This window comes from Vibrio sp. Y29_XK_CS5, from assembly GCF_024181835.1.
Taxonomy (GTDB): Bacteria; Pseudomonadota; Gammaproteobacteria; order Enterobacterales; family Vibrionaceae; genus Vibrio; species Vibrio harveyi.
This window is the reverse complement of the sequence record NZ_JAMZAM010000002.1, coordinates 445,900-561,242: the sequence shown is the minus strand read 5'-3', so window position 1 is coordinate 561,242 and position 115,343 is coordinate 445,900. Positions and strand designations below refer to the sequence as shown.

General features: G+C 45.0%; 100 protein-coding genes, 2 pseudogenes, 1 riboswitch and 1 other annotated feature (1 of these 104 running past the window's edge). Of the genes and pseudogenes, 35 read left to right on the top strand and 67 right to left on the bottom strand.

Translation table 11 applies throughout. The features are described 5' to 3' along the window. From NL647_RS12780 to torE, 10 genes are all read right to left on the bottom strand, one after another. Positions 1–264 carry the 5' portion of a DUF2750 domain-containing protein gene (locus NL647_RS12780; protein ID WP_005437260.1) on the bottom strand. 126 nt of this gene lie to the left of the window's left edge, so only the first 264 of its 390 coding nucleotides appear in the window; its start codon is at positions 262–264; its stop codon lies off the left edge, out of view. Between the two features lie 75 nt (positions 265–339). Continuing rightward, the gene (locus NL647_RS12775) at positions 340–1,245 is read right to left on the bottom strand and encodes a manganese-dependent inorganic pyrophosphatase (protein WP_253650232.1); all 906 of its coding nucleotides are present in this window, start codon (positions 1,243–1,245) and stop codon (positions 340–342) included. Between the two features lie 558 nt (positions 1,246–1,803). Beyond that, positions 1,804–2,658: a metal ABC transporter permease gene (locus NL647_RS12770; RefSeq protein ID WP_005450714.1), complete on the bottom strand. Its 855-nt coding sequence runs from the start codon at positions 2,656–2,658 to the stop codon at positions 1,804–1,806. Further along, complete coding sequence (locus NL647_RS12765) at positions 2,651–3,559, bottom strand: metal ABC transporter permease (RefSeq protein WP_017819516.1); 909 nt, start codon at positions 3,557–3,559, stop codon at positions 2,651–2,653. The genes NL647_RS12770 and NL647_RS12765 overlap by 8 nt, the downstream gene beginning before the upstream one ends. A 13-nt stretch (positions 3,560–3,572) precedes the next feature. After that, positions 3,573–4,427, bottom strand: a complete 855-nt coding sequence (locus NL647_RS12760) for a manganese/iron ABC transporter ATP-binding protein (protein ID WP_005450718.1) — start codon at positions 4,425–4,427, stop codon at positions 3,573–3,575. Further along, positions 4,427–5,335 carry a metal ABC transporter substrate-binding protein gene (locus NL647_RS12755; RefSeq protein ID WP_005450720.1) on the bottom strand — a complete coding sequence of 303 codons (909 nt, stop codon included), beginning with the start codon at positions 5,333–5,335 and terminating at the stop codon, positions 4,427–4,429. The genes NL647_RS12760 and NL647_RS12755 overlap by 1 nt, the downstream gene beginning before the upstream one ends. A gap of 148 nt (positions 5,336–5,483) precedes the next feature. Then, entirely contained in the window at positions 5,484–7,226 is a 1,743-nt protein-coding gene (locus NL647_RS12750; RefSeq protein ID WP_061065793.1) for a glycoside hydrolase family 36 protein, read from the bottom strand. 198 nt (positions 7,227–7,424) lie between these two features. After that, positions 7,425–9,887 (bottom strand): trimethylamine-N-oxide reductase TorA, encoded by a 2,463-nt coding sequence (torA, locus tag NL647_RS12745; RefSeq protein ID WP_029789468.1) that lies wholly within the window; start codon positions 9,885–9,887, stop codon positions 7,425–7,427. Positions 9,888–9,912: 25 nt separating this feature from the next. Then, complete coding sequence (gene torC / locus NL647_RS12740; protein ID WP_005450726.1) at positions 9,913–11,097, bottom strand: pentaheme c-type cytochrome TorC; 1,185 nt, start codon at positions 11,095–11,097, stop codon at positions 9,913–9,915. Positions 11,098–11,147: 50 nt separating this feature from the next. Beyond that, the gene (gene torE / locus NL647_RS12735) at positions 11,148–11,327 is read right to left on the bottom strand and encodes a trimethylamine N-oxide reductase system protein TorE (protein ID WP_005450728.1); all 180 of its coding nucleotides are present in this window, start codon (positions 11,325–11,327) and stop codon (positions 11,148–11,150) included. Positions 11,328–11,791: 464 nt separating this feature from the next. On the opposite strand from torE, the gene NL647_RS12730 reads away from it, so the two are divergent. Continuing rightward, positions 11,792–12,592, top strand: coding sequence for an ABC transporter permease (locus NL647_RS12730; RefSeq protein ID WP_005450730.1), 801 nt, complete (start codon positions 11,792–11,794; stop codon positions 12,590–12,592). A gap of 249 nt (positions 12,593–12,841) precedes the next feature. Then, complete coding sequence (locus NL647_RS12725) at positions 12,842–12,979, top strand: hypothetical protein (protein ID WP_005450732.1); 138 nt, start codon at positions 12,842–12,844, stop codon at positions 12,977–12,979. A 63-nt stretch (positions 12,980–13,042) separates the two neighbouring features. Here the strand turns inward: NL647_RS12725 and focA are convergent, their stop codons facing one another. Beyond that, entirely contained in the window at positions 13,043–13,903 is an 861-nt protein-coding gene (focA, locus tag NL647_RS12720) for a formate transporter FocA (protein WP_253650231.1), read from the bottom strand. 299 nt (positions 13,904–14,202) lie between these two features. On the opposite strand from focA, the gene NL647_RS12715 reads away from it, so the two are divergent. Continuing rightward, the gene (locus NL647_RS12715; protein WP_005430269.1) at positions 14,203–14,439 is read left to right on the top strand and encodes a TIGR02647 family protein; all 237 of its coding nucleotides are present in this window, start codon (positions 14,203–14,205) and stop codon (positions 14,437–14,439) included. 87 nt (positions 14,440–14,526) lie between these two features. Here the strand turns inward: NL647_RS12715 and NL647_RS12710 are convergent, their stop codons facing one another. Further along, positions 14,527–14,949, bottom strand: a complete 423-nt coding sequence (locus NL647_RS12710; RefSeq protein WP_005450737.1) for a PACE efflux transporter — start codon at positions 14,947–14,949, stop codon at positions 14,527–14,529. A gap of 89 nt (positions 14,950–15,038) precedes the next feature. Here NL647_RS12710 and NL647_RS12705 point away from each other — a divergent pair, with 89 nt between their 5' ends. Genes NL647_RS12705 through NL647_RS12695 form a run of 3 tightly spaced genes read left to right on the top strand, consistent with a single transcriptional unit; the run spans position 15,039 to position 17,403 of the window. Continuing rightward, the gene (locus NL647_RS12705; RefSeq protein ID WP_005450739.1) at positions 15,039–15,911 is read left to right on the top strand and encodes a LysR family transcriptional regulator; all 873 of its coding nucleotides are present in this window, start codon (positions 15,039–15,041) and stop codon (positions 15,909–15,911) included. Positions 15,912–15,940: 29 nt separating this feature from the next. Next, positions 15,941–16,768 (top strand): NAD(P)H-binding protein, encoded by an 828-nt coding sequence (locus NL647_RS12700; protein WP_253650230.1) that lies wholly within the window; start codon positions 15,941–15,943, stop codon positions 16,766–16,768. After that, positions 16,765–17,403, top strand: coding sequence for a YdcF family protein (locus NL647_RS12695; RefSeq protein ID WP_047513523.1), 639 nt, complete (start codon positions 16,765–16,767; stop codon positions 17,401–17,403). Before NL647_RS12700 ends, NL647_RS12695 begins: the two co-directional genes overlap by 4 nt. A gap of 85 nt (positions 17,404–17,488) precedes the next feature. Here the strand turns inward: NL647_RS12695 and NL647_RS12690 are convergent, their stop codons facing one another. After that, positions 17,489–18,067, bottom strand: coding sequence for a thymidine kinase (locus NL647_RS12690; RefSeq protein WP_253650229.1), 579 nt, complete (start codon positions 18,065–18,067; stop codon positions 17,489–17,491). A gap of 84 nt (positions 18,068–18,151) precedes the next feature. After that, positions 18,152–19,534, bottom strand: a complete 1,383-nt coding sequence (cysS, locus tag NL647_RS12685; RefSeq protein ID WP_005437232.1) for a cysteine--tRNA ligase — start codon at positions 19,532–19,534, stop codon at positions 18,152–18,154. A gap of 204 nt (positions 19,535–19,738) precedes the next feature. On the opposite strand from cysS, the gene NL647_RS12680 reads away from it, so the two are divergent. The 4 genes from NL647_RS12680 to NL647_RS12665 all read left to right on the top strand — a co-directional run bounded on the left by NL647_RS12680 (position 19,739) and on the right by NL647_RS12665 (position 22,995). Beyond that, positions 19,739–20,233, top strand: a complete 495-nt coding sequence (locus NL647_RS12680) for a peptidylprolyl isomerase (RefSeq protein WP_005437228.1) — start codon at positions 19,739–19,741, stop codon at positions 20,231–20,233. 60 nt (positions 20,234–20,293) lie between these two features. Beyond that, complete coding sequence (lpxH, locus tag NL647_RS12675; protein ID WP_026000110.1) at positions 20,294–21,031, top strand: UDP-2,3-diacylglucosamine diphosphatase; 738 nt, start codon at positions 20,294–20,296, stop codon at positions 21,029–21,031. A gap of 99 nt (positions 21,032–21,130) precedes the next feature. Continuing rightward, entirely contained in the window at positions 21,131–22,345 is a 1,215-nt protein-coding gene (locus tag NL647_RS12670) for an EAL and HDOD domain-containing protein (protein WP_009698175.1), read from the top strand. A 137-nt stretch (positions 22,346–22,482) separates the two neighbouring features. Further along, positions 22,483–22,995: a YchJ family protein gene (locus NL647_RS12665; RefSeq protein WP_253650228.1), complete on the top strand. Its 513-nt coding sequence runs from the start codon at positions 22,483–22,485 to the stop codon at positions 22,993–22,995. Between the two features lie 280 nt (positions 22,996–23,275). Here NL647_RS12665 and hisIE read toward each other — a convergent pair whose 3' ends face one another. From hisIE to tet(35), 9 genes are all read right to left on the bottom strand, one after another. Next, the gene (gene hisIE / locus NL647_RS12660; protein WP_005450749.1) at positions 23,276–23,911 is read right to left on the bottom strand and encodes a bifunctional phosphoribosyl-AMP cyclohydrolase/phosphoribosyl-ATP diphosphatase HisIE; all 636 of its coding nucleotides are present in this window, start codon (positions 23,909–23,911) and stop codon (positions 23,276–23,278) included. Then, positions 23,908–24,681: an imidazole glycerol phosphate synthase subunit HisF gene (gene hisF, locus NL647_RS12655; RefSeq protein ID WP_004749837.1), complete on the bottom strand. Its 774-nt coding sequence runs from the start codon at positions 24,679–24,681 to the stop codon at positions 23,908–23,910. The genes hisIE and hisF overlap by 4 nt, the downstream gene beginning before the upstream one ends. Continuing rightward, positions 24,663–25,400: a 1-(5-phosphoribosyl)-5-[(5-phosphoribosylamino)methylideneamino]imidazole-4-carboxamide isomerase gene (gene hisA, locus NL647_RS12650; RefSeq protein WP_009698177.1), complete on the bottom strand. Its 738-nt coding sequence runs from the start codon at positions 25,398–25,400 to the stop codon at positions 24,663–24,665. Before hisA ends, hisF begins: the two co-directional genes overlap by 19 nt. A gap of 12 nt (positions 25,401–25,412) precedes the next feature. Beyond that, positions 25,413–26,027: an imidazole glycerol phosphate synthase subunit HisH gene (gene hisH / locus NL647_RS12645; RefSeq protein WP_017819522.1), complete on the bottom strand. Its 615-nt coding sequence runs from the start codon at positions 26,025–26,027 to the stop codon at positions 25,413–25,415. Positions 26,028–26,053: 26 nt separating this feature from the next. Further along, complete coding sequence (gene hisB / locus NL647_RS12640) at positions 26,054–27,127, bottom strand: bifunctional histidinol-phosphatase/imidazoleglycerol-phosphate dehydratase HisB (RefSeq protein ID WP_253650227.1); 1,074 nt, start codon at positions 27,125–27,127, stop codon at positions 26,054–26,056. Positions 27,128–27,198: 71 nt separating this feature from the next. After that, positions 27,199–28,239, bottom strand: a complete 1,041-nt coding sequence (hisC, locus tag NL647_RS12635; protein WP_253650226.1) for a histidinol-phosphate transaminase — start codon at positions 28,237–28,239, stop codon at positions 27,199–27,201. 12 nt (positions 28,240–28,251) lie between these two features. Next, the gene (gene hisD, locus NL647_RS12630) at positions 28,252–29,544 is read right to left on the bottom strand and encodes a histidinol dehydrogenase (RefSeq protein ID WP_253650225.1); all 1,293 of its coding nucleotides are present in this window, start codon (positions 29,542–29,544) and stop codon (positions 28,252–28,254) included. 5 nt (positions 29,545–29,549) lie between these two features. After that, positions 29,550–30,446, bottom strand: a complete 897-nt coding sequence (gene hisG, locus NL647_RS12625) for an ATP phosphoribosyltransferase (RefSeq protein ID WP_005450765.1) — start codon at positions 30,444–30,446, stop codon at positions 29,550–29,552. A gap of 55 nt (positions 30,447–30,501) precedes the next feature. Further along, positions 30,502–30,639, bottom strand: a sequence feature (His leader region). Between the two features lie 179 nt (positions 30,640–30,818). Continuing rightward, complete coding sequence (tet(35), locus tag NL647_RS12620) at positions 30,819–32,420, bottom strand: tetracycline efflux Na+/H+ antiporter family transporter Tet(35) (RefSeq protein WP_029789480.1); 1,602 nt, start codon at positions 32,418–32,420, stop codon at positions 30,819–30,821. A 109-nt stretch (positions 32,421–32,529) separates the two neighbouring features. After that, a riboswitch (Lysine riboswitch) is annotated at positions 32,530–32,711 on the bottom strand. A gap of 600 nt (positions 32,712–33,311) precedes the next feature. Between tet(35) and NL647_RS12615 the strand changes: the two genes are divergently transcribed. Then, the gene (locus tag NL647_RS12615; protein WP_005450770.1) at positions 33,312–33,719 is read left to right on the top strand and encodes an H-NS family nucleoid-associated regulatory protein; all 408 of its coding nucleotides are present in this window, start codon (positions 33,312–33,314) and stop codon (positions 33,717–33,719) included. Between the two features lie 136 nt (positions 33,720–33,855). On the opposite strand, the gene NL647_RS12610 is transcribed toward NL647_RS12615, so the two are convergent. Both NL647_RS12610 and NL647_RS12605 read right to left on the bottom strand, forming a co-directional pair. Next, complete coding sequence (locus NL647_RS12610; RefSeq protein ID WP_005450773.1) at positions 33,856–35,160, bottom strand: inosine/guanosine kinase; 1,305 nt, start codon at positions 35,158–35,160, stop codon at positions 33,856–33,858. Between the two features lie 117 nt (positions 35,161–35,277). Then, entirely contained in the window at positions 35,278–35,547 is a 270-nt protein-coding gene (locus NL647_RS12605) for a hypothetical protein (RefSeq protein WP_005450775.1), read from the bottom strand. 190 nt (positions 35,548–35,737) lie between these two features. Here NL647_RS12605 and mnmA point away from each other — a divergent pair, with 190 nt between their 5' ends. The 3 genes from mnmA to purB all read left to right on the top strand — a co-directional run bounded on the left by mnmA (position 35,738) and on the right by purB (position 39,032). Beyond that, positions 35,738–36,880 (top strand): tRNA 2-thiouridine(34) synthase MnmA, encoded by a 1,143-nt coding sequence (gene mnmA, locus NL647_RS12600; RefSeq protein ID WP_005450776.1) that lies wholly within the window; start codon positions 35,738–35,740, stop codon positions 36,878–36,880. 10 nt (positions 36,881–36,890) lie between these two features. After that, a complete protein-coding gene (gene hflD, locus NL647_RS12595) occupies positions 36,891–37,508 on the top strand; it encodes a high frequency lysogenization protein HflD (RefSeq protein ID WP_253650224.1) in 618 nt (205 codons plus the stop codon). A 153-nt stretch (positions 37,509–37,661) separates the two neighbouring features. Continuing rightward, on the top strand, positions 37,662–39,032 hold the full coding sequence (purB, locus tag NL647_RS12590; RefSeq protein WP_005378198.1) for an adenylosuccinate lyase: 1,371 nt from the start codon (positions 37,662–37,664) through the stop codon (positions 39,030–39,032). Between the two features lie 172 nt (positions 39,033–39,204). Here the strand turns inward: purB and NL647_RS12585 are convergent, their stop codons facing one another. The 9 genes from NL647_RS12585 to htpX all read right to left on the bottom strand — a co-directional run bounded on the left by NL647_RS12585 (position 39,205) and on the right by htpX (position 46,445). Further along, the gene (locus tag NL647_RS12585; protein ID WP_005450780.1) at positions 39,205–39,723 is read right to left on the bottom strand and encodes a DUF3833 domain-containing protein; all 519 of its coding nucleotides are present in this window, start codon (positions 39,721–39,723) and stop codon (positions 39,205–39,207) included. A gap of 14 nt (positions 39,724–39,737) precedes the next feature. Then, positions 39,738–40,331: a chalcone isomerase family protein gene (locus NL647_RS12580; RefSeq protein WP_017188200.1), complete on the bottom strand. Its 594-nt coding sequence runs from the start codon at positions 40,329–40,331 to the stop codon at positions 39,738–39,740. Further along, entirely contained in the window at positions 40,291–40,803 is a 513-nt protein-coding gene (locus NL647_RS12575; RefSeq protein ID WP_050941209.1) for a DUF2878 domain-containing protein, read from the bottom strand. Before NL647_RS12575 ends, NL647_RS12580 begins: the two co-directional genes overlap by 41 nt. A 6-nt stretch (positions 40,804–40,809) precedes the next feature. After that, a complete protein-coding gene (locus tag NL647_RS12570; protein ID WP_253650223.1) occupies positions 40,810–42,066 on the bottom strand; it encodes a cyclopropane-fatty-acyl-phospholipid synthase family protein in 1,257 nt (418 codons plus the stop codon). After that, positions 42,060–42,881: a DUF1365 domain-containing protein gene (locus NL647_RS12565; RefSeq protein WP_253650222.1), complete on the bottom strand. Its 822-nt coding sequence runs from the start codon at positions 42,879–42,881 to the stop codon at positions 42,060–42,062. Before NL647_RS12565 ends, NL647_RS12570 begins: the two co-directional genes overlap by 7 nt. 1 nt (position 42,882) lies before the next feature. Beyond that, the gene (locus NL647_RS12560) at positions 42,883–44,193 is read right to left on the bottom strand and encodes an NAD(P)/FAD-dependent oxidoreductase (protein ID WP_253650221.1); all 1,311 of its coding nucleotides are present in this window, start codon (positions 44,191–44,193) and stop codon (positions 42,883–42,885) included. Between the two features lie 12 nt (positions 44,194–44,205). Continuing rightward, positions 44,206–44,931, bottom strand: a complete 726-nt coding sequence (locus NL647_RS12555; RefSeq protein ID WP_017819149.1) for an SDR family oxidoreductase — start codon at positions 44,929–44,931, stop codon at positions 44,206–44,208. Then, entirely contained in the window at positions 44,928–45,347 is a 420-nt protein-coding gene (locus NL647_RS12550) for a nuclear transport factor 2 family protein (RefSeq protein WP_005450787.1), read from the bottom strand. The genes NL647_RS12555 and NL647_RS12550 overlap by 4 nt, the downstream gene beginning before the upstream one ends. 228 nt (positions 45,348–45,575) lie before the next feature. After that, complete coding sequence (gene htpX / locus NL647_RS12545) at positions 45,576–46,445, bottom strand: protease HtpX (RefSeq protein WP_005450788.1); 870 nt, start codon at positions 46,443–46,445, stop codon at positions 45,576–45,578. A gap of 637 nt (positions 46,446–47,082) precedes the next feature. Between htpX and NL647_RS12540 the strand changes: the two genes are divergently transcribed. Further along, positions 47,083–47,250: a hypothetical protein gene (locus NL647_RS12540; protein WP_005450789.1), complete on the top strand. Its 168-nt coding sequence runs from the start codon at positions 47,083–47,085 to the stop codon at positions 47,248–47,250. Between the two features lie 94 nt (positions 47,251–47,344). Here NL647_RS12540 and bioD read toward each other — a convergent pair whose 3' ends face one another. The 4 genes from bioD to bioB are packed head-to-tail and all read right to left on the bottom strand — an operon-like array spanning position 47,345 to position 51,036. Then, on the bottom strand, positions 47,345–48,028 hold the full coding sequence (bioD, locus tag NL647_RS12535) for a dethiobiotin synthase (RefSeq protein ID WP_009698190.1): 684 nt from the start codon (positions 48,026–48,028) through the stop codon (positions 47,345–47,347). Further along, complete coding sequence (gene bioC / locus NL647_RS12530) at positions 48,025–48,846, bottom strand: malonyl-ACP O-methyltransferase BioC (RefSeq protein WP_005450793.1); 822 nt, start codon at positions 48,844–48,846, stop codon at positions 48,025–48,027. The genes bioD and bioC overlap by 4 nt, the downstream gene beginning before the upstream one ends. Then, positions 48,846–49,997, bottom strand: a complete 1,152-nt coding sequence (gene bioF, locus NL647_RS12525; RefSeq protein WP_253650220.1) for an 8-amino-7-oxononanoate synthase — start codon at positions 49,995–49,997, stop codon at positions 48,846–48,848. The genes bioC and bioF overlap by 1 nt, the downstream gene beginning before the upstream one ends. Next, positions 49,984–51,036, bottom strand: a complete 1,053-nt coding sequence (gene bioB / locus NL647_RS12520; protein WP_005450797.1) for a biotin synthase BioB — start codon at positions 51,034–51,036, stop codon at positions 49,984–49,986. Before bioB ends, bioF begins: the two co-directional genes overlap by 14 nt. 130 nt (positions 51,037–51,166) lie before the next feature. Here bioB and bioA point away from each other — a divergent pair, with 130 nt between their 5' ends. After that, positions 51,167–52,444: an adenosylmethionine--8-amino-7-oxononanoate transaminase gene (bioA, locus tag NL647_RS12515; protein ID WP_009698192.1), complete on the top strand. Its 1,278-nt coding sequence runs from the start codon at positions 51,167–51,169 to the stop codon at positions 52,442–52,444. Positions 52,445–52,542: 98 nt separating this feature from the next. Here bioA and NL647_RS12510 read toward each other — a convergent pair whose 3' ends face one another. The 8 genes from NL647_RS12510 to lrp form a co-directional block, all read right to left on the bottom strand. After that, positions 52,543–52,809 (bottom strand): DksA/TraR family C4-type zinc finger protein, encoded by a 267-nt coding sequence (locus NL647_RS12510; RefSeq protein WP_005437185.1) that lies wholly within the window; start codon positions 52,807–52,809, stop codon positions 52,543–52,545. 137 nt (positions 52,810–52,946) lie between these two features. Then, the gene (locus NL647_RS12505) at positions 52,947–53,387 is read right to left on the bottom strand and encodes a hypothetical protein (RefSeq protein ID WP_253650219.1); all 441 of its coding nucleotides are present in this window, start codon (positions 53,385–53,387) and stop codon (positions 52,947–52,949) included. Next, positions 53,381–53,953 (bottom strand): ATPase, encoded by a 573-nt coding sequence (locus NL647_RS12500; RefSeq protein WP_230842072.1) that lies wholly within the window; start codon positions 53,951–53,953, stop codon positions 53,381–53,383. Before NL647_RS12500 ends, NL647_RS12505 begins: the two co-directional genes overlap by 7 nt. A 364-nt stretch (positions 53,954–54,317) precedes the next feature. Beyond that, the gene (serS, locus tag NL647_RS12495; protein WP_005450806.1) at positions 54,318–55,625 is read right to left on the bottom strand and encodes a serine--tRNA ligase; all 1,308 of its coding nucleotides are present in this window, start codon (positions 55,623–55,625) and stop codon (positions 54,318–54,320) included. Positions 55,626–55,717: 92 nt separating this feature from the next. Further along, entirely contained in the window at positions 55,718–57,073 is a 1,356-nt protein-coding gene (locus NL647_RS12490) for a replication-associated recombination protein A (protein WP_274886129.1), read from the bottom strand. Beyond that, positions 57,074–57,700 carry an outer membrane lipoprotein chaperone LolA gene (gene lolA / locus NL647_RS12485; RefSeq protein ID WP_253650218.1) on the bottom strand — a complete coding sequence of 209 codons (627 nt, stop codon included), beginning with the start codon at positions 57,698–57,700 and terminating at the stop codon, positions 57,074–57,076. Between the two features lie 61 nt (positions 57,701–57,761). Next, positions 57,762–61,037, bottom strand: a complete 3,276-nt coding sequence (locus NL647_RS12480) for a DNA translocase FtsK 4TM domain-containing protein (RefSeq protein WP_253650217.1) — start codon at positions 61,035–61,037, stop codon at positions 57,762–57,764. Positions 61,038–61,189: 152 nt separating this feature from the next. After that, on the bottom strand, positions 61,190–61,684 hold the full coding sequence (gene lrp / locus NL647_RS12475) for a leucine-responsive transcriptional regulator Lrp (protein WP_005437169.1): 495 nt from the start codon (positions 61,682–61,684) through the stop codon (positions 61,190–61,192). Positions 61,685–61,840: 156 nt separating this feature from the next. Between lrp and ald the strand changes: the two genes are divergently transcribed. Then, a complete protein-coding gene (gene ald / locus NL647_RS12470) occupies positions 61,841–62,965 on the top strand; it encodes an alanine dehydrogenase (RefSeq protein ID WP_253650216.1) in 1,125 nt (374 codons plus the stop codon). Positions 62,966–63,058: 93 nt separating this feature from the next. Here ald and NL647_RS12465 read toward each other — a convergent pair whose 3' ends face one another. Then, positions 63,059–64,255: a methyltransferase gene (locus NL647_RS12465; protein ID WP_009702434.1), complete on the bottom strand. Its 1,197-nt coding sequence runs from the start codon at positions 64,253–64,255 to the stop codon at positions 63,059–63,061. Positions 64,256–64,308: 53 nt separating this feature from the next. Next, positions 64,309–65,283 (bottom strand): HTH-type transcriptional regulator CysB, encoded by a 975-nt coding sequence (gene cysB, locus NL647_RS12460; protein ID WP_005450814.1) that lies wholly within the window; start codon positions 65,281–65,283, stop codon positions 64,309–64,311. 339 nt (positions 65,284–65,622) lie between these two features. On the opposite strand from cysB, the gene NL647_RS12455 reads away from it, so the two are divergent. Together NL647_RS12455 and NL647_RS12450 are read left to right on the top strand one after the other, a co-directional pair. Then, complete coding sequence (locus tag NL647_RS12455) at positions 65,623–66,387, top strand: hypothetical protein (RefSeq protein ID WP_005450816.1); 765 nt, start codon at positions 65,623–65,625, stop codon at positions 66,385–66,387. A 126-nt stretch (positions 66,388–66,513) separates the two neighbouring features. Further along, the gene (locus NL647_RS12450; RefSeq protein WP_009698199.1) at positions 66,514–67,293 is read left to right on the top strand and encodes a tRNA isopentenyl-2-thiomethyl-A-37 hydroxylase MiaE; all 780 of its coding nucleotides are present in this window, start codon (positions 66,514–66,516) and stop codon (positions 67,291–67,293) included. Between the two features lie 213 nt (positions 67,294–67,506). On the opposite strand, the gene NL647_RS12445 is transcribed toward NL647_RS12450, so the two are convergent. The 4 genes from NL647_RS12445 to NL647_RS12430 form a co-directional block, all read right to left on the bottom strand. Then, the gene (locus NL647_RS12445) at positions 67,507–68,535 is read right to left on the bottom strand and encodes a metal-dependent hydrolase (RefSeq protein ID WP_050924170.1); all 1,029 of its coding nucleotides are present in this window, start codon (positions 68,533–68,535) and stop codon (positions 67,507–67,509) included. 428 nt (positions 68,536–68,963) lie between these two features. After that, on the bottom strand, positions 68,964–69,215 hold the full coding sequence (locus tag NL647_RS12440; RefSeq protein WP_005450822.1) for a hypothetical protein: 252 nt from the start codon (positions 69,213–69,215) through the stop codon (positions 68,964–68,966). Positions 69,216–69,658: 443 nt separating this feature from the next. Continuing rightward, positions 69,659–72,097 (bottom strand): M9 family metallopeptidase, encoded by a 2,439-nt coding sequence (locus NL647_RS12435; protein ID WP_253650215.1) that lies wholly within the window; start codon positions 72,095–72,097, stop codon positions 69,659–69,661. A 209-nt stretch (positions 72,098–72,306) separates the two neighbouring features. Next, on the bottom strand, positions 72,307–73,947 hold the full coding sequence (locus NL647_RS12430; protein WP_005450826.1) for a methyl-accepting chemotaxis protein: 1,641 nt from the start codon (positions 73,945–73,947) through the stop codon (positions 72,307–72,309). A 508-nt stretch (positions 73,948–74,455) separates the two neighbouring features. Between NL647_RS12430 and NL647_RS12425 the strand changes: the two genes are divergently transcribed. Together NL647_RS12425 and NL647_RS12420 are read left to right on the top strand one after the other, a co-directional pair. Continuing rightward, a complete protein-coding gene (locus NL647_RS12425) occupies positions 74,456–75,784 on the top strand; it encodes a sphingomyelin phosphodiesterase (protein ID WP_050908628.1) in 1,329 nt (442 codons plus the stop codon). Beyond that, entirely contained in the window at positions 75,781–76,740 is a 960-nt protein-coding gene (locus NL647_RS12420; RefSeq protein WP_253650214.1) for a chromosome partitioning protein ParA, read from the top strand. Before NL647_RS12425 ends, NL647_RS12420 begins: the two co-directional genes overlap by 4 nt. A 185-nt stretch (positions 76,741–76,925) precedes the next feature. Here NL647_RS12420 and NL647_RS12415 read toward each other — a convergent pair whose 3' ends face one another. Both NL647_RS12415 and trpS read right to left on the bottom strand, forming a co-directional pair. Beyond that, the gene (locus tag NL647_RS12415) at positions 76,926–77,480 is read right to left on the bottom strand and encodes a hypothetical protein (protein WP_009699822.1); all 555 of its coding nucleotides are present in this window, start codon (positions 77,478–77,480) and stop codon (positions 76,926–76,928) included. Positions 77,481–77,674: 194 nt separating this feature from the next. Further along, positions 77,675–78,697: a tryptophan--tRNA ligase gene (gene trpS / locus NL647_RS12410; protein ID WP_253650213.1), complete on the bottom strand. Its 1,023-nt coding sequence runs from the start codon at positions 78,695–78,697 to the stop codon at positions 77,675–77,677. A gap of 796 nt (positions 78,698–79,493) precedes the next feature. Here trpS and katG point away from each other — a divergent pair. From katG to NL647_RS12395, 3 genes and pseudogenes are all read left to right on the top strand, one after another. After that, complete coding sequence (gene katG / locus NL647_RS12405; protein WP_047513424.1) at positions 79,494–81,674, top strand: catalase/peroxidase HPI; 2,181 nt, start codon at positions 79,494–79,496, stop codon at positions 81,672–81,674. Between the two features lie 428 nt (positions 81,675–82,102). Next, entirely contained in the window at positions 82,103–82,981 is an 879-nt protein-coding gene (locus NL647_RS12400; RefSeq protein WP_045488142.1) for an NAD(P)-dependent oxidoreductase, read from the top strand. 619 nt (positions 82,982–83,600) lie between these two features. Then, positions 83,601–83,731: pseudogene (locus NL647_RS12395) on the top strand (alpha/beta hydrolase); the annotation flags it as partial. A gap of 191 nt (positions 83,732–83,922) precedes the next feature. Here the strand turns inward: NL647_RS12395 and NL647_RS12390 are convergent. The 4 genes from NL647_RS12390 to NL647_RS12375 all read right to left on the bottom strand — a co-directional run bounded on the left by NL647_RS12390 (position 83,923) and on the right by NL647_RS12375 (position 88,302). Further along, on the bottom strand, positions 83,923–85,680 hold the full coding sequence (locus NL647_RS12390; RefSeq protein WP_253650212.1) for a transporter: 1,758 nt from the start codon (positions 85,678–85,680) through the stop codon (positions 83,923–83,925). Positions 85,681–86,297: 617 nt separating this feature from the next. Beyond that, positions 86,298–86,921 (bottom strand): bifunctional 4-hydroxy-2-oxoglutarate aldolase/2-dehydro-3-deoxy-phosphogluconate aldolase, encoded by a 624-nt coding sequence (locus NL647_RS12385; RefSeq protein ID WP_005388506.1) that lies wholly within the window; start codon positions 86,919–86,921, stop codon positions 86,298–86,300. Between the two features lie 78 nt (positions 86,922–86,999). Continuing rightward, positions 87,000–87,932 carry a sugar kinase gene (locus NL647_RS12380; RefSeq protein ID WP_199480093.1) on the bottom strand — a complete coding sequence of 311 codons (933 nt, stop codon included), beginning with the start codon at positions 87,930–87,932 and terminating at the stop codon, positions 87,000–87,002. A gap of 34 nt (positions 87,933–87,966) precedes the next feature. After that, positions 87,967–88,302, bottom strand: a complete 336-nt coding sequence (locus tag NL647_RS12375; protein ID WP_005450851.1) for a cupin domain-containing protein — start codon at positions 88,300–88,302, stop codon at positions 87,967–87,969. Between the two features lie 421 nt (positions 88,303–88,723). Here NL647_RS12375 and NL647_RS12370 point away from each other — a divergent pair, with 421 nt between their 5' ends. Together NL647_RS12370 and NL647_RS12365 are read left to right on the top strand one after the other, a co-directional pair. Beyond that, complete coding sequence (locus NL647_RS12370) at positions 88,724–90,889, top strand: heparinase II/III family protein (RefSeq protein ID WP_253650211.1); 2,166 nt, start codon at positions 88,724–88,726, stop codon at positions 90,887–90,889. Between the two features lie 2 nt (positions 90,890–90,891). Continuing rightward, positions 90,892–93,057, top strand: coding sequence for a heparinase II/III family protein (locus NL647_RS12365; protein WP_253650210.1), 2,166 nt, complete (start codon positions 90,892–90,894; stop codon positions 93,055–93,057). Between the two features lie 477 nt (positions 93,058–93,534). Here the strand turns inward: NL647_RS12365 and NL647_RS12360 are convergent, their stop codons facing one another. From NL647_RS12360 to NL647_RS12350, 3 genes are all read right to left on the bottom strand, one after another. Next, a complete protein-coding gene (locus tag NL647_RS12360; RefSeq protein WP_074050304.1) occupies positions 93,535–94,893 on the bottom strand; it encodes an MATE family efflux transporter in 1,359 nt (452 codons plus the stop codon). A 118-nt stretch (positions 94,894–95,011) separates the two neighbouring features. Further along, entirely contained in the window at positions 95,012–95,728 is a 717-nt protein-coding gene (locus NL647_RS12355; protein WP_069219293.1) for a FadR/GntR family transcriptional regulator, read from the bottom strand. A gap of 119 nt (positions 95,729–95,847) precedes the next feature. Then, on the bottom strand, positions 95,848–96,624 hold the full coding sequence (locus tag NL647_RS12350; protein ID WP_017188223.1) for an SDR family NAD(P)-dependent oxidoreductase: 777 nt from the start codon (positions 96,622–96,624) through the stop codon (positions 95,848–95,850). A 368-nt stretch (positions 96,625–96,992) separates the two neighbouring features. On the opposite strand from NL647_RS12350, the gene NL647_RS12345 reads away from it, so the two are divergent. The 4 genes and pseudogenes from NL647_RS12345 to NL647_RS12330 all read left to right on the top strand — a co-directional run. After that, on the top strand, positions 96,993–97,712 hold the full coding sequence (locus NL647_RS12345) for a FadR/GntR family transcriptional regulator (protein WP_005450857.1): 720 nt from the start codon (positions 96,993–96,995) through the stop codon (positions 97,710–97,712). A gap of 176 nt (positions 97,713–97,888) precedes the next feature. Then, entirely contained in the window at positions 97,889–99,751 is a 1,863-nt protein-coding gene (locus tag NL647_RS12340) for a putative nucleotidyltransferase substrate binding domain-containing protein (protein WP_005450858.1), read from the top strand. Beyond that, positions 99,751–100,467, top strand: coding sequence for a 3'-5' exonuclease (locus tag NL647_RS12335; RefSeq protein ID WP_253650209.1), 717 nt, complete (start codon positions 99,751–99,753; stop codon positions 100,465–100,467). The genes NL647_RS12340 and NL647_RS12335 overlap by 1 nt, the downstream gene beginning before the upstream one ends. Before the next feature lie 18 nt (positions 100,468–100,485). Then, positions 100,486–100,596 (top strand): annotated as a pseudogene (locus NL647_RS12330) (EamA family transporter); the annotation flags it as partial. A 185-nt stretch (positions 100,597–100,781) separates the two neighbouring features. Here NL647_RS12330 and NL647_RS12325 read toward each other — a convergent pair. Both NL647_RS12325 and NL647_RS12320 read right to left on the bottom strand, forming a co-directional pair. After that, positions 100,782–101,498: an oligogalacturonate-specific porin KdgM family protein gene (locus NL647_RS12325; RefSeq protein WP_005450860.1), complete on the bottom strand. Its 717-nt coding sequence runs from the start codon at positions 101,496–101,498 to the stop codon at positions 100,782–100,784. Between the two features lie 69 nt (positions 101,499–101,567). Beyond that, positions 101,568–102,827, bottom strand: a complete 1,260-nt coding sequence (locus NL647_RS12320) for an alginate lyase family protein (protein WP_253650208.1) — start codon at positions 102,825–102,827, stop codon at positions 101,568–101,570. Positions 102,828–104,235: 1,408 nt separating this feature from the next. Here NL647_RS12320 and NL647_RS12315 point away from each other — a divergent pair. The 4 genes from NL647_RS12315 (at position 104,236) to NL647_RS12300 (ending at position 109,729) form a co-directional block, all read left to right on the top strand. Next, complete coding sequence (locus tag NL647_RS12315) at positions 104,236–106,014, top strand: sodium:solute symporter family protein (protein ID WP_005450862.1); 1,779 nt, start codon at positions 104,236–104,238, stop codon at positions 106,012–106,014. Positions 106,015–106,079: 65 nt separating this feature from the next. Beyond that, the gene (locus tag NL647_RS12310) at positions 106,080–107,696 is read left to right on the top strand and encodes a polysaccharide lyase 6 family protein (protein ID WP_050937845.1); all 1,617 of its coding nucleotides are present in this window, start codon (positions 106,080–106,082) and stop codon (positions 107,694–107,696) included. A gap of 179 nt (positions 107,697–107,875) precedes the next feature. Continuing rightward, a complete protein-coding gene (locus tag NL647_RS12305) occupies positions 107,876–108,832 on the top strand; it encodes an AEC family transporter (RefSeq protein WP_009698219.1) in 957 nt (318 codons plus the stop codon). An 87-nt stretch (positions 108,833–108,919) separates the two neighbouring features. Next, positions 108,920–109,729: a fumarylacetoacetate hydrolase family protein gene (locus tag NL647_RS12300; RefSeq protein ID WP_114092858.1), complete on the top strand. Its 810-nt coding sequence runs from the start codon at positions 108,920–108,922 to the stop codon at positions 109,727–109,729. Between the two features lie 64 nt (positions 109,730–109,793). Here the strand turns inward: NL647_RS12300 and NL647_RS12295 are convergent, their stop codons facing one another. From NL647_RS12295 to NL647_RS12285, 3 genes are all read right to left on the bottom strand, one after another. Then, the gene (locus NL647_RS12295) at positions 109,794–110,495 is read right to left on the bottom strand and encodes a DUF1028 domain-containing protein (RefSeq protein ID WP_017819113.1); all 702 of its coding nucleotides are present in this window, start codon (positions 110,493–110,495) and stop codon (positions 109,794–109,796) included. A gap of 22 nt (positions 110,496–110,517) precedes the next feature. Further along, a complete protein-coding gene (locus NL647_RS12290; RefSeq protein ID WP_017188230.1) occupies positions 110,518–111,909 on the bottom strand; it encodes a YfcC family protein in 1,392 nt (463 codons plus the stop codon). 133 nt (positions 111,910–112,042) lie between these two features. Beyond that, positions 112,043–113,290 carry a M20 family metallo-hydrolase gene (locus NL647_RS12285; RefSeq protein ID WP_253650207.1) on the bottom strand — a complete coding sequence of 416 codons (1,248 nt, stop codon included), beginning with the start codon at positions 113,288–113,290 and terminating at the stop codon, positions 112,043–112,045. Positions 113,291–113,807: 517 nt separating this feature from the next. On the opposite strand from NL647_RS12285, the gene NL647_RS12280 reads away from it, so the two are divergent. Then, positions 113,808–114,554, top strand: coding sequence for a FadR/GntR family transcriptional regulator (locus NL647_RS12280; RefSeq protein ID WP_050935199.1), 747 nt, complete (start codon positions 113,808–113,810; stop codon positions 114,552–114,554). Between the two features lie 28 nt (positions 114,555–114,582). Here the strand turns inward: NL647_RS12280 and NL647_RS12275 are convergent, their stop codons facing one another. Continuing rightward, a complete protein-coding gene (locus NL647_RS12275) occupies positions 114,583–115,035 on the bottom strand; it encodes a MarR family winged helix-turn-helix transcriptional regulator (protein WP_005446725.1) in 453 nt (150 codons plus the stop codon). Positions 115,036–115,343: the final 308 nt, after the last annotated feature.

The following is a 115,343-nucleotide window of genomic DNA, read 5'->3' as shown; positions in this document are numbered from 1 at the left end:
GCGACTGTGCCACTTGTTCAATGAAATAGCTTCCGGCTCACATTCTTCCCAGTCACCCGTTGCCCATTGCTGTGCAAACTCTTCGTTTGGCCAAACTGGTACACAATCGTCATCTTCTGTGTTTAGCATGACACAACCGTGTTCGTCTTTCAGAATCCACACTTTGCGGTTCGCTACGATTTCTTTTACGCAGTATTTCAAACGCTGCTCTTCATTGTAGCGGTTAATGGTGTCCATCTGCTCTTGGGTTAATGCTTCAGACATAGTCGTCTCCTATTTCCCATAGAAAAATGCCCACCGAAGGGCGGGCATCTAAAGTATAAACTGGTAACAATGAAATTACGCAAGCTCAGTTTGAAGCCAAGGCCAACCTTGCTTCTTACGGCTTAGCGTGTTTTCCATCATTAGCATGCCATCTTTCTCATGCTTAACAAGCTTCTCAGCCCACTCACCTTTGTATAGAAGACGAGTTTGAGCAGTAGTGATGTCTGTTAGCATCACTGCCGCGAATGCTAGGTTGTCGTTTGCACAACGCGCCTCTAGCTCAGCTTCTAGCGCATCGATCATGCCATCCACTTGCTCAAGAGTTGCAAGCTCAACCTGACCTACAACTACGTCACGACCGTTGAATGGGTAACCTTTCAGGTCTTTTTCAACAAGCTCAGCAGCAGATAGACCTTCGATGTTTGTCTTAGCAATTAGAAGATCTTTAGTGAATGCGTCAACATCTTGCACGTCTGCGATTGCCGCTAATTCAGCAACAGCGTCTTTGTCTTTTTGAGTACAAGTTGGAGAAGCAAAACCAACAGTGTCAGATAGAATAGCTGACATCATTAGCTTAGCGATTTGAGGTGTGATCTCGTGACCTTCAATCTTGAACATGTTGAATAGTACTGTGTTAGTACAACCAACAGGCCAGATCCATGCTTCCATTGGGTTTACTGTCATCACATCACCTAGACGGTGATGGTCAACGATACCCGCGATTTCAGCTTCAGCGATGTCGTCTGGTGCTTGCGCTAGATCTGAGTAATCTACTAGCCAAACTGTTTCACCCGCAACTGAAGTACGTAGCTCAGGAACTTCTGCGCCAGCTACTTCTAAGATGTGCTGAGTTTCACGGTTAATTTCGCCCTGACGAATTGGCATTGCTTCAACACCACGCGCCTTTAGAAGTTCAGTTGCAACTAGTGCACTACAAATACTGTCACTGTCTGGGTTCTTATGACCTACAACTAGAATCATGTCTCTTCCTATTCAAGTCAATTTGATGGCTTCCTAACGGGGTGAATTACGTAACGAATTGCACCAAGGAAGCGAGTTTGCTCACAAAGGCGGTTACTTTACCTGAAATTTTGCTTTTGTCCTAATTTCAAAACGTAAAAAAGACTCAATAAATTCCCCCGACAAGCACAACACACAGGATTCATTCAATAGAGGTCGTTTATACCCAAGTGACTTCAAGATGCAGGACTCAGAGCGTTGTCATTGATTCGAGAGCAAGGAAAACAACGCAGTGTAATAGCCAGCTCTTTCCAAGTTGTTTGACGCAGCCATTTGTTTGACTAAAAAAGCGAGTCAAAGACACGCTCCCAAAGGGCGCTCCTTGCAAATATAAGAGCCTTGGCTTGTATACTTTGTTGCCGATTCTTGATTTAGACCCACAAAACCTTTAAATCGCCGCCGCGTCTACAAACCAAGTCAGTCTCGCTGAACCTAGCATCTCGAGGTTACTTGGGTATAGTAGTGACAACGAAAAAAGCCCAAGCAATTCAATACTTGGGCTTTGATGAAAAGTCTGGTTTAAAACTGTTCTATCGTGTCGCCAGATTTAAACTCCACTTTCCTATTTTTATAACTGGTGTAGCAGAAGACAATAATAAACTTCAGCGTCATGATGAGAATGATGGTAGGCGCTGGTGCACTGTCAATGAAAAAGCTCAAGTACACACCAAGAAAAGCACTCAGCAGTGACATACATAAGGCAAGCAACACCATGCTGTGGAAACGGCGCGTTAGTAAGAATGCAGTTGCCCCGGGAGCAATCAGCATCGCGATAACTAAGATCATCCCAACAGCCTTAAGTGCAGCGACAATGGCTAACGATAGTAACGAAAGCAAACCATAATGGAGAAACTTAACAGGCAGACCAATTGCTTGCGCGTGTTGGTAATCAAATACGAAAACTAACAAATCTTTTCCTTTGAACACCGCAAAAAGCACAACAAGTAAAGCGACGATTGCGGCTTCAATGATGTCCGCCCAACTCACACCTAGTGCATCACCAAACAAGATATGATCTAGGTGGACGCCTACTTCGATTTTGGTCATCAATACGAGACCAAGCGCGAACATGGCAGAAAAGACTACGCCCATAATGGTGTCTTCTTTGATACGGCTATTTTCTTTTAAGTAGCCTGTTGAAAGCGCACAAAATATACCCGCAGCAAACGCGCCAACGGTGTAAGGGATAGCAAGGATATAGGCAATCACCACACCAGGAAGAATCGAGTGCGCGATGGCGTCCCCCATCAACGACCAACCTTTCAATACAAGGAAGCAAGACAATAAAGCCGTTGGAATTGAAACAAGCAAAACAATCAAGAATGCTTGCTGCATGAATGTGAAGGTAAAAGGCATAAGGAGTGTATCAAGCATTTTTGTGCTCCTTATTCATCATAGGCATTGAAGACGCTGATTCACGATTCTTTTTTGCGATTTGTTGTTTGCTTTTACGTCTAATCGCAATTTGACCATGCTTAGGTGCGAAAACAAATGCCATCAAGAAACAAGCTGTTTGCAGTAAAACGATGATCCCGCCAGTCGCGCCATCAATGTAGTAACTGACGTAGGCACCAACGAATGAACTTAGAGACCCAATTGCAACAGCGTAAACAATCACGCGTGAAAATCGGTCAGTCATTAAATACGCTGTAGCCCCTGGAATAACAACCATCGCAATAACCAAAAAAGCACCAACGGTCTGCAACGCTGCGACAGTACATGCACTTAGAAGCGTAAAAAACAACACTTTCAATCGGGTCGGGTTCAGTCCGACACTCTTGGCATGGTTCTCATCGAAAAAGACCACCATTAGGTCTTTCCATTTGACGAGCATAACGGCAAGCGAGATACCACCAATAATAACTAACTGGAATGTATCGGTCGGCGTGATGGCGAGCACATTACCTAATACAATAGTTTGAATATTCACTGCGGCAGGGAAAAGTGAAACTAAAAATAACCCCAGACCAAAAAAAGACGTAAATATCAAACCAATGATGGCATCTTCTTTTAATTTGCTTCTTTGGCTCAAGAACAACATTCCAGCGGCAGCAAGACCACCAGACAAAAACGCTCCAAAGGCAAAAGGTAAGCCGAGCATATATGCACCAGCAACCCCAGGAACGATCGAGTGAGAAAGTGCATCACCAATGAGTGACCAGCCTTTCAACATTAGGTAAGTCGACAGAAAGCCGCAGACACCGCCAATCAATGCACTCACCCACATGGCATTCACCATGTAGCCATAGTGAAAAGGTTCGAGTAAATAATCCATAAAAATGAACTCCTTACTTGTCTGGACGCGAAACCGGAACAGCTTGCTGCTCACCATACATAACAACTGGACGTTCGTGGTCAGACAATACTGTCAACTTACGCTCATCATCATCTTCATGAAGATCTTTACCGCCAAGGATGAAGTGTCGAAGGACGCCACCAAACGCAAGTTCGAGGTTTTCAGGAGTGAAGATTTCGCTAGTCATCCCGGAAGCAAGCACAGTTCGATTGATCAATACGGTGCGGTCACAAAAATCTGGCACACTACCTAAATTGTGCGTGGATACCAGCATGACTTTGCCCTCATCACGTAAGTCACGCAGCAACGCCATGATTTGTTCTTCCGTTTGAACGTCGACACCAGTAAAAGGTTCATCCAACAAAATAACGTCACTCTCTTGCGCCAATGCTCGCGCAAGAAAAACACGTTTCTTTTGTCCGCCAGAAAGTTCACCTATTTGGCGTTTTCTAAACGCGGTCATGTTCACGCGATCAAGTGCAGCCGTCACCATGTCATGATCGGTTTGCTTTGGAATGCGGAGTAATCCCATATGACCATAGCGCCCCATCATGACAACATCTTCAACCAGAACAGGAAAGTTCCAATCGATTTCTTCGCTTTGCGGTACGTACGCGACAACATTCTGTTTTAGAGCTTTTTTTGCCGGCATACCAAGGATCTCAACCGATCCTTGGCTAACCGGTACAAACCCCATAATGGATTTGAATAACGTCGACTTACCGCTGCCATTCACACCAACAAGAGCCGTAATTGATCCTTTTGGAAGAGAAAAACTTGCATCATATAGCGCGGTATGACCGTTGCGATAAGTGACACTAATGTCTGATACTTTAATTCCTGCCATTACTGTTCTAGACCCTCTGCGATTGTGTTTGAAGTCACTTTCAGTAAGTCTAAGAAGGTTGGCACTGGACCGTTTTTACTGCTCAATGAATCCACGTACAAGACACCTGCATATTTAGCCCCTGTTTCACGCGCAACCTGCTGTGCTGGCTTTGCCGATACCGTGCTTTCACTGAATACCGCAGAGATCTGATTTGCACGAACTTCATCAATAACGCGTTTAACTTGTTGTGGCGTACCTTGCGAGTCTGCATTGATTGGCCATAGGTAGAGTTCTTTAAGACCGAAGTCTCGAGCCAAATAGCTGAATGCCCCTTCACTTGTTACCAACCAACGTTTGTCTTCTGGGATTTGAGCCACTTTTTCACGAATAGGCTGAACCATATCCATGATCTGCTTTTTGTATGCTTCAGCATTCTTTTGGTAAGTCTTTGCATTAACACTGTCGTATTTCACTAGTGCATCACGAATATTATCGACGTATATCAGAGCATCACTTGGAGACATCCAAGCATGGGGATTAGGTTTGCCACTGTAAGGACCTTGAGCGATGCTCATCGGCTGCACACCCTCGGTCACAATCACACTTGGCACATCATGAAGATTTTTGAAGAACTTTTTGAACCACAGTTCTAGGTTCAAACCATTGTACAGAATAAGATCCGCGCCTTGAGCGCGTCGAATATCACCAGGGGTCGCTTGATAGTTGTGAATCTCAGCGTCAGGTTTAGTAATCGACTCAACAACAGCCGCATCACCAGCTACGTTTTGAGCCATATCCGCGATAATGGTGAAAGTTGTCACTACTTTAAATTTCTCGGCTGCCATTGCTGCCGTGCTTAATCCAAGTGACATCATAGACAAAAGTACAACCGCAGGTTTGGCAAAAGAGCCAATTTTTAATCTCATCCCTGTTTTCTCCAGAAGGCAAATAGTTACTTTGAAAAGATAGAAGGATTCTACCTTTCATTAGTATTACTGTAAATGATAATAGTTATCATTTACAGTAATTTTAGCCTTTATTTCTGAAAAGGGCGAGATTGGCTCACTTTTCCAATTACATTGCTGTCACGACAGCCTTAGCATTTAACCCTTTATCTAAGCTGACTAGCAATAACTGACATGGCTCTTGATTGAGCTTCTCCCCGGTCCAGTAATCATACCAATCTGTTGGTTGGTCTGCGGTAAGCGTAAATTCTGTCGCATCATCGTTCGCGTAGTTAAACAAACAGTGCAGATCATTCTTAGATGTTAGTGGCAGAAAAGCATGGTTCAAACCTAATGCGGTAAACTTAGCCGATTCTTGATTACGGCGTTGACGCAGCATCAGTTTCGCTAGCGTCTTACTCGCAAATGGGGTGATTTCTGGTAGAGGGTCACCGGAAAGTAGTAGACCGCCACACGCTAGCAGCACGTTACGATGGAATTGATAATCTTCACGCGAGGCTGCTTGGTTAGGTAATGAAGTGAACGTTGCGCAATCTGGGTCGATTTGCCATAACTTGCGATGCTGCCAACTGCGGAAGAAGGTCTCTTTAGCAATTTGCTCAAAGCGATGGCTATGGCGCTCTACATCGTCAGACACACGCATGGCATCGACTAAGCCCAAAGAAGGCCACATTGGTGCGTTACAACCCAATAGCCATGCATCTCCTGCCCCTTTAGCGATCGCTTCCATACCCATACGGTAGGCTTCTACACCGGTTACGCCCGATTGACTGCGCTTACCTTTTAAAGTGCCCCAATAGTTTGCGTCTAATTTGAATAGCTCAACACCCCACTCTTCGCGCATGACAGATACTACGTGAGTTAAGTGATCTTGAACTTCAGGGTTTGAAGTATCGAGAATGTACCAAGGTGTACAACGCCAACCACCATAGGTGACATCTTCAGCTTTCAGAAGCTCTCCGTCTTCGTGACGCACAAACCAATCGGGATGCTTTTTGAAGATTTCTGATTCTGGCTGGGCAATGAATGGTGCCATCCAAATGGCTGGTTTTTTGCCTTTTGCTCGAATGTTATGAATCAGCTCTTTTACACCACCAGAGAACTTATCCGAAGGCGTTAGCCAATCTCCCATAAATGCTTGGTAGCCATCATCTAGCAGTACCCATTCGAGCTCAGCTAGGTTGTCTTGCATACATTCCACGTTTTCCAAAACGTTGCCTTCGGTCACGTCCGCGTAGTAGGCATACCAAGAGCACCAACCAACCGGAGCGTCTTGCATTACTCCGTTACGTGCAGGGTGATGTTCTGCAATCATCTCACTGTATTCTTGATACAGCTCAGATAACGAACTCCCACGTAACACAACAACCGATTCAAGATGGTTATGTTCCCAGTCTGCAACTTGCGTTCTTTCACCATCGATTGCTGCTGAAAGTACCCAATGTTCACCATGTTGCTTCACCTCAAAGTAACCAGCAAAGCGACGGCAAGTAGTGAAACCAAATAAGGTGTAACCTGCAGAGTCTTCTACGACTAAATAGTTGTAGTAACGCTTTGGTGCGCTCTCAGGGTAAATACGGTAGGAATTGTTGTTATCGGGGCAACGACCAATGTCGATAGGTTGAGAAATGGTACCGCTGGTCTGTGCCAACATTTGGAAGCCATCACCGATAACGGTTGCACCTTGCTCATAGAGAAAAGACATTTGAAACAAGACTTCACGGTCAGTAAAGGTTTTATTGTGTATCCCGGCAAAAGAAAAGTGAATTTGGTTGCCGACGATTTCGAATTGAAGATCGTTATCACTTACTGAGATCTCAGTGTGATTGGCCAATTGAATGGTCTGAGCCATAGAAAATCTACTCACTTGATTATTATTGTTTAGTTTGGCTCATTATCCTCCGCTTCTGCTGCTCAATTCGTTATCGACATCACGAATCTGTTGCTCTTGAGCAAGCCCAAACTCGGTATTGAGAGAATGCTCACTGAAATTTGGTCAAAAAAATACCAGCCCGAAGGCTGGTATTTTATTTATAGCTTAGTGCTCTGATTAAGCAACTTCGATTGGACCACCGAATGAAGTAACTGGTGGAACTTTACCAGTGAACTTCTCGAAGTTTACGATACATGTATTCGCAGAAGTCGCCTGTGCTAGCTCAGAAGAACCGATATCTTGAGTTAGTGTGTTAGGGTCACCGTAAGTACAGATTGCACCTACTTTCTCATTTAGAGGACCGTACCACGCACCTTCTTCGATACGGATAACACCACGTGGGTAGCTGTCAGTAAGTACAGCACCAGCAAGAAGCTGACCACGATCGTTAAATACGCGTACCAAGTCACCGTCTTTGATGCCTTTCGCTTTTGCATCAGCCGGGTTGATGTATACAGGCTCACGACCTTGAACAGCGTAAGTTGCACGGAAGTCTTCAGATTCACACATCTGAGAGTGCAGACGCTTGTCTGGGTGGCAAGACTGTAGCCAGTACGGGTGTTTGTCAGAGCCAGGACCACCGTGTGAACGTTCTGATTTCTCGAACCACATAGGGTGTTCTTGACAGTGTTCGTAACCGTAACGACCGATCTTACGAGAAGTGATCTCGATGAAACCAGAAGGTGTACCCAGTGGGTTGATTTCTGGATCTTGACGGAAGTCAGCGTGACGAACCCAAGGCTTACCTTGACCGAAGTCTAGTACGCTCTTCTCCCAGAACTCTTCAAATTCTGGCATTTCGAACTTACCGTCGTTCGCTTTCTTACAATCATTGTACAGGCTGCGGATCCATTCCATCTCGCTCATACCACGAGTGTACTCGTCGCGACGACCAAAGCGTTGAGTCAGTTCACTCATGATTTGGAAGTCTGGCTTAGATTGGAACAATGGGTCCACTAGACGATGCATAGCAATCAGACCTTTGTTCGAGTAAGAACCGTACACGTCGATGTCGTTACGTTCCCACTGAGTACATGCTGGAAGCACGATATCAGAGAAACGACACGTTGCAGTCCAAGCGAACTCAACCGTTACTACTGTTTGTAGCTTCTGGAACGCTTGCTTCATGCGGTTACGATCTTGGTGGTGGTGCCATGGGTTACAACCCGAGATCACCATCATCTTGAAGTCTGGAAGTTTAACTTTACCACCGTTGTAGTTGATCTCTTTGCCTGGTTCTAGCAGACAGTCGATCCAACGAGCAACAGGGATAGTACGGCTGTAACCGTTAAAGTCGTTGTTGTCCCACTTCGGCTTCATACCAGTATCTAGGTTACGAGGGAAACCACCAGGACCCGCGAAACCAGTTGAAGGTACACCGATGCTTGAGTAGTGGTGACCGTAAGAGATACCACCGCCAGGCAGACCAATTTGACCAACCATTGCTGCAACTACTGCTGCTGCCCAGTATGGTTGCTCACCGTGCTCTTGACGTTGGATACACCAACCCATAAGGATTTGTGTACGACCGTTCACTAGCATGCGTGCGAATTCACGAATCTTGTCCGCTTTCACGCCACAGATAGGAGCAGCCCACTCAGGTGTCTTAACAACTTTATCTTTCGTTTCACCTTGAACGTACTTGATGAAATCTTCGAAACCTAGACAGTAAGTTTCAATAAACTTCTTGTCGTATAGGTCTTCGTTGTACAGTACGTGCGCAACAGCAAGCATGAATGCTACGTCTGTTAGCGGGTTAATGTATAGGTGATCGTTCTCTAGGTAACGTTGAGTCTTGTTCTTAACTGGGTCTACAGAAAGAACATTGATCTCGCCTTTCGCTACTTTTTCCTTCAACTGCGCTAGGTAGTTGAAAGATTCGTGCGTTTCACAGTTCCAACCTACTTGCAGGTTTTTCACTGGGTCATTTGCCCAAAGAATGATGTTGTCTGAGTTCTCTAGAATTTCAGACCAAGACGTACCTTGTGCATAAACTTCTGTTGAACCAAGTACGTAAGGCATGATGGTTTGACCTGCACCAGTCGAGTAGTCACCTACTTTAGTGATGAAGTTACCGTGCATACCTACAGCACGTTGCATGTGTGCCGTACAGTTGTTGAACGCACCAGTTTGGTTCCAACCAGTTTGACCTGCGTGTAGAGCCCATGGACCGTATTCTTTCTGAACACGTTCTAGCTCACGGTAGAACAGATCTAGAGCTTCGTCCCAAGTTACACGGATGAAACGGTTGTTACCGCGCGTCTCAGCGCTATATTTGTGCTTCTTCAGCCAATCTAGACGAACCATTGGGTAACGAACACGTGATGGGCTGTAGATGATGCCCTTGATGCCGTTCAACATTTCTGTTGGGTTCTGGTCTAGTTCTAGCGGTTTGATCTCTTGAACTTTACCCGCGTAGATGTGGGCGCGGAACGCGCCCCAGTGTGAACCTGTTACTTTCCAAGTACCAGTAGTCTCAGCTGCGTTTGCAGATGCTGAAGCCAATAAGCTTGGACCGATAACTGACGCTGCACTTGTGGTTGCTACACCTTTAAGAAAACTTCTTCGTGTAATAGCCATTTAATTTACTCCAATCCGACGCTTATTAGTGGTGACCTTCAGCATAATCTGAAGAGTGCTTCTGTAGGTACTTCAAGATCAGTGCTTCACTGTCTGTATCTAGGTTAACGAACGCTAGCATACCGTCGAACATACCTGGCCATGTGTTCGCATCGAAGTGCGCTTCAGCAGGTTGTGTGTGACATACAGAACAGTTAGTTTTGTAAGCTTCTTTTGATTTTTCCCATACAGGGTTGATGTCGTTCAGCATAGATTCTTTCTTGATCCATACTTTCGCAGCTACTTTCTCCCAAGGAAGACCTGTTAGCTCATCAACTTTCTTCTCACCAGCAGTCACAACGTTAGCGTCTGTTGATGCTTCTTTTAGTAGTGATGCTACTGCGATGTTCTTACCGAAGTCTTCTTGAATTACACGACCGAAGCCTTTCGCTTTACGCCAGCCATCGATTTCAACTTCAACGTAGTCGCCTTTCTCTTCAAGAACTTTAACAGTCGATGCTGGGTTTAGAAGACCTGCTTCTTTAGCACCTTTATCGTCGAAGTAGATTGGTAGGTGACGAACACTTACAAGTTGTTGACCTACACCGTAGTCAGTGTTTGAAGTCATACCTTCAAGGTCACCTACGATACCACCAATGCTATCCATACCTGCTGGTAGGTTGTGTGCGATACCTTTGTGACAGTCAACACAGCTTTGGTCTTTCTCAGCTGCTTGTTTCATTTGGATACGAGCCGTTGGAGACATTTGCTCGAAGTCCATAGAATCGTAGTTGTGACAGTTTTTACACTCTAGAGATTTGTTTGCAGAGAAACGATCCCATTCGTGTTTAGCAAGTTCGATACGGCGCTCTTCGAAAACACCCGGTTCGTCGTAGTTGCCAAATACTTGTGCAAATACTTCTTTAGATGCTTGCATTTTACGAGCGATCTTATCTGTCCAGTTGTGTGGAACGTGACAGTCAGGACATGTAGCACGAACACCAGAGTGGTTTTTCCAGTGAACCGTGTCTTGCAGTTCAACGTATACGTTGTCACGCATAGTGTGACAGCTAATACAGAATTCTTCTGTGTTGGTTGCTTCTAGTGCGGTGTTAAAACCACCCCAGAAAATAACACCAGCGATGAAACCGCCCATAGTCAGCACGCCAAGGCTGATATGAACTGCCGGGCGCGTCATCGTACGCCACAGTTTAATGATTAATGATTTCATTATTTGCTCTCTTAAAATCTTTTCAAAAGTGTGGTTGTGAGCTCACTGGCTTACATGCCGTGTGCGCCTGGAGGACCAAAGAAGAACACTTGTAGTGCCCAAACGATAAATCCGTAGCCACCTACGAAAGCCACACTCAGAATTGGGAAGAGAACAACTGCAATGAAGAGGAAAGACTTCCACTCCAGGGAGCGTTTTTCACCACTCTCAATTTTGTTAACATCACTCATACATTTGCCTATTTTGTATCTAGTGTTATTGAAAAGCCTGCGTTACCAAGCTTAAGTTTTTTACAATCTCTATTGGAAAATGTTAGACCATACTAATAGTAAGGTTCAATCAAATCTGACGCTCCAGCCCTTGTTATCCAACACTTTTTTGAGCTCATCCAGAGATGTGTTTGATTGATATTCTTTGTGAAAGAATATTAATAGATGTGAAAAAATAAGTCTTTTGCAAACATGTTAAGAATACAACATGAGATTAACTTTGTTTACATTTTTATGGATTTTTTCGTGCTACTAAATCGCTATTTTTTCGACTAAAGACAATACTTTGTGATCTTTATGTTAAGAAAACTTCACGAAGTCTTAGCGATCATTTTGTCGATGAGATTGCGAAAAAACAGAGCTTAGCAATTCATAAACCTATGCCACTTCGTTAGAATCAAAGCATTGATTTTGGGAGAAGGTTTATGAATCAAGTTGTCGATATAAATTGGTTTGAGCTTGCACTTTTTAGTTTGATTCTTATTGTTCCACTCACCATCAATGCTCGCTATAAATTAGGAATTGCGAAAGATACAGCGATGAGTGTTGCGCGAATGACAGTGCAACTCATTTTGGTTGGTGTGTATCTGGAATACCTTTTTAAGCTAAATAGCTTACTCGTAAATTTACTGTGGCTATCCATTATGGTTGTCGTCGGAGCAAGCTCAATTGTGGGCAAAGCTAATCTTCCGAAGAAACCACTCATGCTCCCACTGATTACTGGCTTGTCTTGCAGTCTAGTCCCTCTTCTTGCCGCTATCACTTTAGGTCTCGTAAAGCCAGAACCATTCTACAATGCCCAATACATGATTCCGTTAGCAGGCATGCTGTTAGGCAATAGCTTAAGCAGCAATATTGTCGCGTTGCAGAACTTATTCACCGCTTTCGAACAACGCAAGTCAGAGTACGAGGCAGCCATCTCATTGGGAGCCGCTCCTAGGTATGCCTCCTTCCCTTTTCTTCAAGAAGCCCTTCGCAAATCCCTTGCGCCAATTCTTGCTTCTATGGCGACAACAGGCTTGGTGACGCTCCCTGGTATGATGACAGGTCAGATCTTAGGTGGTGCTAGCCCGATGGTCGCTATCAAGTATCAATTGGTTATTATGCTGGCGATTTTTGTCATGCTCAGTGTGTCTGTAGCGATCACTTTAGAGATGACACTAAGTTGTGTACAAACCAAAGAAGGACGTATTAAAGTGAAGTTTATCAACAAGGAAAAAACATAAAACCGGTCACTTCGTCATCACATAAGCGTCTCATTTTATGAATTTTTCTCGATCAAAAAAGATACTCACGATCTTTGAGACAGGTTATCCACAGAAAATGTGGATAAACCCCGAAAACCCATAAGCAACCAGAAACATAAGCGCAACTTTGAGACCACTGTACACTGCGAAATTTAATGGTCACTGATTGGTCATTGAACCGTCATCTTACTCTTCTAAAGTGCAATTAAACGACATAGGGAGAGCACCATGGATAGGTTAGCCGTACGAGAAAACTTCGATGAGTTGCAGTCAGATTCGCCCGTTGATTGGCTGACTCAGGAACCGGTAGAAATGACGTCTCATTGGATTCCAAACGAATATGGCATCAACGAAGAACTGGTTTAAACATCGGTTGAGCGAAGTTTAGATAAAAGAAAGGCAAGCCATTTAGCTTGCCTTTTTTAAAAGTTATTTCAGATGCTTGTCTTCATCACGTAGATAAATCATCCAATACCACATGCCAACAAAGACACCACCACCGATGATATTACCGATTGTCACAGGGATTAGGTTGTTCACTAAGAATCCCATCATGTTTAGATCCGCGTAATCTGCAATGTTTGCACCTGTCATTTGCCAAAACGATTCAGGTGCGAAGTATTTAATACCGATCGCCATTGGTACTTGGAACATGTTAGCGATACAGTGCTCAAAGCCAGCAGAAACGAACATAGCTACCGGCAAGATCATTACGGCGATTTTATCAGTCAATGTGCGACCACTGAACGTCATCCAAACTGCGATACATACCAAAACGTTACACATGATGCCCAGCGCGACAGCTTGGAAAAAGCCATGATGCAGTTTGTGCTGCGAAATGGCCATCGCATTCAAGCCCACTTGACCACCGTCGAACATGTACTGTTTGGTGATCAGCATACACACAACAAGCAAAACCGCACCAACCATGTTACCGAAGTACACAACCAGCCAGTTTTTCATTAAGGCTTTCCATGAAATCTTGCCGCTTGCACGTGCCACCAGCGTAAGAACTGAGCTAGTAAAAAGCTCGCCACCGGTTACTACCACTAAGATCAGACCAAGACTGAATACCAAACCACCAATAAGACGTGTAATGCCCCATGGAAGATCACCAGCACCTGTGGTTACGGTTGTATAAAAAATAAAAGCGATACCAATGTGAAGACCTGCTGAAATTGCCAACAGGAAAGATTTCATTGGAGCTTTAGTTGCTTTGCCAACACCTACTTCGGCGGCACGTTCAGCAGCCTGAGGTGGTAATAATGAGTCAAACTGATTGAAGTTCATGGAAGTGTAACATTTAGAAACAATTAACGAGGCGCGGATAATCGCTCCATTTCCAGACTTTTTCAAGGGCTATTTTTCATGTTTACCAAATTTGTTGTTGTTGAGAGAGAAATCGATAAAATTCAACTATGAGTTATTGTCCTAACCATTATTAATATTTGGGTCAAATGTTTACCGTAGAATAAAATTTCCGCGTTATATCAGAGCTATAGCGCTACACTTAACATTTCTAAGGGTTTTCTATTGCTCAACCTTAGTTTTCAGACTAGCTTGGATAAAAAAGTACGAAGGAATTACCTATGAAATATTCAGCTGACCATATCGCCGAACTGAACCTACTTCTTCAATTCGATTTAAGCAGCGCAGCAACAGGCATCAAAGTCCACAAAGAAGCTTCTGAAGAAATGCAGGCAGCCGTTGCTCGTCTGTACGAAAAACAACTATGTACACAACCTGATGGCGGTTATCTAACTGACGAAGGTATCGAAGTTGCAGAACACGCAGATAAAATTCTTCGAGTCCTTTCTGCTGAATAACGATATTTAAATAAACCAGTATCGGAATTAAAAAAGCCACCGCAACGGTGGCTTTTTTGATAATTAAATTTATCTAGACTCACTATATTAAGCAATGAGCTTTCTCATTTTTCCAAATGGTTGAATTTTATCATACGCCCAGTTAAAGCCCGTTGCATAAAATAAGAAGAAAATTAAGAAGCCCGCTTCTAACGCTAATGCCTGTAGCAGAGTGATTTCCAAAAACCACGCGATCACCGGAATAGACAAGAAGATTAATCCACCTTCAAACCCCAAAGTGTGACCAATTCGCATCGCTAGACTGCGCTCTTCGCGGTTTGGACCAAACCACTTGTCAAAGTACAAGTTATAAATGTAGTTCCAAACTACGGTGTAAAGACTCAGACCAATACCCACCACTGCTAAGTCACTGGATCCCTTCCCTGTTATTAAAGAAGCCGCAGGAATAATGATCGCCAATGCAATCATTTCAAATAGTACAGCGTGAAAGATACGTTCGTTACGAGTCATGATGTTTTACCTAAATAGTTCTACTCAATGACTGGCATTTTATCTATCATTAAGATAAGTAAAAGTTAGGTACCATCGGTAAAAACGATATGTTTACTATTGAACAACTACAAGCTTTCGCCACTACATCAGAAGCTGGTTCTTTCTCCGCAGCAGCCCGTAAGCTTGGACGAGCACAATCGGTGATCAGTCAGCACATCATGAACATGGAACTTGATTGCGGCGTGGACCTTTTTGATCGAACTGGTCGTTATCCAAAATTGACGGAGAAAGGTCATGAGTTAATGCCTTACGCACTTGCAACGCTTAGCCAACTTGACCGACTGAATAATAAAGCGTCTCAACTTTTTTCCAGCCCTGCAACCAAGCTTGTCCTTGCTGTTGACGAAGGGATTCCGCTCACCCGCCTCCCGATTGCATTGAAAAATTTAGAAAAAAAGTTCCCAAGTCTACAGGTGGAATGCTTGACCGCATCCAGCCCTGACATTATTGAACTAATTAAATCAGAACGTGCGACAACGGGCATCATCTTAAGTGACTTACAAATGCCTAAGAATGTTGATTTATCTAACCTAGGGCATATTGGTTTTGATGTGTTTGTCTCATCACAACACCCTTTAGCAATACAGCCAATCCGAAACATCGACGAGCTAAAGCAACATCGTCAACTGGTAATCCGTTCAAAGAATGAAGACGTGAGCGGTCTTAATCAGGCGTTTAGCCCAGATATCTGGTACGCTGATGATTACTACATATTATTAGAACTGGCGAACAAGGGATTTGGCTGGTGCTTTCTTCCTGAACATTTGGTGTCTTACGCACCAAATACCTTAGTGAAACTTGGCGAAGAATTCACAAAACTGGCATGGCAAGTCAACATTGATTTGATACAACATCAGAAATGGCATTCCGATCCCCTGCATCAACAAGCCAGATTAGAGTTACAAACCCTGTTTGAGTAGTCATCAGGGCATACCGTAGGAACATACAGATGGCAAATATATTGATCGTGGGCGCAGGCTGGCTAGGAGCGCCACTTGCACAAACTTTAGCTGACCAAGGACACCATGTTACGGTTACCCGTCGTAGCCAATCTAGGCTAGATGAACTTCCAATCACTTCCGTACGAACGGCTCAACTTGACCTTAGCGAGCCAAGAGCTCAACAGAAAATTGTCGAACTGATCAAACAAGAACAAATAGAACGCATTGTCGGATCGTTTCCTCCAGGTTTTCGCAAAGGAAACGGACAAGAATATGCACAGCAATGGCAACGATTAGTTGAAGCCGCAAAAGTAAGTGGTGTGGAAAAGCTTTTGATGGTCAGTTCAACGACGGTCTATCCAAATTTGCCCGTCGATATGAGAGAGGAAGACGCCACATTCGCTTTAGCGCAAGACAATCCGCATTTCTCTGATAATGCACGTATTATGCTGCAAGCCGAGCAATACGTGATGGACTCCGGTATTGACTACGCTATCGTTCGCTGTAGTGGTTTGATTGGTGCCGACCGACACCCGTCTCGCTTTGCGTTGCGATTAAAACAGGTCAGTCGCAAAGCGCCAGCGAATATGGTGCATCAAAACGATGCTGTTGCGGCAACGGCTTTCGCGCTCAATCGAATTGAAAATGAGGTAGTTAATGCGACCACGCCAAATACCGTCAGCAAAGCTGAGTTTTATCAAGCCGCCATTACGCAAAGTGATTTAGACATTGCCCTTCCGCCAGTCACCGAAACCGCCGATAAGCGAATCCTTGCAGACAAACTTATCTCGCTTGGTTACCAGTTCCAATTCACCTCAACGCTGGACGCACTATGAAACTCTATCAACACATTGAAACCTTGTGGGAGTACATGCAACTCAAGCATAAGCTAAAGCCTGCTGACTGCCTATTTGTAATGTGCAGTAATGACTTACGCGTAGCCGAACACGCCGCTAAGCTTTACCATCAAAAATTTGCGCCACTCATTGTATTTTCTGGTGGCGAAGGGCGTTTTACGGATGGTTTATTTGAGAGAAGTGAAGCTGAGACTTTTGCAGATATCGCCAAGCTTGCAGGTGTACCGAGCGAAGCAATATTGCTCGAAACAAAGTCGAGTAACAGTGGCGAGAACGTTCGCTTCACTGAGCTGTTATTGAAAGAAAAAGGGATTAGTTGTGACTCTCTGATTTTGGTTCAAAAGCCATTTATGGAAAGACGCGCCATTGCAACCTTTGAAAAACAGTGGCAATCGCCTTATTCACAGCTTCAAGTCACGTCCACAGCGCACCCTTTCTTTGAATATATCAACGAAGAAATGCCACTAATGATGGTGCTTGAAGCGCTCATGGAAGATTTTTCTCGTGTGAAAACCTACCCAGAGAAAGGCTTTCAAACAAAACAAGAGATTCCTGCCCACGTTGAGTCTTCTTATCAAGCACTTCGAGAAAAGTTTGAGTTTGGTCTCGCGTAATCCTTCACTTACGGACCAACAGCTAGACAGTAAAAAGCCACCGAATTCGGTGGCTTTTTCTTATCTAACTCTTATCTAGACTGGCTTACTTACCAAGTGCTTCTTTATAATGCTGGCGACAAACGGATACGTAACGATCGTTACCACCGATTGCGACTTGATCACCTTCTTTGATTGCAACACCGTGCTCATCAGTACGGATAACCATGTTTGCCTTGCGACCACAGTGACAAATCGTTTTGAGTTCCACCAACTTGTCTGCCCAAGATAGCAGGTACTTGCTGCCTTCAAAAAGTTCGCCTAGAAAATCGGTACGAAGACCATAGCAGAGTACAGGAATATGCAGCTTATCAACCACTTCTGTTAGTTGGTAAACCTGTTCTTTCGACAAAAACTGACACTCATCAATTAGGATACAGTGACGTTTTTCAATTTCATGCAGTGCCGCGATCTCTTGGTAAAGGTTGGTATCTGGACGGAACAAATGCGCGTCTGATTGCAAACCAATACGAGAGCTCACTTTACCTACGCCGTAGCGATCATCTAACGCTGCTGTGAAAATCACAGGCGTCATGCCACGTTCTTGGTAGTTAAATGAAGATTGAAGAAGAGTTGTCGATTTACCCGCGTTCATTGCCGAGTAATAGAAATACATCTGAGCCACAGAGCACTACCTTCGTTAAAGTTTAGAATTTATAAAAGCTTGTAAAGAAAAGGGCTGAATCATCAGCCCTTTTAAAAGATTCAATTACTTACGTCGCCACGTTGTGCCTTCTGGACCATCTTCCAGAACAATGCCCATTTCCGTCAGCTTGTCACGAGCCATATCTGCGTTAGCCCAATCTTTTGCTGCACGAGAATCGTTACGTAGCTTAATTAGTGCTTCGATTTCAGCCACTTCATCGTCGTCGCCTGCATCACCTTTTAAGAATGCTTCTGGATCTTGGTGAAGAATACCGATCACGTCAGCCAGCTCACGCATTAGCGCACCTAGCTCGCTCGCTTTCTCTAGGTTTTCTGTCTTCAGACGGTTTACTTCACGCGCCATGTCAAACAGTACTGAGTAAGCTTCTGGTGTGTTGAAGTCATCGTTCATCGCTGCTGTAAAGCGAGTTACGTATTCTTCACCACCCGCTGGCGCAGCATTTAGATCCAGACCACGTAGAGATGTGTATAGACGCTCAAGAGACGCGCGTGCTTGGTTTAGGTTATCTTCGCTGTAGTTTAGCTGGCTACGGTAGTGACCAGACATTAGGAAGTAACGAACGGTCTCAGCATCGTAGTGACCTAGAACATCACGGATAGTAAAGAAGTTACCTAGAGACTTTGACATCTTCTCACGGTCTACCATTACCATGCCGCTGTGCATCCATGTGTTCACGTACTGAGTGTCGTGTGCACAGCATGATTGCGCGATTTCGTTCTCGTGGTGTGGGAACTGAAGATCAGAACCGCCGCCATGAATGTCGAAGTGGTTGCCTAGGATTGACGAGTTCATAGCAGAACACTCAATGTGCCAACCTGGACGACCTGGACCCCATGGTGATTCCCATGTTGGTTCTCCCGGTTTAGACATCTTCCAAAGTACGAAGTCTAGCGGGCTACGTTTTGCTGTTTCGATATCGACACGAGCACCAGCTTGAAGCTGATCAAGATCTTGCTTAGACAGTTTTCCGTATTCGTTGAACTTACCCACTTCGAACATTACGTCGCCGTTGTCTGCAACGTAAGCAAAACCACGCTCGATTAGCTTTTCAACCAATTCGATGATTTCAGCAATGAACTGAGTCGCACGAGGCTCAACGTCAGGACGTTTCATGTTTAGTGCATCAAAGTCAGCGTGCATTTCACCGATCAAACGTTCAGTGAGTGAATCACAAGACTCGCCGTTTTCTGCCGCGCGTTTGATGATTTTGTCGTCGATATCAGTGATGTTGCGTACAAACGTTAGATCGTAACCAAGGTAACGTAGGTAACGAGAAACAACATCAAAAGAAACGAAAGTACGACCGTGACCAATATGACAGAGATCGTAGATGGTAACTCCACAGACATACATGCCAACTTTGCCGGCTGTAATTGGTTTGAATTCCTCTTTCTGTCTTGTGAGTGTGTTATATATCTTTAACATGATCTCTATCTATGATTGTGAATGAATAACAAGAACGCCGAGTATAACAACTCAGACCTTATTAGGTAATAGCAATTAACCGATAAAACGATAATCGGCTAAACTTCAAGCACAAAACTATGAATTTGTTCTTCCTGAGTTTTTAAAGCGTAATAACTTAGGCTAGAATCGCAGTTTCAATACAACACAGTAAAGGAAAGTAGCATGATCACCCTTCACACTAATTTTGGTGACATCAAGATTCAACTAAACGAAGAGAAAGCGCCAGAAACAAGCGCAAACTTCCTTCAGTACTGCCGCGACGGTTTCTACGACAACACTCTTTTCCACCGTGTTATTGACGGCTTCATGATCCAAGGTGGTGGTATGGAGTCTGGTCTACGTGAAAAAGCTACACGTGCACCTATCAAGAACGAAGCAAACAACGGTCTTAGCAACAAAGTGGGTACACTTGCTATGGCACGTACTATGGAGCCGCATTCAGCAAGCTCTCAGTTCTTCATCAACGTAAACAACAACACGTTCCTAGATTTCCGTAGCGAAAGCCTAGATGGTTGGGGTTACTGTGTATTCGGTGAAGTAATCGAAGGCATGGACATCGTAAACAAGATCAAAGGCGTTAGCACTGGTTCTTACGGCATGCACCAAGACGTACCTCTAGAAGATGTAATGATTACTGGTACTACAATCGAAGAGTAATTCTTTAAAATTGCCACCAAGAGATAAGTTTGTGGGGAGGCTTCGCCTCCCCTTATTTCTATGACGACATTATTTATATCTGATCTTCATCTTACCCCATCACGTCCGGACATCACGGAGTGCTTTGTTACGTTCATGCGTACAGAGGCGATCCATGCAGATACTTTGTATGTGCTCGGTGATTTGTTCGAGTTTTGGATTGGTGACGATGATAACACCCCTTTCGCAGACCAGATCCGCGCTGAATTTAAAGCGCTGACGGATTCTGGTGTCCCTGTTTTCTTCATCCAAGGCAACCGAGACTTCCTCCTAGGTAAACGCTTTTGCAAAGAAACCGGTATGACGTTGCTCGACGACGTTTGTACGATTGACCTCTATGGTCAAAAAGCCGTTATCTTACATGGCGATACACTTTGCATTGATGATGTGAAATACCAAGAGTTTCGTAAAACCGTTCATAAACCATGGCTTCAATGGTTGTTTAATCGAATTCCTTGGTTCGTTAAGAAAAGAATTGTCACCAAGGTTCAATCAGACATTCGAGATGATAAAAAAACCAAGTCTCTCGATATCATGGATGTAAACCAAGGCGAAGTTGAACGTGTTATGTCTCAAAACTGCGTCAACTTGATGATTCACGGTCATACACATCGTCCAAATACACATTTTTTTGAACTTAATGGTGCTAAAAACACCCGCATCGTTTTAGGTGATTGGTATACCCAAGGCTCAGTTTTACAAGTAAATTCTGACGGTTTTGACTTACAAACACGACCGTTTGACACAGAATTGAAGTAAAGCTTGTCGAGCGTGTAGAAGATTGACGCGTAAAGCATAGAAATTTTACAAAAAATCGCTATCATCGTAATACTAAGTTAAACAGAACAAAGTACCGCATTGAAGTATTCATACGTAGCTCGTCAACCGATACTAGACAGAGAAAAGCGTACCATTGGGTACGAGCTTCTCTTTCGTGACGGTCCGAAAAACACCTTTCCAGAAGTAGAACCAGAGATGGCGACTAGCCGACTTTTGTCTGATCACTTCTTGACGACTCACTACAGCACACTAGGTGATAAACTTGGCTTTGTTAATTTTCCATACCAAAGCTTAGTCAACCTAGTTCCTACTCTATTTCCTAATGAGTCGTTAGTTGTAGAGGTGCTGGAAGATTGCGAACCGACAGATGAGCTACTTCATGCGATAAAACATCTGCACGCATCTGGTTATCGTGTCGCATTAGATGACTTCGTTCCGACCAAGGCTTGGAAGCGCTTCTTACCATACGTCGCTATCATTAAGTTTGATATCCGTTTGGTGCCTATAGATAAAGCTGCAATCTATATTCGTTCTCTCGGACATTTTGGTATCGACTTCTTAGCAGAAAAAGTCGAAACCTATGAAGAGTTTGAGCAAGCGATGGATGCTGGGTTTAACTACTTCCAAGGATACTTTTTCAGTAAGCCAGAGATGATTCAGAAAAAACGCCTCAACCCAGCGTTTTTGACGGTTATACAACTGTGCAAAGAAATTGCAGATAAACCTATCGATTTCAATGAGGTAGAACGTCTGTTTTCTATTGATGTGACTTTGTCTTATAAGCTGTTGACTTACGTAAACTCAGGTTACACGCTCACAACTAAGATTAAGTCTTTCCGTCAAGCTCTGGTTTACCTTGGTGAAGAGCGCTTAAGACGCTTTATTTCTCTTGTGGCGATTGCCTCTGTGCACGAGGATAAACCTGACTCTCTCTATTCGTTAGCGATTCAACGCGCACGTATGTGTGAGATTTTGTTGAGCCAGATGAAAACCAAGTATGATCCGGGGCAAGCATTCCTGACAGGTATGTTTTCACTGCTGGACTCACTACTCGATCAGCCACTATCCGATGTAATCAGCGACATTCCAGTCGATGAGGAAATCAAACAAGCACTCACCAGTCGAAAAGGTGTATTAGGCTACCTACTTTCAATGATCATTGCTTACGAGAAAGCCGATTGGGAAACGACGGAAAAGTACTGTAACGCGCTCAAACTGAATGAACCACAATTAGCGAAGGCGTTCAGTCAATCCACTGCGTGGGCCCAAGAACTGCTGTCTCAAACGCCCTAAATCGCTATAATGCCCCAAAAGAATACCTCCAGCCTCACTGATATGCCCAAGTAACCTCGCGATGCTACGTTCAGCGAGAATAAGTTGGGTGTATAAGGTTGTTTGTTTTACCGCTTTATTAATCGAGATTTCATTTTATGGCTTCTTCTTGTCCTTGCGGGTCTAACCGCACCTACTCACAGTGTTGTGAAATCGCCCACAATAACCATGCTGACGTCATCACACCAGAGCAGTTGATGCGTTCTCGCTATAGTGCACATGTGTTGGGTCTAGTGGATTACGTGGTAAAAACATATCACCCAAGCTGTAACGCAGAAGGTCAACGTGAAGGCATTGCCCAGTCCATCGATAGCGATTGGTGCAAGCTTGAGGTAGTCAAAACTGAAGCGGGTAGCAACAAGAATGAAGGTTTTGTTGAGTTCAATGCGTACTTTAATGAAGACGGCAAACGCTACTACATGACAGAGCGTTCTCGCTTTGTAAAAGAAGACGGACTTTGGTACTACATTGACGGCACATTTCCTGAAGAGCCAGAAGACGAACTAGAGCAAGATCCACGCTTAAGCCAGCCAGTAAGTAGCCTAAAAGTAGGTCGCAATGACCCGTGTATCTGTGGAAGTGGTAAGAAATTTAAGAAGTGTTGTGGGTAAAGCATCCATACCTAGCTTATTAAACTCGATTTAATTGGATTCTTGACATCGCTTAGGCTTGTCGAAATGACGTGAATATATGTACCTGTTTGAAGTAGATAACTCTACTGCAAGCACCATTAGAAAATATACCGTCATTCTGAACAGCGAGGGACGAGCGTGATTCAGAATCCAATCGCCACTCGCACTGTCGCCGAGGTTTACCCCGAACCAAGAACACTAAATTAAAAAAGCCCCTAGACTCCCGAGTCATAGGGGCTTTCATTTATCTATAGCAGGCTTATTTATGACGCTCTTTCAGTTTATTCACCACGTCATTCATCGATAGACCTTGGTCCTGAAGCAATACCAGCAAGTGGTAAATCAAGTCTGCTGATTCACACACTAACTCCGCCTTATCGCCCGACGTCGCCGCAAGCGCGACTTCAACGCCTTCTTCGCCCACTTTTTGCGAAATACGCTTGGTGCCACGGGCATAAAGACTGGCAGTATAAGAGGAATCTGGGTCGGCACTCTTGCGGGCAGCCAATAGCTGCTCAAGTTGATGAAGCCACACCATTTGTGACTCCTCTTGAGGGTCCACATCCCAGCAAGTTGTGTTACCCAAGTGACACGTAGGACCAATGGGATTCACTTTCACCAGTAGCGTATCGTTGTCGCAATCGAGCTGAATGTTCACCAATTGCAATACGTTGCCAGAGGTCTCACCTTTCGTCCAAAGACGTTGCTTGGTACGAGAGAAAAACGTCACTTGACCTGTTTCGCCCGTTTTTGCCAACGCATCTTGGTTCATGTAACCCATCATCAGCACTTGGCTTGATTGGAAATCTTGTACGATGGCAGGTACCAGACCATCCACCTTTTCCCAGTTGATTCGCTCAGCTAGCGAACTTACTTCGGCGGCTTTCACACTCATAGTCGTACCTCAATGCCTTGTTGTTTCAAATACTGCTTTAGTTCACCAATATTGATGACTTGCTTGTGGAATACCGATGCGGCAAGCGCGCCATCCACATTTGCTTTTTGGTAGGCTTCTGCGAAATGCTCCATGGCACCTGCACCACCCGATGCAATCAATGGCACGTTACACACTTCACGCACCATATTCAGTTGTTCGATGTCGTAGCCGTTACGTACACCGTCTTGGTTCATCATGTTCAGCACGATTTCACCAGCGCCGCGCTTTTGTACTTCTTGCACCCAATCACGCGTTTCCCATTGGGTCGCTTTGGTGCGTTCTTCATCACCAGTAAACTGGTAAACCTGATACTTGCCCGTCTCTTTGTCGTAGTATGAATCGATACCAACGACGATACATTGCACACCAAACTTATCAGCAAGGTCAGTAATCAACTGAGGGTTTGCCAAAGCAGGAGAGTTAATCGATACCTTATCTGCACCAAACTCAAGAATGCGCGCCGCGTCTTCTGCTGATTTAATACCACCCGCCACACAGAACGGGATATCAATCACTTCTGCAACGCGAGCGACCCAACTTTTATCGACGACACGACCATCACTTGAAGCGGTAATATCGTAGAACACAAGCTCGTCAGCGCCTTCTTCAGCATAACGCTGCGCCAGAGGAACGATGTCGCCAATAATTTCGTGGTTGCGAAACTGGACGCCCTTCACCACTTGTCCATCACGAACATCAAGACATGGAATTATTCGCTTTGCCAACATGCAAACGCCTCCTCTGCTGTGAACTTACCATCTAACAATGCACGACCAACAATCACGCCAGCAACACCGCTGCCTTTTAGTGCTTCGATATCCGCTAATGAACCGATGCCACCTGAAGATTGGAACTGCACTTGCGGGTACTGTTTACATAAGTCAACGTAAAGCTCTACGTTTGAGCCTTCTAGCGTACCGTCACGAGAAATGTCCGTGCAAAGCACATGCTGTAGACCTACCGTCAGATAATCGTTGACCAAAGCTTCGATAGTCACACCTGAATCTTCTTGCCAACCAGAAATCGCTACTTTACGCGTGCCGTCTTGATCGATGTTGATGTCTAGCGCAAGAACGATTTTCTCTGCACCGTATTTTTCCATCCAACCTTTCACAAGCTCTGGCTGTTTTACCGCTGTAGAGCCAACTACAACGCGCTGCGCACCGGCTTCTAACAGATCAATCACGTCCTGCTCTGTACGCACTCCACCACCGATTTGGATGTTCGCTGGCGTACTTGCTAATAGCTTTGCAATCAAATCAAGTTGACGTGCTGTCGTGTCTTTCGCGCCAGTTAAATCCACTAAGTGTAGCCAGTTAGCACCTGCTTGGTGGTACAAATTAAACTGCTCTGCTGGGTCGACTTTGTACTCGGTAACTTGACCGTAATCACCTTGATAAAGGCGAACCACCTGTCCTTCAATTAAATCAAGAGCTGGAATAATCACACTAAATCCCTTTTATAATTCTAAGAAGTTTTGAATAAGCTTCGCGCCCGCTTTTGAAGAACGCTCAGGGTGGAATTGCACACCGTAGTAGTTACCGCTTTGTACTGCTGCTGTGAACGGGTTGCCGTATTCACACTCAGCAATCGTGTACTCCCCGACAGGCATTGCAAAGCTGTGTACAAAGTAGAAGTACTCACCTTCTTCAATGCCTTTGAACAATGGGTTACCTGCTTTTGCAGACACTGTGTTCCACCCCATATGCGGCAGCGGTAAATCGCCGGTTTGTAGCAACTTCACTTCGCCATCACAAAGTCCAAGACACTCAACCAACTCATCTGCTTTCTGCCCTTTCTCTTGAGACACTTTGCCCAATAGTTGCATGCCTAAACAGATACCTAGCAATGGCTTTTCTACCTGTTTTACCAAGCTGATAAGATCGCGCTCTTCTAGGTTCTTCATCGCTTCACTGGCAGTCCCCACTCCCGGTAGAAATAACTTGTCAGCTGCCAATACAACTTGTGGATCTTTTGAAATAGTTACGTCATAACCTAGGCGTTCGATGGCAAACTTCACCGAAGAAACGTTGGCACAGCCAGTATCGATAATGACAACTTTCTGTTCTGTCACTGTTTTTCTCCTTGCTAACGTGAGCCTTAAAGCACGCCTTTACTACTTGGTAGCTCAGTGCCTTCTACTTTGATTGCTTGACGTAAAGTACGACCAAACGCTTTAAACAAGCTTTCAATGATGTGGTGGTCATTATTGCCCGCAGAAGACAGGTGCAGCGTACACGCTAGGGTGTCAGTCAGAGAACGGAAGAAGTGAACCACCATCTCTGTTGAAAGATCCCCCACTTGCTCACGGCTAAACTGCGCGTCGAACTTAAGGTAGGGACGACCTGATAGGTCTAGCGCACATTGTGCTAAACACTCATCCATTGGCAGGCTGAAACCAAAGCGACCAATACCACGCTTGTCACCCAGCGCTTCTTTCAACGCCTGACCCAAGGCAAGAGCGGTATCTTCTACTGTGTGGTGATCATCAATGTGAAGGTCTCCTTCCACTTTGCACACCATTTGGAATCCACCGTGCGTCGCAATTTGATCCAACATGTGGTCGAAGAAACCAAGACCCGTTGAGATGTCATTACCGCCTTGCTCATCAAGATTAACCGCAACTTTGATATCCGTTTCTTTCGTGGTACGAGTCACTTCAGCAACACGAGCTTTCACCGTCAGATCTTTCAGGATCTGTTTCCAACCCATGGTTTCTGGGTTGTATTGAATACCACGAATTGCCATATTTTCTGCAAGTTGAAGATCGGTTTGACGATCACCAATCACAACAGAGTTTTGAAAATCAACTTTGCCACCTTGTAGATACTCTTTTACCAAGCCCAATTTAGGCTTACGGCAAGAGCAGTTATCTTCATCAAAGTGAGGACAAATCAGCACGTCATCAAACTTCACACCTTGAGACTCAAAGATCTCCATCATCATGTTGTGTGGTGCGTCGAAATCTTCTTGTGGGTAGCTGTCGGTACCTAGACCATCTTGGTTCGTTACCATCACTAGGCGGTATCCGGCATCCTGCAACGACAACAGGCTTGGGATAACAAATGGCTCTAGTTTAAGCTTATCTAAACGGTCTACTTGAAAATCAACCGGCGGCTCAACAATTAAGGTGCCATCACGGTCGATAAAAAGGATTTTTTGTTGTTTGCTCACTCGAACTTCCTTATTGCTATATCTTTTTGGCGCTCCCGCTATTGAGCGAGAGCGATAAATACTTTTTCTACTTATGAGTAGTAGTTTCTGATAAATCCGAGTGTTTTTTCGCACTCGTCGCGGTTACCCACACTGATACGTACACAGTTCTCGATTGGTGAGTTACGTAAAATAATGCCCGTATCCCAAGCGGCTTTGAAAAGATCATCGCCATCTGGGAACTTCACCAATAGGTAATTCCCCCATCCTTCAAAGACTTCCAATCCCGGAATCATTGACAAACCAACTTGTAAGTAAGCTCGGTTTGCATTCAAGTCGAGAACTTGGAACTTCGCTCGCGCTAGACCTGCTTCAGACAGCGCTTGAGTAGCAATTTCTGCCACTGGAACCGGTACTGGATATGGTGCGATAACTTTAAGAAGTACATTAATCAGCTCTTCGTTCGCAAGCGTAAATCCACAACGCAGACCAGCAAGCGCGAAAGCTTTCGACAGAGTACGCAGAATTGCTAGGTTCGGATATTGCGCCAGCAAATTTACCGTTGACGCTTCTGGACAAAAATCAATGTACGCTTCATCCATTACAACGATTGCTCGGTCTTTTGTCATCTCAAGCAGAGACACAATGTCTTCACGCTTAACCAAGTTACCTGTTGGGTTGTTTGGCGAACATACGAAAACCAGTTTCACGTTATCCAGATTGGCTTCGATGCCTGCAAGGTCTAGTTGCCAATCTGACGTCAGTGGTACGGTTTTGCGCTCAACACCGATGGTTTCGGCACTGATAGCGTACATACCGTAAGTCGGTGGACAGTAAAGAATCGCATCTTCACCCGGCTCACAGAAAGCACGAATCAGTAGCTCAATGCCTTCATCTGCACCGCGAGAAGTCAGCGTTTGTTCTGGTTTCACACCCGCATACGCCGCGTAAGCGGAAATTAGTTCTTTCGGTTGGCATTCGCTGTAACGATTAAGACGAGCAAAGTCTGTTTTGTATTCATTGTTAAATGGTGATTCGTTGGCATTTAGCCATACGTCACCAGTACCGCCAATTCGGCGAGCCGATAAATAAGGGGTAAGTTTTTGGACTTGTTTACGCGCTAGCTTTTCCATCTCAATATCCTCTTACTTCGCTGCCAATTTTTCTACACGGATAGTCACTGCACGTTTGTGTGCATCTAAGCCTTCTGCTTCAGCCATAGTGACCACTGTAGGGGCAAGGTTCTTTAGGCCATCAGCAGATAGCTCTTGAATCGTCATACGCTTAGAGAAGTCCGCCAAGCCTAAGCTTGAATAAGTACGTGTGTAACCGTAAGTAGGAAGAACGTGGTTAGTACCCGATGCGTAGTCACCTGCTGATTCAGGCGACCAATCACCAAGAAAAATAGAACCTGCGTTGTCTAATAGAGGTAGAAGCTCGCGTGGGTTCTTAGTCTGAACAATTAAGTGCTCAGGACCGTAGTAATTTGCGATTGAAACCGATTGAGTCAGAGACTCAGCAATAATAATCAAACTTGAAGCTAATGCTTGCTCGGCAATGTCCGCACGAGACAACTCTTTAAGCTGACGTTGAACAGCATCCGTCACTTGATCTGCAAGCACAGGAGAAGGAGTCACAAGAACCACTTGAGAGTCAGGACCGTGCTCTGCTTGGCTTAACAAATCCGCTGCAATGAAATCTGGGTCTGCCGTTTCATCAGCAATCACTAGCACTTCTGATGGGCCCGCTGGCATATCAATCGCTGCACCACGGAAATCATTACTTACCTGACGTTTTGCTTCTGTCACGTAAGCGTTACCTGGACCAAAGATCTTATCAACTTTAGATACGGTTTCTGTTCCGTAAGCCATTGCTGCGACGGCTTGACCACCGCCGACATTGTACACTTCGTCAATGCCACACAGTTTTGCTACATAAAGGATCTCGTCAGCAATTGGGGGTGGAGAACAAAGCACCACTTTACGACAGCCTGCAATTTTTGCAGGAACCCCAAGCATCAAAACAGTCGATGGCAATGGCGCACTGCCACCGGGAATGTACAAACCCACTTTTTGAATTGGGCGCGTTACCTGTTCACAGACTACACCCGGTTGAGTTTCTACTTTGATTGGTTGTGGCTTCTGCGCTTTGTGAAACTTAGCAATGTTTTCATACGCTTGCTCCAGTGCGTTCTTCATTTTTTCAGAAAGACGCGCTGATGCCTCATCGATTTCTTGAGTTGATACACGGATAGATTCCGGCTGCACTCGGTCAAACTTCTCAGTTAGCTCCAATAATGCAGCATCGCCTTCTTTGCGAACTTTTGCGATTACTTCAGAAACCGCGGCAGTGATATTCGCACCTTCTGTAATTGCAGGACGTTCTAGGATTGAGTCTTGCTGCGTTTCACTTAGCGATTGCCATACGACTGTTCTCATTGCGATTACTCCATCATTTTTTCAATTGGTAGTACTAGAATTGAGCTGGCACCCAGTTCTTTTAGCTGTTCCATGGTTTCCCAGAACAGGTTTTCAGTACTTACCAAGTGAACCGCAACTTTTTGCTTGTCAGCAGATAGAGGCAATACCGTTGGGTCTTCAGCACCAGGAAGTAGAGCTTTGATTTGGTCTAGCTTCTCTGCAGGTGCGTGTAACATGATGTACTTAGACTCTTTCGCTTGCTGTACGCCTTGCATTCGGGTAAGAAGTTTTTCGATTAGCGCCACTTTGTCTGCATCGAATTCGCCAGTACGTTGAATCAGTGTCGCTTTTGATTTGAAGATAATTTCAGCTTCTTTAAGACCGTTCGCTTCCAGTGTTGCACCTGTAGAGACCAAGTCAGCGATGGCATCAGCAAGACCAGCGCGAGGAGCAACTTCTACTGAGCCTGTCAACATACATGTTGAGAATGGAACACCCGCTTCATCCATATAAGCTTTTAACAGTTGCGGGTAAGTTGTAGCGATACGTTTTCCAGCTAAGTCTTGAGGACCGTTGTACTCTTCGTCTTTATCAATCGCGATAGATAAACGGCAACCACCGAAATCAAGTCGACGAAGTTGAACAAATTCAGACGGTTCACCCAGTGCTTTGCGATCAAGACGAACTTCTTCTAATTCGTTTTCACCAATAAAGCCCAAGTCAACCACGCCATCCATAATTAGACCTGGAATATCGTCGTCACGAACCAAAAGCAAATCAATTGGCATATTTTCAGAATGAACAACTAAACGCTCACCCATTACATTGAACTTCACGCCACATTTTTTAAGTAGAGCTTGGCTCTCTTTGCTTAGACGACCTTTTTTCTGAATTGCAATTCTTAAGCGTTGTGTTTGCATTGCTTTATCCCTGTGCCAGATTCGGTAATTAAAATATTTTATAAACCAGTAAAACTAAAAAAACCCTCGAGAGATGTTGGTCTCCCGAGGGTTTGAAATCTGTTTTCACTTTGATTTTCACCTCCGGGAGTTTCCTATCTCCCGGGTATGCGTGCATCTCCCGAAAGACTAGGCTGGGTGATGATGGTGATGAATGTTCATTACAAAATTACGCATACTTATTTAAGGCTCGATTGTGTTGCTTCGTTAACAACCACACTAACTAAGCTGCTAACTTTTTTCAACCTTTAATTTTAAAAAAATACGAATTGTATAATACAAATAAAAAAGGAGGCCGAAGCCCCCTGTTATTTTAACATTTAATTCAACGACTTATGCACTCTGACAAGATGCCATTTTTGACTTCGAAAGCCATGACAAAATCGCACAAACGATAATGAATGTAATCGATGCTGCGATGAAAGAGAACGCAATTGAAGCCGTCATACCAAGAGCAATAAAGCCCACGCATGAAACAAGCGCGACTGATAATGCATAAGGTAACTGAGTTGATACGTGATCGATATGGTTACAACGTGCACCAGTCGATGACAAGATAGTCGTATCTGAGATTGGAGAACAGTGGTCACCGAATACCGCACCAGCAAGAACCGCACTTAGCATTGGTAGCATAAGCGCTACATCTGTTGCGCCAGCCATATCGCCCGCGATTGGTAGCATGATACCGAACGTACCCCATGAAGTACCTGTCGAGAACGCCATTAGACCAGACAGCAAGAATAGGATAACTGGCAGCCAGTGTGGGTTGATGTTGCCTTGTGCCATTGTAGATAGGTAAGAACCTGTCTTCATGTCACCGATAACAGAACCGATAGTCCAAGCAAACACTAGGATTAGGATTGCACCAAACATTGATTTAGCACCAATCCAAAGCGTACGTGCAATCTCAACCATTGGTAGACCTTGCTTCAGCACCGTAAATAGCGCGACAGCAAGACCAAGTAAGCTACCGTAAATTAGAGAAGTACCAACATCAGTATTCTCAAACGCACCTAACAAAGCAAATTCTTTGCCATCTGCTGCTAGTGCTTGACCACCGGTGTAAAGCATTGAAGCAATCGTTGCCACAATAAGCGTAACGATTGGAAGAACTAGGTCAGAAACCTTACCCTTCTCACTTTCACGGATATCTAGCTCTTCATTTAGCTCATGCGCTTCTTGAGTATCATTTTCTTTATCTTTATCGAAACCACGGCCTTGAGACGCCGCGATTTCGTGATCACGCATCTTACCAATATCTAAACCAAACCACGCCACTGCGAATACCATTAGCAGAGCAAACACAGCGTAGAAGTTCATTGGGATAAGGCGAACATAAGCGCCTAGTGCAGAATATTCTGTGATGCCATGTGACACCAAGATACCACCGATAATAGTAATGATGTATGCACCCCAGCTTGATGCTGGCATGATCACACACATAGGTGCTGCTGTGGAGTCTAAGATGTACGCTAGCTTAGCGCGAGAGACGTAAAAGCGGTCAGTTACTGGACGAGAGATAGCACCAACGGCAAGACTGTTAAAGTAATCGTCGACAAAAATGAATACGCCAAGGAAAGCTGCAAGAAGTTTAGAGCCACGTTTACTTTTTACGCGTGTTTGCGCCCATTCAGCGAAAGCACGAGTACCACCAGAAAGTGTTAACAACGCTGTTGTCATACCTAAAAGAATAAGGAAGCCAACAATACTCATGTTCCAAGTATTGATACCACCGTCTTCAATAAAGACAGAAGAAACTTGAGAACTAACATAACCTACCGTATTACCGATAGACCAATCGTTAAGAAGTACCGCACCCAGCACGATACCAACACCAAGAGAAACTAAAACACGTCGAGTTAGAATCGCCAGCGTCAGCGCGACAATAGGCGGTAATAACGAAACAGGAGAATGTGCAAAATCTATTAAATTCATGATCTTCAAAAACCAAAGTTTGGCTAGAGATCTACTGCAGACAAGTCACGTAGCATACGGTACGTGCTCATGTTGAACTTAGCGACAGGGAAGCGAACACTTCACCCAACCCTACAGTAGCGCTCCATAGTTTAATGTAAATATACTATGGCAGTGTTGTTCCTTTCAGAGACAACCCCAGCAAGTGGTTTCGATAGCCCCACTTACTTCGGCAATCTTCGCCTTCCACTATTATTCATTGGCATCACCCCAATAATAGCTACTCTTCGAGACTGCACCTCTACGGCAATAACAAACAATTAACCGTTAATCGTACAAATTAACAACAATTTATCTGCAATATTGCATCAGGTGGTTGTCATTGTACCTATGAAGCCTCCCATTGCAACACATCAAACTAAATTAAATGAATAAATAATCGCGATTTCGATTTATAAATGAAATGTGACCAAATCATACATTGCGCAACTGCAATCACTTCAACCTTGTCCATTATGAAACTTTATTACTACTATTAAATACGCCATAGTTTTACGTGCATCAATAAATGAATGAAATATGACAGTGATAGCATTTGCCATCTAATCCTTTTCTGTCAGAAAAAGGGAAATTTAATTCAAGCTATAAATAAACATGATAGCGATCGAGAAAAAGACCGTATCTATTAAGTAAAAATTGTCTGAAGTGGCTAATTAAATTTCAAATTGATTAATTAATATTGTTAGAACCCGAAAAAACTAAAGAAATTTAATCTAAATCATGAATTAGCATTTGCACATATCAGAAAGATAAAGTTAAATATAAGGACTCTATGTTTATTTCTAGATTCACATTTAATTTATCTTATCGATAAGCGATGTAGAATCTTTTAACCTATTAATAGGAATCGTCATGTCAGAGCTGACTAAAACACTTCTAAATATCCGTAGCCTTCGTGCATTTTCTCGTGAGCTGACTCTAGAACAATTGGAAGAAGCTCTAGATAAACTAACTATCGTTGTTCAAGAGCGTCAAGAAGCAGAAGAAGCAGACCGCGCAGCACAAGCTGAGCAAGAAGCTAAGCTGGCTGCTATCGCTGAGCAAATCGCTCAAGACGGTATCGATGTTGAAGCGCTAATTAGTGCACTTGCTGGTGAAACAAAAACTAAAGCAAAAACTAAACGTGCCCCTCGCCCTGCTAAATACAAATACACTGACGTAAGCGGTGAAGAGAAAACTTGGACAGGTCAAGGTCGTACACCTTCTGCAATCCAAGAGCAACTAGATGCAGGTAAATCTCTAGATGATTTCCTAATCTAAGAATAGATTTATGAAATTTTAAAAAGGTTCCCTATGGGAGCCTTTTTTATTTGTCTGTAAATAGATACAAAAATGGCGCATTTTGAATGCGCCATTTTTTGCGTATGTGAGAAGTTGGTTAATTCAACAGAATCTATTAACGTTCCCAGTATGCTTCTTCTAAACTATCTTCGCGCTCAGGAAGACCACGAGAAAGACGTGGTGAATGCTGCACTAACACTTCGTAACTCGCGCGGTTTGCGTATTTACAAACTTGAGAGAATGAAGAGTAAGTTAAATACTCATTGCTGTGCTTGCTAGAGTTAGGCACATTTTCTTTGTGGTATTTATTTGCAGCCATATCGTGAAGTACTGCTGACAATGCTGCATCACCTGCGCCATTAGTATTTTTAATTTTTTCTGGGCCACCCATGTATGGGGAGATATGTGAATATACTTTGATTGCATTTTCACATGAGTCTTTCTTTGCAGGCCGGCTAAATTCAAAACGGTTGAATTCGGCAATAGAACCAGGAAGCAGCGGCAACGACGTTTCACGCTTCGCGCTTTCTTCTGTATAACCCGCCATAAATAGACCAACAGGACCTGCTGTACATAACACAAGGTCAGCCCACTCAAGCGTCTTATCCGACGCCGCTAGCGGATCAGATTCGCCCGTTAGCGCTTCCGCTTCGTCTTCATTCATTGCAACAACGGATACATTGTCGCGAATAAATTCTTGCCAGAATGTTGGGTCATCTTGAATAACAAATTTAGTTCCTAGTGTTAGTACCACAGGAACATCATGTTTCTTCGCGTATTCAATTGCACGCATCGTTGCTTCCGGCATTGGGTCGCCTTCTTTACAACGAACTAGGTAAGCAGTCAGTACTAACGCAGACGCGCTCTTGAAGATTTTCTCAGGGATGTTGTCTGGGTGAAGTTGGTTCATTTGACCTTCACTGATTGCGAAAGTACGTTCACCATCTTCTGTAATCAGAGCGAAACAGCGACCGATGGCACCTTCAACACCTTGTAGGTAGTTCAGGTCCATACGGCTAGAAGTGTTACATAGGTAGCGGTAACCGTAGCTACCAATTTTGATGTCCTGACTCATTACACCCAAAAGCGTTGAACGGTCATCCGCTAACACAGAATAGTTGTGTAGCGTGTTACCGATTGTGCCACCAGCATACTCATTGGTAATTAAGCATTCTTCTTTTAGCTGTTGGTATAGCGCTTCTGCAGTCGCGTCATCAATTACCAACGAGTGTCCTTTACTCAAACCGTACTTTTCAATCACATCCGTTGTAACTTTCGCTTCAATATCAACCAGCGTTTGGTCAATGCCGATGATGTGAGTGCGCGTCATCTTTTTGCTTTCTTGTGCTTGGCTCACCAATGGGTCACGAGCATGAACAGGAAAATAGTGCTTCGATTTGCGTTGTCCAGGAAATTTCATATTGTTAGTCTGAGTAAGGGGATGAAAAGGAGAACGGATTCTATACCGCCGTCATTAAAGCAGCAATAAAGGCAATTATAGCAAACGTTTGCAGTCCGCTTTTTTCTTTCAATCGCCCTATTCGCCTTCCATGAAACCAAGATCTGGCAGTTGTTCGAGGTGTTCACTGTAACGCTTAAGGTCGAACTCCCCACCGTTCTTCATTACGTCAAAAATCTCAATAGACATAGCACACGCCATCATCGCCACCGCATCTTCACGTGGTGTGCCTGTCATCATTAGACGCATCAGCGTTTCTTTCACCTTAAGTGGATTACCATCTTCAAGTTGATTTTCAACAATTTCAATCAACTCTGCTTCTTGCATAAATTGGTTTTCTTCAGTCATTTGATTTTTCCTCTTGGATTTTTGCCAACTATGCCATATATAACCCTTCTATACTTATCGAATTTAATACTCACGTTCGCATTTGGATAAATTTAAGCCAAAATCGAAGTGTGATTTCGATCTCGGATCTGTCACCGGTCAGTGGATTCTGGTAGAATCTGCGTCCCGTTAATTTTAGTGGTGTTTAGTAATGTCTGATAACAGCCAAAAGAAAGTCATCGTCGGTATGTCCGGCGGCGTTGATTCATCTGTTTCTGCGTATCTTCTAAAGCAACAAGGCTACCAAGTAGAAGGCCTGTTCATGAAGAACTGGGAAGAAGATGACAACGAAGAATATTGTACAGCAGCAGAAGATCTTGCTGATGCGCAGGCAGTATGTGACAAGCTAGGCATCCACCTACACACTATCAACTTTGCTGCTGAATACTGGGATAATGTATTTGAATACTTCCTTGCGGAATACAAAGCAGGTCGTACACCAAACCCAGACATTCTTTGTAACAAAGAAATCAAATTCAAAGCATTTCTAGAATTTGCGGATGAAGTGCTTGATGCAGATTACATCGCAATGGGTCACTACGTACGCCGCTCTTTCCCAGAAGACGCTTTACCTGGTGAAGAACAGGAAAAACCGCAAATGTTACGTGGTCTAGATGGCAACAAAGACCAGAGCTACTTCCTATACACATTAAGCCACGAGCAGATTGCACGTAGCCTATTCCCTGTTGGTGATTTAGAGAAGCCAGAAGTGCGCCGTATCGCAGAAGAGCAAGACCTGATCACAGCGAAGAAGAAAGATTCTACCGGTATCTGTTTCATCGGTGAACGTAAGTTTACGGAATTCCTAGGTCGTTACCTTCCTGCTCAACCGGGTAATATCGAAACGCCAGAAGGCGAAGTGATCGGTCAGCATCAAGGTTTGATGTACCACACATTAGGTCAACGCAAAGGTCTTCATATCGGTGGTCGTAAAGGCGGTGGCGGTAACGAAGACCCATGGTTTGTTGGTGAGAAAGATCTAGAACGTAACGTTTTGATTGCGGTTCAAGGTAAAGACCACCCAATGCTGAAATCAGAAGGTCTACTTGCATCACAACTTCACTGGGTAGATCGTGAGCCAATTCGCGATGTTATGAAGTGCACAGTGAAAACTCGTTACCGTCAGGAAGATATTCCTTGTACAATCATCCCTATCGATGATGAAAACATTAAAGTGATCTTTGACGAGCCACAAATTGCTGTAACGCCAGGTCAATCAGCCGTGTTCTATAAAGATGACGTGTGCCTTGGTGGCGGCATCATCGAGCAACGCATTAAATATTCTCAAGCTTAGGAGTCGTTACGTGGCGAATACACTTTATGACCGTACTATCGCTTTTGCAGGTATCTGCCAAGCTGTTGCTTTGGTTCAACAGGTAGCGAGAGACGGACATTGTGATCAAGATGCCTTTGAAACGTCAATTAACGCCATTTTGAATACTAGCCCAGCCAACACCATCGGTGTTTTCGGTCGCGAAGCCGACCTTAAGCTGGGTCTTGAATGCTTGGTGAAAGGGATTGATAGCACCCCATCTGGAAGTGAAGTCACTCGCTACATCATCAGCCTAATGGCATTAGAGCGCAAGCTATCGGGTCGTAACGATGCAATGTCACAACTTGGTGACCGCATTCAAATGGCTCAGCGTCAAACGGAACATTTTGAATTGCTAGATGATCAAATGATCAGCAACCTAGCGAGCATTTACTTGGATGTAGTCAGCCCTATTGGTCCTCGTATTCAAGTAACTGGTACTCCATCTGTACTGCAACAAACCGCTAACCAGCACAAAGTTCGTGCGTTGTTGTTATCGGGTATTCGTAGCGCAGTACTCTGGCGTCAAGTTGGCGGTAAACGTCGCCACCTGATCTTCGGACGCAAGAAGATGATAGAGCAAGCACAAATCCTTCTTGCTCGAATGTAATAAGGTATCAAGTAAGCAGCTCGCGTTTATCGCGAGCTCATTTTTTTCGATCAAAACAAATCTCGCGCAAACGTTTGCGCAATATTCGTGACAATTGCCACAGTTATTGGTATAAAGCTCACGAAATTTAGAAACCCAATTCAGGAGAACATCATGGAACTGTCAGCATTGACTGCTGTTTCACCAGTAGACGGCCGTTACGGAAGCAAGACAATTGCGTTACGCGAAATTTTCAGTGAATACGGTCTACTAAAGTACCGTACTATCGTTGAAATCCGCTGGCTACAAAAGCTTGCTGCTACTGCTGAAATTGCAGAAGTGCCAGCGTTTAGCGCAGAAGCAAACCAATTCCTAGACGACCTTGCTGCAAACTTCTCTGAAGAAGATGCACGCCGAATCAAAGAGATCGAGCGTACAACTAACCACGACGTTAAAGCGGTTGAGTACTTCCTAAAAGAGAAAGTAGCAGATGTTCCTGAACTGCACGCAGTAAACGAGTTCTTCCACTTTGCATGTACTTCTGAAGACATCAACAACACTTCACATGCTCTTATGCTTAAAGAAGCGCGTGAGAACGTGATTCTTCCAGAAATCCGTAACCTAATCGACGCTATCAAAGCGCTAGCAGTGGAATACCGCGACATTCCTCTTCTATCTCGTACACACGGTCAGCCAGCTTCTCCATCAACAATGGGTAAAGAAATGGCAAACGTGGCGTACCGTATGGAGCGTCAATTCAAGCAAATCGAAAACGTTGAGATCCTAGCGAAAATCAACGGTGCAGTAGGTAACTACAACGCACACCTTTCTGCTTACCCAGAGCTAGATTGGCACAAGTTCTCTGAAGAGTTCATCACAGAGTCTCTAGGCGTAACTTGGAACCCTTACACAACTCAGATCGAACCTCACGATTACATCGCTGAACTGTTCGACGCTATCGCTCGTTTCAACACTATCCTGATTGACTTCGACCGTGACGTTTGGGGTTACATCGCACTAGGTCACTTCAAGCAAAAAACCATTGCTGGTGAGATTGGTTCTTCAACAATGCCTCACAAAGTTAACCCAATCGACTTTGAAAACTCAGAAGGTAACCTAGGCCTTGCGAACGCTGTATTCGGTCACCTAGCACAGAAACTACCTATCTCTCGTTGGCAACGTGACCTAACTGACTCAACAGTTCTACGTAACCTTGGTGTTGGTGTTGGCTACGCAATTATCGCTTACACTTCTACGCTTAAAGGCATCAGCAAGCTAGAAGTAAACCGCGAAGCACTTCTTGCTGAACTAGACAAGAACTGGGAAGTACTGGCAGAACCAGTACAAACAGTAATGCGTCGTTACGGCATCGAGAAGCCTTACGAGAAACTAAAAGAACTGACTCGTGGTAAGCGTGTAGATGGTGAAGCAATGCGTAACTTCATCGACGGTCTTGAGCTTCCTGAACACGAGAAAGCGCGACTTAAAGAGATGACACCAGCGAACTACATCGGTCAAGCAATTGAGTTGACAGACAAGCTGTAAGAGAATCGAATAATAAAGAGGGTTGACGTGAAAGCGTCAACCCTTTCTTTATTCTAGGGGGAACGAACTGCAACCTATGCAGCGCAGTGATTCGGAATAATGGATAAGGCTCTATTCATGAAGCGAAGCGTTCTCGAATCTCGAATCTCGAAGACCAGCATTACCAGCAATTTTATTGCCTCTGAAAAAACAGAGTAATCGTCCCTACTTCGATCCCAAACTTCTTGATCTTAGTAAGATTAAACACGTGCATTTCGTCTTGGCGGTAGAGCCAGTCATCAAATGAAACCGTGATAGTTGAATCATCCATTTTTAGCTCAAAATCGTACTGCCATTGGAGAGCGTTTCCTACCTCTTTGCCCGTAGCGACACCAATAATATCATCCGCTTTCCCCTGATAAGTACCGTCTGCAAGTTTGGTAATGACCCAGATTCGCTGGTCAAGTTCACCATCGTCAAAGACAAAGTCTTCCACCAGCGTCAACTCATTGCCTTCAACCGTTCCAACAATATCGACTTCAAAGCGGCGAGTTTGCTTCTCGGTGTAATCTTGAACCATCCCCCACGCTTTGACATCGCCTTCAAAGTAGCCAAATAAATCAAAAGCCGGTGAGGACGCCTGGTAATTATCTATGTCAGCCGAACATGCGCCGAGTAACGTTGCAGCAGCGACAACCGATGTTTTGATCATTCGTTTTATTATTTTCACTGCCTCACCTGCCCGATCAGTTGTTTACGAAGTTTGGGGAATTCCGTCTGTGGTGATAACCAAATTGAAAGAAAGGCATCATTGAGGCGCTCATCATTCACATAACCAACCGTCTGGTAAGGTTTACTGCCTGCTTGACGATAAATCAGTTGACCATTTTTACCATCGGTAAGGTAGGTAAGCTCATCGCCTTTCTTGATGTCAGGAAACATAGTGTTCAATTCAGAAATCCACTGCTGGCGATAAGCCTGAGTAAAACCCAGCTTTTGCCATTGTTCGTCGGTCACATCAAGTAGCTGGTCTCTACTGATATCGCGCTGATAGTTAATCTCGAGTGCAAATGGATGGGGAGAAATATCACCGGACACCATATATATGCCCTCAGGCGCTTTTAAGCGAGATTTATAGATATCAAACACGAACCAAGTGAGCTGCGCTTCACCGACAGTTTGCCATTGCTGCCAATCGCTATTTGTTACTCCGTTTGTACTCGTCACACTTTGCGCTTGCAAAGGCACCGCACAGAATAAGGAGGCGACTATTACACTGCTAGTCAGTTTCCGTTTCCAATTTATCTTCCAACTTTTCATTTCCGTACACCTTGAGTATCAATAGCATCATCAAACACCATTCAACGAACAAAATCGCTAGTGTCGCGCTAACGCTGAAACCAAACTCGACAGCCTCAAGCTTATAACCGGCAAAGTAGCTGGCTGTGCCTCCGAGACCACCTACTATTGATACGTAAATTTTGGGGAAACGGTACAAAATTGACTTAAGTTGATAAGCGTACCAAGAGAACAGAACCCACAAACAGGTGAGCCATAAGGGTAACCACGTGGTCGGAAATATAAAGACAGAAAATTGCTTATTGAGTGTGTCTAGCACCAAACCCACAAAGACAACCATGGTGATACGTTTGAGAGCAAAGGGCTCCGCTCTCCAACAATGTACTATCGTCAGCAATGTAAGTATTAAGGTCAGCGACTGCCACTGATAGGTTCCAAGTACAGCTAAAAACCAGCATAGTTGGAACCAAGTTGACGCTAAAAACACTTTCATGACGAACTACGGACGCTGAAACGTCATATGAACCGCACTGATCGTGCGAGCTAGAAACCCACCTTCACAGTAACTTAGATAGTATCGCCACATACGTACAAAGCGATCATCGTAACCAAACGCACGCACGTCATGCTCTGATTGATTAAAGCGGTGGTGCCATTCGTTAAGCGTCTTGGCGTAATCCAACCCAATATCAAACAAGTCTCGCGTCACCAGGTCACTGTGTTTAGTTGTTGCTTGGGTGAGTGACGTTACCGAAGGTAAAAAACCGCCGGGGAAAATGTACTTCTGAATGAAGTCGACATTGTTGCTGTAGTAATCGTAACGCTGATCGGCAATAGTAATCGCTTGGATAGCCATCAAACCACCCGGCTTTAGCAGGGACTCACACTTCTTGATATAAGAAGGTAAAAATTGCTTACCCACGGCTTCTATCATCTCAATAGAAACAAGCTTGTCATAAGACCCCGTTAAGTTTCGGTAATCTTCTTTGAGCAAGGTAATTTTGTCGGTCAAACCACGCTCATTTATCTTCTGTTCTGCGTAGGCATGCTGTTCTTCAGAAATGGTTGTCGTGGTCACTCGACAGCCATACTGCTCAGCCATATAAATCGCCATTGCGCCCCAACCGGTACCAATTTCAATGACATGGTCGCTAGGTTTAAGCTCAAGTTGTTGACACAGGCGTTCCATCTTATTGATTTGCGCCTGCTCTAATGAGTCATCCACTTGGTTGTACAGGGCCGACGAGTACAGCATATTCGTATCAAGAAATGCTTCATACAAATTGTTGCCTAAATCGTAATGAGCGTGAATGTTTTTGCGCGAATTTTCTTGCGAATTGCGATTGGTCCAATGACTGACCTTATATAACAGCCTCGTTATCCAGCTGCCCTGCTCTTCAAGCTTATCCAGCGCTCGCATGTTAAGCGCCATTAGCTTCATCAATGCTGTCAGATCTGGACTATCCCACCACCCATCCATATAGGCTTCACCCGCAGCGATACTGCCGCCCTGTAGAATTCGGGAGTAGAACCCCGGATGCTTAACTTCAATAGTTGCAGCAACGGGGTCTCCGTTATGCTCACCATTGGGCGTCGAAAAACGCTCGCTACGCTCAGTCGTTTCTGTTTTGAAGCTCTCAATGACCGTTAAGCATCCAATCTCCATCTTTTGCAGACACTGGAAAAGAACTCCACGGGCCGCTTTTTGCGTTGTTGTTAATTCACGCGGCATTGCGATAGAAGTTGTATTTAACATGCAGAGTTCTCCTTATGCTTATCATTTTTCTTGTCTTCACCCACATGGTTTGCTTCGCCCTTACTGGATTGAGCGTATTTTGGATGTGAGTAAAAAGGTGCGCCTTTAATCCACAATTTCAGCGCGTGCCAATAAATACCAACCATTACTTTTACCGTTTGAATCGGCGTAACGATCAAGCATTTCAACAAGGTATTACTTGAAAAGGGCTTGGCTTTCATAGCCATAGTCGCATCAAAATGTTTTTCGTCTTTATGGCATTCCAAATGAATATTCAGCTTGTCTGTTAAAGGTTTTATTTTCCATCGGTACAGTTGGTCGATTGGATTGAAAGGAGAAACATGAAATGCTTTGTTCTGCTCCCACCCAAACTCTTCATCTTGCTCGTCCGCTGCTACCGCATAATAATGACGTTCATTCCAAGGTGTGTTGCTCACCTCTGCGAGGAGGTACTTCCATTCCCCTTCTTTGTTATAAACGTAGTAGAAATTGACCGGACTGAAATAGAGTCCTAGATAACGTAAGTGACAAACCGCTATCACTTTACCGGTCAAACGAACACCAGCTAGCGCTTCCAGTTTGTCTTGAACCGCAGATTTTACGCACCCTTTTCCACCAATATAATCACTGCGCTTAAAACGTGCCCAATGCCACCATCGCGAACCAAAGCCCCATACTTTTTTCTCTAACGCTTCGAGCTCGTCCACGTCGATGGCTGGCATAAATAGTGAGTAATTCAACTCATGCTTTATAGGCGTAAAGCGACGGTGACGGACGTTGCCTATAAATAATCTGCTGTTCATCTGACTATCCATATCATGCCGCGCCTTTTTCAAAAGGAACCACATTTTGCTCGCGGTACTTTTCTTCTAGCCCTTGAACAACATCTAGTGCGCTACGGACACCATCTTCATGGAAACCGTTGTACCAATAAGCACCGCAGAACCATGTGCCTTGTATACCTTGAACTTCGTCTTTACGTTGCTGCGCAGCGATAGACTCCATCGTAAATACAGGGTGATGATAAGTGAATGAGCGTAGGATTTTGCTTGGGTCGATTTGTTCCGTACTGTTCAAAGTGACACAGAAAGTATGCTCAGACTGGACATGCTGAAGGATATTCATGTTGTAAGTAAGCGAAGGAAGTCGTTGCTGCTCATCTTCACTGCCTTCTAGCAGATAATTCCATGACGCCCACGCTGCCTTACGTTTTGGCAGTAAACGGGTGTCTGTATGCAGTACAACCTCGTTTGCTTGATAGGTCATATCCCCTAGAATTTCCTGCTCGGTTTGGCTGATATCTCCTAGCATTCTCATTGCTTGATCACTGTGACAAGCGAAGATAACGTCATCAAACCAATGTGTTTCTCCATGAACCTGAACACCTACGCCATTTTCAGTTCGGATAACTTTCTCTACAGGGCTGTTTAGACGAATATCATTGGCATAGCCTTTCGTTAGAGGCGCAATGTAAGAGCGAGAGCCACCTTTAACCACGTACCATTGTGGGCGATTTGTAATATCCAACAAACCGTGGTTGAGGAAGAAGCGTAAGAAAAACATAAGCGGGAATGCACGCATATCCGCTAGTGTCGACGACCAAATTGCAGCGCCCATCGGCAAGATGTAGTTGTCGGTAAAGAAAGCACTGAATTTGTGCTCATCCAGAAACGCTCCCAACGTTTGGTTATTAGTTAACTGTTCATTGGCAAAGCTTTTAGCCAGTTTGTTGAAGCGAAGGATTTCAAAAATAAAACGATAGAACTTTGGATTTGCCCAATTTCGTTTTTGAGCAAACAATGTCGATACAGTGTGTCCGTTGTACTCCAATCCATTACCATCGTTTCTGACGCTGAAGCTCATCTGAGTAGGAATGCCTTCAACGCCAATCTCATCCATCATTTCTATGAAGTTTGGGTATGTACGATCGTTGTATACGATAAACCCAGTGTCGATTGCATACTCTTTACCATCAAGACTGACATCAACAGTCGCCGTATGACCACCAACGTAATCATTCGCTTCAAACAACGTCACGTCATGTTCTTTATGTAAGTAATAGCCACATGTGAGACCAGATATCCCTGTACCTACGATGGCGATTTTTTTTCTTCCTGCCGTATTCATGATTCTTCCTTCTTATGATGCGAGTTTTGAGGTAAGCCGAGCTTGCCAGCTATACGGAAGCAACGAGATAAAACGCAGAACACCTGTGAATCTCGCCGGGAAATAAATATGGCTTTTGTTGGCATCCAACTGTTTTCGAATCGCAGCTGAAGCCTGATTGACAGAAACAATCATCGGCATGTCAAACGTGTTTTTGTCAGTAAGTGGCGTTTCGACAAAGCCAGGGAACACCGTCACCACTTTGATACCTTTCTTCTTCAAATCGACGGCTAGCGTACGTGCAAAGTAACTGACGGCTGCTTTTGAAGCGCCGTAGGCTTCAGCACGAGGCAATGCGACCTCTGACGCGATTGACCCGACAATTACGACACGATGCCCACGTTCAAATTGCCCCTGACACGCTTCGACACAATTGGCCACACCAACGACGTTAACGTTCATAACACGCGCCATGAGTTGCGCATCAACAATGCCATCATCCATGTATTCACAGTCACCGGCATTGAAAATCCAAGTTTCAGGGATAAACGGCAGTTGAGAGAGAGCTTGAATTGTTTCGTCGTACTGAGTCACGTCGAAGCGTAAAGTCGACATGTTGGTTGAACCTTTTTCTAGCTCAGCCAATACAGCTTCGTTACGACCACATGCAATCACTTTCCAACCTTCATTGGCATAATCCAAGGCGAGCTGTTTGCCAATGCCTGAAGTTGCCCCGGTGATAAGTACTGAGCCACTCATTGCCCTAACCTCTGTTTAATGGTTTTGACGACAGAACCTAGGAGCGGTAGGTTCTCGTAGAGCATTTCGCCCAAATCAAAATAATCACGATGGTAAATGACTTGCCCTTCACAAAACTTAAGGTGGGATACACCATTTACAGATATCGGCGCACCCTTTTGAAGCTTAGGATGTTGTAAATCCATCGTCCAAGTGAGAAACCCAGTTTCTCCGACTTGTTGATGGTCATGGATAACGAAGTCACAGCGAATGACATTGGTGTATAAGGACTGAAAGTAATCGGAAAGTGCAGGCCACCCTTCTAATCGATGGGCTGCATCTTCAAACACCACATCTCGGTGGTAAACCCCTTCAAGCAAATGCAAGTTTGCTTTACTCAACTTCTGATATATGTTGCCAACTGACTGAATGTCCATTCCTTTGCTCCTATACCACATCAAAAGTTGTACAAAAATATCATATGTACAAGATAGACTAATCATGAAAAGTTGTACAAAAATATTTTTGTATAACTTTGTTTCTGAACAGTGATACGTGATGAAGTACAGCAGAGATCAACAGACACAAAAAAAGGCTTGGTTAAAAAACCAAGCCTTTTCAAAATTTTAACTAGCAGTAAGTTGAACTGTTAGCTTACAACGTGATTAGTATTGTTGGCTACGTAGCGCTGCAATACGTTTATCTAACGGTGGGTGGCTCATTAGAAGTTCTGTCATCGAGCGCTTACCGTTAATACCAAATGCCATCATAGTGCCATCTAGTTGAGATTCGTGGCTCATCTTCAAGCGCTCTAGTGCTGCGATCATCTTCTCTTTACCGACTAATTGAGCAGCCCCTGCGTCTGCGTGGAATTCACGATGGCGGCTGTACCACATGGTTAAGAAACTTGCTAGGAACCCGAATACCAGTTCAAGTACCATAGATACACCAAAGTAAACCATCATGTTGGTACCTTGACCTTCCTCATCATCGTTAGAAGCAACAATATTTGCGATAAAGCGAGATAGGAAGATAACAAACGTATTCACCACGCCTTGCATTAGCGTCATCGTTACCATGTCACCATTAGCGATGTGGCTAACTTCGTGCGCCAATACCGCTTCTGCTTCATCACGGGTCATGTTGTGTAGCAGACCGGTAGAAACTGCAACCAATGAATCGTCGCGTTTTGCACCCGTTGCGAATGCGTTGATGTCCGCAGAATCATAAATTGCAACAGTTGGCATACCAATGCCAGCTTGCTGAGCTTGACGTCCAACCGTTTCAAGAAGCCAATGCTCTGTTTCGTTACGAGGACTTTCGATGACCATGCCACCCACAGAACGCAGTGCCATGCCCTTAGACATCATTAACGAAATAAATGCGCCACCAAAACCAAATACAGCAGCCATCACAAGTAGACCAGATAGACTGCCTGGTTGCATTCCAGTTACAGCGTAAACAATATTCAGAACAACACTAAGCACTAGCACAACAGCTAGGTTAGTTGCTAGGAATAACATAATTCGCTTCATTACTTTTCTCCGAGGAAGCTTATCGTTTTTTAAAACAGATGTTTTTTAAACGGATTATTATATGGAACAGGTTTTTATAAGTAACAGAACGCTTGAAAAGCTGATTCCGCTTAGTTTCGTGCTCCGTTGCGTTATAGATATAGTCTATCCGCGATAAAAACAAGGTTAAGCAATAAATTGCAACATTTGTTTTCGAGACTGAAATAATATACCCAAGTAACCTCGAGATGCTAGGTTCAGCGAGAATGACTTGGTTTGTAGACGCGGCGACGATTTAAAGATCTAGTCACTCTAAATCAAGAATCGGCAACAAAGTATACAAGCCAAGACAACTCGCCCTTCGGGAGCGTGTCATTGCCTCGATTTCTGCGTCAAACAACTTGGAAAGAGCTGGCTATTACGCGGTGTTGTTTTCCTTGAACTCGAATCAATGACAACGCTCTGAATCCTGCATCTTGAAGTCACTTGGGTATACACACCTTTTTACACTCTTAAATCAGCACTTTAGACCGAGTATAGACTTTGGTCTTATTGTGCGACTATCTGTACGTGCTAGATTCGGGTTAGATGAACGAAACGGGGTTAGCTTTTAGGACAATTAAGCAGCTCCAAACTTCCATGTCTTGAGGGAAAAATCATGGTAGAAACTAACGACTATCAAATGGCTATCGATCTACTTTGTTGTCACCTGGGTATCTCAGAGGATGAGGCAAAGCAACAACTAGGTATTTCAACCGATGCTCAAATGTCAAAGCGCGTTGCAGAAACACAACAGGCGTTGATGGGGCTTAGCCAAGAGAAATAAACTGAACGTCGAATCTTACGATTAGACACAAAGGTTTACACGAAAAAAGGGCTGCATTTCGCAGCCCTTTTGGTTTTAACTAAAACCTTATTACTTATACGTTCAGCAACGGCTCAACGTTGATGTATTTGCCTAACTCTTTACGTTTAGCACTTGGAATGTACGGGATCTCACCGAGTTTTGGCGCGTCTAGACGTTCTTCCAACATATCGATGATTTCTGCATAATGCTCTGTGCCCGGATTCACGCGATTTGCCACCCAGCCGACTAGATTTAAACCATCAGCTTTGATGATTTCAGCGGTGAGCAATGCATGGCTCAAACAACCCAGCTTAATACCTACAACCAATACGACAGGTAACTGCTCTTGCTGTACCCAAGTCGACAAGCTGTCTGTATCAGACACAGGCACACGCCAGCCACCAGCACCTTCCACTAGAACAATGTCAGATTGCTCTTTGTGTTGAGCCAATTTCTCGCTCAGTACTTCGTATTTAATTTCTACATGTTCATGTTTAGCGGCGATGTGAGGAGAAGCAGGTAATTCCAAAGCGTATGGGTTTACATCGTCGTATGCGATATCGAGTGTCGCCGCTTTCTGCAGATGCAATGCATCCGAGTTACGCCAACCTTCCGCCGTCTTGTCGCTTCCTGCTGCCACTGGCTTGTAACCAATGGTGTTAAGCCCTTTTGCACCAAGTGCTTGCAAAATAGCTTTAGACGCTACCGTTTTTCCTACATCAGTATCCGTACCAGCAATAAAAAATGCATCAATCATTTAACTATGACTCCAAAACAAACCTGATAACTTGCAGGTAGAAGACCTTGATCGTTTCTAAATGCTTGGTACGCGCGCTCAACCTGCAACAAAGTGCGACGGCTCGTCAGACCATGTGAGCGCCCGCTTACGTGATTTGCACCAATGCCTTTGAGATCACGCATGACAGAAAACGCTGAATCGTACCAAACTGTGATGGGGGTCAAGTCTAGATGATGGTTGTGGCACCAAGATTGCGCTAACGCAATTTTTACCTGATTGTGGGTAATAAAGTTATTCACGTGTTGATATGTATCAATTTTTGACCAAGCCTCACGCAACTCATAAAGCGAGCCATCGACTAGCGTAGAGAAACACCCGCTTCCCCCTACTTTTAAGACACGACGTATTTCTCTTAATGGGTAACTCAAATCTGTACACCATTGTAAAGCCAAACTAGAAAACACGTAGTCGAAGCTTTCATCATCAAAAGGCAAGTTTTCAGCATCAGCCAACTGATAATGCATGTATTCAGAACCACAACGTTGCTTTGCTTTATCTAACATGGCTTGAGAAATGTCACCGCACACTACTTCTGCGCCCCGCTGCTGAAGAAGCTGAGAAAAGTAGCCAGTGCCACATCCTAAATCTAACACACGCTTGCCGGTTAAATTTGTAGGGAGCTTATTAAGTAACCGATGCCCAACGTCGCGTTGAAACGCTGCATGTTTATCGTATGTTTCTGCAGCTTTACCAAATGAAGAGGCAATCGCATCCTTATCTTGGTGAAAGCTCTCTAATGCGACCATTTGTGCTAAAGCGGAAGTTGCATTATCCATTACAGCGCTCCTAATGCTTGCTTCAATGCCATTGAAAGCGTTTTAACTTGTTCATTAGTGTGATTAGCAGTAAGCGTAATTCGAAGACGAGACGTCCCTTTCGGTACCGTCGGAGGACGAATAGCCGTCACCCAAATACCGTTCTGACGACAAGCACCTGCAACTTGCAAAGCCAAATCAGATTCACCAATCAAAAACGGCTTAATCGATGTTTGAGTCTCAACAAAACCGTCAAGATCACTGAGATTGTCTCTATACACTTTCCCCAACTCTGTCAGTTTTTCACGCCGCCACGGCTGCTCTTGAATCATCGAGACAGCATGCGTCAGCGCATAGGCTTGTGCTGGAGGTATCGCCGTAGAATACACATGGTGACGAGCAAATTGAGTTAAAAAATCCCCCGTTGCGCGATCACATAAAATGGCTGCACCAGACATTCCAAATGCTTTGCCGAAGGTCACGATCAATATCTCGGGCTTAACCGCCGCCAATTCACATGAGCCACCGCCAGATTCCCCGAGAACACCGATACCATGAGCGTCGTCTACAGCAAGCCATGCATCATGATTACTGGTGACATCAGCGATATCAGCAAGTGGGGCACAGTCACCGTCCATGCTGAACACCCCTTCGGTAACCACAAGATTGTTATCTTCAGCGCTTATGAGTGATGAAAGGTGCTCGATATCGTTATGTTTGAAGCGCTTCATTTTAGCTGGTGACAACACACCAGCCTCCATCAAAGAGGCATGGTTCAAACGGTCTTGGAGCAATACGTCTGATTTTTCTAGCAGAGTAAACAGCAGCGCTTGGTTAGCACTGAAACCAGAGCCAAATAGGATTGCCCTCTCGTAGCCCAGCCATTCAGTTAGCGCCGCCTCTAAATTGCCATGCGCCGCACTAAACCCCGTAACCATTGGAGAAGCACCGCTGCCACTGCCATATACGCTCAAGCCTTGCTGCCAAGCACGGACAAGTGCTTGGTCATTTGCCAAGCCCAAATAATCATTACTTGAGAAATTGATGTAACGTCTGCCTTCGTGCTCCAAAATTGATTGGTTACCAGCAAACACCACATTCATGGAACGACTCAGCCCTCGCGTTTTACGCTCAGCAAGAGCGGATTCGATACGAGATTTAAACGCTGGCATCGTAGAAAAGATCGTCTTTTGTCGGGCGAGCAGCAACGCGCTCTACGACGCGATCGAGTAGCTCGTTTTCTTCGATTTCATCAGGTTTTTGAGACACCTCTTGGCTGTTAATGCCAAGCTTCTTAAACAACATCATGTCTTTGTCTTCAGAAGGGTTTGGTGTAGTTAGAAGCTTGCAGCCATAAAAAACAGAGTTAGCGCCGGCCATAAAGCAAAGCGTTTGCATTTGTTCGTTCATGTTTTCACGACCAGCCGATAAACGGACTGCGGATTGAGGCATCATGATTCTGGCAATGGCGATCAAACGAATAAAATCGAACGGTTCAACGTCATCAACTTCTTCGAGTGGTGTGCCCTTCACCTTTACTAGCATGTTGATTGGTACACTTTCAGGATGCACTGGCAAGTTAGCCAATTCAACCAACAAACCTGCTCGGTCATGTGCACTTTCACCCATACCAATGATACCGCCAGAACAAATTTTCATACCTGCATCACGAACGTGAGAAAGCGTGTCTAAGCGGTCTTGGTAAGTACGTGTGGTAATGATGTTGCCATAGAACTCAGGTGAGGTATCGAGGTTATGGTTGTAGTAATCCAGACCTGCAGTAGCCAATTGCTTAGCTTGATCTGGCGTTAACATACCTAACGTCATACAGGTTTCTAACCCCATGTCTTTCACACCTTTGATCATATCGGTCAAATGTGGCATGTCGCGCTCTTTCGGGTTTTTCCACGCAGCCCCCATACAGAAGCGGGTCGAACCAGCGTTTTTCGCTTTTTGTGCAGCGTCGAGCACACGCTCAACTTCCATCAAACGTTCTTTTTCAATGTCTGTGGTGTAGCGAGCACTCTGAGGACAGTACTTACAATCTTCTGGACAAGCACCTGTCTTAATCGACAAAAGCGTGCTTACTTGAACATGGTTGGTTTGTTGATATTGACGATGAACAAGCTGCGCTTCGAATAGGAGATCCATGAATGGTTTTTCCATGAGATCGCGCACTTCAGCATGCGTCCAGTTATGACGAACTTCCACGTGTATTCCTTTAATCACTTTTTTTGTTGTGTTGACAGTCTACTGAGTCTCGATAAACTGTCAACACAACATAAAACAACAAAGTTTACATTTGGTTATTTTTTAAACTTAATTATTATTGGAATAGCACATGGATCTCGCCTTCGACCGCCAGCATATCTGGCATCCTTATACTTCGACGTTGACACCTCTGACCTGCTACCCAGTTGCATCAGCAAATGGCGTGCGTATTAAATTGGAAGATGGCACTGAGCTTATAGACGGGATGTCTTCTTGGTGGTCGACAATCCACGGTTATAATCATCCGCACTTAAATCAAGCAGCTCACCAGCAAATCGAGCAGGTCTCTCATGTGATGTTTGGCGGGATTACCCATCAACCAGCAATCAATTTGTGTAAGAAACTGCTGTCCCTCGCACCAAGTAACCTTGAACATGTCTTTCTTGCTGATTCTGGCTCCGTTGCCGTAGAAGTGAGCTTGAAGATGGCATTGCAATATTGGCATGCCAGGGGCGAACGCCGACCAAAGTTTCTCACTTTACGACACGGTTATCACGGCGATACTTTTGCGGCAATGTCGGTTACCGATCCTGACAACTCAATGCATTCTCTCTACAAAGGCTTTTTGCCTGAACATATCTTTGCGGAGTCACCAACTTGTGGTTATTGGGATGAATGGAAATCAGAAGACCTTACTGACTTCGAGCAAAAGATAGAGACGCACCATCAAGAACTTGCTGCGGTGATCCTAGAACCTATTGTTCAAGGCGCAGGTGGAATGCGCATCTACCATCCAGAATTTCTCAGAGGTGTGCGTAAGCTTTGCGACAAATACGGCTTGTTATTGATTGCAGATGAGATCGCAACCGGGTTTGGACGCACTGGCAAATTGTTTGCCTGCGAACATGCAGATATTCAACCAGACATTCTGTGTGTCGGTAAAGCACTCACTGGAGGCTACATGACCCTCTCAGCAACCCTAGCTAGCAAACACGTCGCAGATACCGTTTGTGGCGGTGATGCTGGGTGTTTTATGCACGGTCCAACCTTTATGGGTAACCCGCTCGCCTGTGCTGTTGCCACCGCAAGTTTGGAATTGATTGAGCAAGGTAATTGGCAGCAACAAACCCAACAAATTGAAACGCTGTTTTCCGAGTTGCTGCCAAAACTTGAAACATACGACTTGGTGAAAAGCACCCGTTGGCTAGGTGCTATTGGCGTTGTGGAAACGTATAGCCCAGTAAATATGGAAACCATCCAAGCTCTCTTTGTTGAGCACGGTGTTTGGATTCGTCCATTTGGCAAACTGATTTATATGATGCCACCGTTTATCAGCAAACCAGACGAAATTGAAAAGTTGGTTAATGCGATTGATGCTGCTTTGCAACGCGAAGATTGCTTCGCTTAATTCGTTCTCGGTTAACGCAGGACACTGTGACAAAGAGACAAATAAGAACGGTTTGAATTGCTACTCAAACCGTTTTCTTGTCATTGACTCAAGGAAAGCTATCGAAGTTGACTGTCTTTACTCGCTCGTCGATTGAACAGTGCTTGGCGTTGTGACACCAATTCGATCGTTGACTGGCATTCGATACAAAGACGAACGCCTTTCATTGCAAGACGACGCGCTTCTGGGATCTCATCACCACACTCATCGCAGTAATGGGCGCTCTCACCCTTTGTGATACTGCCACGAACACGGGAAATCTCGTCGTCTATTGTGTTTTGAATTTGTTGGCTGACGCTATCGTCGTTTGCCCACCCTACGGCCATAAGCCCTCCTCGTTACTTGAATGAGAAAATCTACTTACCGTGGTAAGGTGGATGATTATATCGATTACAAATAACAAGATAATTAGGGTAAATTCGAAAACACTATTACGTTTTAGTAATAATTACTCTGTAATCGATTATTCGGCGCTCTCATGGAAAAGCAATGCAAGGTTACTCATACTCCCTTCCTCGCATTCAAAATACTGAGTTTGACCTGACTGCCGTAAAGTAATACTGAGTACTTTCTCCACCTCATTAAACTCCTCGCTAAAGTACTCACTGATTAATATGTCACGTTCACCAATACTAAATTCTAATGACTTCTCATCTACTAACGCTCGATGATAATGTTCGACGCGATAATCTCGATGTTTTATCTGCTGTAAAACTGGGCTTTTATTTGCAATGGACTTATTAAAGATAAGCTCGCCTTTGCCTTGCTCTATAAAAATACTAAAGTTCATAGTTTGGTTTACTGAACATTCAAAGACCTTTCTAGGCAAGATGTCAGCGATAGCAAATGTGCTCATCATAGCAACACCGCCCCCCCAAAGGACCACCAATCGTTTCATTACCATTCAGCCAACACAGTAAATAGCGCTTGCTCAGACATGCGGGTTAATACATATCCATGTGAAGATGAATAAGAGCCACTGAGTACACTATTCTCTTTTTTAACAACCATATCTTCGATGCCGTCAGCGTTGTAATCCCCTTTTGCCACAACAGTAATGACTTGAAAACCATCGGTCGCGTCGAAGTACTCTGCTTTTACTTCACTGATGACCTGAGTTCTTTGGATATGGTCTGCCTCATCCCACGTTGATAGTGTCTTTGCTTTCTCTGCACTTTCGTCAGAAATAACAAAAGCAAGTACACTTGGCGCAAATTTAGGAAAGCTATCATCTAGCTTAAAGTCCGATATAAACGAACGTTCAGAGGCAATGAGCTTTGCTATCTCGCTCCAAGTTTGGCACTGCGTTAAATACGCTTTAAACGCGCCGTATTCATAAGCTTTTGCCGCAGTAAAACCCATAACATATGCAGTTGCTAAGTCATGGCAATTAGATACCAATTTTTCTTCATCAGACGCACGTCTCAATTCAAGTTCATAGCCCCAATCGAGCGAGTTACGAAGTTGCATATTTTCTTTGGAAGGTTGCGCTATTTCTCGCGCGAAAAAGAGATTGGCTCGCTTACTGTCTAGGTATTGAGGCTGTATCCGTTCACTTGCGATAACACCATTGTTAACAGTCAAGGTAAGAGCAAAAGTAACGAGCAATGAAAGGTGAGGGTTTGGCATAACATTTAATATCAATGGGTGAAAACTCGTTAGCTTGTCACGTTGGAAATCGCTTAGAAAAATATCATTTATCTCGCAATGCTAGATTCTGGGCGGACCCTACATTCTTAATGGTATGAGTTACAAAGCCGAGTATTTTCACTCGGCGCAGATAACAAAAAACCCAGCACTAAGGCTGGGTTTTGATGTTCTAGTGGTTAATGAATTAACCGATGTGCGTTGCGCCTGCCATGTACTTCTGAAGTACTGTTGGAATTGCAATGCGACCGTCTGCTTCTTGGTTGTTTTCTAGGATAGCAACCATGGTACGACCAACCGCTAGACCAGAACCATTTAGCGTGTGTACAAGCTCAGGTTTCTTCTCGCCTTTACGACGGAAACGCGCTTGCATACGACGAGCTTGGAAGTCCCACATGTTAGAACATGAAGAGATTTCACGGTAAGTTTCTTGAGCAGGAACCCACACTTCTAGGTCGTAAGTTTTACGAGCGCCGAAGCCCATGTCACCTGTACACAGAACCACTTTACGGTAAGGAAGTTCAAGAAGCTGTAGAACTTTCTCAGCATGACCTGTTAGCTCTTCTAGCGCGTTCATTGAATCTTCTGGTTTAGTGATTTGTACTAGCTCAACTTTGTCGAACTGGTGCATACGAATCAGACCACGAGTATCACGACCGTAAGAACCAGCTTCAGAACGGAAACATGGTGTGTGAGCCGTCATCTTAAGTGGTAGATCCGCTTCGTCAGAAATCGTGTCACGAACTAGGTTCGTTACTGGCACTTCTGCAGTAGGGATTAGAGACAGTTTACGTGGCTCTTCGTCGTTTACTTTTTCTACTAGCGGCTCAGTGTGGAAAAGATCTTTACCAAACTTAGGAAGCTGACCGGTACCGAATAGGCTGTCAGAGTTTACTAGGTAAGGTACGTACATTTCAGTGTAGCCGTGTTCTTCTGTGTGAAGATCCAGCATGAACTGAGCGATTGCACGGTGTAGACGAGCAAATTGACCTTTCATCACGATGAAACGTGCGCCAGTGATCTTAACTGCACTTGCGAAGTCTAGACCGTCACCCATTTCGCCTAGGTCAACGTGATCTTTCAGTTCGAAGTCGTAAGATTTTGGCTCACCCCAACGAGAGATTTCTACGTTATCGTTCTCATCTTTGCCATCTGGCACTTCATCTGCTGGGATATTTGGCACAGAAAGCGTGAATTCGTCTAGTTGAGCCATTACTTGCTCAAGTTCAACTTTCTTGGCATCAAGATCGCTACCTAGAGTACCGATTTGTTTCTTGATCTCTTCTGCGCCTTCTTTGTCACCAGCCGCCATTTTTTGGCCGATTTGTTTGGAGATGGAGTTACGCGTGGATTGTAAATTTTCAACTTCTACTTGAATGGACTTACGTTGTTCTTCAAGTTTACGAATAGTCTCTACGTCTAGCTTAAAGCCACGACGCGCCAGTTTAGCAGCTGTTTCATCCAGCTCTGTACGAAGTAATTTAGAATCCAGCATTGTTAATCCTATGCTTTTTGTTGTGAAATCACGCGCACTTTCCAAGGCGTACGCGTTAAAAAAATTTACGCAATAAATGTATCCAAAAACGCCTACTTTTCATAGCGCTTTTGTGGGCTATTTGCGTCTAAAGTAGCCAAGTAATCTAACTTTTCGCCGATTTTGGTCTCTAGACCACGATTTGTCGGCTGATAGTACTTACGATCACCCATCTCAGGCGGCAAATATTGTTCACCTGCGGCATAGGCTCCTGGCTCATCGTGAGCATAACGATATTCTGCACCGTAACCCATGTCTTTCATCAAACTCGTTGGCGCATTTCGAAGGTGATGCGGCACTTCATATTCAGGCAAGTTATGAGCATCTGTGAGCGCTTGCTTCCACGCCACATAGACGGCATTACTTTTTGGTGCGCACGCTAAGTAAACGATCGCCTGTGCAATCGCACGTTCACCTTCTGCCGGACCAACACGGGTAAAACAGTCCCAAGCAGATAAGGCTACTTGCATTGCGCGAGGATCTGCGTTGCCTACGTCTTCAGAGGCAATAGCCAGCAGGCGGCGTGCGATGTACAAAGGGTCACAACCCGCAGCCATCATACGCGCAGCCCAATAGAGCGCAGCATCAGGGTTTGAGCCACGAATGGATTTGTGGACCGCAGAGATTAAGTCGTACCAAATATCGCCTTTGTTATCAAAGCGAGAGACCTTTTCTCCTGCTACTTCCGCAAGTAACTTCAGAGTGATCTCTTTTTCGCCCTGCGCATTATCCTCAGCCATATCATAGAGCAGCTCAAGGTAGTTGAGGGACATGCGAGCATCACCGTTTACCAGTTCTGCTAAGCGATCTAATACGTTATCGGCGAAATGTGCTGGTATATTCCCTAACCCACGCTCTTTATCACTAATGGCTTGGTTCAACGCTAATGAAATTTCTTCTTTATCTAAAGAAGTCAGCTTGTACACACGCGCACGTGACAGCAATGCGTTGTTTAGCTCAAACGATGGATTTTCTGTGGTCGCGCCGATAAAAGTAACGGTTCCATCTTCAATATGAGGTAAAAACGCGTCCTGTTGAGATTTATTGAAGCGGTGCACCTCATCCACAAACAAGATGGTACGGCGACCCGCCATTTTATTCTCACGCGCTTTCTCGATTGCAGCACGGATTTCTTTCACACCAGACGTCACCGCAGACACACGCTCTACTTCTGCGTTGGCATAGTTTGCAGCCACTTCCGCTAATGTCGTTTTGCCAGTGCCTGGTGGTCCCCACAAGATCATCGAGTGAATATGACCCGCCTCTAACGCGCGACGTAAAGGCTTACCAGGACCTAAAATGTGCTGCTGTCCGATGTATTGTTCGATCGTTTCCGGTCTCATACGAGCAGCAAGGGGACGAAAATCTTCGTCCCCCGAGAAATCTAATGTGTAATTGCTCACTACCAATTAATTCCTTTGATCATCCACTTCCACGCCATCTGGGATTGTGAAGGTGAATCTGTCTGCTTTTGGTTTGCCAAGCTTCACGTTGCTAAAGCTGAACAGCCCCTTCTGACCATCTTGCTCAACTACGTTAAAGCCTTTCACCACACCTTTTGCATCAATATTAATCTGGAATTGACCTTGTGTGGAGTCTACTGCGGTAGGAATGAGGGTGAACTCGTCACCTTTTTGAGAAATCTTGTAGTTATCCCAATCACTTGCGCGATTACGCGTTAGCAAAACAAATGGCGTTTGCTCTGTTGCTTGCTCTTGCCAGTAGATGCTGACTTGTTCAATGAATGGGCTGTAGTACCACAGTGTTTTACCATCAGAGACCAGCAAGTTTTCGTCAGGGAATGTCGTGCTCCAGCGGAACAGGCTTGGACGAGCAATTTCAACCGTACCTTTCCCTTCCATGACTGTTTCACCTTCTGGGCTGATTACTTGCTGTGAGAAATCCGCACTGAAGCCATCATTCATAGACAGGCGTTTGTTTAATTCATCTTTAGGAGACGCGGCATGTGCAGTAGAGAAGAGAGAAAAGCTTAAAACAAGCGCAGAGAAAAGTTTCGCTGAAAATAGTTTTTTCATTCAGATACCTATTGTTAGAACCACTCACCTCAGTTGGACTGAGGTGAGTAACACAAGTTCATTAATCTTTTGGTGGCGCAGGAGCCAGTACTTCACGGTTACCGTTATGACCCGGAGCACTTACGATGCCTTGCGCTTCAAGCTGCTCAACAATTCGAGCCGCTCGGTTGTAACCAATCTTGAATCGACGTTGTACGCCAGAAACCGACCCACGACGAGATTGAACCACATGCTCTACGACTTGATCGAACAATGGGTCCACTTCTTCATCCGATTCCATCTGTTCACCCGGAAGCAGACTTTCTGGACCTTGGTCACCACTGATGATTTCGTCGATGTAATTTGGCTTACCACGCGCTTTCCAGTTGTTCACAACAGCGTGAACATCATCATCCGACGCAAACGCACCGTGAACACGGATTGTATGGCTTGAACCCGGAGGTAGGTAAAGCATGTCACCCATACCGAGTAGTGATTCTGCGCCGCCTTGGTCAAGAATCGTGCGCGAGTCAGTCTTAGTAGATACTGTAAATGCCACACGCGTTGGAATGTTCGCTTTAATCAGACCGGTAATAACGTCAACCGATGGGCGCTGCGTCGCAAGGATCAAGTGAATACCAGCCGCACGCGCTTTCTGTGCCAAACGAGCAATCAGTTCTTCAACCTTCTTACCTACCACCATCATTAGGTCGGCAAATTCGTCGACAACCACAACGATATAAGGCAGTTTCTCTAGCAACGGTGGCTCAGTGTCCATGCTGTCGCCTTCTTGCCAGAATGGGTCATGAATTGGATGACCCGCTTCTGCTGCCATCTTCAACTTCTCGTTGAAGCCTTTGACATTACGGACGCCCAATGCCGACATCAGTTTATAACGACGTTCCATCTCGCCTACACACCAACGTAGCGCGTTAGACGCGTCTTTCATGTCCGTTACAACTTCAGAAAGAAGATGAGGGATACCTTCGTAGATTGAAAGTTCCAACATTTTCGGGTCGATCATGATGAAACGCAGATCTTCAGGCGATGCTTTATACAGCATACTCAAGATCATGACGTTCACACCCACCGACTTACCAGAACCAGTCGTACCCGCAACTAACACGTGAGGCATCTTCGCAATATCAGCAATAACCGCTTCACCAGCAATATCTTGACCAAGAACGACTGTTGTCGGCGAGGTTGCTTGTTCAAATTGAGGACTGTTGATTACATCAGACAGGAACACGGTTTGGCGGCTCATATTAGGCAACTCTAGACCCACATACGGTTTGCCAGGAATAACTTCGACAACACGTACTGCCATTGCCGACAATGCACGAGCCAAGTCCATAGACAAACCTGAAATACGGCTCACTTTTACGCCTGGAGCCAAATCAAGCTCGAATCGAGTAATAACAGGACCTGGGTAAATACCGACTACATCAGCTTTAATCTTGTAATCTGCAAGTTTGGTTTCAACCAAACGAGCCACCTCCTCCAAAGCGTCGCGGTCGATAAAGTTGTCGCGTTTCTCTGGGTGGTAAAGCAATTCTAGCGTTGGCAATGGCTCTGCTGGTACTGGCAAGTTTTGCTCTTGCTGTACCAAGAATGGGTTTTGCTGAGCAGCCACTTTCGCTTGAGCGCTCGAAACCAAGTTTTGGAACGCCGCTACGTCTTGGTCACCTTCTTGAACCTCTTCTACCTCGACATCTTGAGGCGCTGGTGCTACCGGCTGAGGCGCAGCTTGGTGCTGCATAGGTTGTTCTTGTACGGCCTGCGGTTGTACAGGCTGAGAAGCAGGTTGTTGCGGCTCAACATGTGTAGGCTGAGCTTGCTGAACAGGTTGCTGCGCTTGGTAATCATCTTCTTCATCCAAGACATCAAAGTTCGAAATCGTTGGCTCGATGTGCTGACTTGGCTCTGTTTGTTTTGCAATGTTATCCAAAGCTGCAGCGTTAATTACAGGCTCTTCATGTAGAGGTTGCTCTGTAGTTGGCTGTTCGATTGGCGCGTGAACCAATGCTTGTTCTTGAACAACTTGGGTCTGTTGAGCCTGATCTGCTTCAAACTGAGCATACTCATCATAGCTTGGCTCATTCTCGACCTGTTCAAAGACCGCTGGTTCAGGTGCCACAAACGGTTCTTGCAGCGCTTGTTGATGATCAACTTGCTGTGGAGTTGGTTCTTGAGAAACAGACTGTGGCGCTTCAGGCTGAGCCACAATAGGTGCGACCACTGGCTCTTGGGCTTGTGATACTTGAACTTGTGGCGTTTCATCAGCCCAGTCGTCAGCTTGTTGCGCTGCCGCTTCTAGCTCCTCAATGGTGACATTCAGTTGCTTAGTACGCTCAACCGTCGGGTCCACGTTGTCTGTGTTCACTGCTCGAACAGGCTCAACTGATTGAGATTGAGCTTGCTCTTGAGCCTGATGCTGAACTTGAGATTGTAGTGGCGCTGCATTCACAACCGCTGGTTGAGGCGTTGGCTGCGCTATAGGTTGTGTCGCAAACTGCTGTTTCGATTGTTCCGCTGCAGATTGAGGCATGTAGATCGGGTATTCATGTGCAGGCGCCTCTTCTTTCGGCTCTTCTACATCATAAGCCGTAAGGTGTGGCAGAGGTTCATCTTCAAGATCATCTTGACCGCGCTTACTCACGACTCGGTCCTCAGCGAACTCGTCTAATTGAGGCTCTAACGTTTCTTGCTCAGTACCACGAGCTTTATTAGTAACAACAGCAACTAAGCCAAGCGCACGGTCACCTAACCATTCGACAATCTTCAGCCAAGAAATACCGGTAAACAGAGTAAAGCCGGCTCCCCATAGGAAAAGAAGCACAAGCGTTGTACCCAACACATTCAGTGTAGGTAAAGATAGACTGGTTAGTACGTCACCAACGACACCACCAGATGAGAAATACCAAATGTCGTCAAAGTTAATATCAGCAAGACCACAACTGGTAAGAATGAGGATAACTAACCCAAGTAGACGAGTCCCCCACAACATAAGGTCGATAGGGTCGTCTTCAGAACGCTTGCGGCAAATCACCCATGCTCCTGCTGTCAACAGGAATGGCAGTGGGTACGCAAGGGAACCAAAGGTAAAGAATAGCGTGTCGGCTAACCAAGCGCCGAACAAGCCACCAGCGTTATTGATCTCTCCCCCCCAAGCAGTTTGGGACCAAGACGGATCAGCCGGGCTAAAGGTAAATAGTGCAACGGCCAACAATACCGAGCTAAGAACGCCAACGATAAAGCAGCACTCTTTTAAGCGTTGGAAGCCATTTAGACGTGAAGACTGAGGCTCTTCACTGGTTTTGATAATGGTTTCGACTTTCTTTGCGTTCTCTTTGAACATAAATCAACTTGAATATGGAAATGAATTAGGAATAAGCAAAACATTCCGAGCGGCACAAAGCCGCTCGGTAAATTGATTTAACCATATCAAAGAGAAAAACCCAATTACTCTATGGAGAAAGCGGAAGCATTTACCGCTTTCTTTGCAAGAATTTAACGAGTTTTAATCACAAGCTGGTTAGTTTGCTTCACTTCTTCCATAACGACGTACGTACGAGTGTCATTTACGCCAGGAAGACGTAGTAACGTATCGCCTAGTAGTCGACGGTAAGCACCCATATCAGATACACGGGTCTTTAGAAGATAGTCGAAATCACCTGATACAAGATGACACTCTTGGATGTCGTCTAGTTTTTGAACAGCTGCGTTAAACTGTTCGAACACATCTGGTGCACCACGGTTCAACGTAATTTCTACGAATACCAATAGTGATGCATCGAGGAACTGCGGGTTTAATAGCGCAGTGTACCCTGTGATGTAACCTTGACGCTCTAAGCGACGCACACGCTCCAAACACGGCGTTGGAGAAAGTCCTACACGTTTTGAAAGTTCAACGTTCGAAATACGACCGTCTTTCTGCAGTTCATTAAGAATGTTGCGGTCGATACGGTCTAGTTCCTTGGACGGCTTCTTATAGTTGTCTGCCATTTTTTATTCCACCTTATTACTTCCTTGCAAAAAAATATACTACAACTTTTTAATATTTGGTGCCAAATATTACAAATCAACATCTATACTAGATATTAATTCGACAATAACACCCTACAAACAGTTAATACAACCATTTTAGAAAGAGGACACAGGATGATCATTGGCGTACCTAAGGAAATCAAGAACCACGAATACCGTGTGGGTATGATCCCAGCTAGCGTGAGAGAGCTAATCTCACATGGTCACCAAGTTTTGGTTGAGACCAATGCAGGTGCCGGCATTGGTTTTTCAGACGATGATTACATCGCTGTAGGCGCATCCATTCTTCCTACTGCTACAGACGTGTTTGCGAAAGCAGATATGATTGTAAAAGTAAAAGAACCCCAAGCTGTCGAGAGAGCAATGCTCCGCGAAGGGCAGATTTTATTTACTTATTTACACCTAGCACCAGATTTTCCACAAACTGAAGAGCTAATCAAGAGCAAAGCTGTCTGTATAGCGTATGAGACTGTAACAGATAATATGGGTCGTTTGCCACTGTTAGCACCAATGTCAGAAGTGGCAGGTCGGATGTCTATTCAAGCAGGTGCGCAAACGTTGGAAAAATCGCACGGCGGTCGCGGTCTACTACTAGGTGGCGTACCTGGTGTTGAGCCTGCGAAAGTTGTTGTCATTGGCGGCGGTGTAGTTGGCGCGAACGCAGCTCGTATGGCTGTTGGTCTTCGTGCAGACGTAACTATCCTAGACCGTAACGTAGATACTCTACGTAAACTAGATGAAGAATTCCAAGGTCGCGCTAAAGTGGTTTATTCTACTGAAGACGCTATCGAGAAGCATGTTCTAGAAGCAGACCTAGTGATCGGCGCGGTTCTAATCCCTGGTGCAGCAGCACCGAAACTGGTAACAAAAGAGCACATCGCTAAGATGAAGCCAGGTGCGGCGGTTGTTGACGTAGCCATCGACCAAGGTGGTTGTTTCGAAACTTCTCACGCAACAACACACGCAGACCCAACTTACATCGTTGACGAAGTCGTTCACTACTGTGTAGCAAACATGCCTGGTGCAGTTGCTCGTACTTCAACATTCGCGCTGAACAACGCAACGCTTCCATACATCGTGAAGCTAGCAAACAAAGGCTACCGTGAAGCGCTTCTTGAAGACAAAGGTTTCCTTGAAGGTCTAAACGTTATCCACGGTAAAGTGACTTGCAAAGAAGTTGCTGAGAGCTTTGACCTAGAATACGTTGAACCAGCGCAAGCTATCGCAATGTTCAACTAATGACAAAATAACGCACAAATTGTCACGTTTTGTTTACAAAAGCCCACATTAAAGTGGGCTTTTTTGCATAGAGCATTTAATTATAAAAAATAACTAAACCTTATAAGCGCAAATTAAAATGTTTCGAGGTGTGACTGATTTAGCGCAAAACTCTGCCAATCTAACACGATAACCACGTTCTTCAAGATAAAGTGCTTTGTCCAAAGCAAGCCAAATCTCCAACGGTCGTTGAAACATCAACTGAACCAAGCTCAAACGCTCCATTTGCCAAAAGCGCTTCTCGCCTAACTTTTCGAAATGTTCGAATTCGATTTGGTCAGAGAGATCGATACCTTTCTGGTCCGCAGCCCAGCGACACAAAGATTCAAATCCTTCACTTAATTGCGACTTACGCACACTTGGAACTGGTTGGTACTCTTCCATGCCCAACGCTTGTCGTGTGATCAAATCAAACCCAAGACGAAACACCATTTCCTGCTGACGATGACGTCGCACACGTTCTCCGCCCGTTACTGTTTGTTGTAACGGAATACGCAGTTCTTGCTTAGACAATGAGAGAGAAGAAACCCTGCCCTGCGTCGACATCGGCTGATACTGCTCAGACTGAATCAGATGGTAACAACAAGGTGAGATTGTCATCGCAGCAATCCCATTCTCGCTTCCGTACTGCATTAAGCGAACATGGAGATCACCACAGGCATGAAGTGCTACCGCGTGTTGCGTCGGTTTAAACACCGCTCTCGCTTTGCTATCGAACGCATCACCTTGAATAAACGTCATCTTCCAATGGTGTTCATTCGCTGCTTGTTGCCCCGAATCACACAGCGCTTGCTGGTATTCGAAACTAGTAACAGGTTGATCGGTTTGCGTTGTCAGGATTCGTCCCAAATACCCTTTACCTGAACACCACTCTAGCCATTCTTCACCGTGATGCTGCTGAATCGCCGCTTCGCCCATCGAGCTAATTTGCTCTAACTTACGACCGGGGATGCCGTTATCTAAACCACGGACAAGTTCCAAACCCTTTAAATCTAGTGGCTCTAAAAAAGTAAGTTCTGCGAGTTGTTCAAGTTCAGGCAAAAACGGACTGAGTGCTTTTAGCGCAAGTTCTGGTTCCGCTTTATATTCTTCGATTTGAGAGGGACTAAGAGACGCTAACCATTGGCACAACTGAGGGTGTTGCTCTTGCCAAGGTAACGATACGTGAACGCTGCTTTTAAATGGCTCGAATCGCCACAAAGATTGGTTTTCGATTAAGCAGTCGTTAATAAATTGAAATTGCGTTTTCATAGCTCCCCCTACAACGAGCGCATTGTAGAGGGAATCGAAACATCAATGAAGTGTTATCTAACCGGAAGCTCGATGTCTTTAAACATCTCTTCAATTTCCGAGTTCGATTTCAGAGAAATCGCTTGTTCAACTACCGGACGAGTCAAGTGCGGTGCAAAACGCTCCATAAAGTCGAACATGTAAGAACGTAGGAAGGTACCGCGACGGAAACCGATGCTTGTCGTACTCGCACCAAACAAGTGGCTTGCGTCAATCGCAACCAAATCGCTGTCTTGGTCTTCATCAACCGCCATACTTGCAATCACACCGACTCCAATGCCCATACGAACGTAAGTTTTAATCACGTCAGCATCTGTCGCAGTGAACACAACGCGCGGCGTCAAACCTTCGCGGTTAAATGCCGTATCCAGTTCAGAGCGACCAGTAAAGCCGAACACGTAAGTCACCAATGGGTAAGCTGCTAAATCGTGAATGGTTACCGTGTCTTTCTTCGCCAATGGATGTTCTTTTGGTACCACGATCGAACGATTCCAGTGGTAACAAGGCAGCATAATGGCATCTTGGTAAAGGTGAAGAGCTTCTGTCGCAATCGCGAAATTGGCCGTACCTTTCGCAATCGCTTCAGACATTTGCGAAGGCGTACCTTGGTGCATGTGCAACGACACTTTCGGGTAACGTGCCGTAAAGCCTTTGATCACGTCAGGAAGTGCGTAACGTGCTTGGGTGTGAGTGGTAGAAATGTTCAACGTACCCATTTCAGGGTGAGTATGTTCACCAGCAACCGCCTTAATGCTTTCAACCCGCGCCAGAATCTCTTGAGAAATTCGCACGATTTCTTCACCAGCGGGTGTCACCTGCGTTAAGTGTTTACCACTTCGTTCAAAGATCTGAATACCCAATTCATCTTCCAGCAAACGAACTTGCTTACTGATACCAGGCTGAGAGGTATATAGGCTCTCTGCCGTCGCAGAAACATTCAGATTATGGTTCACAACCTCAACAATGTACTTCAGTTGTTGCAGCTTCATCGTAATCCCTTACTCATTGATTGAGATAATAACGTCATACTTATCTTGTCTACTCGCCCGAGTAGATATAATGATTAGTTATAACGTGTTAGCAACTAAATGAACAGTAATTTCTAACTTATAGCTCAAACTCATAGCGAATCGAACTCCTTGATTAAATATGCATAGAGTTGAATTTTAAAAATTCGCTTTTTCTTACAGCTCACCGCATTCCATGCTTAATTACGTCGGAAAACGTGTTTGGGGCAAAATAATCAAACAAATAGGGTGCCGAGAAAGATAAGATTCATGTATTCTTGAACGCTAGCCATACAAAAGTAAAAAAGCAGACGCAAAGATATGAATACTGGTTTAATAATCGCTTTGGTAGTCATCCTACTGGTACTGATCCTTGGCTATAACATCATGTTGCAGTACAAGGTCAAAGTAGAGACAGCGAAAAGACAAGAGTCTGCTCGCTACGTGGCACTGATTGACGGTACAGAAGAGCTGATTGGACACGCTCATCATATTCCTTTCAGCAAGGACTTACTGTTATGTCTTAATAATCGCATTCTTGATGCGCTTGAAAGCATGCGTGACCTCGATCCGAAGAACAAACAACTTGTTCAACGCGTCGAGAACATGAAACAGCAGATTGCCCAACTGAATGAGAGCAATCAAAGCGGCGAAAGCACGACGTTTAAAATGCCAAGCAGCGACAAGCAAGCTATCTTGATGCTGAAACTGGTAAAACGCCTGCGTGACACCGTTCGTAACGAGCACAACAAAGGTCGGCTCGATACACAAACTTATGTGACTGAAAACGCGCGTCTGGAAACCATGCAGATTCGTATTAACATCGAAAACGTCATTAAGCGTGCAAACGATTCGATTGCTCGTGGTCAGCCTGGTACCGCTCTGCAATTGCTTCGTAAAGGTATTGATGCTCTGAGCACAAAAAATGATGCTTACTCAGTTCAAGCAAAACAAAAGCTTGAAGAAATGCTTGGTGATCTTGATAAGAAACGCCAGGACAAGAACGACGCAGAAATGCAGCAAATTGCCGATAAAGAGCGTGACAGCGATATGGATGCGCTCTTCGGTGAAAAGAAAAAGTGGTAAACTCTCCACAAGCTTTCCGCCCTATCCGATTAAAGGCTGCGTTTGCAGCCTTTTTTGTGTCTCATTACTCTGAAAATGACACAGGCTGGATAACCCAAATTTGAATGTAAAATACTAAAAATTAAAATGATGAATCTCGACGCCTATCAGGATCTTCTTGCTCCAATTAACCAATTCTTGCAGTGCAGCACCCCAGATGAGTGGGTTGAGGAAGCAAAGAAGCCAGAAAACCTTCAAACCATTTTATTAGACCATCTACTGTGTGAGCTGAAAGCGGGTCAGTCTGCGATGTTCTTGATCCGTAAATACGCCGTAGACAAAGCAAGTTCACACGCCCTGCTCGACTGGTTTAAACCCTACGAAGATTTCGCTTACCGTAAAACGGGGTCATTAGAGACACTAAAAGGTAAGAGCAATATTTCTAAAGCCATCATCGCTAAGTCTGATTCACCATACAGTCAGGATCTGATCGATAAGATGGTTCTACTGATCAAAGAAGAGTTGCACCACTTCTACCAAGTGCTCGAAATCATGGAAAGCCGTGGCATTGAGTACCAGAACATTCCAGCAAGCCGCTACGCAAAAACCTTAATTTCGCACATGAAAACGCATGAACCAGAAACCTTGATTGATAAGCTCATCATCGGTGCTTACATCGAAGCGCGTTCGTGTGAGCGTTTCGCTAAACTGGCTCCGCATATGGATGAAGATATTGCCAAGTTTTATGTTTCTCTGCTGCGTTCAGAGGCGCGTCATTATCAGGATTATTTGATTCTGGCAGAGCAAATCGCGGGTAAAGATATTAGCGAGCGCGTGGCAGAGTTTGGTCGTATCGAAGCCGAGCTGATTTCAACTCCAGACGACGATTTTAAGTTTCACAGTGGTGTGCCTGTACTAGCAGCTTAAGTTGCGAACCTGAAGTAAATAGCAAAAAGCCGGACATCACATCCGGCTTTTCTGTATCTGGTTCGGCACTTGCTGTAACTCAGTGTTCCATAGACATTCCCGACTGCGCCCTTTCGTCGCTTTTGGAAATGACATTATGTTGCGTTAGCAATTCTAACGTCGTCATCCTCACAGTGAGGGACGAGCGAGTTGGGGAGCTCTTTTACTCGCCAACTAAGAACGTGCGTTCAGCTCCATACGTTGTAAATTCGCATCAATGGTTTGATCGCCTTTCAGCCTTTCCCACAGCTGCCCTAACAGATCTAAGCTTCGCTCACTTGGGTAACGTTGTGTCGATTCCAACAACTGCCATTCCCCGCTTTGGCTCTTCTCGGCGAAAACAAACTCAAAGGAAAGATTGTTAGACATACCTAATCGTAAATCAGTCACAATCAATGCATCATTCTCTACACGGTAGTTAAGGTAGTTGTGTGAAAACGCCTGAAGCCCTTTTAACGTATCCGGTTTGTCCTCTAGTGGCCAACTGCCTAGAGGATGTGAGACAAAATCAATGCGTTCGCTATTGTCGAAAACTGATGCCAAACCTTCCCAATATTTACCATCATCCATCACGACCACACGCCAAAGCAGAGTATTAAATGGTGTCGGTGTAATCAGCACCTGTTGATTTGGTAGACTCTGCGTCATTAAGTTTTGCTCCACTCGGGAGGCAATGATCTGCTGTGAAGCGTAACCCCACCCCAGATAAAGTGTCGAGATCAGCACAACCGCTTGGCACCACTGTCCACCACGCGATTTAGAAAACAGAGCGACACCAATTGCGACCAGTAGAGGTAAGGTGTAAAGCGGATCAATGATGAAGACGTTCCGTAGCTCAAAATAGCCCTCAAAAGGCCATATTAACTGGGTGCCGTAGGTTGTCATCGCATCCAATAAAGTGTGCGTAACCAAAACACTCACAGTCAGAAAAAATACTCGAGACAACGTCCAGAATGTGTCTGGTTTCCATCGACAGTACAGCCAAGAAATCAGCAACGCGAAAGGAGGTAAAACAAGTAAAGAGTGAGAGAATCCACGGTGCTTAATCGTATTTTGGACTGCATCACCATAATCAAGGATCACATCTAGGTCAGGCAAGGTTCCGAGCGCTGCGCCCGTTAATAACACTTTCGCATTGCAGCGTTTGCCGGCTATTGCACCTGCAACCGTTGCCCCTAATGCTGCTTGAGTAATTGAGTCCATACTGGCTATCTAAACCTATTCATGACAAAGATTGATTAAGCCGCAAACTAAAACGCATTCCGATAGGAGTCAAACAACTCGCCTTATTTCACTCTCTTATTTACTTACTTTTACACAATATACCCAAGTGACTTCAAGATGCAGGATTCAGAGCGTTGTCATTGATTCGAGTTCAAGGAAAACAACGTAGCGTAATAGCCCGCTCTTTCCAAGTTGTTTGACGCAGCAATCGGGTCAATGACACGCTCCCAAAGGGCGAGTTGACTGGGCTTGTATACTTTGTTGTCGATTCTTGATTTAGACCCGCTAGACCTTTAAATCGCCGCCGCGTCTACAAACCCAGTCATTCTCGCTGAACCGAGCATCTCGAGGTTACTTGGGTATAGAAGTCGATCAAATGTCGAGACAGGATTGAGCATCACCTTGGGCTAGTTCGGCACCTCAGTGCTGGCAATCTTCTTTAACAGCGTTTCTCTTCGAAGCTCCAAGATCTCATCAATGAGTTTTTCTTTCGCATCGATACCGAAATGCTGAGCATAGTTTTTCACTTTCTCAATTTCGTCTGGCTGGAGACGGTAGACCTCTTTCTTTAAAAGAACTTCTGCTTCGCTTTTGATACAGCCTTGGTGTTGAAGCAACTTAATGATGATTTCATCCGTTGGGTTTACAGCTTTTACCATGATTCTCTAATCTTCAGGTTGAGTGTTGAGCCATTTAGCTCGCTCATTTAAGTCGCACAACTTATAGCCCAAACATGACAACTTTATTGCAGCATCACGTCATAAAATAGCAAAACATGATTTACCGCACATTGGTTTAAATGATTGTTTTTAATCATCATAACTAGACAATCGATATAGCTAGACAAGCAATGTCAGCCGCTCGTAGAGGATATAAAGAGATATCGATAGTAAGAGAAGCAGACAAAATAAACGTACATCGCAGAACCACTTACCTACTCTGCCGAAGAAATATAGAAGCTCAGAATCTTGATACGAAAAAGCCGGACAACTACGTCCGGCTTTGGCTTAATTTAAAATGACTAGATCGCTAAATCGCCGCCGCGTCTACAAACCAAGTCATTCTCACTGAACCTAGCATCTCAAGGTTACTTGGGGATAGTTCAGTAAAAATATACCAGCATCTCGACATCATCCCCTTGCTGCTTAGCATTTAATGAGAAATGCAAGTAACCAGCTTCGGTAACTGGAATTTGCAGATATTCATTGCTGCCCCAGTAGTTTGATGCATATTCGTGCTGTTCTACTGTCGGCCAGTACGCTCGGCTAGCGTAGAGGTCAACATTGCCATTTTCGTCATTGTTGTTTTTATCACTTAACCATACGCGAGCTTCTTTTACACCTTGCGGAACATATACCGCAGCGTAACGTTGTTGATGCACGGTTAAGGTCTTTGCCTGACCAGATTCCAACACTACAGGCGCTAAATCATCTTGTTCTTGTGTTGGGGGTGTTTCTGCTTCTGTCTCTAGCGTCGCAACCAGAGTCACAGCATTAAATTCAGTACGACCAGCAATGCTGATGTAGTATCGACCAGGTTTAATGTAGCCAGAAGGTTCGGTCTCAAAGGTGACTACCTCATTACTACCATCTGCGTACTGGCTGAATTCAAAATCGTAGTAATGCGCTTCTTTCTCAAAGCTCATGTAAAGGTCTGCATCACCTTGATTCTCACCTTGCAACGCGACTTCAAAGTGTGTGCTCTTCTCTGGAACGTCAACATAGAACAATTGCTCACTGTATGCTTCCCCACTAATTACCACGCTTTGGTTGGTCGCTAGCGCCGTGACTTGATCAGAAGGGTCTGTCGGCTCGTCTGGCTTGGTATCTGGATTTGGGTCTGGCTGCTCTGGTTGGTTAGCAACAGAATCTAACCAGCGGTCAAACTCGCCGTTGTATTGCTGACCTAATACCTGCACTTGCTGCGCCCATTGCTTAAACTTACCAGCACGCGAAAGCGCCAGCAGAGTGTCCACTTCCTGAGGGTGCTCTTCCAACATAAAACGCACGGCTAGGTAACCCCAGCGATAAATACGGTTGGAATCATGAGAGTAAGTGGTTGCAAACACATCCGATAAACTCATCTTTCCATTGTCAATCAAACCAATCGCTGCGTCATAGCCTTGTTTGTAATGCATGTATTCAGCGAAACCTTCTAACCACCAAACAACATAGCCATGTGCCAAGTTATCGCTAAACGAACCGTATTGGTTGAATCTCGCATCCAGATAATGGGTGTACTCATGCTCTAGATTGAGAATAGAAAGCTCATCACCATTGGCGTAACGATAAGCGACAAAGCGCGCCACATTGCCGGCTTCTGATGGGTTACCTTCTAGGTACTGTCCACCATTATCAGTTGTGTTACCAAATAAGAAAGATGAATAATCTACGTAGCTGCCATTATTAGCAAACACCGCCACTTCTACCCGTTCGTTATGGTCATCTGCCACTGGCTGATTCCCAGTATTCGCAACTTGGTGAAAGTCCGCTTCTTTGGCAGAAAGTACGTCACATGCTTCTATCGCCTGAGCTTGGGTCAGATCTTGTGAGCGAATAATTGCAGGACCATCGCACTCATGACGATTCGGTAAGACACGCGCAGCTAAATCATGTTTTGCTTGGTCTAAATCGAGACCATTCAAACCTTCCGGCGCGTAATAGCTCATCATCTCAACTGCCGCTAACCAAAGTTTGTCGTGTTTGCTACCCAACGGGTTTTGCACCATCACTTGCTGCATTACACGTAGTGCTTTTTCTTTAGTCGCTTTATCCGGACTTGCTAGCAAACGACCAGTTTCACGTACCGCGTTGTACACGAGGAAGCTAGCATCAGTATCAAGCGCCCAAGCGTTATCACGAGCAAAGGCAGCTAAGGTATCGATGTGCTGTGTGTGACTTGCCATGTAACGATAAAAATCATCCTTCGACGCATGCCCGGCCATGGCACGGAATAGATTGTTCAGCCCAGCCACCCACTGCGTATCTTTTGCCGTCTCGCGATTAAAGTGACGAAGAGCAGTGAGCTGAGCATCCATGGTCAACGGTAATTGTCTTACGTTGTCGACCATTAAGGTCAAACTCTTCATCGCACCCACTTGTTCGCGACCTTGATCAAGCGCGTGTGGGTTAGCAAGAAACGCATTTATTGACTGCGCAAAGCGTTGGCTCAGAGCTTGAGAGAAATTCGGTTGCTGCGCGTTATAGCGCACATAGTAAGCAGCACGCACAAATTCACCCAAGTTTTCTAACTTACGCGCTTGCTCGGCGTCACCTCGGTAACGAGTAATTTCTTGATTTAATACAGTTTGAATGCGACTCAAGCTCGCTTCGGTGTAAATATCATTTAACGAGTCAGCAGGAGCAGAAAACCAAGAGCTGTAACAGTGATAGTCGGCAGCAGACACTGCGGAAGCGAGGTCAACCGTGTGCTGAAGATCAGCAACATCACATTGTTCTTGGGCAAATGAGAAACTGGAAACACTGGCAAGCATGCAAGCTAGCGCCAAGCGATGACGTGGGAATAGACGGGTATGAGACATAACAACACTCATTAATTAGTTATATGTTTGAGCGGTGATTTATATTCTCCTTGCACAATTAAGTGCAATTGATGGCATAATTTTTTATGAAGTTAGTTCAGAAATATTTAAACGAAAACGTTTTACAAAATATTGATAAACTTATGAATTCAAATAAAAAAGCTCAGCAAGAATCCTCACTGAGCTTTTTTACAGGTCGCAATCAGATTTTAAACTTTAAAATAAGCCACTTCTTGTTTGAGCTTATTAGAAAGTGCGTTCAGATTCTGGCTTGCGACGTCATTGTTTTTCATCGAGTCAATCGATTCTTTCGACATGCTGGAAATCTGATCCATCGCCACGACAAGCTCACTCACAACTTGAACTTGCTCTTCTGTGGCAGTCACAATATCACGCACTCGATCAAGGGAGTCCTGCGCTTGTTTCTCAATGCTAACCAATAAATGCGTCGCCTCTTCTGTGTTCCTTTGACAACTTTCCACTTGTGGTTGCGTGCTTTCCATCGCGTTCACACTTGCGACCGTCTGGGCTTGAACCTCTTTCAGCATCTTCTCAATCTGAGTAGTGGCTTCCCCCGTACGCTTAGCGAGGTTTCTTACCTCATCAGCAACGACTGCAAAACCGCGTCCAGATTCACCCGCTCGCGCAGCTTCAATTGCAGCATTAAGTGCCAACAAGTTAGTTTGCTCAGAGATGTCACTGATCATATTCACGATGCCACCAATTTCACGCGTTTTTGTCTCAAGAGCCTTCACCTGCCCTACTGTGCCATTTACGGCTGCAGTAACGGATAACATCTGTTCTGCCACAGCAGCAATGCGTTCGCGACCATCACGAGCATTCTCTGATGTGTTAACTGAGTTTTGCTCCGATAAATTTACGATCTTGGCTATCTCATCGATACTCGCATGCATGGTTTCTAATCTGATCGCCATTTGATCCGTAAGAGACGCTTGCTGTTGAGCGGTATCAAATACCGAGCGAGAACCACGAGAGACTTCTTCGACTTGCTCTGCTAATTGCTCAGAAGCGCCACGAATATTGCTGACAATCGAGCTGAGCTTTTCTGACATCAAAGACAGAGAATGCAAAATGCTGCCTTGTGCGCTGTCACTATGATCTTGGGTTAACTCACCTTCTGCCATTGTTTGAATCGCGCGTTGTGCCTCAAATGGCTCGCCACCTAGAGAGCGTCGGAAGCTACGCTCAATAACAAAACCAACTAAGATTGAAATCAGCAAAGCAATTCCACTTAGAGCAAGCATTAAGCTTTGGAAGCCACTTGCTTGCTCTCGCGCTACTGGCGTCAATTTCTGGTTCAACGTTTCTTGGTAATCAATAAACTCGTTGATCACCTTTAGCCACATCGCAAAGTTAGGGCGGACTTGCTCCAAAAGTAAATCCGTGACCGGTTTGCCGTTTTCTTTTTTAGCGATAACTTCTTGAACGAGAGGAAGTGTTTTCGCTTGGATGTCATCGATACGTTGCAATATCTCGCGTTCTTTAGCGGTAAAAGGAACATCACTTGCCATCATGCTTTGCATCTGTTGTTCAGACTCGCGATAAAACGCTTCCAGACGTTTGATTTCCTCTTCAAAGGCGCGCATTTCTTCCACATTTCGCGCCATTGCAACATCTCTAATTGCAATCGCACGGTCATGAACACTACCTCGATAGTTAATGGCATAGCGCTGCTTCACAGAGTTGACATCCGTAACCTCAGATAAGGTCATATCAATAAAGTTAACTTTCTGAATTCCGACAACCGTAAGTATCGCCATAAGCGCCACTAATGTACCGAAGCCAAGCGCCAAACGGGTTCTCACTTTTAACTGAGCAAGGGACTGCATTTCGTTCTCCTGATAGCAAACGAGATAAGTGAGGCAACTTCGCTGGTTACCTCTCATTTTAATTTTGTGCGAAAGAGAACAGACCTTGTTGTTCTGACAAAAATTCCAAACTAAATGAGAATTCATCACAGGCATGTTCTATACGCTATCCCGATCACATATTTGAGTTTGAATAAGCAGTGGAATCAGAAGGTTAAGTTCAATACTTTATTATGCGAAACAGAATGGTTTGCGGGATTATTACAACCTAACCTGTCAACGTCTAATCGGTTGCATCAATAAAAGCGATAGGTACCATCAAACAATAAAGATAAGAAATAATTGTTGTTTAACAAGTGCTTAATAAATGTCTGACTCGGTCTCCTCATATTTTCCAATTTCCACTTGGAATCTGGATCACAACTCATCAACAAATTCGGTCAAAAGATAATCTGTCATCCATATTTAACGTGCTAGTCATATTTATAAATAAGAATTATTGCTCTAACACAACTTATGGATAAACAAGATGAAATTTACGCAGTGGAGTCTTTTACTAAGCGGTTTAGTGGCATTACCAAGCTTGGCAGATACGGACGTATACCTCACTAATAACTCGGACCAACCGTTAACCATTCAAGTGAAGCACGAAGGCAGCGATTTACTGAAATACGGAGAGGAATGGCAGCAACATGTTCAAGTGCTTGGTCCTTGGGAAACCAAATCCGTACTCAGCTTTAACCGCTGGGAAGGTGTTAAGTCTGGTCAGAATTATCGCTTCGAGACTGTGGTGTCTAACCCACAAGGTGAAAGCGTTACGCTTAACCAAGTCATGGAAGGTCATTGGTACAACTCGACCATTGAGTACGGTTTATCTGCAGCAGATGTGGATTTAACGCTGAAAGATGATCGTACTATTCACCGTTCTAGCACTAGTGCCTTTGGGTCTCGCCCTTCTGAATTGGCTTTTAAATCCGCAAGCACTGCGCGCTATGACGATTTGTACTACACCATTACTCCAAACAAAATCGATGAAGTCGTCGATACTGATGAACAAAATCTCAAGTTGATGACTTATAACATTTGGGCGCTGCCTGCAATTGCTTCACATATTGGTGACCGTTTTGAACTCATTCCCGATTATGTCAAAGGTTATGACGTGTTAGCACTGCAAGAAGTGTTTGCTAGTGGTCGCGATGCTTTCTTACGCGAACTCGCCAAAGAATATCCTTACCAAACTAAGATGCTGGATAAAGATGGCTTCAACATTTACGACGGTGGCGTGATCATTGTGAGCCGTTACCCTATCGTTAATCAGGCTCAATACGTCTTCCCAGATTGCTCCGGAACAGATTGCTTCGCAGACAAAGGAGTGAATTACGCAGAGATCATTAAAGGTGGTCAGGCATATCACGTATTCGCTACGCATACAGCCTCTTTCGATACTGATACTGCACGCGAATACCGACAGCGTCAGTTCAAGCAAATGCGCACAATGGCGCAATCTCTCAATATTCCGAGTAATGAAACGGTGGTTTACAGCGGCGATTTCAATGTGAACAAATTGAAGTTCCCTGGCGATTACCAGCAAATGATCGCCAACCTAAGCGCGATAGAACCGCAATACTCTGGTTATACCGCTTCGACGTTTGATCCTCGCATCAACAACTTTGCCGGAGAAGCCCTATCCGGGGGTGAAAATGTGGAATATCTAGATTATGTAATGGTGAGTAATGAATATGGCGTGAAGTCGTTTAACGATAACCGTGTCGACATTCCACGCTCAACAGCGGAGAGTTTGTGGAAGCATTACAATCTGTCGGATCACTTCCCTGTTAGCGCTGTGATCAAACCATGAAGCGTATTGCGTTAGTTACTGTGTCCGCCGTTGTGGCGGGCACGATTTGGTTCTCAAGCAAAGGCGAAAAGAGCGAGAGCTTTCTGCCGTTTTCTTCCGTATTGGAGAGAGCGACGAATCCCCAAGTCGCTGCATCTACGTCTTCCACAACCAATCAAACTGCAAACAAAACAATCGTACCAAAAGCGAAGGATACCCCCTCTCCACTCAAAGCAATTGCAGGACGGTTAAGTGATGCCAAAGGCAGAGTATTAAAGGATGAGATAGAAGCGTTTTGGCACTCATGTATGTCCGACCATAACTGTGAATCCAAGCTTGCTGAGTTAGAGAGCTACATGGCAGAAGAACGTTTTGCTCTGCTGGCGAATTACCACCAGCTCAATAGCTTATGGCAACAAAGTGTTGGTAATTTAATGTTTGATGAGCATCAGCCTCTTGCCTCTCGCATCGCACTTCTCAAGGCAGAAGCGAGGAAGATATGGGGGGAACTAGCAGACGTAATTTTTGCCGATGAGTTTGCACTCTATGACTTCAGTTTGCAGGCAGAGCAGTTGGATTCGACTTCACCTCAAGACTATGTGCAAACCTTTGAGAAGTTAGTCCAAGATTGGCAAGGCAATCAAGAAGCATTGGGATTGGTCGGCGAACAAGCGAAATATGAACGCGCTGTTGAACTGATACCGAAAGACATGGGTCATGCGGAGCGCAAGGCTTTGGTTGAGAAGCTTCAACAAACTTACCTTTCTGAGCAAGAGAGTGAGGATATACACGCTCGTGAGCAACAGGTCGCGCAGCAAAAGCGGCAAGTGCGCGATTATCAGAGCGAGTTGCAACAGCTTGAATCTAAATTAGCAACGCAAAGAGCCACCAGTCATGCGGGTTTGTCGGACTCGGATTGGCAACGTTATTATCAACAAGCGGTAGCCGATTTTCGTCGTGAGTTCTTCGCGGGTTAATCGCTCACTTGCTTATTAAGAAGTAAGGATAACCAAGAGATTCCCTACTCGCTCAAAACTTAAACTAGGTCATTCCAGCAAGCCTAGGCGCGACTAGGAATCTGGTTCCCGCGAATGCTTGATACAAGAAGGTCGCTCACTTAAAGCGACCTTTTGTTATTCATTCTGTTGGTACAACTCAAGAGTTACAGCACGCGCAAGCACTCTTCTGGTGGCAAACTTAGAAGCGTGTTCGCAAAATTAATCTTCTCATCACGCCATTTCAGTGCTGCTTCTCGGCTGTCTTGCGAGTGACGATCTGCTTCAAAATAGCTCTTCCTTGGTAAACCATTTGCTGGTGTCATCACCATAGACTGTTCATTCAAACGAATCGTAAATAAGAACTGACCTCGTTGCCCTGTCTGCGCCGCTGGGTGATGCAACGTCGTATCGCAACAATAACGCTTATCACGTAACGCACGACACGTGTACTCAAATGCATCTTGTGCACCACGCCCCGGAAAAGCGGTATACACACTGATGCCATCACGTTGCAAAGACTGATCACCCGCCGCTAATTGCACTGCATACTGGATCATTCTAAAGCCCAGTACCACACCACCAATGCTATTTAATCCACTAAATTGAATCGCCCCTTCTAAACTCAGACGAAGTTTATCTTCACCTTCATAGAGAAAGAGGTCAGGCGCCGCCCAATCACTTTTTGGAATAAGCAGTTGAGTAATATCCGTGTGTTCCATGTTGGTCTCCGCAACAATATGTGTATTTGAGACCATTAAAATAATGTAATGAGAATTATTATCAATAAAATTCAACAAAAAATGAGAGAAGAAAAAGACACAACGCCATGAAAAACGTTGTGCCTTTAACGAAATAATCTGTCACCGTAGCCCAAATTGAATTCGTTTAGCGAGGTAGGTATTCGATGGTCGTCTCAGAACAGATTCAAACCAAACACTCCTTTCACATCAAACAACACTTGCTCGGTTTTCTCACGGGAAAGCTGACTGCCTTGTTTTAGGATGTCGATAAGCTGTGCTTTATCATCAAGGAACATGGCGCGTTTTTCTCGAATAGGACGAAGCATCTCTTGCAGACACTCTTCCAATACTCTCTTGGTTGTTCCATCGCCTAATCCACCACGGCGGTAAAGCATTTTGAGTTCTTCTACATAATCTTTGTCGGTATGAAACGCATCAAGGTATGTGAATACAATATTTCCTTCAACCTGACCTGGGTCTTCAATGCGTAGGTGGTTTGGGTCGGTGTACATCGATTTCACTGCCGCAGAGATTTCTTTCTCTGTTGCTCCAAGGTTGATTGCATTGCCCATGCTTTTTGACATCTTGTTTTTACCGTCAGTGCTTGGCAAGCGTGGTGCGTCACTGAGCAATGGACGACACTCTTTCAAGATGGCTTTTCCGCCAAGGTGATTTATCTTTCTAACGATCTCATTGGTCTGTTCTAGCATCGGTAATTGGTCATCTCCGACAGGCACGAGAGTCGCGTGAAAACCTGTGATGTCCGCGGCTTGAGAAATTGGGTACGTCAGAAACCCAGCCGGAATGGAACGCTCAAACCCTTTGCTTTGAATTTCATTTTTCACCGTCGGGTTACGCTCCAAGCGTGCGATAGAAACCAAGTTACTGTAGTACATTGTCAACTCGGCAAGAGCCGGGACTTGAGACTGCAAACAAATGGTAGTTTGGGTTGGGTCAATCCCGACGGCAAGGTAATCCGCGACCACATTTAAAATGTTAGACGAGACCTTAGAGGGATTATGCGCGTTATCGGTTAAGCCCTGCATGTCAGCAACCAAAATGGTTTGCTCATGTTGAGTTTGTAGAGCAACACGTTGTTGTAGTGAACCAACGTAATGACCCAGATGCAAAGGACCTGTAGCTCGATCACCAGTTAAAATAATTTCGCGTTCTTGAGTATCGTGTGGGGTGTTCATAACTTATCTCCAAAGAAAAATAGATCGCTACTGGAGATAAAAAAGACATGACATTCTCAGCTACCGTCCAGCAGCGTAAGAATGTAAAGATTCCGCGCCGCTCTAATTAGAGCGCCACCAGAAGAAGTTTGATGAAGGAGTAAATGTCGTTTTCATGTTTTTAAAACTAACAAGGAGCAGAGCTGAAAACAACCCTACTCCTTGCACAATTTGATTTTTCAATTTTGGTGGTTTTGCCATACACGCATCAAATTTGAATATACATAGCGATAACGAGCGCCGCGCCAAATACACTCCCTGACACAAACGCGAGTAATACCGCTTTGTTCTGTTTACTTCTCATCCTTTGTTTCTCGACTCTCAATTTACGTGAGCTATCGCTCGGCTCAGTACTCGTAATCAATGGGACAGTAATCAATCCTTTTCGGTGAGCCAATACTGCGAATAACCCTCAGCTCACTCTGTTGCACACAGCGTTACGATTTTTGGCACAAACTTAAACCACTTAGCCCTAGAAATGTGATGACCTTAGAACAAGTTCAATGAAATCCGACATGGATTACAAAGGTACGTATTTTTAAAAATCACGTTTAGATACTTCTTTTAGGATGCTTTTATTTAGATGTTTAATGGATAAAAATTTGAGTTATTTAGCATCAAATACTGTTTATCAAAAGAAGAATGACACCGATCATCTTTTGACCAAAACCTTGAAAAATATAACCAAACCATGAGGGCGAAATAGCTAACCAATAACTAAACTTTCAGGACACTAACCCCAGTTAGGGAGCAAAAGATGAGCGACAACAACAATCACTCCAAATGTCCTGTCATGCATGGAGCGAATACCAACCAACAAGCCACAGAGTTCAATTGGTGGCCGAAAACCCTCAACCTCGATATCCTACATCAACACGATCACAAAACTGACCCAATGGGCGCAGACTTCAACTACGCTGATGCCTTTAACTCTCTTGACTTAGAGGAAGTCAAAAAAGACCTGAAAGATCTGATGACCGATAGCCAAGATTGGTGGCCAGCGGATTGGGGTCATTATGGTGGTTTGATGATTCGGATGGCGTGGCACTCTGCAGGGACGTATCGAATTGCCGATGGTCGTGGTGGTGCAAGTCGAGGTAATCAGCGTTTTGCTCCCCTCAACAGTTGGCCAGATAACGGTAACCTCGACAAAGCCCGTCGCCTTTTATGGCCGGTCAAAAGAAAATACGGTAACAAGCTATCCTGGGCGGATTTAATGATTCTTGCTGGCAACATGGCTTATGAGTCAATGGGCTTCAAGACGTTCGGTTTTGCCGGCGGTCGAGAAGACATTTGGCATCCAGAAAAAGACATTTATTGGGGCGCAGAAAAAGAGTGGCTGCAACCAAGTGGCGGTGAAAACAACCGATACTCTGGCGAACGTGATCTCGAGAATCCGCTTGCAGCAGTGATGATGGGCCTGATTTACGTAAACCCAGAAGGGGTCGACGGTAAACCCGATCCCATCAAAACCGCACACGACATGCGTGTAACATTTGCCCGTATGGCAATGAACGATGAAGAAACCGTTGCATTAACAGCCGGTGGTCACACTGTTGGTAAAGCACACGGCAACGGCGACGCTTCGTTACTTGGTCCTGAACCTGAAGGCGCTGAAATTGAAGACCAAGGTTTCGGTTGGCTAAATAAAACTTCTCGTGGCATAGGACGTGATACCGTCACTAGTGGCATCGAAGGCGCATGGACAACCAACCCAACCAAGTGGGATAACGGCTACTTCCATTTGTTGTTCACCTACGACTGGTGGGTAACGAAGAGCCCAGCAGGCGCAGAGCAATGGGAACCAATCAACATCAAAGAAGAAGACATGCCTGTGGATGTGGAAGACCCAAGCATCCGCCGCAATCCGATGATGACCGATGCGGATATGGCACTGAAGTTTGACCCAGAGTACCGCAAAATCGCCGAGCGTTTCCGCGACGACCCTAAGTACTTTGAGGATTGCTTCGCTCGAGCTTGGTTTAAACTGACTCACCGCGATTTAGGACCTAAATCTCGTTATCTCGGCCCTGATGTGCCAGCCGAGGATTTGATTTGGCAAGATCCGGTACCACCGGTGTCTTATCACTTATCTGAAGACAATATCGATGCACTCAAGATGGCGATTCTTAACAGCGAGCTAAGTATCGCAGAATTAGTCTCAACCGCATGGGACAGCGCGCGAACATTCCGTGGTTCAGACCGCCGAGGCGGAGCAAACGGTGCGCGTATCCGCCTTGCACCGCAAAAAGATTGGGTAGGTAACGAACCGGAAAGATTGCAGAAAGTGCTCAGCACGCTCGATTCAATTCGCACCACCCACAACTCCCCTATCAGCATGGCGGATTTGATTGTGCTTGCTGGCGGAGTGGGTATTGAGAAAGCAGCATCGAATGCGGGCATGAATATTTCTGTGCCATTTAGCCAAGGTCGTGGTGACTCAACCGATGCAATGACTGACGCCGAATCCTTCGATGTACTCGAGCCGATCCATGATGGATTCCGTAACTGGCTAAAATCAGATTACGTTGTGACGGCAGAAGAACTATTGCTTGAAAGAAGCCAATTGATGCAACTAACCGCAGTCGAAATGACCGTATTAGTTGGTGGCATGCGCGTGCTTGGTACCAACTACGGCGGCGCTGCGCATGGTGTGTTCACTGATAATGTCGGCGCATTAACGAATGACTTCTTCGTAAACCTCACTGATATGAGCTACACCTGGCATCCAACCAGTGATAACGAATACGAAATCCGCGAGCGAGCTTCTGGTCAAACAAGATGGACAGCATCACGTGTTGACTTGGTGTTCGGTTCAAACTCCGTGCTCCGCTCTTATGCCGAGGTTTACGCACAAGACGACAACAAAGAGAAGTTTGTGCACGATTTTGTTGCTGCGTGGGTAAAAGTAATGAACAACGACCGCTTTGACCTTTAATCGCCTAACTTAATCAAGCTTTAACCATTGAGAGAAGAGCCAAACATTATGGTTCTTCTCTTTCTTACCTTTCTTTTATTTCTGGTTTCTCTATCCATACTTCCTCGTTCTCTCCTCTCTTTGGCTTAGATTCTTTTACTGAAGATTAACCACTCAGTATTGTCATACAATTAACCATATTCAGAAGGCAAACGTATCTCAATCAAATACCTATTTTTTGCTTATACCTTCTCGTTTTCGTGACCTCATTCCGAAGACATAAAAATCACTCAAAGCCAATAAAAATCGTATCAATAGGCTAACCAACCTCTCATTTTTATCAAAAACCAGTGGCAAATCGCCTTTCGTCTCATTTTCCGATTGCAAATTCAAAATGAGGAATTAAGATAAAAGCATATAATCATACAATACGATATTTGGAGTTTGATATGACAAAACCTGTCATTGGTTTCATCGGCCTTGGTCTGATGGGTGGAAACATGGTTGAGAACCTTCAAAACCGTGGTTACGAACTAAACGTAATGGATCTGAATAAAGACGCAGTAGCAGCATGTGTTGCTCGCGGCGCAAAAGAAGCAAGCTCACCTAAAGCACTGGCTGAAGCAAGTGACATCGTGATGCTATGTCTAACAACATCTGAAGTTGTTGAGAAAATCGTTTATGGTGAAGAAGGTATCCTAGCGGGTATTCAAGAAGGCGCGACACTGATTGACTTCGGTACGTCTATCCCTGCTTCTACTCGTAAGATCGGTGCAGACCTTGCAGCTAAAGGCGCAGGTATGATCGATGCGCCTCTAGGTCGTACGCCTGCTCACGCAAAAGATGGTCTTTTGAACATCATGGCTGCAGGTGACATCGAAACATTCAACAAGGTGAAGCCTGTACTGGACGATCAAGGTGAAAACGTATTCCACCTTGGTGCGCTAGGTTCTGGTCATGTGACTAAGCTAGTAAACAACTTCATGGGTATGACAACAGTAGCGACCATGTCTCAGGCATTTGCGGTTGCTAAACGTGCTGGCGTTGATGGTCAACAACTATTCGACATCATGTCTGCTGGTCCATCAAACTCACCATTCATGCAGTTCTGTAAGTTCTACGCTGTAGATGGCGAAGAAAAGCTTGGTTTCTCTATTGCAAACGCAAACAAAGACCTTGGTTACTTCTTAGAGATGGTAAAAGACCTAGGCACTGAGTCTCTTATCGCAGAAGGGACTTCTAAGAGCCTACAAGCTGCAGTGGACCAAGGTCTTGGTCAAAACGACGTACCAGTGATCTTTGATTACTTCGCAGAGCTAGAAGGTTAATACCTTACTCAACTGCGCTTCCAAAGCCTTGCTAACCCCGTAGCAAGGCTTTTTTTGTGCTTTCTTTTCTCCTCTTAAATTCACTCCTTCTCCCTCTTTGAGATCCACACCCTACGTTCAAACTGTATATGTACTCAAGCAGCTTCAAGATGTAGGATTCAGAATGTTGCCATCGATTCCCTTTTTACCAAAAGTAAGCAAGGAGAATAACGCCGTGCGATAGCAAGGTTTGTCCAAATGGTTTGACACCGCCATTGGTTTAATAAAAAACCGAGTTCATGACACGCCCCCAACGGATATTCTTGGTAAATGTTAATGGGGTTGGCTTGTATACTTTGTTGGCGATTATTGATTGAACTCTACGAAACCTTTAAATCACCGCCACGTCTACAAACCAAGTCATTCTCGCTGAACCCAGTCATTCTCACTAAATCAAGCATCACGAGGTTACTTGGGTATAGACATGACATTATGTTTGTACATTATTCCGCGGATATTTTCTTTTTACAGTTAAAGAGTGACCGATTCTCTTGAGACTGGCTTCTGAGTACTAGTTGAAGAATTCCAATTTAATGGGAAGCTTTGCCCTTCGTTACAAACCATCGGTGAACTATCCAGAACAACCATTATCACCGCAGAACATGACCCACGGCGTGATGATTATCGATGACTACAGCTCAAGGCGTGGGAGCATACTGCAAGCGTTATCTGGGTGTTATTCATGGCTTTTTGTCATTCTCTGGACTGAATGGTTTAGCAACGCGCTCTACTGCAGCGTTTTCAAAGCAGCGCAAACATCCGTCATGGCACACTTTCAGAATCGTTCACTGCAAGTTACTTGGAATGATAAAGATCGTTTGTGGCTCGATTAATGACACCATAAACAAAAAATCCCACGGTATTGACCGTGGGATTTTTCATAGAGAGTTTGTTAATTGCGGTTAGCTTTTCGCGTTAGCTAACTTTGGGCTTTTAGGTCCTCGCGCCGCGTTCACCAACAGAACACCAACAGAGAGAACAATCGCACCACACAAGATGAACAGCAGTCGACCTGTTGGCTCGTTTGGAATCAGAGCCATCGCTAGGATACCGAAGCCTGCTACGCTAATAAGCTTACCAAGCATGCCACGCTGTTTTGTATCTAGGTTTTGTTGCTCTTCACTATCAGCGACAAGCGGTGTGTTCCAGTTCTCGAACAATTGGTCCACTTCTTTTTCACGCTCAGGCGTCAAGCCTTTGTAGAAGCGTGTTGTTAGTAAGAAGAAACCACCAGTGAAGACAACGTGCGCCGCTAAGCTCAAGCCAACTTTAAGGTCAGCCCACTCACGTGCTGTTAGAGCTTGTTCTAGTCCGAATAGGTGCTCAACATCTTGTGCTTGTAGAGAGATACCGAAGATGTAAGAAACAAAGCCACCTACAACGAGTGTTGCCCAACCAGCCCAGTCTGGCGTCTTACGAATCCACATACCAAGCAACACAGGAATCAACATTGGGAAACCAATCAACGCACCTACGTTTAGTACGATATCAAACAAGCTCAGGTGACGTAGTGAGTTAATAAACAAACCAATACCGATGATGATGAAGCCCATCATAATGGTCGTCACTTTACTCACGATAACCAGCTCTTTCTGTGACGCTTGCGGGCGTAAAATAGGGCTGTAGAAGTTCATCACAAAGATACCTGCGTTACGGTTTAGACCAGAGTCCATTGAAGACATGGTCGCCGCAAACATTGCTGACATCAGAAGACCCACCATACCCGCCGGCATTACGTTTTGTACGAACGCTAGGTAAGCTGCATCACCACCTACTGAGCCGTACTGCTCTGCAAAGTCAGGCATAAATGCCGCTACGTACCAAGGAGGTAGGAACCAAATGATAGGACCAACAATCATCAACACACATGCAAGACCTGCAGCTTTACGCGCATTCTCACTGTCTTTTGCACATAGGTAGCGGTAAGCGTTGATGCTGTTGTTCATTACACCGAACTGCTTAACAAAGATGAACACCACCCAAAGGACAAAGATACTGATGTAGTTCAGGTTATTACCCAGCATGAAGTCGCCGTGGAAGTTCGACACGATGTTACCAATACCGCCGCCGTGGAAGTAAGCCGCCACCGCACAAGTAATGGTTACCGCCATGATAACCAGCATCTGCATGAAGTCAGAAGCAACAACCGCCCAAGAGCCGCCCGTTACCGCCATCAACATCAGAACCAAACCAGTTACGATAATGGTCGCTTCCATCGGAATATTGAATACCGCAGCCACGAAGATTGCGAGACCATTCAACCAGATACCAGCTGAGATCAAGCTGTCTGGCATGCCAGCCCAAGTGAAGAACTGCTCTGACGTTTTACCAAAACGCTGACGAATTGCTTCGATTGCCGTTACTACACGTAGCTGGCGGAACTTTGGAGCAAAGTAGAGGTAGTTCAAGAAGTAGCCAAATGCGTTGGCTAAGAATAGGATTACAACAACGAAACCGTCGTTGAACGCGCGTCCTGCGGCACCTGTAAACGTCCATGCTGAAAATTGCGTCATGAAGGCGGTAGCACCGACCATCCACCATAACATCTTACCGCCCCCTCGGAAGTAGTCACTGGTCGACGTCGTGAACTTACGGAACATCCAACCAATGGCAACTAGGAAGAAGAAGTAGGCAAGAACAACAAAAGTATCAATAGTCATTTTTTCAGCCTTTCGAGTTTGATCATTTTCTACTGCCTAGATTACTCCGTTCATATTTTTATTTGTACTACAATAAGCTTTAATTGTGATCTAAAGCATAAGTTATCCGACGAAGAAAACGCACTAAAATCCTTTATTTTCTTGGCTCTTTGGGATTTAAAGGAATAATCACCACGTAAGCCATTGCATTATATTGTAATACAAATAATATATTAGAAATCCATTAAAGTATGGAATATTTTTCTTTCTTGTGCTTTGTCTGAAGATCAAAAATGCGTGGCATTTATTTGTAGGAAACGTAATGAGATGTTTCAGATGAACTGGATCGCAAGCGCGATTATAGATGAATACAAAAATTGAGATTCCCGACTCGCTCCTTCGTCGCTCTCGAGAATGACGCTGAGGAGGTTCTACGCATTACCACTCCCAGATCTCAAACCTCATGCTTCTCCTCTCGGCTTTACCCCTACTCCTTACCGTCATTTCCTAGAAGGAGGACGACTGAGTAGGAAATCTCTTTTCTGGTTCCTTTATCTCGCCTTTTTCAAACACAAAAAAGCGAGCACTAAGGCTCGCTTTACATTCTTTTCGCTAATTTTATCGGGGCGCTACTGCACTTATGCTACGTGAGCGACGGCGTCACGAACCAATGTACCTAGTTCATCCCACTTGCCTTCATCGATAAGTTTTGTTGGAACCATCCAAGTACCGCCACATGCCAGCACTGAAGGAATAGACAAGTACTCATCTACGTTACCTAGGCTCACACCACCTGTTGGCATGAATTTTACTGGGTAAACTGCCGTTAGTGCTTTAAGCATACCAACACCGCCAGATGGCTCAGCAGGGAAGAACTTAAGTGTACGCAGCCCCATTTCCATCGCTTGCTCAACAAGGCTTGGATTGTTTACGCCAGGTACAATAGCTACGCCCTTGTCTAGGCAGTATTGAACCGTACGAGGGTTAAAGCCTGGGCTAACAATAAAGTCCACACCGGCTTCAATCGCTTGGTCAACTTGTTCATTAGTTAAGATTGTACCCGCACCAATCAACATTTCTGGGAACTCAGCGCGCATAGCACGAATCGCTTCTGCAGCACACTCTGTGCGGAACGTGATTTCAGCGCAAGGCATACCGTTTTCAACCAAAGTGCGACCTAGAGGAATCGCATCTTCTGCTTTGTTGATGGCAATAACAGGAATTACTTTTAGGTTTGCTAATTGTTCGTTTAATGTCGTCATAAGAGTGTACTCATCGTCGTTAACTTGAGTTCAATAAATCACTGCGGAGCGCCGATTATTCAACACTCCGCAAAAGAATTACAAAGGAAGATCGGGCATCACTTCACGTGGAATGATGGCACCTTTGTGCTGAATAACCTCACCAGCCATACAATGACCAGAGTAAGCCGATTCAGCCGCATTACCACCAGTCAAACGCTTCGCCAAAAAGCCTGCACTGAAAGAGTCACCTGCTGCCGTCGTATCAATCACGCTATCGACTTTGTTTGGCGCCACGTATTGCGCTTCGCCATTCGCCACAACCAAGCAATCTTTGCTACCACGTTTGATGATGATTTCATCCACGCCCAGTGCAGAGGTTCTCTCAATGCACTGTTCTAGATGCTCGTCACCATACAGCATTTGCTCATCTTCAAATGTGAGTAGAGCAATATCGGTAAACTTAAGAATCTTAAGGTACCAAGACATGGCACTCTCTCGGCTTTCCCATAATTTAGGACGGTAGTTATTATCGAAAATAACCTGGCCGCCTTGCGCTTTAAAGCGTTCGAGGAATGCAAACAACTGCGTCTTACCTTCTTCAGTAAGAATCGCTAATGTAATGCCACTCAGGTAAACCGCATCATAAGAATAAAGCGTGTCGACTAGTGCCGAAGATTCGTTCTGTTCAAACAAAAACTTTGCTGCTGCTTCATTACGCCAATAGTGGAAGTAACGCTCGCCTGTCTCATCCGTTTCGATGTAGTAAATACCCGGCTGTTTACCATTAACAGTCAACACTAAGCTGGTATCAATGCCCTCTTCTTGCCATGCTGAAAGCATTTCTTGGCTAAAAGGATCATTACCCAGGGCAGTTACATAGCTAGTTTTGATATCGTGAGCTTTCGTCAAACGGGATAAGTAAAGAGCGGTATTCAACGTGTCACCACCGAATGACTGACGCAACTGACCTTCCTTTTTCTGTAGCTCAACCATACATTCGCCAATGATCGCGATATTTAATGATTTCATACTGTCACCTTAGCAACTGAGGTTGCGCTATACGTTACTTTAAGAAGTCTTCACGAGCTGGGTTGAAGATATCCAGAAGAATGCTGTCTTGCTCTAGTGCAACCGCACCATGCATCATGTGCTTACGAGCAAAGTACGCGTCACCCTCTTTCAGTACTTTCTTTTCGCCTTCGATTTCTGCTTCAAAGCTGCCACGTACTACGTAACCGATTTGATCGTGAATCTCATGCGTATGTGGGGCACCAATCGCACCTTTGTCAAAACATAGGTGAACAGCCATCAGATCATCTGTGTAAGCAACAATTTTACGCTTGATACCGCCGCCTAACTCTTCCCACGGGTTCTCATCTAATACAAAGAAAGAATTCATCGTCATACTCCTAAAAAGTCTCTATTAAAGCGAACCCTACTGCACTTCATTCTTAGCCATGCTTTTACAAGAAGGTTCTCTTAAAAAACCGTCATGTTGATAAAAGTGAAACACGAAACGAAAGGGTCTGCTGTCGAATTGGTAAAGAGCATATCCGATTCACTTTAATTGTCATACAATATATCTAAAAATATGTGATATCCATCAAATGGAGAGACCTAAAGCATTCCACTTAACGATTGATAACGTAGAAACATCAGCCACAACAGGGATTACCACAACAATACAAATCAATGAGTTAGCTAAATTCGCGTGATTTCACTCTCCCTTTTTGCCACAAAAACTACACTCAAACCTAATATTGTATTACTTTATAGAAAGTTTAAGAAAACAACACACTTCATCTGAGGGTGGTAAAGAAATGACTACACAACCGATTTTGTTGACTGAAGCAGAAGTCGAACTACTAAGAAAGGAAGTCGGAAAGCCGAGCTTGATGGGCAAATCCATTGAAGCGAATCGCAAGGAACTTGAAGCCTTCATGCGTCTGCCTCTAGACGTCCCAGGTCACGGCGAAGCGGGTGGCTACGAGCACAACCGCCACAAACAAAACTATACCTACATGAACTTAGCGGGTCGTTTGTTCTTGATCACTCAAGAAGAAAAGTACGCGCAGTTCGTTAAAGATCTTCTCGCTATTTACGCAGAGAAGTACCTCACCTTTGATTTCCACGTACAGAAAAACACTAACCCTACAGGTCGTCTTTTCCACCAGATCCTTAATGAACACTGTTGGTTAATGTTTACTAGTCTTGCCTACTCTTGCGTGGCATCAGTGATGACAGAAGAAGAGCGCACTGCGGTTGTTGAGCGCATTTTCGAACCAATGCTAGACATGTTCACCGTGAAATACGCGCACGATTTCGACCGTATTCACAACCACGGTATCTGGGCAGTGGCGGCTGTTGGTATTTGTGGTCTAGCTATTGGCAAACCTGAATATCTAGAGATGTCTGTGTATGGTCAAGACCGTGATGATACTGGCGGTTTCTTAGCGCAAATCTCACAACTGTTCGCACCTTCTGGTTACTACATGGAAGGTCCGTACTACCATCGTTATGCGATTCGTCCAACTTGTGTATTTGCAGAAGTGGTACACCGTCACATGCCTGAAGTAGACATCTACAACTACAAAGACAAAGTGATTGGCAACACAGTACAGGCGATGCTGGCAACAGCTTACCCGAATGGTGAGTTCCCAGCCCTAAACGACGCATCTCGTACCATGAGCATTACCGATATGGGTGTTCAAGTTGCAGTGAGCGTTTACAGCAAGCACTACGGCTTGGATGACAACATTCTAGGCATGGCGAAGATTCAAAACGCCGTTTGGATGCACCCATGCGGTCTAGAGCTTTCTCAAGCTTACGATAAAGCAATCGCAGACCGTGAAATCGGCATGCCTTTCTGGCCAAGTGTGGAACTTAACGAAGGTCCAACTGGCAACAACGGTGCACAAGGCTTTATCCGTATGCAGGATAAAACCGGTGATGTGTCACAGCTTGTGATGAACTACGGTCAACACGGCATGGGACATGGTAACTTCGATACGCTTGGCATTACCTTCTTCAACCGTGGTCAAGAAGTGCTGCGTGAATACGGCTTCTGTCGCTGGGTAAACGTTGAGCCTAAATTCGGCGGTCGTTACCTAGACGAAAACAAATCGTACGCACGTCAAACTATCGCGCATAACGCGGTAACGATTGATGAGCAATGTCAGAATGGTTTCGATGTAGACCGCGCTGATTCAGTGCACGGTTTGCCTCACTTCTTCAAAGTGGAAGGCACTGAAATCAACGGTATGAGCGCGTTTGCGAACGACCACTACCCGAACACAGACATGCAGCGCAGTGTGTTCATGCTTAACCTAGATGAGCTTGAAGCACCGCTATTGCTAGACCTTTACCGCATCGAAGGTGAAGGCGAGCATCAGTACGACTACTCTCATCAATACGATGGTCAAATCGTACGTACTAACTTCGATTACCAAAGCTTTGGTGAACTGAACACGCTTGGCGATGACTTCGGTTACCAACACCTTTGGAAAGTAGCAAGTGGCAAAGTGCAAGATATGGCGCTAGTTAGCTGGCTACAAAACAACACCTACTACACTTGGTTAGGCACAAGCAGCAGCGCGAAACAGAACGGCGATAATGAAGTGATCTTCACTCGCACTGGCGCCAATGACCCAAGCTTTAACCTACGTAGCGAACCGGCATTCATTCTGCGCAGCAAGGGCGAATCGACGCTATTTGCTTCTGTGCTAGAAACACACGGCTACTTCAATGAAGAGTTTGAGCAATCGGTGAATGCACGTGGTCAGGTGAAAGATATCCGCGTCGTGGGTTACAACGCCGTTGGCAGCATCGTAGAAATCACGACTGAAAAATCACTGGTTACTGTGATGATCAGCAATGTTCTAGGCGCTGACGACCAAACCCCACACCAAGTAGAAATGAACGGTAAAACCTACAGCTGGAATGGCTTCTACTCTCTAGAAGTGAACGCATTCGGGCAGGAGAAATAATAATGAGCTACCAAACCCAGTCTTACCAACCGCTATTAATGAACTTTGAAGAAGCGGCAGAACTAAGCAAAGCACTTGGCACGGATAGCCTATTAGGAAATGCACTAGCACGTGACATCAAACAAACTGACGCTTACATGGCAGAGGTAGGTATTGAAGTTCCAGGTCACGGCGAAGGCGGCGGTTACGAGCATAACCGCCACAAGCAAAACTACATCCACATTGATCTAGCGGGTCGCCTATTCCTTATCACTGGCGAACAGAAATACCGCGATTACATCGTGGACATGCTAACGGCTTACGCGAAGGTATACCCGACGCTAGAGAGCAACACCAGCCGTGACTCTAACCCTCCGGGTAAGATCTTCCACCAAACTCTGAACGAGAACATGTGGATGCTATACACCTCTTGTGCGTACAGCTGCATTTACCACACATTGGAAGAAGAGCAAAAAACACTGATTGAAAACGATCTGTTCAAACAAATGATTGAGCTGTTCGTAGTCACTTACGGTCACGACTTCGACATCGTACACAACCACGGTCTATGGGCAGTAGCCGCTGTGGGTATCTGTGGTTACGCAATTAACGATCAAGATGCAGTAGACAAAGCGCTTTACGGCTTGAAACTGGATAAAGTGAGCGGCGGCTTCCTAGCTCAGTTAGACCAACTGTTCTCGCCAGACGGCTACTACATGGAAGGTCCTTACTACCACCGTTTCTCGCTGCGTCCAATCTACCTATTTGCAGAAGCGATTGAACGTCGTCAGCCTGAGCTTGGTATTTACGAGTTCAACGACTCGGTAATCAAGACCACGTCTTACGCAGTATTTAAGACGGCATTCCCAGATGGTACTTTGCCAGCACTGAACGACTCATCGAAGACGATTTCGATTAACGATGAAGGCGTAATCATGGCTACGTCAGTGTGCTTCCACCGTTACGAGCAGTCTGAAACGCTACTTGGCATGGCAGACCACCAGCAAGACGTTTGGGTTCATATCTCAGGTAAAACATTGTCTGACGCGGTTGCAGCAACAGACAACATCAAACCATTCAACTGGGGTAGCCTATTCGTAACAGACGGTCCAGAAGGCGAAAAAGGCGGCGTAAGCATTCTTCGCCACCGTGACGAGCAAGACGACGACACAATGGCGCTTATCTGGTTTGGTCAGCACGGCAGCGATCACCAATACCACTCAGCGCTAGACCACGGTCACTACGATGGTCTGCACCTGAGCGTGTTTAACCGTGGTCATGAAGTGCTGCACGATTACGGCTTTGGTCGCTGGGTAAACGTTGAGCCTAAATTTGGCGGTCGTTACATCCCAGAGAACAAGTCTTACTGTAAGCAGACGATCGCGCACAACACAGTAACGGTTGATCAAAAGACACAAAACAACTTCGACACAGCGCTAGCAGAAACCAAGTTCGGTTCTAAGCACTTCTTCAAAGCTGATGACGAAAAACTGCAAGGCATGAGCGGTCGTATTTCTGGTTACTACAACGGTGTAGACATGCAGCGCAGCATCATTCTTGCTGAATTGCCAGAATTCGAAAAACCACTTGTGATTGATGTTTACCGCATCGAAGCAGATCAAGAGCACCAATACGACCTGCCAGTGCACTACTCTGGTCAAATCATCCGTACGGATTTTGAATACGATGTAGAAAGCACGCTGCGTCCAATGGGCGAAGACAACGGCTACCAGCACCTATGGAACATCGGTTCTGGTCAAGTCGAAGGCAGTTCACTGGTAAGCTGGTTGCACGACAACAGCTACTACTCGCTAATCACAAGCGCAACTAACGGCAGCAAAGTGTTCTTCACCCGCACAGGCGCAAATGATCCAGACTTCAACTTGAAGAGCGAACCAGCACTTATCCTACGTCAATCAGGTCAGAACCACGTGTTTGCCTCAGTGCTAGAAACACACGGTTACTTCAACGAGTCTATCGAAGCATCGGTTGGCGCTCGTGGCCTAGTTGAGTCAGTAACCGTCGTTGGCAACAACGAAGTGGGTACTGTGATTCGTCTGCAAACCACAACAGGCAACGCTTATCTGTTCGCTATTTGCAACTTAGATGAAGACAAGCAAAACGCTGCACATCGCGTTGAATTCGACGGTGTGGCTTACACTTGGGAAGGCGCATTCGCACAAATTTAATCTTTACATAGCCACTAAAAATTAATGTAAAAAATCGGGAACTAATTCAAAGCCGGACGCTATGTTCGGCTTTTTTTCTTTCAATTCAAATCACTAAGTCTCTCTCAGTTTTATCAAAACAAATCGTTTGTACGTGTTTTATTGAAGGCACAACAAACACCTAACCACAGGACTCTGCTGATTAGGGGGGGTAGAAATTAATCATTAGCTATCAGGTTACTTACCGTTTAGCTTTAACTTAGAGAACAAAACTCCACCAACTTGACCAATGTTTCGGGCTTTTCAAAGCGAGGGCTTCTTGTTCTTTCTTGAATCTGACCTATCACTTAAAACGCCCCTTTCACTGAGAGTACCTTATCCGCAGAAATCGGTACTAAAAGCCCCTCTCATCGGTTGTCTCCCTTCCATAGTGAGCAAGCAACTGGCATAAAAAAGCCCTCGTCGTTGAGGGCTTTTAATCGGATGACAACTTACTTATTAATCATACATAAGCTTCTCTGCTTTCTTTAAATCAAACTCATTAAGGGATTTACGCGCCAAATGCCTAAACGGTAGCGCTTTTACTATCTCCTCAAATGGCATAACGGCGAACGCCCAGAAAAAAGAAAGGTCCCAATGCAGAATGATCAACGCACATAACGGGATAGACACGATCCACTGACCAGTGAAGTTAATCTTGAATACTTCCGTTGTCTTACCTAATGCACGTAAAACATGCCCATGCACCGTGTTATAGCCACGCACAATTGGCAACAAAATGTACAGCGGGGCAATGGAAGCAAGTGCAACGTATGTAGTCGGGTCCAAATCTGGATACAAATCTGGAAGAACGAAACTCAACGCAAGGAAAAAGGCAGCGGATACAAACGAGATCATCACTGCCATGTCGATGCTGATATCAACGTTCTTACGTAACTCATCCATTTGTCGTGACCCGATAGCTTGACTGATCGTAATCGCCGACGAGTGTGCCCAAGCGGTGATGAACTGTGTACCTGCTTTAATCCAAGGCATCACAATGGTCATAGCTACGTAGGCGTTCAAGGTAAGCTGCGAGTACAGCAACATGTAAATGGTCGCACCGGTTTGCAGCATGGTCACGTTTGCTGCAACAGGGAAAATCTCTTTAAAGTGATTGAGTGTGTTTCTCTTCAGTGAAGCATCCAGATTTTTAGTCGACAAGACAATGGAGTCATCTAACTTGATACAGAGAGTCAAATACGACAGTCGAATGGTGATCGCGATTAAGCTGCCTGCCGCTGCACCTTGCACACCAATCCCCTCAAAGCCTGCTAATCCGTGAATCAGCACATAAGACATTGCCATGTTCACTGGCAACTCAATCAAGTAACCTTTAAACGGCACTTTGGTTCGACCAAGTGCATTAAACAAAGCGATCATCACTTGAGTAATGGCGTTGAAAATAATGATGAACTTAGCAACAGCGAGGTAGCGTTCGGTCTCTGCATAAAGGGCGACATTATCGGTTAACTTACTGATCAGCGCTTTGTCGAAGGCGGTAATTAATGTCCAAAACAAAACCGCGACCAAAACGTTGATAATTAAGCCCGCCCAGAAGCCTTTGTTGAGCGACAAATGTTGCCCAGATCCGACCGCACGGCTAAGTACCAACTGTGAACCGTTCGCCAACGCCATTTGTATACCTAAAACAAAGGAGACGATAGTGGTAGCAATACCCATGGCAGCAAGAGAAACTTCACCGAGCGGTGATACTAGGAAGGTGTCGATCATTAACATCGACTGCATTAACAGTGCGTTCAAGGCCAGAGGCCAAGCGAGGGACAGATTTTTTCTTATATAGGGTTGGGAAGACATGCTAGACCTTTCAAAGTTGTCACAGAGAACCGCAAACACAACAAGCGGTTGTCATTAAAACCTTGGCTCTGCCCCCCTTTTCATATTCATGGAGCAAAGCCAAACATATGTTGATTCATCAACCGTTAACGACCTGGGACAGTTTTTGGTTTTCGTCATTCAGCAAAGTGTGCGACGCTAACCGAGCTTGATCGCCATTGCCCGCCATGATGGCGTCATAAATTTCACGATGCTCTTCAATGCAGAATCGACCACCTTCAGCTGAATGATCGATAAACAGCTTAAAGATGGTCGAGAGAATATTGCCAAACGGAATATAGAATTGGTTACCCGTGGACAAGAAAATTGTCTGGTGAAACAGGTGGTCGTTGACCGTCCAATCGTCATAGTCATAGCGACTGGCTGCCATGGTCATACACTGAAAAATGACCGACAATTCCTTTCTTTGCTCTGCCGTTGCGTTACTTGCAGCCAAGGCACATGCCTCAGGCTCAATCGCTTTACGTAGCCCCAAAAACTGAGCCAGAAACGGCTCGGTATCTTCTAAATCTTGAATCCATTCCAAGAGTTGTGGATCGAGAAAATGCCAATTATTACGCGCACGAACTGTTGTCCCTACTTTTGGCTTAGACTCGATCAACCCTTTTGCTGAAAGCAGTTTGGTTGATTCGCGCAATGCCGTACGACTCACCCCAAATGCGTCACAGAGTTCCATTTCATTCGGTAGCCTTTCATTTTGATTTAGCTCACCTGACAGTATTTTGCGGGCGATTTGCCTGGCAACTTGCACATGAATCTTGCGGTGTGAATCTTCCACAAGAGAAAATTTTGCCATTTGACGCTCCTTATAATTATGTTTCCAGTGCTTTGACACTCAATAAATGATCAAAAAAAGCCAGACGAAGCTGGCTTTTTGAGGTCAGTGTATTCGTCTGAAACGAAATGGGTCAGCGCTTATGGCGCCATTTGACCACCATTTACATCCAGAACTTGACCAGTGATGTAACCCGCACATGCATGTGAAGCGAAGAAAGCAAATGTTGGTGCAACTTCGTCGATTCGACCAAAGCGTCCCATTGGAATGCCATTTGCGATCGCCGCTTTCAACTCATCAGACTTACCATCGTGGAATGCTGTGTCGATTGTGCCCGGTGAAACGATGTTGAAACGGATATTGTCTTTAGTGAACTCTTTCACCCAGTTACGGTGAATGTCATGCAACCACGCTTTTGATGCTGCGTAGATACCTGCACCAACACCACCACCTTCGCGAGCAGCGATAGAACCAGTACTAATCACACAAGCAGTTTCACCAGATTCTGCAGCCGACGCACGTAGGTGTGGGATTGAGTATTTGGTTGTCATTAACGCTGAACGTGCGTTCAGATCCATTACACGGTTGTAAAACTCATCATCGATGTTTTCTAAGTTTTCACGACCGCCAAGACCACCAGCGTTGTTGATTAGCACGTCCATGCCACCGAAATGATCAGTGAACTCCTTAACCAGTTTTTCGCAATCAGCGGTCACCATAAGATTCGCTTGGAAAAACTTCACATCACCACCAAGTGCGGTAAGCTCGGTTACCGCAGCATCGGCATCCGGACCAGCTTGATGACTGTTGATGCCGATTTTTGCGCCGTATTTTGCAAACACGCGTGCAGCCGCTAAGCCCATACCTGCTGTAGAGCCAGTGATAAGTACGCGTTTACCTTTCAAATCGTTAAACATTACGGTTTACCTATGTTAGTTATTCGTGCTGAACGAATAAATCATACAATAAGATCTTTCTCCTGCAAGCGTATTTACTATCAATTGAGTGAGAACTGGCAAAATTCGCCATTTTTGAACCGCAATTGTGCTTCTGGTCACAGTGCGCTGGGTTTTTGAGCTCTTATTTGTATGAATAATTTAACAAGTTGATAGCGTTCAAAACGATTGAGAGAATAGGCTGAAGTCAACGCAAACATTGATTGTGCCTGCTGCAAAGAAAGGTTCTGTGACCCCTCTTATATTACGTTAACATCCGCTTGGTACAGGGGTGTAGGAGTGCTATAGTACGGCTTAAATAATACATATTTAGCAATTAAGTGAAGATTATGTCTGGCGAATTTCATTCTATCTCAGGCTCGAAGCGAAGCCTTCATGTGCAAGTTGCACGTGAAATCGCTCGTGGCATTTTGTCTGGTAAGCTCCCTCAAGGTTCTATCCTACCCGGTGAAATGGTTCTTTGTGAGCAATTTGGCATTAGCCGCACCGCATTACGTGAAGCAGTAAAATTGCTGACGTCGAAGGGTCTGTTAGAGTCTCGTCCTAAAGTTGGTACGCGTGTTATCAACCGCGCTTACTGGAACTTTTTGGATCCTCAATTAATTGAATGGATGGACGGACTTGCTGACACTGACCAATTCTGTAGTCAGTTCCTAGGTTTACGCCGAGCTATCGAACCGGAAGCCTGTGCACTCGCAGCTATCCACGCGACAGCAGAGCAACGAATTGAATTATCAGAAACTTTCCAACAAATGGTTGAAGTGGCAGAAGCCGAAGAATTTGACCAAGCACGTTGGATGGAAGTCGATACCCGTTTCCACAGCCTAATCTTCAATGCGACAGGTAACGATTTCTACCTCCCGTTTGGCAATATTCTGACGACCATGTTCGTGAACTTCATTGCCCACTCTTCGGAAGAAGGTAGCACGTGTATCAAAGAACACCGCCAAATTTACGATGCAATCATGGCAGGTAACCCGGATAAGGCTCGCCAAGCTTCGGCAAACCACCTACTCGATTCAAAGCACCGCCTGACCGCAGTCAACTAAAGCACTTTCTAGATCTGACATTAAAAAGCACGCCCTAGCGCGTGCTTTTTTGTCTACTCTTTCCTTCTTATCCTCTCAGAATCCCTTCGACCTTCACAAAAATTTTCCTAATCAATGATACTTCGCATGGTTTAGATATATAATAATACAAATTAAATCATCTAATGTGCCGTGTTATGACTGAATCTCTGCTGCCAAACATCTTGCAATTTATTGGGCAAATCGACCCATTCGACAAAATTCCAAAACCGGCTTTGCGTGAACTCGCATCGCACGTGCAGATTACTTACCTTGGCAAAGGTGAAGTCATTGACCAATGCGTGACTGGGCAAGAGAAATCACTCTATATCATCCGCACAGGCTCCATGGAACAAAGAAAGTCTGATGGTGTGCTGCGCGCGAAACTGGGTCCTGAAGACATTTTCGGTTTTACTTTTCTTGGTAGCCAAATAGACAGCAATAAGGGCTATCGAGCCATCGCTATCGAGAACTCGCTGGTGTACGTAATTCCTAATTCTGCTCTCAAAAAATTGTTTGAAGCGCACCCTGAATGTGCGGAGCATTTTGCTTCACAGGCACAGGTTCGTTTGAAATCAGCACTGGATGTCGTTTGGTCCAACAAAGAGAAAGGTTTGTTCATTCGCCGAGTTGGTGAAGTCGCCAGTGGTCGCGTTGCTGTAGTGACAGCCGACCAGTCGATTCAAGCCGTTGCCAACGAAATGCTAACTAAGTGCTCGCCTTGTGCCGTGGTTTATGAGAATGACAAAATCGTCGGTTTAATTACCGACCGCGATATGACCAAGCGTGTTATCGCGCAAGGGGTAAGTACCGACAGCCCTATTTCAGAGGTCATGACGCACGATCCACAGACCATCAAACCGGATGACCTAGTTTTACACGCTGCATCTATGATGATGCAACACAATATCCGCAATCTACCGCTGGTCGAGAGCAATAAGGTCGTAGGTGTTCTTACTACGACGCACCTTGTACAAAATCACCGCGTACAAGCGATCTTCTTAATCGAAAAAATCAAATATGCGGGCAGCGTAAAATCACTGTCGAGCTTCACACCAGAGCGCCAAGCTATCTTTGAAGCTCTGGTTGATGGGCACGTTTCACCGGAAGTCATCGGTAAAGTGATGACGATGATCATGGACGCTTACACGCGCCGCTTGATTCAAATCGCGATTGATAAACTTGGACCTCCACCATGTAAGTTCTCATGGATTGTGGCAGGTTCGCACGCTCGTAACGAAGTCCACATGCTGTCGGATCAAGACAGTGCGATTGTCCTTGCTGACCACGCGACGGAGAATGACCGAATTTACTTCAAGCATCTTGCTATGATCGTCAGTAACGGCCTTGCGAGTTGTGATTATCCTTTGTGTCCTGGCAAATTTATGGCCGCAACGCCAAAGTGGTGCCAACCTTTGAGTGTCTGGAAGAAGTACTACAAGAAATGGGTTGCCAACCCAGAGTACGAACGTTTACTGAATATCAGTGTGTTCTTGGAAATTCGTACCCTTTATGGCAATAAAGATTACGAAAGTATCTTGCGAGATGAACTGCACACCAACATTCGCAGTAACCGTGAATTCCTTTCCATGCTGGTGAATGATGCGGTAAACACGAACCCTCCGCTTGGCATCTTCAACAGTTTAGTCTTGGAGAAATCCGGCGAGAATAAGAAGACGCTAGACGTGAAAAAGTACGCCATCAACCTAATCATTGATTTGGCGCGCATTTACGGTTTAGCAGTTGAGTGTGATTTAACCGCGACCGACGAGCGTTTCAAAGCCGCCAATGAAGCGGGTGTACTGAGTGAAGATGCGTACAAGAACATCCTGAACGCGTACCAGTTCATCTTGTCGTTCCGTTTTGGTCATCAGTTAGAGGCGCTTAAACGCGGTGAAGAGCCAAATAACCACATCGACCCAAACACGTTCGGTAGCTTTGAACGCCAACACCTGAAAGACGCCTTCCGTATTATTGCAGATTTGCAAGAAGCCGCGAAAGTGCGCTTTGGGAGCCGTTAATGAAGCGTATCTTAGACTACTTTCATCCTTGCTCACGCCTGAATCGAAAGCGTGAGCAATACGCGAAGCAAACAACAATGCCAGAGCACATCAAAGCGTTGGTTCAAACGCCATATTTGGACGCAACGCAATTCGCTCAGGATGCCAGCTATATTGTATTGGATTTGGAAACGACAGGATTAGACAGCGAAGAAGATTTGATTTTATCAATCGGCTGGGTCGACATTGTTCATGGCAAAGTAGATCTTGCCACCAGTCAGCACATGTACATTAATAGCGATTCACAAATCAAGCCAGAAACAGCCGTGATCAACCATATTACGCCGCAAATGTTGTCTGAAGGTGTTTCTATCCATGATGCAATGCGTGCATTCTTCTGCGCAGCCAAAGGCAAGATTTTAGTCGCTCACGCTTGTGTCGTCGAAACTCAGTTCATCAATCAGTATCTTCAGCGCGTGTTTAAACTCAGCGAGCCGCCCTTGGTTTGGCTCGACACTATGTGCATTGAAAAACACTTACAGAAAGCAATCAATCCTCGTGACGAAATTGATGTCACCCTATCAGGCACTCGCGCTCGTTATGGCTTGCCTGAGTACAACGGACATAATGCGTTAGCGGATGCGGTCGCGACAGCAGAGTTGTTGTTGGCACAAAAAACTCGAATTACACCTCAAGGGAAAACTACCATCGGTACCCTTTATCGATTGAGTCTCTAGCTCACTATACATTCGAATATGAAAAAATCTGACGTATCTAGCGCCAGCTTCCTTTTGGTGACGGCGAACTTGGTTGCGTCTCTTTCGAACGTGTCACTCAAAATGCTCAATGGCGAAGTCCCCACTTTTTAATATGTCTTTATTCGCCAGTAAATCCGACAAGTTACCAATCAAAGTGGATTAAACATCGATCATGCGGACGTTTTTAGGTTCATGTTGATATGCTCTTGTACTGTAATCATGCGAAAGCCATACAAAAATAGCCCGCTTCGGGGCGGGCTATTGGAAAGACTCTAAATTTGTATTCGCTTGGATTAGAAGCTGTACGTGACACCAACACGGCTACGTAGCTGGCGCGATGAGCTGTCATCACAAGAGCTGTTACACTGAACGTTACCGAACTCAACGTATGGACGCCAATCCCAACCTTTCTCTTTGTAACCCACTTTTAGGTTGTAATCCCACTCGTATTTACCGTCACGGTTGCCAAGCTTCCACTCATTACTGAAGAAATCTTCTTTGTAGTTCGCTTCAAAGCCAAATTGCCATGCGTTCCAGTTGTAATCGATATTACCTGTGATCTTGCCTGCGTTTAGTGAGTCATGTTGCTGACCATCTAAGCCCGTTGAAGTTTTACCCGATGCGTAGTTGCGGAATTCGTGACGGTAGCGAAGCTTCGTTGTGATACCAGAATCGAATTTGTATTGAACGCGAACCTGAGGTTTGTATGTTACGGCTTCATCACCAAACGTAATTGGCATCGAAGTAGTAATACGCCAGTGGTCATCCAATTTGAAGTGGTAACCATATTCAAACTCACTGTCACCGCGCTGAAGTTCACTTAGGTTGCCTGTATGCTTCATTTCAACGCCGTAGTAATGATTGCCAGTGCTACCACTGATCTTAATACGACCTGCCCATTGTTCTGAATCGTGTTTGTATTCTTCACGGAAGTCTAGTGATGCGGCTGAAATACTGCCTGCAAAAAGGGTGGTCGCGATCGCTAAAGCAATTTGTTTTTTAGATGTCATAGTAGTGTTCCACTGTAGATAAATAGTTTTTCAAAGTGGCGACGCATTACACGCCGCCCTTCTAGGGTTTTATTGTTTTGGGTAAAGCAATTCGATATCGCGCTGAGCCCAAACTTCTGCCAAATTCTTCTTCACTGTGAATTGGCTAAAGTCGGTTTCTGTTGCCAGTTTCACCCATTCAGGTTTCTCCATCGCCACACCTGCTTTTAGGTAAATTGGTGTCATGCGTTCTACTCGGCGTGGATTGTCTTTTGCGGTGTATGGCCAGTCAGACGCTGGATCTTGATAAGTCGCCATTAGCTGAATACCTTGTGCTAACGAGCCACCTTTCTTGTTTTGGTAGTGCCAGAGGTCGATGCCCACTTTGTCACCGATTTGAGCGATGCGGACCAATGGATCTAAGCTGAAGTAGTGGTAGTGGTAAGCACGAGTGCGTTCAATTTCATGAGGTTGAGAACCGTCTTTTTCAAACTGAGTGTCTACACGCATCTTGCCCTTTTGAACCATCTGTTTTGCTAGAGGCTCATTACCTAAGAAGTAAGCAATACTCGCGACTTGGAAGTCATACCAAGTGCCGTGGTTGTTCGCCGCTGCCGCTTCGCCTTTCGGACCACCTGATAAGTCATCAACAATCAACCAATCTAAGTACTCGCCGTACCATTGTGTGATTTGCTGTTCGTCTTTATCCGTCCAAGCTGGAGAAAGCGATAGGATGGCAATGGAATCCAGCATGCGATCTGCCAGCGTACGTGTATCAATGATGCCGCCACGACGCCCTTCTGCTCGTCCAGGAACACCCTGCCCATAATTCACGTTCGGGTTCATCTTGGTTTCGTCATTCATAAACCAAGTGCGAACATACTCAATACCTTGGTTTGCGTATTTCTCGTCTTGACTGAAGTAATAAGCCAACGCAAGTGCACGGACAGAGCGCGTGAAATGACCTATGCGTTTAGAATCTGTTTCCGCCGTTTTCGAAGCAGGGTTAGTTTTGCCATCATGGCGGACCCAAGGAAGACCATCTTCTTTGGATTCATCTGGCCACCAGTAAGGGCTGATACTCATGTAATCGTTTTTGCTACCGCTTGGTGGAGTCATGCCTTTCGCGGTAACCGTGAACGGGCCATCTTTCATTGCCAGTTCTGCTTCTTCAATCAGACGATCGTACGCGTCTTTCATTGAATCGCTCGCTTTATCTGACTGTAAAACAGCGCGGTTTTTTTCAAGCGTTGCTTCATCAAGAAACACAAAGTCTGCAGCAAGAGTGTTAGCACTGAAAAGAATGGTGCTGAGGCAGGTTGCTAGATGTAGAGGTCGTAGGGATTTCATTATTATCGGCCTTTATCTTGAGTTAAAATACTACAAATATAGTACCTAGCCGATGTTGAGCGATCTGTGAATTAGATCTAATTGTATGATTTATCCACCTTATAAAGTTTTATTACAAATTCCACTTAATTAAATAACCTATTGATATTAAATATATTAAGTCTATTTAACAGTTTTTAATTGTCTTAATATTTAGGGTAAAAGTGTGTTCTACCGCATATTTTTACACCAACTTAGTTTACCTTTATTTGTAATACAATATAATCATTTGGAGATTTTGAGACACAGAACATAAAGTTACTGTTGACGTGTGCTTTTCGCCATGTTCTTTCCTACATAGAGTCAAATTACAGGTTAAGCATCCTTGGTTTTTAGAGATGAAATGAAGAGGGCTCGACGCAACAGAAGCGAAGATCACTTATGTAAGACTGAGACATAAGTAGATAGAAAGGTGAGCAAGCAGCAGAAATAGCCAATAGAGGCAAAGCAAAGCGAGCAGGATGGATTCACCCGGTGAAAATTTCAACATTGAAGAATACTGTTTTGTCATCCCTACTCACTTTTGCTCAAGTTTTAATGGGCCTGAGCAGCTTGTTGTTGCTCCCTACCGTTGTCGTCCTCATCGGACTTAAGTGGGTGTAGAGATTGTTCTTTTTGTCGCCACGCCCCATCTCGACCAGCGACCAGTTTAGGCTTGCTATTGACGGACAATAAGCCAATGAAAACGCTTTATTCGTCAGTAATCATTAATTAAGTGGAGAAAGTTAAGCGGAGATCGTTAATACCAATCGGCATAAGTAAAGCGCCGAGATCGATCAGACGAGGATGATGACTTGTGTCGATTGGTATAGTTGCTCCCATATCATAACAACACTTTACAGAGTCTAGCTTTGTTGAACTTTGCAATGATTGTCGAAGATCTTACAGCGTAACGTGCTTAGCAGCGATGAGAGATATACCCCTCGAGTATCTTTCAGCTACATCCAGAACCGCGTTTCACTGTTCTATTGCAATCCAACAGAGCTATTGGCTCAGACGGTATCAATACCGTTTTTCGCCCACGCATTACAGGCATGTCGTGGGCGTTTTTTTATCTGAAATAGTCATACAAATATAATAATACTTCCTACCTTCTTACACCGTTATACCCTTTGATATCTAAACCTAGAAGTCCTACTGAACGTACCTCGTACACATCCAATTTATTGATAGATTAATGTGATGTTGTAGTGGTTTTCCTTTCCCTTTTTTGAGTGCAATGTCAATATTCGATCACGATCACTTGTATGATTATTGAAACAACCCATTCCGGATCATTCGTCACGCTTTTGAGTTATTGTACTACAAATAAACAGACTGATAGTTAGTATTACCTCAAGACATTAAATAACTATCAAAAGGTCTAAAGATGGAACTCAATACCCTTATTGTAGGCATCTACTTTCTATTCTTAATTGCAATAGGTTGGATGTTCAGAACGTTTACCAGTACCACCAGTGACTACTTCCGAGGCGGCGGCAGCATGCTTTGGTGGATGGTAGGTGCAACCGCATTTATGACGCAGTTCAGTGCATGGACGTTTACTGGTGCAGCTGGTAAAGCCTATGCTGATGGCTTTGCGGTGGCCGTCATCTTCTTAGCTAACGCATTCGGTTACCTAATGAACTACCTCTACTTTGCGCCTAAGTTCCGTCAGCTACGCGTCGTGACGGTTATAGAGGCAATTCGTATGCGTTTCGGTAAGTTCAACGAGCAAGTGTTTACTTGGTCTGGCATGCCAAACAGCGTAATCTCAGCAGGTATCTGGTTGAATGGTCTGGCAATCATCGCGTCGGGCATATTCGGCTTCGATATGACCACCACAATCATAGTGACAGGTCTTGTTGTACTTGTAATGTCGGTAACGGGCGGCTCTTGGGCGGTTATCGCTTCTGACTTCATGCAGATGGTCATCATTATGGCAGTAACGGTAACCTGTGCGGTTGTGGCGATCGTTCAAGGCGGTGGCGTTACAGAGATCATCAATAATTTCCCTGTAGAAGAAGGCGCATCATTTGTTTCAGGTAACAACCTGAATTACCTAAGCATCTTCGGTATTTGGGCATTCTTTATCTTCTTTAAGCAGTTCAGTATCACCAACAACATGCTGAACTCTTACCGCTACCTTGCAGCAAAAGACTCTAAGAACGCGAAAAAAGCAGCTCTATTGGCTTGTTTATTAATGACAATGGGTCCACTCATTTGGTTCATGCCTTCTTGGTTCATTGCAGGTCAAGGTATTGACCTAGCAGCACAATACCCAGATGCAGGTTCTAAAGCTGGTGACTTCGCGTACCTTTACTTCGTACAAGAGTACATGCCAGCAGGTATGGTGGGTCTACTGATTGCCGCCATGTTCGCAGCGACCATGTCTTCTATGGACTCTGGTCTAAACCGCAACTCAGGCATCTTCGTTAAGAACTTCTACGAGCCAATCCTTCGCCCTCAAGCAACAGAAAAAGAGCTTGTGGTGGTATCTAAGCTGACCTCGACGTTCTTTGGTGTCGCCATCATCTTGGTTGCTCTGTTCATCAACTCACTGAAGGGGCTGAGCCTGTTCGACACCATGATGTATGTGGGCGCGTTAATCGGCTTCCCAATGACCATCCCTGCGTTCTGCGGCTTCTTTATTAAGAAAACGCCAGACTGGGCTGGCTGGGGCACGCTAGTCATGGGTGGTATCGTTTCTTACTTTGTTGGCTTCGTCATCACAGCAGACATGGTTCAAAACTGGTTTAACCTAGAGCCGTTAACAGGTCGCGAATGGTCTGACTTGAAAGTTGCTATCGGTCTGATCGCTCACCTAGTCTTCACCGCTGGCTTCTTCATGATGTCGACATTGTTCTACAAGCCGCTTTCAGAAGAACGTCAAAAGAACGTAGACAAATTCTTCGAAAACCTAGCGACACCACTTGTATCTGAGTCTACAGAACAGAAGAAACTGGATAACAAACAACGCCGCATGCTTGGCTCACTGATTGCAGTCGCAGGTGTTGGCGTGATGACCATGTTCGTTCTGCCTAACCCAATGTGGGGACGCCTAATCTTCGTCTTCTGTGGTGTGATTGTTCTTGCTGTTGGTCTACTGCTTGTAAAAGCGGTTGACGACAAAGTAGAGCAAGCTTCAGAAACGGTTACAGAAAGCTAGATTCATCCCTTCTCTAATTAAGCGGTCGTCTTCCGACCGCTTTCTACTTAAAAAAGATCATGACTATGAAAAAAACAATGCTTGCTGGCGTGGTTGCCGCGTCCATTTCTGCCCTAACCCTAGTAGGTTGTAACACTTCACCTTCTCAAACCACGGAAGCCGCGGCTCCCGCTGTTGTTGAAACCGCAGTGAATGACATCACTCGCGATTACTTGCTTGCTACGGATCGCTTAAACACAGTGGATGGCAGCGCACTTCAAGCGCAATCCGCAGACACCGTGCAAGCATTGAAACAACAAATGGAGAATGCCGCAGACGGTACAATAATTACGATTCCTGCGGGTAAATACGCGGATCTTGATATCGTCACGGTAAAAGCCAACGACATTACCATCAAGGCGGAGCAACCTGGCAGTGTTTGGCTAACGGGTTTGGCTCAGCTTCGTCTTGAAGGTAACAACATCACTGTCGACGGTTTGGTGTTTACCAAAGGCGGTCCTGCTGAACGTTTCGGTGGTGTGCGTATGATGGGTAACAACAACACTTTACAAAACTCTACGTTCTACTACTTCAACCACGCTTACGAATACCAACCGGACGAACGTCGCTCGGAATACCCGAAATACTTGTGGGTTTCACTTTGGGGTAAAGATGGCAAGGTGATCAATAACCGTTTTGAAGGTAAGCAAAAGCGCGGCACTTTGATTGGTGTACAAAAAGATGACACACCAGATAACCACCTTATTGCTAACAACATTTTCTTGGACCAAAAGCCAAATCAGTTCAATGAATTCGACATCAAAGATGCGATTCGTTACAACGGTAACAGCTGGGAAGCAATTCGAATCGGCGATTCAAAATCGTCTCAATGGGCGTCAAACTCTAAGTTCACCAATAACCTGCTGATTGATATGGATGGTGAACGCGAGCTGATTTCGATTAAGTCAGGTGGCAATGAAATCTCTGGCAATACTATCTTTGAAAGTGCGTCTCTGATTTCTCTTCGTCACGGTAAAGCGAACGTAGTGAAAGACAACGTGATTCTAGGTAACGAAAAACTGCTTACTGGCGGTATGCGTATTTACGATGAAGACCACGTGATCGAGAACAACTACATCACTGGCACGCGTGGCCGTGATGGCAAAATTGAAGGCAATGCGGATCTACGTGGCGGCATCGTAATCAATACGGGCATCATTGATGTGGCAAACGGCGAGAAGCTCGACCAAGCAGTGAAAGGCAAAGAGCTCAACAAGCAATGGACACCAAAGAACATCACCATTCGTAACAACACCCTTGTAGATACGGAATGGGGCATTGTCTACGGCAACCAAACGCACCGTGTGAGCCTGTTCAACAACAGTGAAGTGAAAAACATTTTCGCTGGCGTAGATGTTCACTTCGATAGCAACGTGGTTGATAACCATCAGCAAAAGCAATTCGTCAGTGTACGTGCGACAGAAGAGTTACCGCTGGTCAATCCTACCTACAACAACGAAGTGTACGTTGGCACGGTGACTAACGCAGAGCAAATCGCTTCTTACTCAGTAGAACTGCCGAAGAGCGAGCAAGCAAAAGGCTTTACCCAATACCAAGGCGTTGGTGCGGATACGAGCAAGCTGTCTGTAGTAACGGCAGAAACAGCTGGTCCTGATTACCTCCTTGCAAATACCCAAAAGTAATTCTGCTTTAGAGTTTGCTTCCAGTCTGGTGATACAAGCCAGACTGGTTTCCCTCTCCTTTCACCAGTAACCCCACAATAACTGAAGAAAATTTCACCACCCTACTGTCTCCCAAGATTGAGTTGTGGTTTAATTGTATGACAATTATAAAACTCTTTTCTTTTGCTGCGGATACACTCATGGATGCTGTTTTACATCAGTTGCAATTCTCGTTATCGATCACTGGTCCTATCTGCTTAATGCTGGTTTTGGGCGTTGTCTTCAAACGCATAGGACTTATCAACGACAACTTTATCGAAATCGGCTCTAAACTGGTGTTTCAGGTCACGCTGCCTGCGATGTTGTTCTTAAGTATCGTCGTCTCCGAGCACGATTTCTCCGCGGCTAGCGGCTTCGTCAATTACGGTATTGTTGCCAGCATCGCGTTTTTCATTTTCACCTATGTTTCCGTCAAGCTGTTCTTCAAATCGTCACCCGATCAAGGCGTTTTAATCCAAGGTGGCTTTCGCGCCAATACGGGCATCATCGGCATTGCGTATGTGGCGAATGCTTACGGTTCACAAGGTGTGGCGCTGGCTGCACTTTATGTTGCGGTAACCACCTTTATCTATAACGTACAAGCGGTGATTTGTTTGTCTCCAAAAGGCGCAACGTCTGGATCTCAAGCCGCCAAAATGATGGTGAGAACCTTAACGCGCAACCCGCTGATCATCGCGATCGTCTCTGGCATGGTGTTCTACCTTCTGTCGATTCCTGTTCCAGATGTAGCGATTGACGCTGGTAACTACCTATCGAAGATGACGCTTCCCCTCGCCCTCTTGTGTACCGGTGGCTCACTCGATTTAAGTTTGATGAAGAAAGAGAAAGGGCCGTCTTGGTTTGCCAGCAGCTACAAACTGGTCGTCGCCCCTATCGTGATTACCACAGGTGCATATTTAGTTGGCTTTCGAGGGATTGAGCTTGGCATTTTGTTCTTTATGAACGCTTCTCCCGTTGCGGCGGCAAGTTATGTCATGGCACGCTCTATGGGAGGTAATTCTGTCTTAGCGGCAAACATCATCGCTTTAACGACCGTACTCTCAACAATTACCTGTACATTGGGTATCGTCATTCTTAAGAGTTACAACCTAATTTAATCGGGACATAACCCCAAGTAGGAGAGTTCGGCATACGCTTCCCAGCAATTAACCGATATAATGCGCTAAAAAATAAGGATTTCTATAATGAAACTCATCGCATTATGTTTGGGCGTGTGTTTAAGTGTGGTCAGTCTAACGGCAAATGCAGCTTCAACGACTTATGTTCGCTATCAACACCTCGGGAAAATCAGTTACGGCAAGTTAGTAGAAGACTCAATCTATCCTCTTAAAGGGGATATTTTCTCCGATTCATCACTCTCACCTCGCCAAGTTTCAGTTGATGATGTCAGTCTGCTGCTTCCAACCAAGCCAGAAAAAGTGTTCATCGTTCAAGCGAAAAAACAAGCAGATAAGGCGAAGAAAAGTGATTATCAGTTTTTCTTTAAACTGCCTTCAGCGTTAATTTCTACCGGCGCTCCAATCCAAGTACCATCTGATGCCGATAACATCGAGTATTCAAGCTCCCTCGTGGTCGTGATAGGAAAGCAAAGTAAGAACATCGATACCAAGCAAGCATCAGCCGTTATATTTGGACTCACCGTTGGGGGCGATCTTACGGAAACAAACTGGCTGCAGCATGATGCCCATTCGCTAAGAGCAAAAAGCGCAGACGGTTTTGCCCCAATTGCGAATGAGATCGTTCGCGGACTCGATTTCACCCAGATTCATGTTTCTTCGCAAATCAACGGTAAAGCCATTAACAATGACGCCTTTGCTGAAATTACCTATTCTCCAGCAGAAATCGTGAGTGAACTCAGTCAGTATTTCACACTCAAACCAGGCGATTTAATTTACATCGACTTACCAACTCACACAGTTGAAGTGAAAGATAACGATGTCATTTCTGTTTCACTCAATGGCATCATTAAAGTTGAAAACAAAATTATGTTTTAACCAATACAAAAAAGCCGAACTGCAGTCACTGTTCGGCTTTTTATTTTGCGCGACATGAATCCTCTTACTGATTCGGCACGCCATTAAGAAACTCTTGAAAGCTCGGCGCTCGTACTCGGCTCAGTACCTTCCTCATGTCTTCCATCAAGCTGTCATCAGACCAATCGACACGAATATCGATCGGCGCATGAGTATAACTTTCTATACGAAGAGAGGCAGAATAGGTACCGCGCTTATCCCCTCCCGCTTCCAATGCGGCTTCTAGTGCAGAAATAAGCACTTCTGCTAGCGTTGCCTCATAGTTATCACGATATTGCGGTTTGCCCCCGGCTCTCACTTGCTCAGCATTGAGCACAGTCTGAGCTAGGAACGAATCTGCAAACGCCTCAATAACCGCATCACTTTCAAGCATGTTTCCGGCAACCGCCAAATCTTGAAGTGCTATAGAGCCGACGTACGCGATGTTCTCTTCGCCGTTTATAAACGCGGTATAGCCATGTTTGTCCATTACCATACATTGGCGCTTGGCGAATTCCGCATCACCTTCTTTCAAACGGTCAATCACCTCATGACAAGACAGTCCTTGAGATAACCATCGCTTGGCATTGTCTGCATACCAAGGATTGGTAAACAAACCTTGAGTTGCACAGGCGCCAATTCCACGCCAACTGTGGTTCACATAACCACCAACGGCAACGCCGCCAGTGGCTGTGATGGAAGCCGATAATCCCGTTTCAGGATTAACATGAATAAGTGAAATCGTCATAGATTCTCGATATAAAAAGACGTTAGTAGCCGACCATTTGTCCAATAAACAGCGCCAACCAACACAAGGCGTAAACAAATACCATGAATGGCATAATTGCCTTTAGCCACTGCTCGTAAGAGACGCGACCCAGCGCCAACATGGCTAGCGTACCACCAGAAGTCGGTACAATAAGGTTGGTAAGACCATCACCTACTTGGAATGCAGTGATCATAAGCTGGCGGCTCATGCCAGTAAGATCTGCAACAGGAATTAGGATAGGCATGGTCACCATCGCTTGACCAGAACCCGATGGCACAAATAGGTTGATCACACCTTGCACCACACTTGCGACAATCGCAGAGATAGCAATCGGCATATCTTGGATAAGTGAGCTTAGCGCGTTAACGATGGTATCGATGATTTGCGCCTGGTCGAGAATGATTTGAATCGACGCCGCAACACCAATCACCAATGCACCTGCGGTTACGCCCGATGCACCTTCCATCATTTGCTTCACGATGCCATTCGCACTTAAACCGTTCACCGCACCGATCACAATTGCCATTAATAAGAACAGACCTGCGATCTCGTTGATGTACCAACCGTTAGCAAATACGCCGTAAAGCATCACACCAAGACCAGCTAGGAATACGCCTAGCGTCAGTTTGTCTTTCTTCTCTAGGTGGTATTCTGAAAGATCTTTACTTAAGCCTTCTGCTGAATCTGGCTCTTTAAACTCCATCTTCGCCACACGAGTACAGATGTAGTAAGACAGCAATGCAAGAGAGGAAATTACCATCGCTGCACGCAACCAAGCGCCCGAGAAAGTAGGCAGTTCAGCAATACCTTGAGCCACACCTACGGTATAAGGGTTGATTGGTGACAGTGCAAAGCCTACACCGATACCGCCCACTGCCATTACCGTACCGACAAGGCTGGAGTAACCAACCGCAGCAGAAATCAGAACCGCAACCGGAACGAGTGCGATGTTGTTCTCAAAGCCTACCGCCACGCCAAAGAAACCGTAGATAAAGGTGCCGATTGTGATGATCAGATTACGGTTCTTCACGCCAACTTTGTTTACCGCCACACCAATCGCGTTCTCAAGCGCACCAGTACGTTGCAAGATGTGGAACAAACCACCAGCAATAAATACGATGAACAAGTAAGGTGCCGCGCTGATCAAACCTTTCGGAATCGCGACAAAAATGTCAAAGAAATGCACCGCAGGCACATCACTCAGATAAGCAAATGAATTAGGGACAACGGTAGTACGACCGTCCACCACAACACGTGAGAACTCCCCGGCAGGCACAACAAAAGTCAGTAGATACGTTGCCACCAAAATCATAAAGATCAGGACCATTGGGTCCGGCATACTCTTGTACCAAGCCTTCTTCTCTGTTGTCTCCATCTTTTTTGTCATATCCATAACAAAATCTCTCCTTAGTATAGGAATGAAAACCCATTGGTATGAGCCTTCACGTTCACAAGCTAAAACCAAGTCTTGGTTTTGAAAGTAAAAAAGAGGATGAATCCCCACCCTCTCTTGTGTTATTTCGCTTTTATTGGTGTTTCATCAGCATGCAGAAATGGTTCAGAACCTCGACTGCTGCTACGAGATCTTGTTGTAAAATCGCTTCATCAGGATGATGGCTAACCCCGCCCGTACAACGCATAAACAACATCGCAATATCCGTCAGCTCACACACAGCCAGACCATCATGACCCGCGCCACTGAATAGATTTTTGGTGCCAATATTGGATAGTGCGATCGCTTGAGTAAGTGCCGAAGAAAGTGAATCAGAACAGGTGACAGCAGCTTGCTCATAAGTTTGTTCGTGGTGATACGCGAGGTTGTACTGCGCCATCAAGGTTTGAATGTTCTCCAGCATTTCTTTTCGTGCGGCAATGCGAGAGGCATCATTTGGAGAGCGCAGTTCGATAGTGATGTCCGTCTGCTGAGGAATCACATTCACACCATTTGGGAAGTTGGCGATTTTACCTACGACGCCCACTAGGTCGTCTTCACGTTTGCACAGTTGGTCAAACATATGAATGACCTGAGCTGCCCCAACTAGCGCATCTTGACGCATGTCCATTGGCACTGTGCCTGCGTGTCCGGCTTTGCCAACAATCGACAAAGTATGACGCTCAATCCCAGTGATGGCAGTAACCACACCGACTGGCAAGTTCGCTTGTTCAAGCTGTGGTCCTTGCTCAATATGCAGTTCCACAAAGCCCAACACCTTTTCTTTGCTGTAAGCGTCTTTTCCGATCTGATCTGGATGGCAACCAAACGACGTTAACGCTTCACGCATGGTCACGCCGTGAGCATCTCGCGCATCCAGCACACTTGGGTCAAACGTCCCAGATATCGCTTTTGAGCCAAGCAGTGTCGATTGGAATCGAGTGCCCTCTTCATCGCTAAAGGCAATCACATCAATATTGAATGGGAATTCGAATTTCTGTTGATGAAAATAGTGAATCAACGCAACTGGTAGAATCACACCCAAGATGCCATCGTATTTACCACCATTTGGCACCGTGTCTTGGTGAGAGCCAAAAATCAGCGTCTGGGCATTTGGATTTGGGCTGTGATAGCGACCAATAAGATTTGCAGCATTGTCCATGCGCACTTCCATACCAGACAGCAGCATCCACTCACGTAGTTTTTCATTCGCTTTTGCGTGCTCTTCACTGGCACATAAGCGAGTAACACCTTCGCTATCTGGGTCTTGGGTTTGGCTGCATTGAGCAATATCTTCCAACCACTCCCACGCTAGGCTGGCAGTTTCTACAAATTTTTCCATCTTGAATCGCTCTTTTTCTAACCATGTTCATTTTTAATTTATCATGATAAATATCAAATGAAAGACATTTATCATGATAAATAGACTTTTTTGTGAGAGCGATTCGATCGATAATCGGATGGTTTCATAATCAACAACCCGTACTTTTTCCAAAAAAAGAAACGTAGAAAACAGGTGACATCCTTTGAATTTCCTTCAGAATTCAATAGGGTCTGTTAACCTTTCGTGCTGATTTTTGCAGCGAATTGTTGGGTGTTTATACAAGGCAGAGACTTTGATGTGTAGTTAGCCTACATGAGAAGTCGATAACGAAGTAGAAATGGCCAACAAACGCTGCCCAAAGGGTTCGGGCTAGGCGCCCCCGCAAAATCGTTTTATGCTTTGTTAAGGAGTATTTGCTTAGAGTGACTAGGCGGCACACTCCTTGCCTCGCCGAAAACGATTTTATCTCGAACAAAATTTAACCACGAAAGATAAACAGACCCTAGATACCGCGAGAAAAACCAGCGAGGATAATGTGGCAAGCAGCGCAAAAGGACGTAGAACTCAACAATTAGCCGAATCGATCAAAGCATGGATTGTCGATCAAGCTTTACAACCCGGCGATCGTCTCCCAAGCGAAATCGACGTGATGGAAACTTTTGATGCGTCAAAAAGCACAGTACGTGAAAGCATGCGTATCTTAGAGGCTCAAGGTATTCTCTCGACCAAGACTGGGCCAAAAGGCGGTGTGTTTGTTAGCGAAATGAGTGAGAACAAAGCTCAGGCACTACTGAGTAACTACCTGTTCTTCAAAGACGTTTCAATTTCTGATCTGTACCAGATCCGCTTATCTCTGGAACCAGAGATCGCAGCATCATTGGCGGGCACATTGACCGATGAGCAACTTGCTCGTCTCGATCAGCAGATCGATAAGTACCAGACGCCACCGGAAGATGTGTATCAAGAGCGCGAACACCACATTGCATCGATTGAGTTTCACAGCCTCTTAGCGAGCTATTCTGGTAACGAGCTGCTGAAGTTTGTGGTTCGCTTTACTGCGCAAATGCTTACCGAGCTAACGATTTATCGCAAACTGTATGAACCGGGCAACCACAAGCTGTGGCAAACGGGTGTGCAAAGCCAACGTGCACTGGTGGAAGCATTGCGTAAAAGTGACGCATCAAAAGCCAAGCAAGTGATGGAACAACACATGCTGACCGCGCATCAATTGATGAAGAAACAAGAAGCTGAAGTGGCGAACCGTTTTCTCACAGAAAGCTAATTGGCTCACCATCGTTTGAAATGCTGAATTAAGCGTGATTGGCTAAGGTCATTTTACGCACCAAACGGAAGAATTCATCGGATTCTTCTTCCGTCAGACAAGAGAAGAAATCTTGCTTGAGGTTAGTCATGATGCGGTGCACTTTGCGTACCGCTTCTACCCCTTCTTTTGTGAGTGTTAGAATCTTTAATCTCTGATTGGTTTCGCTCTTAGAGACTTGTACAAAGCCACGCTTTTCTAAGTTGTCCACCATGCGTTTTGCGACACTTCGCTCTGTTAGTACCGCATCCGCCAATTCTTGCTGACTCATCGGTTGAAACTCTTCCAACGCTGCCAAGGCACTCGCCATTTCCAACGTCATCAAGTTCTGACGCGATAACTCTGCTTGTGCACGATTACGGAATGTTCGGTGCATCACACCACACACAAACATTGGGCTTTGATCCAACACGGATATCGGAGAAATCTTCTGATCTTTCATATTGCCTGTTCTACTTTCGGCTTTGTTTTCAATTGGATAGTCTGGTGCTTGCAAGAGATTCCCGACTGCGCTCCTTCGTCGCTTTCGAGAATGACGAGAAACATAACCGAGAGAGCAACACCCCCGTCATTCCGACGAGCCTAGGCGAGCTCAGGAATCTAACTCCCACACGCTCTTGGCTCAATATTTCTCATCAAGCCACAGCTCTCGGTGAGCAGGTTCTGAATCACGCTCGTCCCTCGCTGTTCAGAATGACGAGAAACATAATCGAGAGAGCACCACCCCGTCATTCCGACGAGCCTAAGCGA

What these genes read in the sequence shown, in the direction of transcription:
- NL647_RS12775 (WP_253650232.1), bottom strand. Translation starts at nt 1,245, where the DNA reads ATGATTCTAGTTGTAGGTCATAAGAACCCAGACAGTGACAGTATTTGT.
- NL647_RS12770 (WP_005450714.1), bottom strand. Translation starts at nt 2,658, where the DNA reads ATGCTTGATACACTCCTTATGCCTTTTACCTTCACATTCATGCAGCAA.
- NL647_RS12765 (WP_017819516.1), bottom strand. Translation starts at nt 3,559, where the DNA reads ATGGATTATTTACTCGAACCTTTTCACTATGGCTACATGGTGAATGCC.
- NL647_RS12760 (WP_005450718.1), bottom strand. Translation starts at nt 4,427, where the DNA reads ATGGCAGGAATTAAAGTATCAGACATTAGTGTCACTTATCGCAACGGT.
- NL647_RS12755 (WP_005450720.1), bottom strand. Translation starts at nt 5,335, where the DNA reads ATGAGATTAAAAATTGGCTCTTTTGCCAAACCTGCGGTTGTACTTTTG.
- NL647_RS12750 (WP_061065793.1), bottom strand. Translation starts at nt 7,226, where the DNA reads ATGGCTCAGACCATTCAATTGGCCAATCACACTGAGATCTCAGTAAGT.
- torA (WP_029789468.1), bottom strand. Translation starts at nt 9,887, where the DNA reads ATGGCTATTACACGAAGAAGTTTTCTTAAAGGTGTAGCAACCACAAGT.
- torC (WP_005450726.1), bottom strand. Translation starts at nt 11,097, where the DNA reads ATGAAATCATTAATCATTAAACTGTGGCGTACGATGACGCGCCCGGCA.
- torE (WP_005450728.1), bottom strand. Translation starts at nt 11,327, where the DNA reads ATGAGTGATGTTAACAAAATTGAGAGTGGTGAAAAACGCTCCCTGGAG.
- NL647_RS12730 (WP_005450730.1), top strand. Translation starts at nt 11,792, where the DNA reads ATGAATCAAGTTGTCGATATAAATTGGTTTGAGCTTGCACTTTTTAGT.
- NL647_RS12725 (WP_005450732.1), top strand. Translation starts at nt 12,842, where the DNA reads ATGGATAGGTTAGCCGTACGAGAAAACTTCGATGAGTTGCAGTCAGAT.
- focA (WP_253650231.1), bottom strand. Translation starts at nt 13,903, where the DNA reads ATGAACTTCAATCAGTTTGACTCATTATTACCACCTCAGGCTGCTGAA.
- NL647_RS12715 (WP_005430269.1), top strand. Translation starts at nt 14,203, where the DNA reads ATGAAATATTCAGCTGACCATATCGCCGAACTGAACCTACTTCTTCAA.
- NL647_RS12710 (WP_005450737.1), bottom strand. Translation starts at nt 14,949, where the DNA reads ATGACTCGTAACGAACGTATCTTTCACGCTGTACTATTTGAAATGATT.
- NL647_RS12705 (WP_005450739.1), top strand. Translation starts at nt 15,039, where the DNA reads ATGTTTACTATTGAACAACTACAAGCTTTCGCCACTACATCAGAAGCT.
- NL647_RS12700 (WP_253650230.1), top strand. Translation starts at nt 15,941, where the DNA reads ATGGCAAATATATTGATCGTGGGCGCAGGCTGGCTAGGAGCGCCACTT.
- NL647_RS12695 (WP_047513523.1), top strand. Translation starts at nt 16,765, where the DNA reads ATGAAACTCTATCAACACATTGAAACCTTGTGGGAGTACATGCAACTC.
- cysS (WP_005437232.1), bottom strand. Translation starts at nt 19,534, where the DNA reads ATGTTAAAGATATATAACACACTCACAAGACAGAAAGAGGAATTCAAA.
- NL647_RS12680 (WP_005437228.1), top strand. Translation starts at nt 19,739, where the DNA reads ATGATCACCCTTCACACTAATTTTGGTGACATCAAGATTCAACTAAAC.
- lpxH (WP_026000110.1), top strand. Translation starts at nt 20,294, where the DNA reads ATGACGACATTATTTATATCTGATCTTCATCTTACCCCATCACGTCCG.
- NL647_RS12665 (WP_253650228.1), top strand. Translation starts at nt 22,483, where the DNA reads ATGGCTTCTTCTTGTCCTTGCGGGTCTAACCGCACCTACTCACAGTGT.
- hisIE (WP_005450749.1), bottom strand. Translation starts at nt 23,911, where the DNA reads ATGAGTGTGAAAGCCGCCGAAGTAAGTTCGCTAGCTGAGCGAATCAAC.
- hisF (WP_004749837.1), bottom strand. Translation starts at nt 24,681, where the DNA reads ATGTTGGCAAAGCGAATAATTCCATGTCTTGATGTTCGTGATGGACAA.
- hisC (WP_253650226.1), bottom strand. Translation starts at nt 28,239, where the DNA reads ATGGAAAAGCTAGCGCGTAAACAAGTCCAAAAACTTACCCCTTATTTA.
- hisD (WP_253650225.1), bottom strand. Translation starts at nt 29,544, where the DNA reads ATGAGAACAGTCGTATGGCAATCGCTAAGTGAAACGCAGCAAGACTCA.
- hisG (WP_005450765.1), bottom strand. Translation starts at nt 30,446, where the DNA reads ATGCAAACACAACGCTTAAGAATTGCAATTCAGAAAAAAGGTCGTCTA.
- NL647_RS12615 (WP_005450770.1), top strand. Translation starts at nt 33,312, where the DNA reads ATGTCAGAGCTGACTAAAACACTTCTAAATATCCGTAGCCTTCGTGCA.
- NL647_RS12610 (WP_005450773.1), bottom strand. Translation starts at nt 35,160, where the DNA reads ATGAAATTTCCTGGACAACGCAAATCGAAGCACTATTTTCCTGTTCAT.
- NL647_RS12605 (WP_005450775.1), bottom strand. Translation starts at nt 35,547, where the DNA reads ATGACTGAAGAAAACCAATTTATGCAAGAAGCAGAGTTGATTGAAATT.
- mnmA (WP_005450776.1), top strand. Translation starts at nt 35,738, where the DNA reads ATGTCTGATAACAGCCAAAAGAAAGTCATCGTCGGTATGTCCGGCGGC.
- purB (WP_005378198.1), top strand. Translation starts at nt 37,662, where the DNA reads ATGGAACTGTCAGCATTGACTGCTGTTTCACCAGTAGACGGCCGTTAC.
- NL647_RS12585 (WP_005450780.1), bottom strand. Translation starts at nt 39,723, where the DNA reads ATGATCAAAACATCGGTTGTCGCTGCTGCAACGTTACTCGGCGCATGT.
- NL647_RS12580 (WP_017188200.1), bottom strand. Translation starts at nt 40,331, where the DNA reads ATGAAAAGTTGGAAGATAAATTGGAAACGGAAACTGACTAGCAGTGTA.
- NL647_RS12575 (WP_050941209.1), bottom strand. Translation starts at nt 40,803, where the DNA reads ATGAAAGTGTTTTTAGCGTCAACTTGGTTCCAACTATGCTGGTTTTTA.
- NL647_RS12570 (WP_253650223.1), bottom strand. Translation starts at nt 42,066, where the DNA reads ATGTTAAATACAACTTCTATCGCAATGCCGCGTGAATTAACAACAACG.
- NL647_RS12565 (WP_253650222.1), bottom strand. Translation starts at nt 42,881, where the DNA reads ATGGATAGTCAGATGAACAGCAGATTATTTATAGGCAACGTCCGTCAC.
- NL647_RS12560 (WP_253650221.1), bottom strand. Translation starts at nt 44,193, where the DNA reads ATGAATACGGCAGGAAGAAAAAAAATCGCCATCGTAGGTACAGGGATA.
- NL647_RS12555 (WP_017819149.1), bottom strand. Translation starts at nt 44,931, where the DNA reads ATGAGTGGCTCAGTACTTATCACCGGGGCAACTTCAGGCATTGGCAAA.
- NL647_RS12550 (WP_005450787.1), bottom strand. Translation starts at nt 45,347, where the DNA reads ATGGACATTCAGTCAGTTGGCAACATATATCAGAAGTTGAGTAAAGCA.
- htpX (WP_005450788.1), bottom strand. Translation starts at nt 46,445, where the DNA reads ATGAAGCGAATTATGTTATTCCTAGCAACTAACCTAGCTGTTGTGCTA.
- NL647_RS12540 (WP_005450789.1), top strand. Translation starts at nt 47,083, where the DNA reads ATGGTAGAAACTAACGACTATCAAATGGCTATCGATCTACTTTGTTGT.
- bioD (WP_009698190.1), bottom strand. Translation starts at nt 48,028, where the DNA reads ATGATTGATGCATTTTTTATTGCTGGTACGGATACTGATGTAGGAAAA.
- bioC (WP_005450793.1), bottom strand. Translation starts at nt 48,846, where the DNA reads ATGGATAATGCAACTTCCGCTTTAGCACAAATGGTCGCATTAGAGAGC.
- bioF (WP_253650220.1), bottom strand. Translation starts at nt 49,997, where the DNA reads ATGCCAGCGTTTAAATCTCGTATCGAATCCGCTCTTGCTGAGCGTAAA.
- bioA (WP_009698192.1), top strand. Translation starts at nt 51,167, where the DNA reads ATGGATCTCGCCTTCGACCGCCAGCATATCTGGCATCCTTATACTTCG.
- NL647_RS12510 (WP_005437185.1), bottom strand. Translation starts at nt 52,809, where the DNA reads ATGGCCGTAGGGTGGGCAAACGACGATAGCGTCAGCCAACAAATTCAA.
- NL647_RS12505 (WP_253650219.1), bottom strand. Translation starts at nt 53,387, where the DNA reads ATGGTAATGAAACGATTGGTGGTCCTTTGGGGGGGCGGTGTTGCTATG.
- NL647_RS12500 (WP_230842072.1), bottom strand. Translation starts at nt 53,953, where the DNA reads ATGCAACTTCGTAACTCGCTCGATTGGGGCTATGAACTTGAATTGAGA.
- serS (WP_005450806.1), bottom strand. Translation starts at nt 55,625, where the DNA reads ATGCTGGATTCTAAATTACTTCGTACAGAGCTGGATGAAACAGCTGCT.
- lolA (WP_253650218.1), bottom strand. Translation starts at nt 57,700, where the DNA reads ATGAAAAAACTATTTTCAGCGAAACTTTTCTCTGCGCTTGTTTTAAGC.
- NL647_RS12480 (WP_253650217.1), bottom strand. Translation starts at nt 61,037, where the DNA reads ATGTTCAAAGAGAACGCAAAGAAAGTCGAAACCATTATCAAAACCAGT.
- lrp (WP_005437169.1), bottom strand. Translation starts at nt 61,684, where the DNA reads ATGGCAGACAACTATAAGAAGCCGTCCAAGGAACTAGACCGTATCGAC.
- ald (WP_253650216.1), top strand. Translation starts at nt 61,841, where the DNA reads ATGATCATTGGCGTACCTAAGGAAATCAAGAACCACGAATACCGTGTG.
- NL647_RS12465 (WP_009702434.1), bottom strand. Translation starts at nt 64,255, where the DNA reads ATGAAAACGCAATTTCAATTTATTAACGACTGCTTAATCGAAAACCAA.
- cysB (WP_005450814.1), bottom strand. Translation starts at nt 65,283, where the DNA reads ATGAAGCTGCAACAACTGAAGTACATTGTTGAGGTTGTGAACCATAAT.
- NL647_RS12455 (WP_005450816.1), top strand. Translation starts at nt 65,623, where the DNA reads ATGAATACTGGTTTAATAATCGCTTTGGTAGTCATCCTACTGGTACTG.
- NL647_RS12450 (WP_009698199.1), top strand. Translation starts at nt 66,514, where the DNA reads ATGATGAATCTCGACGCCTATCAGGATCTTCTTGCTCCAATTAACCAA.
- NL647_RS12445 (WP_050924170.1), bottom strand. Translation starts at nt 68,535, where the DNA reads ATGGACTCAATTACTCAAGCAGCATTAGGGGCAACGGTTGCAGGTGCA.
- NL647_RS12440 (WP_005450822.1), bottom strand. Translation starts at nt 69,215, where the DNA reads ATGGTAAAAGCTGTAAACCCAACGGATGAAATCATCATTAAGTTGCTT.
- NL647_RS12435 (WP_253650215.1), bottom strand. Translation starts at nt 72,097, where the DNA reads ATGTCTCATACCCGTCTATTCCCACGTCATCGCTTGGCGCTAGCTTGC.
- NL647_RS12430 (WP_005450826.1), bottom strand. Translation starts at nt 73,947, where the DNA reads ATGCAGTCCCTTGCTCAGTTAAAAGTGAGAACCCGTTTGGCGCTTGGC.
- NL647_RS12425 (WP_050908628.1), top strand. Translation starts at nt 74,456, where the DNA reads ATGAAATTTACGCAGTGGAGTCTTTTACTAAGCGGTTTAGTGGCATTA.
- NL647_RS12420 (WP_253650214.1), top strand. Translation starts at nt 75,781, where the DNA reads ATGAAGCGTATTGCGTTAGTTACTGTGTCCGCCGTTGTGGCGGGCACG.
- NL647_RS12415 (WP_009699822.1), bottom strand. Translation starts at nt 77,480, where the DNA reads ATGGAACACACGGATATTACTCAACTGCTTATTCCAAAAAGTGATTGG.
- trpS (WP_253650213.1), bottom strand. Translation starts at nt 78,697, where the DNA reads ATGAACACCCCACACGATACTCAAGAACGCGAAATTATTTTAACTGGT.
- katG (WP_047513424.1), top strand. Translation starts at nt 79,494, where the DNA reads ATGAGCGACAACAACAATCACTCCAAATGTCCTGTCATGCATGGAGCG.
- NL647_RS12400 (WP_045488142.1), top strand. Translation starts at nt 82,103, where the DNA reads ATGACAAAACCTGTCATTGGTTTCATCGGCCTTGGTCTGATGGGTGGA.
- NL647_RS12390 (WP_253650212.1), bottom strand. Translation starts at nt 85,680, where the DNA reads ATGACTATTGATACTTTTGTTGTTCTTGCCTACTTCTTCTTCCTAGTT.
- NL647_RS12385 (WP_005388506.1), bottom strand. Translation starts at nt 86,921, where the DNA reads ATGACGACATTAAACGAACAATTAGCAAACCTAAAAGTAATTCCTGTT.
- NL647_RS12380 (WP_199480093.1), bottom strand. Translation starts at nt 87,932, where the DNA reads ATGAAATCATTAAATATCGCGATCATTGGCGAATGTATGGTTGAGCTA.
- NL647_RS12375 (WP_005450851.1), bottom strand. Translation starts at nt 88,302, where the DNA reads ATGAATTCTTTCTTTGTATTAGATGAGAACCCGTGGGAAGAGTTAGGC.
- NL647_RS12370 (WP_253650211.1), top strand. Translation starts at nt 88,724, where the DNA reads ATGACTACACAACCGATTTTGTTGACTGAAGCAGAAGTCGAACTACTA.
- NL647_RS12365 (WP_253650210.1), top strand. Translation starts at nt 90,892, where the DNA reads ATGAGCTACCAAACCCAGTCTTACCAACCGCTATTAATGAACTTTGAA.
- NL647_RS12360 (WP_074050304.1), bottom strand. Translation starts at nt 94,893, where the DNA reads ATGTCTTCCCAACCCTATATAAGAAAAAATCTGTCCCTCGCTTGGCCT.
- NL647_RS12355 (WP_069219293.1), bottom strand. Translation starts at nt 95,728, where the DNA reads ATGGCAAAATTTTCTCTTGTGGAAGATTCACACCGCAAGATTCATGTG.
- NL647_RS12350 (WP_017188223.1), bottom strand. Translation starts at nt 96,624, where the DNA reads ATGTTTAACGATTTGAAAGGTAAACGCGTACTTATCACTGGCTCTACA.
- NL647_RS12345 (WP_005450857.1), top strand. Translation starts at nt 96,993, where the DNA reads ATGTCTGGCGAATTTCATTCTATCTCAGGCTCGAAGCGAAGCCTTCAT.
- NL647_RS12340 (WP_005450858.1), top strand. Translation starts at nt 97,889, where the DNA reads ATGACTGAATCTCTGCTGCCAAACATCTTGCAATTTATTGGGCAAATC.
- NL647_RS12335 (WP_253650209.1), top strand. Translation starts at nt 99,751, where the DNA reads ATGAAGCGTATCTTAGACTACTTTCATCCTTGCTCACGCCTGAATCGA.
- NL647_RS12325 (WP_005450860.1), bottom strand. Translation starts at nt 101,498, where the DNA reads ATGACATCTAAAAAACAAATTGCTTTAGCGATCGCGACCACCCTTTTT.
- NL647_RS12320 (WP_253650208.1), bottom strand. Translation starts at nt 102,827, where the DNA reads ATGAAATCCCTACGACCTCTACATCTAGCAACCTGCCTCAGCACCATT.
- NL647_RS12315 (WP_005450862.1), top strand. Translation starts at nt 104,236, where the DNA reads ATGGAACTCAATACCCTTATTGTAGGCATCTACTTTCTATTCTTAATT.
- NL647_RS12310 (WP_050937845.1), top strand. Translation starts at nt 106,080, where the DNA reads ATGAAAAAAACAATGCTTGCTGGCGTGGTTGCCGCGTCCATTTCTGCC.
- NL647_RS12305 (WP_009698219.1), top strand. Translation starts at nt 107,876, where the DNA reads ATGGATGCTGTTTTACATCAGTTGCAATTCTCGTTATCGATCACTGGT.
- NL647_RS12300 (WP_114092858.1), top strand. Translation starts at nt 108,920, where the DNA reads ATGAAACTCATCGCATTATGTTTGGGCGTGTGTTTAAGTGTGGTCAGT.
- NL647_RS12295 (WP_017819113.1), bottom strand. Translation starts at nt 110,495, where the DNA reads ATGACGATTTCACTTATTCATGTTAATCCTGAAACGGGATTATCGGCT.
- NL647_RS12290 (WP_017188230.1), bottom strand. Translation starts at nt 111,909, where the DNA reads ATGGATATGACAAAAAAGATGGAGACAACAGAGAAGAAGGCTTGGTAC.
- NL647_RS12285 (WP_253650207.1), bottom strand. Translation starts at nt 113,290, where the DNA reads ATGGAAAAATTTGTAGAAACTGCCAGCCTAGCGTGGGAGTGGTTGGAA.
- NL647_RS12275 (WP_005446725.1), bottom strand. Translation starts at nt 115,035, where the DNA reads ATGAAAGATCAGAAGATTTCTCCGATATCCGTGTTGGATCAAAGCCCA.